The sequence below is a fragment of the Pontibacter flavimaris genome (assembly GCF_001907195.1).
Lineage (GTDB): Bacteria > Bacteroidota > Bacteroidia > Cytophagales > Hymenobacteraceae > Pontibacter > Pontibacter flavimaris.
This window is the reverse complement of sequence record NZ_LVWA01000010.1, coordinates 228,521-343,863: the sequence shown is the minus strand read 5'-3', so window position 1 is coordinate 343,863 and position 115,343 is coordinate 228,521. Positions and strand designations below refer to the sequence as shown.

Below are 115,343 nucleotides of genomic sequence, written 5' to 3'. Positions count from 1 at the left end.
CAAAAACTATCACCCATGAAATCCAATTTCTTCAAAGCATCTCTTGCCCTGGTGATGTGCTCTACAATGATGGCATCCTGTGTGTCTTCTAAAAAGTACGAAGACCTGCAGGCAAGCAAGGACGCCCAGGAGCGCGAGCTGCAGGCATCAAAAGCTAAAGTTGACGAGCTTTCTAACTCTCTGAAAGAGCGTGAGCAGAAACTAGCTGACATGGAGCGTGCCATGAATGAGCAGAACAAGATCCTCGACAACCTGAAAAACGAGGTAAACACTGCCCTGCAAGGCTTTAACGAAGGCGACCTGAGCGTGGCTGTTAGAGATGGCAAAGTATACGTTTCGATGTCCGACAAGCTGTTGTTCCCTACCGGAAGCACCAAAGTGAACACTGGCGGCAAAAAAGCGATCGACCAGCTGGTATCTGTGCTGAAGAAAAACCAGGAAGTTGGCGTGATGGTAGAAGGCCACACTGATGACGTTTCGGTAATGAGCGGCATGAAGTATATGACCGACAACTGGGACCTGAGCGTACTGCGTGCCACGGAAATCACCCGTCTGATGACCGAGAAAGGCCTGTCTCCGGACAGAGTTACGCCTGCCGGACGCTCGTTCTACATGCCGGTTGACGCCGGACGTACTGCTGAGGCGAAAGCCAAAAACCGTCGTACAGAGATCATCCTGACGCCAGACTTTACAGAGGTTTACAAAATCCTGGGCATCAAAGCCTAGTTTTTAGCCTTAAGCTAATATAAAAAGCGCCGGTAGCCAATCAGGTTACCGGCGCTTTTTTGTTTATGCTGCAGTATAACCTCACAGCCAAAGTATAGCTGCGAAGTATAAATCCGGGCTTCACGAACAATTATACTTTCATTTGCCTGGCTTCGCTGATGGCCTGGAACAATTCTCCCGCACGCTGGGAGCCGATAAGCAGCGGGTCGCGGTTGTAGAAGTATAGCTTCACGCCCTCGTTGCCCGACATGTTGTAGGCCTTGCCCTTAGAGCCCCACCGGATGCCCCAGCCGCCGTAGTCGCCGATGGGGCTGTAGGTTACCCGCTCGAAGTCGCGCACCAGGTGCAGCGGAATCTGCCTCGGCTTTACATGGAACGGCCAGAAGCGCACCTGCACCAGCCCCGGCCGTACCTCCGTGGTAAGCGACATGCGGTAGAAAAAGTAGGGCAGCCCCAGCCCCACCAGCACAAAAAGTATACTTAGCTGCACATCCGGCACCGGCCTGTTGCCATACTGCCCGCCCAGCAGCACCTGGTACACAAAGCCCACCCAGAAGATAGCCGCCACGCCCAGCACCACCACCCACAGCCAAAACTGCCTGAACCGCTGCCGCTCCCGGAAAAGTATGATTTCTTTAGACACAAGTATCAGGTATCAAGACACACGACTCTTTAATACAAATTAGTTACGGTTCGGATATGAACAAAGATAAGTTAGGGGAGAAATAAAAGAACTGCCTACTTTAAAAGCAGACGGCCTTTTGTTTATTCACATCGTGTTACGTGCTACGTTATTTACCCAATCGCCTGCTCCAGGTCGGCGAGCAGGTCTTCGGCGTCCTCCACGCCCACGCTCAGGCGGATCAGCGTGTCGCGCAGGCCGGCCTTCATGCGGTCTTCGCGCGGAATGCTGGCGTGCGTCATAGAAGCCGGGTGGCCGCACAGCGATTCCACACCACCCAAAGACTCTGCCAGGGCAAACAGCTTCAGGTTCTCCAGCACACGGGTAGCGTCGTCCAGGTTATCGCCCTTCAACTCAAACGACACCATGCCACCGAAGTCGCGCATCTGTTTTTGGGCCACCTCGTGGTTTGGGTGCTCCTCGAAGCCTGGCCAGTATACTTTGCCAACCTTCGCATTTCCTTTCAGGTATTCTGCTACTTTACGCCCGTTCTGGCAGTGGCGCTCCATGCGCAGGTGCAGCGTTTTAAGGCCGCGCAGCACCAGGAAGCAGTCCTGGGGCCCGGGCGTGGCGCCGCTGGCGTTCTGGATAAATGCCAGGCGCTCGTGCAGGTCATCATCTTTCACCACTATGGCGCCCATCACCACATCCGAGTGGCCACCCATGTACTTGGTCAGCGAGTGCATCACGATGTCGGCGCCCATATCCAGCGGGGTTTGCAGGTAGGGCGTAGCAAAGGTATTATCGGCCACGAGCAGCAGGTTGTGCTTCCTGCAAAGCTCGCCGTAGGCTTTTATGTCGATGATGTTGAGCAGCGGGTTGGTAGGCGTCTCCACCCAAATCATTTTGGTGTTCTCATTTACCAGCTTCTCCACGTTGGCCACGTTCCCCATATTGGTAAAGTGGAATTTGATGCCGTAGTTCTGGAAGATTTTGGTGAAGAGGCGATAGCTGCCGCCATATAAGTCGTTGGTGGAGATCACCTCATCGCCGGGCTTGAGCAGCTTCATGATAGCGTCCTCTGCCGCCATACCCGAGGAGAAGCACAGGCCATGCTTGCCGTTCTCCAGCGCCGCCAGCGCGTTCTGCAGCTGCGTGCGGGTGGGGTTGTGCGTGCGGGAGTACTCATAGCCTTTATGGTCGCCGGGCGAGCGCTGCACGTATGTGGAAGTCTGGTAGATGGGCGTCATGATGGCACCTGTTGTTGGGTCTGGCTCCACGCCAGCATGTATCGCTTTCGTTCCGAATTTCATCGTTTATACTTTATAGGTATGAATAGTTATTTTCGCCTCCCACAGCTACCCAAAGTGTGCGGGAGCGGCTCCTGCAAGTTAGAAAATCACCTGCGAAGTATAAAGGCACGGCAAACACACCCGGTTTATACTTTTAAAGCCGCCAAAATCTTTTGTCCTTTGTCCTTCGTCTACAAGCAGACAAAACAAAGTATACTTACCGCATGAAATCACTCCCCCTGCTGCGCACCTTTATACGCGAAAACGCCTCAACGTTTATCTCTATGCTATTGCTGGTGGTGGTGCCGGTGGTGGTAAGCTCTACCGCAGCAGTGGTGCTGTACCATTACGAGGGCCTGCTGCAGGATTTATCGGCGTGGGAGATGTTGCTATACTTTGCCGTGATCTCCGTGACGATGGCGCTGGCCCTTACGCCTACCACGTTCATAGCCCTGATCAGCGGTTTTTACATCGGCTGGAGCGGCTTTGCGGGCATTGTGGTGTCGTATGGCATTGCGGCACTCCTTGGCTATAGCATTGCCCGGTTCATAGACCACGGCAAGATGATGAGTTTCCTGAACCGCTTTGAGAACGCCCGCAACCTGATGCAGGAGCTGCGCGGCGAGAGCTGGAGCCTGATCTTCCTCACGCGCATCTCGCCGGTGCTGCCCTTCGCGCTGATGAACTTCGTGCTCTCGCTGCTGCAGATAGAGAGGCGCAAGTTTTTCCTGGCGAGCATCGTGGGCATGCTGCCGCGCACACTCTTCTTCTTCTGGGTAGGCACACAAGCCCGCGATGTGGTGCAGGCCCTCCAGAACCCCGACAGCGGCCGCGGCGGACAGATCCTGATGGTGGCCCTGATCGTAATATCTATCGGCGGGCTTTACTTCCTGTTCGACAGGGCTTTAAAGCGTGCCCTACGCAAAGCCGCCGCTAAAAGCGAATAATTTTTTGATTTGCCTCTTGCGTTTAAGGAAAAAACGGCGTTACTTTGCATCACCATAACGGAAAAACGGTCACGTAGCTCAACTGGATAGAGCATCTGACTACGAATCAGAAGGTTAGGGGTTCGACTCCCTTCGCGACCACCGAAAAGCCTCTTAGCACACGCTGAGGGCTTTTTCTTTTTACATAGTTATACCTATGCGGAAGCTATGTGTGTATGCTGAAAAAGTATAACGCTATAGGATGTACTTCTCAAGGCGGCATCGCAGCTGTTTCCTGCGGCAGGAAAAGCAGTCTGGTTTGTTCCAGGAAATGCATAGTATCCCCAGCCCTGCTGCCATTGAAATCCATGCTGGATAAGGCGCTACAGAAACGAACGAATCGGAATATTTCACGTTAAATGCCTTAGAATTCTGCATAAACCCTACCTTTGCCTAATTACTATAGTTTAAGAGGATGTTATCAATAGCGCGCAATCAATTCTACGAAATAGCCTATTCAGCTGAAAAAAACCGCCTTTACTTCCGAATAGATGGTTACTGGAAATCTCCTGAGGTGGTCCCCTCCTATATATCGGATTGGAAGAAAGCATTGGAACTAACGAAACCGTCTTTTACGCTTCTAGCCGATTTCCGGAACATGGTGACACACCCGAGCTCCGTGAAGTTCTTACACCAGGAGGTGGCCGAGGGCCTGGCAAAGTCAGGCATATCCAATTTAGCAGAGGTTTCCCCTTCAGATAAAATCGCTGTGCTCCAAACTGGCAGCGTGACAAAAGACGCTAAGATCTCCCATATTAAGGTGACTGATATCGTACTGGGAGAGCACATCCTGGACAGGCTGTCTTAGCTTTTTGCTCCGGTTTACCAAGTATAAAAGTATGCTGGTATAAATAACTCCGCTCCCTCCAACACAAAAGCCTGAGAAATAGCTACATGCATTCTCAGGCTTTTGTGTTGGAGACGTTATACTTTTGGCCCTCTATGCCGCCATTTCCTCGTGCAGGTCGAAACGGCCCCGGAAGCGCAGCAACTGCTCCATCAGGTCGTCCGGCAGCCCGAACTTGAAGTGGTCCTGCTTCAGCTCCTCCCAGGAGTTAAACAGTTTCCAGGTCTCGGCTTTTTTATAGGACTCAGCCTCCCTGCCCGACAGGGGCCGGACAAAGAATGCCTGCAGTTCCACATCCTCCTCCCGCATGGGCACTTCAACTGTTTCAGAGTCACTGTTCAATACCTCGATAATCTCTGCGCAGCGGTCTTTACTTGCGGGCAGGTAAAAGTAGCGCACATAGGCGTTACGTGTATCAGGATGAGGCGAAGACATCATAGCTGTAATCTTTGGTAGTATTTTCCTGTTCTTGGCACCTTGTCATCTTTGCGTTACCATGCATCTAAACTCGTTCTAAGGCTCAGAAACATCAAACCGAGTCTTGTAAAGGGCATTCCCTCCAATGCCATGGCCACTCGTATGGGGTTAAACTTCTTATACTTTACTAAGGATACAGATGTTGTGGTGAGGAGGCAAATCCCTTAAACAATACCACTTTATGTGGCTATTATATTATACCCTATGTTATAAGCGTTTTCCCTTACCTGTTTGTTGTATCTTTTGTGGCATAGATTTGTTAACTTTGCATCGTATAAACATTTAACCCGAATAATTATGTCAATGTACCCTGAATATATGGTTGCCCCTATCCGTGAGGACCTTACCTCTGCCGGTTTTGAGCAACTGATGACCGCGGAGGAAGTGGAGCAGGCGATTAAAGCCGGTGGCACTGTATTGCTGGCGGTAAACTCCGTGTGCGGCTGTGCGGCCTCCAAGGCGCGCCCTGCCGTTAAGATGGCGGTGGCTGCCTCTGACAAAAAACCGACCAAGTTGGTGACGGTGTTTGCAGGCATGGAGCAGGACGCCGTGGCCAAGGCCCGCGAGTTCATGCTGCCTTACCCTCCTTCCTCTCCATCTATCGCCCTGTTCAAGGATGGTGAACTGGTGCACATGGTCGAGCGCTACCACATCGAGGGCAACGACCTGAACCGCGTGGTGGACAACCTGCAGGGAGCCTTCGAGGCGTATTGCTAGGCTTCAGCAAAGTATAAAAAGAGAGCGGGCCGGCAGAATCATCTGCCGGCCCGCTCTCTTTTTATACTTACGTTATACTTTTATACTTGGCTTACACGCTCAGCTTCCCCAAATCGAAGCCTATGTCGCGGCGGTAGTAGCGGTCTTGCCAGGTGATGGCCTCCGCGGCTGCGTTGGCCTTGGCCAGCGCCTCCTCCATGGTATCGCCCAGGGCGGTAACGGCAAACACGCGGCCGCCACTGTTGAGCAGCTTACCGTTCTGCAGGGAGGTGCCCGCGTGGAACACCAGCACATCCTTCGGCACGTTCTCCAGCCCGGAAATCTCCTTGCCCTTCTCGTAGCCCTCCGGGTACCCGCCTGAGGCAAGTATAACCGTGGTGGCGGTGCGCGGATCTATCTCCAGTTTGTACTCGCCCAGGGTATGGTCGTGCAGGGCCTTGAACATCATGAACAGGTCGGACTTGATGCGCGGAAGTATGGCTTCGGTCTCCGGGTCGCCGAGGCGCACGTTGTACTCGATCACGTACGGGTCGCCGTTTACGCTCATCAACCCTATAAACAGGAAGCCCGAGTAATCCATCTGCTCCTCCTGCATGCCGCGCAGCGTCGGCTCAATCACGCGCTCCTTCACCTTCTGCATAAACGCCTCATCCACGAACGGAACCGGCGAGATGGCGCCCATGCCACCCGTGTTCAGGCCGGTGTCGCCCTCGCCGATGCGCTTGTAGTCCTTGGCCTCCGGCAGCAGCACGTAGCTCTTGCCATCGGTCAGTATAAACACGGATACTTCTATCCCCTGCAGGTACTCCTCTATCACCACCCTGCTGCTGGCGTTGCCGAAGCGCTTGTTGCGCAGCATGGCCTCCAGCGCGTCGAAGCCCTCCTCATAGTCCTGCGCAATGATCACGCCCTTGCCGGCTGCCAGGCCATCGGCCTTTATCACCGTCGGGAAGCTCTGCTGCTTCAGGTACTCCACGGCCTCCTTAAAGGTGGCCTCGGTGAAGGACTGGTAGCGGGCGGTAGGCACGTCATACTTCTGCAGGAACGACTTGCAGTAGTCTTTGCTGCCCTCCAGCATGGCGCCAGCCTTTTTGGGGCCGATTACCAGGATGTGCTTCAGGTACTCCGACTCCGCAAAATAATCGTGGATGCCCTCCACCAGGGAGTTCTCCGGGCCCACCACCACCATCATGATGTTGAAGTCGGCGGCGAACTTGCCCAGCTCTTCGAAGTCGTGGATGTCCACGGCGGCGGTGGTATGGAACTCGGCGGTGCCGGCGTTGCCTGGCGCCACAAATACTTGGTCGCAGAACTCGCTCTGGCTCAGTTTCCACGCAATGGCATGTTCACGGGCGCCAGATCCTATCACAAGTACATTCATAAATTAATTGCTAATGGTTGATTGCTGTACGCTAAGCTGCGAAGTTAGGAATTTATACTTGCCCTTGCAGCACAAAGTATAGTTTTATACTTCCTCCCGGTGGCACAGGTCCTCAGGCTATTGCAGCGCCATACTTTATACTTGCGCCATACTTGCGATTAACCCACCCCTGCCCCTCCCAAGAAGGGAATTTCGCAAAATAGTAGATGATTCCCCTCCTCGGAGGGGTTAGGGGTGGGTTTACACCTGCACTGCATTAGTAAATCGAAACTTGGTTTTATACTTGCGCCATACTTTCCTCTCGCCCGCTTCCTGTACCCGGGTTTATACTTTGCCCCAAACAAAAAGACCGCTGTACGCATACAACGGTCTCCTTTATACTTTATGCCGAACAACAAGTAGCTATCCGCAATTAGTTGGCGTATTCGCTCAGGAACTTGATGCGCATCAGCCGCAGGTCTTCCTCGGTGTAGTCATCGGTTCCGAGCTCCCTCACGGCCACGGCGATGTTGTCGGTGCTCGCGTTCATGAAGTAGTCGTACACCTCCTCCTGGCGCTCATCGTCCAGAATATTGTTGATGTAGTAGTTCAGGTTGAGCTTGGTGCCGGAGTAGCAGATGTGCTCTATCTCCTCGATCAGTTCCGGCATCGTCAGGTCCTTGGCAACGGCAATCTCCTCCAGGTCCACCTTCTTGTCTATCTGCTGGATGATGTAGATCTTGATCTTAGACTTGTTCACCGTGGTCTTCACCACCACGTCGGAGGCTGTCACGATGTCATTCTCATCCACATACTTGGTGATCATGTCCAGGAACGGCTTGCCGAACTTCTGCACCTTGCCCATGCCCACGCCGGCAATGTGGGCCAGTTCGTCGCGGGTGGTGGGGTAAACGGTGGCCATTTCCTTCAGCGACGGGTCCTGGAACAGCACGTAGGGCGGCAGGCCTTTTTCCTTGGCCAGTTTCTTGCGCAGGTTCTTGAGCATGTCGAAGAGCACCTCGTCGTGGCCGGCCGAGGCCTGCGCCTCCTCCTTCTCCTCGTCCTCCTTCACCTCCTGGTCGTAGTTGTGGTCCTTGGTGAGCTGTATGGGCTGCGGGTTCTCAATGTACTCCTCGCCTTTCTGCGTCAGCTTGATCACGCCAAAGCTGTCAATGTCCTTCTCCAGGTACTCCGACAGCAGCACTTGCCGCAACACGGAGCTCCAGAACTGTGCGTCCTGCTCCTTGCCGGCGGCAAACACCCCGAGTTTATCGTGGTCGTAGCTGGTTACATACTGATTGCGCAGGCCCGTGAGCACATGCGTGATATGTTCGATGCTGAAGCGCTGCCCGGTCTGCTGCACGGCTTTCAGGGCCAGCTGCACCTCCCCCTGCGCCTCAAAACGCTCTTTCGGGTGCAGGCAGTTGTCGCAGAAGCCGCAATCCTTCTCAAAGGTCTCCCCGAAGTAGTGCAGCAGCTGCTTGCGGCGGCACACGGCCGAGTCGGCGTAGGCGGCCATCTCCTGCAGCAGCAGCTTGGAGTTATCGCGCTCGGTTACGGGCTTGTCTTTGTTGAACTTCTCCAGCTTCACGATGTCGTCGTAGCTGTAGAACATGATGCAGTTGCCCTCCAGCCCATCGCGGCCGGCGCGGCCCGTCTCCTGGTAGTAGCCCTCAATGGACTTGGGCGTGTCGTAGTGGATCACAAAGCGCACGTCCGGCTTATCGATGCCCATGCCGAAGGCGATGGTGGCCACGATCACGTCGGCCTCCTCGCTCAGGAAGGCGTCCTGGTTGGCCATGCGGATGCTGGCGTCGAGGCCGGCGTGGTATGGCAGCGCTTTCACGTCGTTTACCTTCAGCAACTCCGCTATCTCCTCCACCTTCTTTCGGCTCAGGCAGTACACAATGCCGCTCTTGCCCTTATGCTTCTTCACGTACTGGATCAGCTGCTTCTTGGTGTTATGCTTCGGGCGCACTTCGTAGTAGAGGTTAGTGCGGTTAAAGGAAGACTTAAACACCGAGGCCTCGTCCATCTGCAGGTTGCGCTGGATGTCGAGCTGTACTTTAGGCGTGGCCGTGGCCGTGAGCGCGATGATGGGCAGGTCACCGATCTGGTCGATGATGCCCCGGATGCGGCGGTACTCCGGGCGGAAGTCATGGCCCCACTCCGAGATGCAGTGTGCTTCGTCTATGGCAACAAAAGAAATATTGGAGGCGCGCAGAAACTCCACTGTCTCCTCCTTCGTCAGCGACTCCGGCGCCACATACAGCAGTTTCACCTCCCCGGCCAGCGTCTCCCTCTTCACCTTGTTCATCTCGGCTTTAGAAAGCGTGGAGTTCAGGAACTGCGCATTCACCCCGAAGGCATTGAGCTGGTCCACCTGGTTCTTCATCAGCGCGATCAGCGGCGAGATAACGATGGCGGTGCCCGGCAAAGAAAGGGCAGGCAGTTGGTAGCACAACGACTTGCCCGCGCCCGTAGGCATAATCACAAAGGTGTTCTTCCCGTTGATAATGTTGTTTATTATCAGCTCCTGATTCCCCCTGAATTGATTATACCCAAAAACTTCTTTTAATTTGTTCTTGAGATTTACCTCTTGTTGAATAGACATGTAATCTTGCAAAAATTTAATCTTGTCGCAACGCACTCCAAAAAAGTGCCCTAACACAAATTTAACTTGAATCTCCCTAATAATATAGCGCTTACCGCAAAAAAAGTATTAATCGCCGAGGCCGAGGCAATCGCCAGACTGGCAGAATTTATCGACGAAAACTTTGAAGAGTGCGTCCAAGCCATTCTGCAGATCAAGGGGCGCGTGGTGGTAACCGGTATCGGTAAAAGTGCTAATATAGCCCAAAAAATCGTAGCAACCTTAAACTCCACCGGCACCCCGGCCTTGTTTATGCACGCCGCCGACGCCATCCATGGCGATTTGGGCATGATTCAGCCGGAGGATTTCGTGATCTGCATCTCCAAAAGCGGCAATACCCCTGAAATTAAGGTACTTGTACCGCTGCTAAAGCGGAAAGGTTCTAAGCTGGCAGCCCTTGTTAGCAGCACGGATTCTTACCTGGCCCAGAGCGCCGATTTTATACTTAACGCCAACGTGGAGCGCGAGGCCTGCCCGCATAACCTGGCCCCTACCACCAGCACCACGGCGGCCCTGGCCCTGGGCGACGCGCTGGCCGTTAGCTTGCTGGAGGCGCGCGGCTTCAGCAGCTCCGACTTTGCCGTTCTGCACCCGGGCGGCGCGCTGGGCAAGCGACTTTACCTGAAGGTAGAAGATATTTATACCCAAAATGAGGCGCCCCGCGTAAAGGAGAACGCTACGCTCCGGGAGATTATTATCGAGATATCGTCTAAGCGCCTGGGAGCCACCGCAGTAGTTAAAAATGGCTCTGCTGAGCTGGTGGGCATTATTACCGACGGTGACCTGCGCCGCATGCTGAACAAGTATGAAAAGGTGGAGAACATCACCGCCACGGACATCATGACGCCGTCGCCGCTCACCATTGAACCGGAAAGCTATGCCGCTGAGGCTATGGCCATTATGCAGGCGAAAAGTATAACGCAACTCATTGTCACAAAATCAGGTAAATTCGAGGGCTTTATTCACCTCCACGACCTACTTAAAGAAGGACTTGTATAGACATGGATAACAACACCTATGTGGTGATCATGGCCGGCGGCATCGGAAGCCGTTTCTGGCCTTTCAGCCGCACCAATTACCCTAAGCAGTTTCACGATGTGCTGGGAACCGGCCAAAGTATGCTGCAGACCACGGCACAGCGCTTCGCTGACGTATGCCCTCCGGAAAACCTCTTCGTGGTCACCAACAAGGACTACGAGGCCCTGGTGAAGGAGCAGCTGCCGCAGCTGTCCGATAACCAGATCCTGCTGGAGCCGGTCGGCCGCAACACCGCCCCCTGCATTGCTTACGCCTCTTACAAGATCGCGCAGCTGAACCCGGAGGCGAACCTGGTGGTTACCCCCTCTGACCACGTGGTGCTGAAGCAGGACGTGTTTACCGACGTGGTGAAAGACGCCCTGGAGGCCGCCGCCAAGGATGATGTGCTGATCACGCTGGGCATCACCCCAAGCCGCCCCGATACCGGTTTTGGCTATATCCAGTACATCGACGAGGAGAACTCGAAGATCAAAAAGGTGAAGACCTTTACCGAGAAGCCCAACCTGGAGCTGGCGCAGATGTTCCTCGACAGCGGCGACTTTGTGTGGAACTCGGGCATCTTTATCTGGAACGTGCAGAGCATCCTGAGGGCCTTCCACCAGTACCTGCCCGAGGTTTCGGAGGTGTTTGAGGAAGGCGTTAACACCTACAATACGGCGCAGGAGCAGAACTTTATCACAAGGGCCTACTCGCAGTGCCGCAACGTGTCGATAGACTATGGCATTATGGAGAAGGTGGACAACGTGTACGTGCTGCTGGCCGACATGGGGTGGTCTGACCTGGGCACCTGGAACTCACTTTATACCATAAACAGGAAGGACGAGAACGGCAACGTGATCGATGGCGATGTGATGCTCTACGACACCAAGGACTGCATCGTAAAAACGCCAAAAGACCGCCTGGTAGTACTGCAGGGGCTTGAAGACTTCATCGTGGCGGAGTACGACAACGTGCTGATGATCTGCCGCAAGGATGAGGAGCAGAAGGTGAAGGAGTTTGTTGCCGACGCCAAATCCAAGAAAGGCGCTGACTATATCTAAGCCCGGCAAGAGAACTCCTGAAAAAATAAAAGGAAGCGGGGTATATACCCCGCTTCCTTTTATTTTTATACTTGCTTTATACTTTCCGACTCCGGTTTATACTTTGTTGCGGGTAGTTTATACTTCCGCCCGGTGTCCCGGTGCCTCCTATACTTAAAACCGACCGGGTACAAAAGTATACTTTATACTTTCAGTTTTCATCCCTGGATAAAATCCCCGTTTATGCCGCACGTTTGCAACCTGTGGCTTTCGATGAGGCCAGCTCTCAGCCGGCGAAAGTATGGATTGAGATAACGCCGGTTACAAACTAGCTCCATATCCAACCACCAATTCCCGCTACGCTCAAACTGGGGTTCGTTTGTGAAATGGAAAAAGTATGAAACAGGGCAAAGTATAAAACTCATGCCTGCATCTTCTCTGCCCTCCGGCAAAAACTCCTCTGTCTGAAATTACATGGGTTCCAGCTTGTTCAGGCTGGAGTAGCCGCTGTCTTTCAGGCGCTGGCGCATGGCTTCGTAAAGTATGATGCCCGTCGCCACCGACACGTTCAGCGAACCGATCTGGCCCATCAGCGGGATGCGCAGCCTTACGTCGGCGCGCTTGAGGTACTCCGGGGAGATGCCGTCTTCCTCGCTGCCCATCAGTATAGCCGTTGGGCCCACCATGTCCACAGCAAAGTCGGTTAGCTGGTGCTCCGTTTTCTCGGTACAGGCCACAATCTGGAAGCCGTAATCCTTCAGGTAATCCATCGTGTCCTTCAGGTTTGGCTCGCGGCACACCGGCACCAGGTTCAGGGCTCCGGCGGAGGTTTTCATGGCGTCCGCGTTTATCTGGGCGCCGCCACGGCTCGGTATCACGATCGCGTCCACGCCCATGCACTCGGCATTTCTGGCGATCGATCCAAAATTACGCACATCGGTTATGCGGTCCAGTATGAGCAGCAGCGGGTTCCTGCCCTGCTCAAAGAGAGAGGTCACGATCTCGGAGAGCGGCTGATAGGAGATCGGGGAGATCAGGGCCACGGCGCCCTGGTGGTTTTTGCGCGTCAGGTTGTTGAGCTTCTCAATGGGCACTGTCACCACCGGCACCTCGCGGTCTTTTGCCAGCTTCACGATCTCATCGGTGGTGGGGTTGCGGGCTCCGCGCTGCAGGAATATCTTCTCCAGTACCTTTCCGGCCGCCAGCGCCTCCAGGATGGGGCGTGAGCCGAAAATCATCTCGCTCTTGTCTTCTTTCGGGGTTCGGGGCCCACCGTAGCGGTTGCCTACAAATTTGTCTTTCCTGCTCTCCATTTTGCAACTGAGCTGTACCAGCTGTCTTCGTACTCACGGCGCCGTATCAGCTCATAATAGTTTTCGGTAAAGTTATTCTCTTTTTTGGTAAAAACGAACTTGATGTACGGCGAGGTGTCGGACTCGCGGTAGATCCAGGTGATGTTGGGGCCCACCTGGCTCACGCTGCTGGGACGCCCGTAGACGATGTAGATCATGCCCCTGTCGGTGGCCCAGCCGGCCTTGTGTGCCGTGTAGAGCTTGTTGGCCATCTCCACGCGCTTGTAGTAGGTCCGGATCAGCTCCCGTGCCGTGCTTTCGTTGCCGCCCACCTCCAGCCAGAACGCATCCACGGCGGCCTTGGGGTCAGGGGCCTTAAACAGCGCCTCCCGCTCCTGCGAGGTAGTCAGGTAGATGAGTGGCGGAATGAGTTCATCAGCTCTGGTGACGAGCGGGTACTTGCCCGGCAGCACCACTAAGCCCCGTGCAAACGCAGACCCGGGGTTAAACAGGTACAGGCCCTCCCGCTCAAAGCTGAGCGTATCCGAAGCGACAAGGGTGTCGGACTCGGCTACAGCGATGGTGCGCGGCACGTCGGGTTTGCTCATGCTCATGGGAGGAGCGGCGGGCATAAAGTCCAGCTCAAAGCGATCTACAAGTATAACGCTGTCGGTGGGGCTGTAAGAGCGCACCAGCAGCTTATCGGAGGTGGTGATGAAGTTCTGGTAGACTGGCTTGCCTGTGCCTGCGTTAGTGAGCAAATAGCCTTTCTGCAGCATCGTGCTGTTCAGCGGCACCCTGAACTCGGCCCCCATCCGCTCCTGCCCCGACAGCACCTGCCATACCTGCAGGTGCAGCACGTTCGGCTCCTGCACCACCCGCCCGGGCAGCGAGAGTTTCACGTGCAACTGCCCCTCCACGTCGGTTATCCTCCTGTCCGGCAGGTTTACGGAGTCCTCCAGCAGCACCCGGTCCCGTTCCGAAAGCCCGGTCCTTACCGCATACTCATACGAGGTGGCCGCCTGCAAAATGTCCAGCACCTGGCGCACATCCTCGAATTTCAGCAGCAGGTGCAGGCTGTCGTTGCTGGCGTAGTAGGCGTGCTGCATGCTGATCTCGGGCATCACCTGCTGCCTTACCCGGGCAGGCCCCGGACTGCTGTAACTGCTGTAGCTGCTCCGGCCTCCGCAGCCACACAGCACGCACAGCATAAACAAACACAAGTACCTCATCTTTACGCAAGTATAAGTATGATCTATCCTTAAGTATAAAACCCGGACTGCACTGGGGCAACCCGGGTTTTTGTACTGCTAAAAACGGTATTTTGTTTAGCGGCGCATGCGCTGCAGGTACTGCCTGAACTGCTGCTCCAGTTGCGTGGCCTTGTCGTCGAGGCCAAGCTGCTGGGCCGACCCTATCAGTTGCTGCAGGATCACCATGTTCACCTGTATCTCCTGGTCGAACAGGGAGCCCTTGGCAAAGTAGTAGTCGAGTGCCTTCTGGGAGCCTTGCGCCATGTAATCCAGCAGTTCGGTGGCTTTCTCCGTTTCACCGAGCGCCGCATAGATCGGGATGAACTGCGGTGTGTAGTAATCGTATGGCACCGTCTCCAGCGGCAGCACCTTAAAGCTGTGGTCCACTATTTCCTTGGCGCGGGCGTCGTCGCCCTCCTCCAGGTAGGCGGCCGCCAGTGTGGCAAACTTGTCGCGCGCGTTGGCCGAGAAGCGGTAGTAGTTATCGTCGTAGAAGATGTCGTCTCGGTCGAAGTTGCGGAAGGAGAACTTCTTCATCATGTTCTCATACATCACCTCTTTGTTCACGTTTCCGGCCCCGTCCTCGCCTGCCTTCACAGGCACGATGCGGTACGCCAGGCCCTCCAGCTGGAAGAAGTCAGACAATCCGATAAAATCGGCACTGTTTACCGTGGTAGAGAAGTAGATGGGGCGCTCCCAGTTGTTGGTGGCCAGCAGGTCAAGTATAACCAAATGCTTCTTCTCCAGCAGCGACTTGGTGATGGTCCACTGCATGCGGTCCACGATCTCGTCCTCGTGGTCTGCGGACACGATGTCCATCCCGTCCACTTTCTGCTTATCGATGTTGAGGAAGTAGTTGTGCGTCGGCATGGTGAGCAGCGTGGTGCCGGAACCAAACTGCGCCTGCAACGCCGGGTGGTTTTGCTTCACCAAATCGATGTACTGCTTCAGGTCGATGCCGGCGGCCACCTGCGGTCGCTCCACGTAAGGCAGGTAATCGTTGGTGCCTTGGCGGTAGTTCGCCATCCCCAGCGTCAGCGGCCATGGGTCAGACAGGTACGCCTGGTCCATCATCTGGTCGATGTACCAATCGGTGTTGAGGTAGCTGAGCACGGCCACGCGCACGTCGGTACGGTAGCCCTCCACCTCCTGCGCATACCACAGCGGGAAGGTGTCGTTATCGCCGTTCGTGAAAAGTATGGCGTTCGGGGCGCAGGAATCCAGTAGGTTCTTGGCCGAGTCTACGGAGTGGTAGCGGTCGGAGCGGTCATGGTCATCCCATCCTTCGGCGGCCATAATGCCCGGCACCAACAGGCCGATGGCAGTGGCCACGCCGGCACGGGCGGTCGTGCTCTTCAGCGCCCTGCCCAGCAGGTCCGCCAGCCCCAGCACGCCCAGGCCTATCCAGATGCTGAAGGCGTAGTAAGAACCGGCAAAAGTATAATCCCGCTCGCGTGGCTCCGTTGGCGGCTGGTTCAGGTACAGGGCAATGGCCATACCCGTAAAGAAGAAGAGCAGGCCAATGATAAAGGCGTCCTTCTCATCCTTGCGCACATGGTAGATCAGGCCCAGTATACCGATCAGCAACGGCAGCAGGAAAAAGGTATTGCGGGCCTTGCTCTCCAGCACGCGGGCCGGCGCATTCGGATCGTCATCCCCGAACCACAGCACACCGGCGTTCTGCACGTCGCTCTCGCGGCCCACGAAGTTCCACAGGAAGTAGCGCCAGTACATAAAGCCCAACTGGTAATTTACCAAAAAGCTCATGTTCTGCCCGAAGGTAGGCGTCTGGCCCTCACGCAGGTCCACCCATTTCTTGTAGGCATCGATATGCTGCGGCTGGTCGCTGTAAATGCGCGGCAGCAGCACCTTGTCCTTGGAGTCGTACACCGGCTCCACCTTATTCCCGGTGTTGATGTACTTATCCTTGCCCTTCACGTAGCGGGGCGCGCCTTCCTCCTGTGCAATCGGCTGGGCATTGTACTGCGGGCCATACAACAACGGACGGTCGCCGTACTGCTCACGCTTCAGGTAAGAGACAAAGGTCATGATATCATCCGGGTCGTTCTCGTCAATGGTAGGCTCGTAAGAAGACCGGATCGGGATCATCATGTAGGAGGAGTAACCGATGAGCACGAAAGTCAGGCTGAGCAGGGCCGTGTTCAGGATGCGGTTGTTGTGCTGGATGGAATAGCGGATGCCGAACACCAGCGCGCCCACAAAGAGCGCCAGGAAGAAGATGATGCCAGAGCTGAAAGGCAGACCGAAATCGTTCACAAACAGCACCTCGAACCAACCCGCCACTGACGGAAGGCCCGGGATAACGCCCCAAAGTATAGTTCCCACGATAACGGCACTGATGGCAAAGGCGGCAACGCCACCCCAGAAGGAGGGCTTGTAGAGTCGGAAGTAATAGATAAAGGCCAGCGCCGGGATGGCAACCAGGTTCAGGAGGTGAGCGCCGATGGAAAGGCCCACCAGGTACGCAATAAGTATAAGCCACTTGTCCGAGTGCGCCTCGCCTACCTTCTCTTCCCAGCGCAGCATGGCCCAGAATACAATGGCCGTAAAGAACGACGACATGGCGTACACTTCTGCCTCTACCGCCGAGAACCAGGCCGAGTCGGAGAAAGTATAGGCCAGGGCTCCCACGGCACCGCTGCCCATGATCAGCCACGTATTGCCCCTAGTTGGGGCAGCGCCCTCTTTCAGGAGTACCTTGCGGGCAAGTATGGTAATGGTCCAGAACAGGAAGAGGGCGGTAAACGAGCTGGCCAGCGCCGAGAGCAGGTTCACCCACCAGGCCACCTGCGTCACGTCGGAGGCGAACATGGAGAACAGCCTGCCCATTAAAAGGTAAAAAGGAGCCCCCGGAGGGTGCGGCACCAACAGTTTGTACGAGCAGGCGATAAACTCGCCGGCGTCCCAGAAGCTGGCGGTTGGCTCAAGTGTTAGCACATAAACGGCTGTCGCGATCAAAAACACGACCCAGCCAACGAGGTTATTTATCTTCCGATAATCCGTCATAGCTTTTGTAGATTCAGCCCCGAAAATAATAAATTAAAGTAAAGCGGCCGGTTATTTTTAGAAGTTTATAATGAAAAAGCCGGCTCAGGGGCCGGCTTTCTATAAGGGTGGCTCTACTGGGGAGCCTGCTATTTCTGAAGTACAAGGCGCTTGGTCTCCACCGTCTTGCCGTTTACCAGCAGGCTGTAGAAGTACACGCCCGATGGCAGGCTCGTCAGGTCCAGGTCTACCCTGGCCCGCTCGGCCGGGGCCACCTCCTGTACTGCCAGCACTTTGCCAATGGTGTTGGAGATCCTGATCTTATAGTTATCGTTGCCCGGCAGGTTCAGGGCCAGCCTCGTAAAGCCGCGTGATGGGTTGGGGTAGGCGTTGATGGAGGGCAGCGAGGTCTTCACATCGTTTCCCGGGGCAAAAGCAGCCAGCGTAATGTTGGCGTACATGCTCTTGCTCTGCTTCTTCTCCACCACGTGGAACACCTGGCTTACCGCCGAGGCATAGATCTTGGAACAGGTATGGTCCTCCTTGGGCACAAAGGCCGGCCGGGCATTGTTAGCCGACACGGAGAGCTGCGACGCCTTTTCCGGCATCAGCTTCCAGAGCTTGTTTCCTCCGTTATAGGTTGGGGTCACGCCGGCAAAGCTCACCAGGTGGGCACTTATAAGCGAGGTTACTAATATCAGTTTTGTAAAAATTCTCATATGTTGGCGTCTTGATGTTATAGTATGGGCACTATACTTTTCGACTTTCAAACCAAAGATAGTCTAAAAAGCCAAATCTGTAAATTAAATTTTTAAAATATTTGTGGATGAGGGCGATACGTTCCGCCGCCCCTGCTTCTTCAGCCCGTATCAAATACTATTCCTTTTTTATTATTCTCAAGACCGCTAGTTGCACTGTTCTTTCCCCGCCCAGGCACTCCCGCACTCCTGCCCTGCTTACCTAAAACAGGATTATTCAAAAGCATACCACTTATTCACAGCTAAACCATCTCTATATTTTAATTACTATATAGTGCAAATTAAAAACTCATCCCCTGACAACCTCTGCATGAAAAAATGGGCTACACCAGCACCTAAAAGATCAGACTCCTAAAAAGCCCCGCATCCACCAAAAAAACAATATTGGAATTACACAATAAAACCATGCAACCACATTTATAGCACCCCGTTAGTATAGTATATAGTTAATTGCATTTTTCATTACCCTAACCAAGCACAACATGAAAAAATATATACTTTTATTTTCGCTCTTTTTTATCGCTTCTGCCACCTGGGCACAAGCCCAGCGGCCTGCCCCAACCGGCGGCTGCGTGCAGGATCAGAACGCTTGCTATACTTTTGAATACTTTGGCGCGCTGCCTTTGGAGGCGGACCTGGTACAGGTACAGTTTGGCCTGCAGGTAAACTGCGATGAGCTGGCCTACCTTGCCTTCGAACTGCCAGCGGGGTCTGAGGCCGCCGGCCCCGCCAGTATTTACCATGAGGAAGCCTCCAACTACCGCGTGCGGAATGGCAAGACGAGCGAACAGGGCCCGAATGAGGTAGAGACGCCCTTCAATGCCATACAGTTTAACGCCAAGCAGAATTACTCGCTTTCCGGCGGCGCCATCGACACCTTTACTTTTTACCTGACCACTGCTGACTTTGAGGCGCTTTCCACGATGCGGGTACGCGCCACCCTCCGGGGGAACACGAACGGCAACAGGAATGAGATCACCCAAAGCCAGCAGGTAGTATTCGACCTGAACGCCTGCAGCCCCTTGTCTGGCCCGGGCGCCTGCGTGGCAGCGCGCGAGCGGGCCAACTTTGCCTTTGCCGGCGCCGTGGATAACGGCGATGGCACCACCACGGTAAACCTGTTGATCCAGAACCTGGCGGAAGAGGATGCAAGCAGCATTACCATTGAAACAACTGCCACACCAGACTCTATTGGCGTGGCCGGCCTGACGAATGGCGATGTGTACAAAAGTATGGTTTACCAGTACAAGGTGACAGTGGACCAGGAAGCCAACCTGATCTCTTTTGAGGCGCAGAACACAAACGGCTATGCCAGCGGCGCCTCCGACGTTTTCTCCATCATCGTCCCGAACGATCTCTATGAACTGGAGCCATACTTCCAGATGACGCTGACAGCCGGGGATGTGACCGAGAATGCCGGGCTTAACACGATCTCCTGTGAGGATGAGCCGATTACCCCACTGCCGGTAGAACTTCTCTCTTTTGAAGGCAAAGCCACCCAGAGCGGTGTTGCGCTGGAATGGGCTACGGCGTCGGAAGACAATAACGAGAAGTTTGAGGTGGAGCGCAGCCAGGATGGCCGAAGCTTCGAGAAGATTGCAGAGGTAGCAGGCGCAGGCAACTCCGCCATCACCCTGAAGTACAGCTACAACGATATGGCAGCCAACCCGGGCACAAATTACTACCGCCTGAAGCAGCTGGACGTTGATGGCCAGTACGAGTTCAGCAAGGTCATCGCCGTGAACCATAAGGCCGCCTCCGCCGATGCACTTATGAAAGTATACCCGAACCCTGCCGTCAGCAACTATGTGCACGTAGCCTTGAACAGCAGCAGCGACGCCCAGCTAAAGATCATGGACAGGAACGGCCGCACCGTGTACACGCAGGAAGTAGCACCAGGCCAACAGGAGATACAGCTAAGCATAGCCGAGCTTAACATCCCGAAAGGCTTATACTATGTACACATGCAGGATGACACGGAACGGCAGGTGCAGAAGCTGATTGTGCAGTAACCACAGGTACAAAGTATAAAAAAGGCCGTGAGGGAAAGCATCCTCACGGCCTTTTTTATACTTTGTACTTCATACTTTATACTTTCACAGCAGGGAAGCCAGGCTTACACCACATGCGCAATCTCCTTAAAGGCAAAGTACCTTAGCTCCCGCTCAATCTCCACCGCCAGGCGCCCGTCCTCGCCCACGCCCTGTATCCGCCCCTGCACCAGCTGGTTGCCTACTTTGAAGGGATGTACCTCCTGGTAGCGGTACAGGCCCTGCAGGTACTCATACTTCAGGCGGGCGGAGTGGCCGCTGCGCAGCTGCAGGTAGCGCTTCTCCAGCAGTTCCAGCAGGCGCATCGTCACTTTCTCCAGGTTAAAGGCATGGCCGCATACGTTTGCCATAGAGGTAGCCGTTGGAGAAGCAAAGCTTGCCTGGTTCACATTTAAACCAATACCGACGATACTGTGTTGTAAAGTCTGGCTATTTATCGTGTTTTCTATCAGAATCCCGCCAAGTTTCTTATCTTCAAAGAATAAATCGTTGGGCCACTTTACCTGTGCCTGCTGCAGGCCATGCTCGCGCAGCAGATCGAGTACAGCCAGCGACACGGCCATGTTGAGGTAGAACTGCTGCCGCACCGCCACGAACGCAGGCGAAAGGATAACGGAGAGGGTGATGTTCTGACCAGGCGCCGCCTCCCAGGAATTTCCCCGCTGCCCGCGCCCCTGCGTTTGCTCGTGCGTAATGACGGTACAGCCCTCTGTGGCTTCATTTTTGATAAGAAGCTGCTGGGCCTCTGAGTTGGTGGAAGGACAGCTTGCGATAAAAAGCAGCTGCTGGCCCATAAACAGCGTATCAGGCAACATATTATTAGCGGAGAATTTAATACTTTTGTACATCAAATTTAAAGAGCGCAAATGAAAGAAACCAAGGTTGAGGCTACTTCCGACATATTGGCAGAGCTGGTAGTGAAGGGCATGCAGGAGAGAAAAGCTTCCGATATAGTGGTGATGAACCTTAAATCACTTAAAAACGCTGTATCAGATTACTTCGTAATAGCATCCGCAAGCTCCGACACGCAACTCGATGCCATCGCCTCCTCCATTGAGGAGGAAGTGTACAAGGCAACTGGCCAGAACCCGTGGCAAACCGAAGGCCGCATCAACAAAGAGTGGGTGCTGCTGGATTATGTGGACGTAGTAGCACACGTTTTCCTGAAAGACAAGCGTGAGTTCTATGCGCTGGAGGAGCTTTGGGGCGACGCCAGGATAGAGCACGTGGCGTCTGTCTAACCCCCTTGGGCATGGCCCTGAAACTTTTAGTGCCGGCCCTTGTTTCCCATACAATCGATATTCAAACTATCAATGGCAGAAAAAAATAATAAAGGCAACAACAAGAAGAAAAAGCCGATCATACCGAACACCCCACCGCGCCCTACCATGCAGCTGTGGATGCTGGCCGTGCTGATCCTGCTGATCTTCGGACTGACCTACCTGAACAAGAGCAACTCCTCTGTAGAGACAACCCAGCAGGACTTTGAGGAGATGCTGCTGAGCGGCGATGTCGACAGATTGACTCTGGTGAACGGCAAAACCGTGGAAGTATACCTTGAGAAAGAGGCGCTTCAGAACGATAAGTATAAAACCGAGCTCAACGACCGTGGTATGCTTACCATGGACCAGGGCCCGCACTACCACTTCCAGGTGATCTCGGCGGAATCTTTTAAAGAGGACCTGGATAAACTGCAGGCGGACGTACCACGCGAGCAAAAGGTACCGCTCACGCCGGAAACGCGCACGGGCTTTGCTGACTTCTTCTTCCAGTGGGGCTTCCTGATCCTGCTGCTGTTTGGTTTCTGGTTCCTGATGCGCCGTGTAACATCGGGCGGCACGGGTGGCCAGATCTTCAACATCGGCAAGTCTAAAGCAGCCCTTTTCGATGCAGAGAACAAGGTAAAGATCACATTTAAGGATGTGGCCGGCCTGGAGGAAGCGAAAGAAGAAGTGCAGGAGATCGTGGAGTTCCTGAAGAACCCGAGCAAGTTCACCGTACTGGGTGGCAAGATACCGAAAGGCGCATTGCTGGTAGGCCCTCCGGGAACCGGTAAAACCTTATTGGCAAAGGCTGTGGCCGGTGAGGCCGACGTGCCGTTCTTCTCCCTTTCAGGCTCCGATTTCGTGGAGATGTTCGTGGGTGTGGGCGCAGCGCGTGTGCGCGATTTGTTTAAGCAGGCCAAAGCCAAAGCGCCGTGTATCATCTTTATTGATGAGATCGACGCCATCGGCCGCCACCGTAGCCGTGGCGCCACCCCAGGCGGTAACGACGAGCGCGAGAACACGCTCAACTCCCTGCTGGTGGAGATGGATGGTTTCGCCACCGATTCCGGCGTGATCATACTTGCCGCCACCAACCGCCCTGACACCCTGGACTCCGCTTTGCTGCGCCCTGGCCGTTTCGACCGCCAGATCAGCATCGACAAGCCGGACATCAACGGGCGAACCGAGATCTTTAACGTGCACCTCAAGCCGCTGACGCTGTCTCCGGATGTAGATGCTAGAAAACTGGCTGCCCAGACACCAGGCTTTGCCGGTGCCGAGATTGCCAACGTGTGTAACGAGGCTGCTCTGATAGCCGCCCGCCGCAACAAAAAGGCAGTGGACCAGCAAGACTTTAACGACGCCGTGGACCGCGTGATTGGTGGTCTGGAGAAGAAGAACAAGATCATCTCACCGGAGGAGAAAAAGATTGTGGCCTACCACGAGGCTGGCCACGCCATAGCCGGCTGGTTCCTGGAGCACGCCGACCCGCTGGTGAAGGTAAGCATTGTGCCGCGTGGTGTAGCCGCTTTAGGTTACGCGCAGTACCTGCCAAAAGAGCAGTTCCTGTATACCACCGAGCAACTGATCGACGAGATGTGCATGGCCCTGGGTGGCCGTGCCGCCGAGGAGATCGTGTTCGGCAAGATCTCTACCGGCGCCCTGAGCGACCTGGAGCGTATCACCAAAATGGCTTACAGCATCGTGACGATGTATGGCATGAACGATAAGATCGGCAACGTTTCGTTCTACGATTCGAAGCAGTCCGAAATGTCGTTCAACAAGCCTTACTCAGAGGCGACCGCCGAGACGATAGACCAGGAGGTGCGCAAGATCATCGACGCCGCCTACCAGCGCACGAAGCAACTGCTAACATCGAAGGCGCCCGAGCTGGAGGTGGTGGCGCAGGAGCTTCTGGAGAAAGAGATCCTGTTCCAGAGCGACCTGGAGCGCCTGGTTGGCCCGCGCCCGTTCGAGGCCCTGACCACCTACCAGGCCCACACCGCCGGTACCGACCGCAGCCAGACCAAGAGTGAGGTGGAGCAGCAGCACCCGGTGGAAGTTGGCCAGACAGAGCACCCCGAGCAAGAGGAAGGCACCGTGCCCGGCACGCCGCTGGATAACGGCAGCACCCCTGCGGAGCAGGACAATATAAATTCGAGAACAGCTTGATCTAACCAGGCATGTACGAAGCAAAATCAAAGGAAATAGTATTAAGAAGGGTAAGAGAGGCGCTGGCTAAGTCGGCGCCTTTTCTGCCTCCTACCCCCGACTTCACCTCGCCGCTGCACCCGCCGGTGCCCGTGGAGGATATGTCGGTGGTGTTTGCCGAGAACTTCATTAAAAATGCAGGCGTGTTTGTGTACTGCGAGCATGAGGAGGACTTCTTCGACCAACTGTACGTGTACAAGAAAGAGCAGAACCTGCAACACCTGTGCATTTGGGAGCCTAACCTACAAAACATAGTCCACCAGGCGGGCATCGACTTTACAGCCGATGAGGAGGGGTTTGTGCAAAGTATAGATGCCGGCCTGACCACCTGCGAGGCGCTGATTACCCGCACCGGAAGCATCCTGGTGAGTTCTGCCAACGCGGGTGGCCGCCGCCTGAGCGTTTACCCGCCCACACACCTGGTAGTAGCCAAAGCCAGCCAGCTGGTGCCCGATATTAAGGATGGCCTGCAGCGCGTGCGCGATAAGTATAAAGAGAATTTCCCCTCGATGGTGTCGCTGGTCAGCGGCCCGAGCCGCACCGCCGACATTGAGAAAACCCTTGTGATGGGCGCCCATGGCCCCAAGCAGCTAGTCTTATTCCTGATTGATGACCTTCCGCATTAACGAGCTGGCGCCAGGCAAGAAAGTATACTTCGCTTCCGACTTCCATTTGGGTGTGCCCGATGCCAAGACCAGCCTGGCCCGTGAGAAGAAGATTGTGCGGTGGCTGGAGATGGTCCGGCACGATGCGGCCGCCATACTTTTGCTGGGCGATATCTTCGATTTCTGGTTCGAGTACAAGCACGCCATCCCCAAAGGCTACGTGCGCCTGCAAGGCAAACTGGCCGAACTGACAGATGCCGGCCTGCCGGTGCTTTTTTTCACGGGGAACCACGACATGTGGATGTTCGATTACTTTCCCAAGGAGCTCAACATTCCCATCATCCGCGAGCCGATCTCGACCAACCTTGGCGGCAAATCCTTCTACATCGGCCACGGCGACGGCCTGGGCCCCGGCGACCATACTTATAAAGTGCTGAAGAAGGTATTTGACAACCGGATGTGCCAGTGGCTCTTTGCCCGCATCCACCCCAACACCGGCATCGGAATCGCCAACGCATGGTCCAGGCGGAGCCGCATCAGCAATGTGGAGAAGGACGAAAAGTTTTTCGGGGAGCGGGAGTGGCTGGTGCAGTACAGCCAGGAGGTGGAGCAGCGGCAGCACCACGATTACTACGTGTTCGGCCACCGGCACCTGCCCCTGGAAATGCCCATTGGGGAGAATGCGCAATACGTGAACCTGGGAGAATGGGTCAATTTTTGCACATACGGCGTATACGACGGCGACAAACTGGAACTCAAGACCTTTGAAGGCTAACCGATCCATACTTATACTTTGGCTGGTGCTACTGGCACCGCTGCTGGCGCAGGCGCAGGATACCCTGCAGGCGCCCATACTTACCTATAGCCATAGTTTAGGCATCAGCTCCGCCACCACCATCTCCCAGGACCGCAACGGGAACGTATACCTGCTGGACGAGCGCCAGAACCTGCTGCGCCTGAACCCAGCCGGCCAGGCGCAAGACACCTACTCCCCCCCTGCCCGCGGCCGGATCAGCAGCATCCACGCCTGGAACCCCATGAAGATCGTGTTGTTTTATGAGGGCAGCCAGGAAATCACACTTTTAGACCGGTTTCTGCGCCCCATCAGCACCTCCGGCCTGCTGGACCTGCAATATGAAGGCACCGCCAAAGTAGCGGCCCCGGCCGGCGACCTGGGTTACTGGCTTTTCGATGAGACCAGCCTGACGCTAGCTAAACTGAACCCTTCCATGCGGCAGATAACTGTGGAAACACCGCTGAATTTGTTACTCAACCGCGAGGAGTTTGACGTGCGCCAGCTGCGTGAGTACCAGAACCAGGTATATCTGCTTGATTTTAACAGCGGTATTTTAGTGTTCGACAACCTAGGCAACTACAAGAAGAAACTGCCCTACATTGGTCTGCGCCACATCGGCTTCAGGGATAACGAGCTATACTTTGTAAAGGAAGGCAGGCTATACTTCTACGACCTCTACACCCAGCAGGAACGCGTGCTGGAGCTGCCGCAGCAAAAGGCGTATGTTTCTGCGCTCGTAGGTGATCAGCACCTCTTCCTCTTCACAAAAGACACCCTGGAAGTATACCTGATGGAGTAGGAGCCTACTTTGCTCCGGAAAACACCTTCAGCCCCACCACACCTGCCACGATAAGCAGGATGCAGAAGATGCGGATAAGATCGCGGGGCTCGTTCAGGAAAACGATGCCCAGTATGGCGGTGCCGGCAGCGCCGATTCCCGTCCAGATGGCGTAGGCAGTGCCCAGTGGCAGCGTCTTCATGGCCTGCGCCAGCAGCACGAAGCTCAGGATCATCACTAAAACGGTTACCACACTTACGCCAAGCTTGGTGAACCCCTCGCTATACTTCAGGCCAAAGGCCCAGCCAATCTCACAGATCCCGGCCAGGATCAGGTAAAACCATGCCATGTTCATACGTCATTCATTTTTTTGGTTCAGGCTGCAAAGGTATGGATTTAAACAGCCGCGGCACAGCGTTATACTTGACTAGTTTTATACTTACACGATCGGCATCAGCATCTCGTACTGCCTGAGCAGAAGCCCCAGGTGGCGCCCTTTCAAGTAGGAGAGCATGCTTTGGCCTGTGTCCTCTATGTTGATAAACATGATTGAGGGCGCCTCTACCTGCTTTACCGCCTCACGCAGCAGCGCCGTGCCTATACCTTTGCCGCGCCAGCCCTTGCCTACAGCCAGTTGGGCCACTGCCCCGTTCTTCCGGAAAAAAGAGATGTAGCCCACTACCTCCTGCTGCACACTACGGGCCTCCAGGGTCTGCGCTTGCCCCTTGCTCCGCTTAATTGCGTTTATGTCGTTCTGCCAGGATGGCCCCACCTCCCAGAAACTACTGTACGTTTCCCAGTCGGGCTGCGTAGTGGCCGAAATAGTGACCTGCTCTGACGGCTCTGCCCCCAGCAGCAGGTCCTGTTTAGCAGCCCGGAAGCAGCTGAGGGAGCGGGTAATCTTAAAGCCAACCTTCTTATAAGCCCTGATGGCAGGCATGTTCCCCTGGATGACCTCCAGTATGCATTGCTCCACGCCACTCTCGCGTAGTTTTGGCAACAGGAAATCATACATTTGCTGCGTCAGGCTGTGCCCCCTGTGCAGGGGCACCACGCCGGTACCCGCATTGTAAGCGGTTGGCCTGCCCTGCCACTCTCCTAATCCGGTAAGTATAAACCCCACCATTTGCCCACCCACGAAGGCACCCACGCTGAAGCCGGGCAGGATGCCCTCCCGCTCCACCTTATCCTTCAGCTGCTCCTCCGAGAGTTGCACCGGCACCACATAGTCGGCAAAGGCCTCCAGGAAAGTGTTGCGAAGTTGCGGCAAGTCTTTGGCGGTTAGGAAGGAGAAGCGGAAGTCGGGCATAAGGTATTAACTTTGTAAAGTTGACTTTGAAAGGTCTACGTTAAAGCGAGGGGTTTTGCAAAGAGTGGCGCCTCATTATGATCTCATTTTTAAAATAAAAAGCATAATTAGCCTCAGCTAAAACAACTAGCTTAGTGTGCCTAAATTATATTTTATGCACACATTTTCTATCTTCAAGACCTAATGCATGAATATATTCGTTATTCCTTCCTGGTTCCCATCTAAAGACCGCCCCGTAAGTGGTACGATGATTAAAGAGCAAACAGAGGCTTTTTGCCGGTTTTACCCGGATGTAAACATAGGCATAAGCAACTGGGGACAAATGGAGGAAAGATTTCTTCTATGGTCAAAAGATCATGTAAAGAACATTAGTAAGTTACTACGAGCTAAACCAAAACCTTTCAAAACTGTCTTAGCGCCAAATTTAAAAGTATACCATCATTACACTTTTACATGGACAAGTAAGCTATTGGGAGGCAATATGTTGGGTATCATAAAGGCGAATTTAAGCAACATTAAGGCTTTCGAGGTTGAGCATGGTCCTATAGATATTATTCACGCCCATGTTGGCTACCCGGCAGGAATTATTGCCATGAGAGTAGCTGAAAGACTAAGAAAGCCATATTGCTTAACTGAACGGATGGGCCCATTCCCGTGGGCTCAAACTGCTGACAAGAATGGTAGGTTAGCAGATTATTACAAGCAGCCGTACCTAAGAACTTCAGCAAATATTGCAGTAAGTCCTTTTCAGGTTGAGGCTTTACGTAAACAAGGAATTGACAATATCATGATGATTCCGAACTTTATTGATGAAAACTTCTTCAAACCTTCTCCTGATTACCACCCTCAGTCAGAGAAATTCACCTTCTTTACCCTTTCTTACCCTTCCCCTCAAAAAGGAACAGACATCCTGTTACAAGCCATAAAAGGATTATCGGAGAAGAACAAGAATATTCTGTTCCGGATAGGAGGCAGCAGTCCTTATATCGATGGATATAAAAGGATGGCATCTGAGTTGGGTATTCAACAATATGTAGCATGGCTGGGGGAAATTAACCGCAAGGAAGCGCTACATGAATACCAATTCTGTGATGCGTTTGCATTACCTAGTTTCTATGAATCCATGGGCATAGTCTATATAGAGGCGCTTGCTTGCGGGAAGCCTGTTATTGCTACCAGATGCGGAGGGCCCGAGTCTACTGTAACTCCACTTAACGGGTTGTTAATTGAAAAGAACAATGTTGCGGAGCTTATTGAAGCAATGGAAACTTTAATCAAGAGGAGGGAGTCTTATGACAGCAACAGTATTAGAGCTGACTTCTTAGCCAGGTTCTCAACTCAAGCAATTGCCCCTAAGACTTTTAATATGTATCAAAGAATAATCAGCAACTCTTTGGATAAAGCAGAACTTTAACCAGAGATGGCTCTAGTTAGCTTATTAGCTGTACTAATTCTTTGAAGAACTTTGGCATCATTCGAAGCCTTCTTGTATATGCAGGATCTTGATCTGCTATAAATTTCGCAAAGCTTTTGGTTGTTCTTCCACACAAAGCCGCATACAAACCGGCAGAGCTAAGAAAAATGTAAAAAGTTAACTTAGGCATACTACTATCTGAAGCCATTCGCTCCAGAGCAATATTCTTAGGCAACTCTTGTACCTGTGCCCTTCCTTTATGACGATTTATCATCTCTCTTGCCTTCTGCAAATTTTGAATTGTGGCATACTGCTCGGGGTGGTACTTAACAGCAACTTCTTTTATACCCTTTTGCTCAAAATAAGAAAAGGCTTTGCCTAAGGCATGATCAAAGACTTCGAAACTTACAGTTCCATACTCCAGGAAAGAATCGAACACAAGCACAGCCATCTCATCTGTTTCTTCTTCTTCTTTTACCTGCTTAAACGGGAATGGTAAAACAACTTTCCTTTCGAAGTTGGGGAACGCCGCTTCTGTAACTCCGAAAACATTGTTGTAACTTGGGTCCAAGTATAATTTCTGCAATTTTAAACGTCCCAAGAAATTGGCGTAATGAAGAAGTATGAAAGGCAAGGAAGGCTTGCCAACAGGGGGACATAGTTCTAAGTTAATTTCATGGAGGGTATGGTATGAGTAGAGCCCTTCTTCCAGTATAGAAAAGCCCGCGCATTTTCTATGCTTTAAGAATAGCCTTACGAAATCTATACCGGTTTGATTGGTATAAAAATGAAACCTAGACCCTTGGGTAATCTGCTCTACAAATGCATCAAACCGCCGTATTTTGGCCCAACTCCTCCAGAATCTCCTCTCTACTGCAAAGCTGTTGATCGGGTGATGTGTAAAAGGTGCGTCATATTCAGGTACCGCTAACTCATTAAGTTCTGGCTTAAACTCTCTCCCGTACAGGAACACACAGTGCTGCACCTCCAGATTGAGATACTTTATTACCTGCAGGCTGACAAAATATGTTATGTAGCTATGAATGTAAAAGATATGCTTCATAGCTGCTGTACCATTTCGTGCCTTTTATTAATATAGAACAGAGAAACCAGAGCCGCTACTATTAAAAGTAAGCTGATAGTTGCCTTTGCTAAAAACACCATATCCATACTCCAGTACACCAGCCCAAGTAAGGCAATATTTATGGTTAACCATTGTAAAGGGTAATAATTCAGGCTTGCTGAATTCCTATAATCAGCGAAAAAATAGCCACTGTATCCCATATACATCAAGGCTACGAAAGTAGTATAGGCAGCAGCTTCAATCCCAAACAGTGGCACAAGTATAAAATTCAGCCCCACGTTTCCTAAACTTGCCACAATCGAAATCTTCCATAGCCCGGCGGTCTTCTCTCCATAGGTCAGCTTATTGATCAAAGCCAAGTACATAGGCCGGTAATTATAGCCCATCAGAATGACGATAGCTAAGGGATAGGCTTGTCGCAAATCGTTATTCTTAATAAGGATGAAGAAGATCTCCTTCATCCAGATGCAGGCCAAAGAGGTTATGGCAAAGAAAACGGCCTGTAAGGAGAAGGTTGCATGCCGAATGCTGTACAAGGCTGCTTTTTTTCCCGAGCTCGCTGCATATAATTGCACATACAGGGGATTAGCAGCCTGAACAATAGCGTTAGAGGCAGATGCGAAATAAAGCCCAAAGCTGGAGGCAATATTATAAAAGCCAATACGAGGCATAGGTACTTGCAGGATATCCATCACAAGTTTATCCGAAGTATCTAATAGGAAGAAGGAGAACTTGTGAGGAATAACGGGTATCGAGACTCGCAACGCCTCTCTTATCCTATACCATTTGAAGCGCATAATAGGCAGCAAACCCTCTTGTACATACAGTGGATAGACAATAAGTATAAAACCTACCACTGCTCCTGTAAAGGTAGAATAAAACCAACCCATGTATCCCACTTGTAGGTAAGCAATGAAATAAATGTTAAGTGAGATGGTGATTAAACCTACAGCAAGCCCTTGGGTGGCCACAATACTTGGCTTTTGCTGCATCTGGTAGTATAGAGACCCAATATGGGAAGACTGATAAAGAAACATGGCGGGTATTGAATGTAATACAATTATACTCCACCTGTCTTCTACTGCCTCTGCAGGTATAAACAAGTAAAGTACCGCAGCCAGCACTATACCATAAACTACCGACCACATCGAGATAAACCCATGCAACTGTCGCCACACCCACTTATACCGGGTCGGGTGCTTCACGTAGGCATTCACCATCACCACGCTCAGCCCCAGCGACTGCACCATCCCCAGCGCCGTGACGTAGGCGGTTACCACACCGGCCACGCCGTAGTCGGTGGTGGTGAGGAAGGGGGTGATGATGGGCAGGGCCAGCACACCGGCTACGCGCGGTAGTTGCGCCGCCAGGCCGTAGATCGCCGCATGAGACAGTAACTTCCGAAGCATCCTCTAAAATTATACTTTATTTCCCAGCGCATAGCTATGTGGGCCTTTTTTCGTAAATAGACTATTCCGCCCCGCTACGGGCGGCGCCAATGGCCGCGATGCACTGTTGCCATACTTGCACTTTTAGGAGGCACAAAAGCAAAAGCCTAAAAATTTAGTATATTTGTTGATAATTGATTTTGAAAACAAGAATTAGCCTAGCTATATAAAGGAGATACAATTGTGGGATGTAGTTCATGTTCTAGTGGCGGATGCGGCACGGACACCAAACCTGGTGGCTGCAAAAGCAACGGCGGGTGCAGCACAGGAGGCTGTAACCGTTTAAATGTGTTCGACTGGCTCAGCGATATGGAGATACCGACATCGTTTGAGGAGTTTGACATAGTAGAGATTCGATTTAAGGGAGGCCGAAAAGACTTCTTCCGAAACATAAACCGTCTGGACCTGACGACCGGCGACGCCGTGGTCGTGGACGTTCCGAATGGCCACCACATCGGCTTCGTGTCGCTGAAGGGGGAGCTCGTGCGCCTGCAGATGCTTAAAAAGAAGGTGGATAACAACGAGGAGATCCGCACGATCTACCGCATCGCCACCGAGCGCGATATGGAGAAGTTTAACGAGGCCCGCGACCAGGAAGGCACCACCATGTACCGCAGCCGCGAGATCATTCAGCAGCTTGGCCTGAAGATGAAGCTATCGGACGTAGAGTACCAGGCCGACAGAAGCAAGGCCACCTTCTACTACTCCGCCGATGACCGCGTGGACTTCCGCGACCTGATCAAGAAGCTGGCGGAGGAATTCAGGATCCGGATAGAAATGCGCCAGATAAGCCTGCGCCACGAGGCCGGCCGCCTGGGAGGCATCGGGTCGTGTGGCCGCGAACTCTGCTGCTCTACCTGGCTCACCGACTTCAAGAGCGTCTCCACCACGGCGGCGCGTTACCAGAACCTGTCGCTGAACCCAAGCAAGCTGAGCGGCCAGTGCGGGCGCCTCAAGTGCTGCCTCAACTATGAGTTGGAGACGTATATGGATGCGCTGAAGGATATTCCGAGCGTAAACCGGCCGCTGCAGACCCAGCAGGGCGATGCCATACTTCAGAAAACCGACATCTTTAAGCGCATGATGTGGTTCGGCTACAAAGGCGACAACAACTGGTACCCGGTACCGGTGGAACGCGTGCAGGAGATCCTGGAGCTGAACTCGAAGGGGATCGCCGTGGACACACTGCTGACGGAGCCTGAGGAAGAGCCAGTGCAGAACGAGTTTGTGGCACAGGTAGAGGGAAGCCTGGAGCGCCTTGACGACAAGTTCAAGAACAAAAAGAAGAAGAAAAAGAAGAAAAAGCCAGGCGATGCCCCAGGGCAACCGCAGCGGCCCGAAGGGTTAGCGGAGGCTCCGACACAACCGAGAAGGGAGAGGCCGGAGCGCCAGCAGGCACAGCCGCAGGATGGCGCAGAGCAGCAGGAGCAGCGGCCACGCCGCCAGCGCCCGCCTCGTAACAAGAACAGGAACAGAGAAGGGCAGGAAGGAGCCGCCCCACGCGAAAACCGGGAGCCAAGGGAACAGCGTGAGCCGAGGGAGCCCCGGGAAAGACGCGAGAGGCCCGAGACTTCAGGCAGCGCTCCGGAGGCAGGCGCGCAGCCACAGGCCGGCGGCGACCAGCCCTCTAAGAAGCGCTCGCGCAAGCCGTTCAGAGGCAAGAAACCAGATCAGGGTAACAAACCACCACGCACTGATGCATAACTTAGTTAAGGTGTGGGCAGCGGCACTCGTGCTGCTGCTCTCCGCCTGCGACCCGGCACGGGTGTATGAACAGAATATAGACCTGCCCCAAGGCAACTGGCAGATCGACAACGCACCCGTTTTTGAGTTCGAAATAAAGGACACCACCCAAGTGTACGATATATACTTTAACGTGCGCTATAACCTGAAGTATGATTACTACAACCTGTACCTGCGCCACCAACTCATGGGCCCCGACAGTGCAGAGGTCTCATCCAAACTGCACGAGGTACTGTTGATGGACTCGAAGACTGGCAAGCCGCTAGGCAACGGCTCCAGCGACATCTATGACCTGCAGGCCCTCGCCCTCGACAACATGAAGTTCGGTAAACAGGGCACGTACAGGCTAAAGCTAACCCAGTACATGCGCCGCGACCCCTTGCCCAACATCCTGGCAGTGGGCGTGCGCGTGGCCACTAACGCAGACGATAAATAAATACACAGTTTTTCAAAAGTATAAAAATGCCCCGGCAGCCAGTGTGTGGCAATGCCGGGGCATTTTTGTTTCCTGCATGGCAAGTATAACCTCACCTGGTTTGGCAAAAACACGTAAAAGTAGCGCAGGCAACTAATCGCAGCTGATAGTAGTATGCACTTACACCCAAAATAGAAACACCCTTGTCAAATGCAAACCACACTCATTATACTTGGTTTTACCTTCACCCTGTTCTCCTTTCTGCCCCTTATCACCTCGCCGCTCTGGTGGATCCGGGTAATGGACTTCCCGCGCCTGCACGTAGCCATCCTGCTAAGTGCGGTGCTGATAGCTTACGTTGTCCTGTATGGCATCCGGGGCTATGCCGATACGCTTATGGTGGTGGTGTGGGCACTGGCCATACTTAACGAGCTGCGTTACATCATCAACTTCACGCCACTCGTGAAAGTGGAGGCGCTGCGCACGGAGCAGAAAGCCCCGGCCAATTCCTTTACCATGATGATAGCGAACGTGCGGATGGTGAACCGGGAGTATGACAAATTTCTGGAGCGGGTAAAGGAAGCCCACCCTGACATGCTGATCATGAACGAGCCCGACCAGGAGTGGCACGACCACGTGGCTAAGGTGCTGGACAAAGTATACCCTTACTCCATAAAGAAGCCGCTCGACAACACCTACGGCATGCTGTTCTGGAGCAAGAACAGGCTGCACGAAAGCGACATCAGGTACCTGGTGGAGGACGGCATCCCATCTTTCTACACGGTGGTGGAGCTACCGGGTGGCGACAGGTTCTCCCTGTTCACGGTGCACCCGCAGCCGCCGCGCCTCATGCTCAACACCGAGACTCGCGAGGCTGAACTGCTCATAGTTGCCAAGCAGGCCAAGAAAGCACCCTATCCTGCCGTGGTGGCCGGCGACCTGAACGATGTGGCCTGGTCCAAAACCACAAAGCTGTTCAAGGAGATCAGCGGGCTGCTGGACCCGCGCGTGGGCCGGGGCTTCTACAATACCTATAATGCCTACATCCCTGTATTCCGCTACCCCCTCGACCACGTGTTCTATGACCCGCAGTTCCGGTTGGTGGGGCTACGCCGCCTCGAAAAATTTGGCTCCGACCACTTCCCCATTCTCATCACCCTGAACTATGAGCCACAACGCGAATATGAGCAGGAACACCCGCACGCAGACCAGGAGGACAAGCAGGAGGCAAACGAACTGATACAGGAAGGCCTGGAGAAAGGCGAGGAGCGCAACCAGGAAAAGAAGGCAGGAGACGGCCTGTAAATAAAAAACCCGCTCAGGTGCCTGAGCGGGTAAAAGACTTTTACAATGCCTAACGGCTATTGACAGCTTATAACTTAGATTCTCTCTACGTTGATAGCGTTCAAACCTTTTTTGCCATCCTTAACCTCGAAAGAAACACGATCGTTCTCGCGGATTTCGTGGATCAGGCCTGTCTGATGCACGAAGATGTCTTGATTAGTGTCATCCTCTACGATGAAACCGAATCCTTTAGATGCGTTAAAGAATTTTACTTTACCTGTCTTCATTATAACAATAATTAATAATTATGAACAAAGGTAAGTATATCTTCCGAATTGTTAGCAAACATCCCTGCAAATAAATAACAAAAACATCATCAGGCACTTACCCGCCGCCTTTCCTGCCGCTCCACCCCTACCATTTGCAGCCCGGCTTATACTTTATACAGGTATGGAAAACTGCCTTCGGCATGTATAAAAAGCACCCGCGTCGCTACCTCCTGCCAGGGCAGAAGGCGCACGCTTTCCGGCAGATTTGCGCAGGTTCCACGCCAAGATAGCAATAACCATGTGCGGTGTGGTTCGTATAGCTAAAACGTTCTGTTACACTCTAAAACAGCTAGTATCACGTAATCTTTGAGGGTAATGGAAACTTAAAACCGGCGCCGGATTATACTCCCAACGGCACCGGGGAAAAGCAGACCGGGAACAACAAACTTAATAAACGTCAACTATAAACTAAGGAGATCAGAACTATGAAAGAGACTGAGAAAAATCAAAGTACGGAGCAAAACTCCAACATGTCGGGTAGCTCATCCAACAGCCTTAACCCATCTTCCTCATCGTCATCAGGCAGTACCTCAAATAAATCAAGCAGCGGCAGCAGCGGCAGTTCCGACTCTTCCCAAATGGGCAGTTCCGGCTCGTTGCAGAAGAGCGGCTCCTCTAGCAGCAAGACCACAACCGGCTCTGCCAGCAAGTCATCCACTACCAAAGCCAAGTCCGGCACATCCTCTAAAAAGGAGGGCAAATCCGGCAGCACGATGTCATCCAAGACTGGCAGCGATTCTTCCAGCTCCGGCAGCGGCTCCGACTCTGACCGCAACAGAAACCTTTCGGAGTATGGCAACTACGGCTCCATGACAAGCGGCTCCTCGCAGGGCTTCCAGGGTTCCGGCCAGGGGCAGCAGGATTGGGAGAGCCAGAACAGAGGAGGCCAGGACCAGAACCGGGGCGGCTATGGCAGCCAGGGCGGTTACGGCTACGGGTCGCAGCACGGAAACTATGGCGGCCAGAGCGGCTATGGGTATCAGAGCGACTATGGCTCACAGAGCAACTACGGCAGCCAGGGCTCTCAGGGGGGCTACGGCTCATCCCAGGGCAGCTACGGTGGTTCCTCGCAGCAGGGCGGCTGGGGCTCGCAGGGAGGTTCTAACTATGGCAACCAGGGCGGCATGGAAGGCAACCGTATGCGTTCGCAGGATCAGTCTAACGACATGTATGGCAGCCGTGGCGGCATGCAGGGCGGCTACCAGGACCGTGAAGGCGACTTCCAGGGCGGCTACGGCGTGATGAACGACCAGGGCGGCATGGGCCGGTACAACCAGCAGAGTGGCCAGGGTGGCTACGGCAGCCAGGGCCGTCACAGCTCGCAGGGCAACTATGGCTCTTCCTCGCAGGAGCATGGCATGCAGGGCGGCCGCTACAGCAGTGGTCATAGCTCTTCTCAGGGTGGCTACGGCTCTTCGCAGGGCCAGGGCAGCAGAGGCCAGCAGGGCTATCAGCAAAACTACGGCCAAGGTGATCACGGCCAGCGCATGGGCTACGGCCAGCAAAGTGAGTATGGCAGCCAGGGCGGCTATAGCAGCGGCCATCAAGGCTACGGATCAAGCTCGGGCAGAAGCGGCAGCCAGGGCGGCTACGGCGACAGAGACCGCTATGGCTCTATGGGCTACGGCTCCAGCAGAGGCATGAGCGAGTACGACAGCGATGACCGCGGCTCTCAGCGAGGCTGGGACTCCCAGAGCTCCATGCAGGGCGGCTACGGCAGCCAGGGTGGCTATGGCTCCAGAGGAGGCTCTTATAACGATGAGTACAGATCAGGCCGCTCAGCCAGGCATGGCTCGCAGGGAAGCGACTATGGCCAGGATTATGGCAGAAGCTCAGGCGGCTACGGCTCTTCCGGCAGGTCGTCTTCTGACAGAGGCGGCTACGGCGACAGCAACTACAGCAGCGGCATGAGCGGCGGCTACGGGTATGGCTCCGGCAGCGGCAGCCAAAGTGGTTACGGATCGGGCAGCTCCAACCAGGGCAACTACTCGGGCCGCTACGGCCAGGGCGGCGACCAAAGCCGCTACGGCTCCATGGATAGCGGCACGTCGTACTACAGCGACAACCGTGGCTCCAGCTCGCGCGAGAACTACCGTGGCTACGGACAGGGCAGCGGCTCCGACAGAGACCAGGACAACTATCAGACCCGCCGCAGCGACCGCTACCGCAACCTAGACGAGTAAGCAAAGTTGTTTAGCTGACATCATAAAAATCCCCTCCTGAGCTTTCGGGAGGGGATTTTACTTTTTATACTTTATACTTTAAACCCCAAGTTGCGATTTATCAATGCAGTGCAGGTGTAAACCCACCCTAACCCCTCCGAGGAGGGGAATTATTTCATTCTGACAGAACAGGCTCAAAAATTACTGTCATTCTGTTAAGAAACTTGGTGGAAGAGAGATTAAGCTTACGCTACTGGCCCACAAGATCCCCCGAAACAAGTTCGGGATCCGAGGCTTGCAGGATGACAAAAAAGAGAGTAAGGAATAACCCTAACCCGAGGAGGGGAATCAGCTACTCTTTTGTGAAATTCCCCTCTTGTGAGGGGTTGGGGGTGGGTTAATCGCAACTTGAGTTTTATACTTTATACTTTAGCCGACGCGCTACCGGATTAAACAAAGCAATCGCTGTGGTCCTGCAAAAACTGGCGCATGGAGTGGGGCTTCCGGTTGGTAACTTTCTCCACAGCATCCGTTACACCGCTGGATTTGTCCGCCTTCTGCACCTGATACAGTTCCACCAACGCATCCGTGATCCGGGCAGGGGAGCCGTGCTCTTTCAGGCTTCTCCTGTAGTCCTCCTCCGGCACATCCACAAACGCCACCTGTCTGCCTGTCACCTCACTCAGCAGCTGCGCCACCTCCGTATTCGACAGCGCCTCCGGGCCGGTGATATCGTACACCTTGCCTGCGTGGCCATCGCCCAACAGGGCTTCTATACCTACAGCGGCAATATCGCGGGCATCCACGTAGCTTATCCTGCCATCGCCGGAGGGCATGTAGAATCTGCCTTCCTGCTTTATACTTTCAGCATGGTACTCAATGAGGTTCTGCATGAAGGAAGCCGGCCTCAGGAAAGTATAGCTGATGCCGCTCTCCTCGATATACTGCTCTATTTCGTGGTGCCAGCGCCCCAGCTGTATGCCGTGCGCGGCGCCGGCACCCAGCGCAGAGAGCTTTACGATGTGCTTCGCGCCGGCTCGTTTTGCCTCGTCTACCAGCGTTCTGGCCATCTGTACCTGGTCCTCTGCAAGCGGCGTTATCAGAAACAATTTATCTACGTGCGTAAAAGCGGCGCGCAGCGATTCCGGGTCCTCGAAGTCCATCTCCACGATCTCCACCCCCGGCAGGCGCTTCAGGTTTTCGCCCTTAATAATGGAGTGCACCCCGGCCCTCACCCTGATATCGCCGTCCAGCATGGCCAGCTGCTTTACCACCTCGCGGCCTACCGTGCCGGTGGCGCCCGTTACCAATATCGTTGTATGCATAGTCTTATTCTGTTGGGTTTATACTTCTACTACGGCGTATGCCAATTGTTGATTACTGGTTACTGGTTGTTGCGCGTTGGTCGCAGCTTCTACTTCCCTTGCCTGCCGTGTTCCCTCGTTAAGGTGAGCCGGAACACCTTGCCGCTTTCGTTGGTGAGGAGCAGTTGGTTTTGGGAAGTATAAAGTATGGCCTCGGCCTGCCCGGTCTTGCCCACTTTCAGGCAGTAGTGTTTGCCGCTGAGATTGATGTTGCCATCCTGCACCTCGAACAAGTATACTTTGCCGTAGCCAAGTATGGCAAACTGCCGCTGGTCCGGGGAGAGGGCGGCAGCCGTGGTCATGGCGGTAACAGGTAGTTGCTCCTGCAGCCTGGCTACATGTGTTCCGGATTGCGCGGGCAACGTATAAAGCTTGAGTTGCTTGTCTTTGCCCCGGCTTTTGGTAAAAAGGTACAGCGAATCCTGATGATAGAAAAAGGCCTCCAGGTCGAAATGCCGGTCGTTTTCGGCTGGCGGAAACTGCTCCTGGTCCTCGAAAGAAAAGTATAAAGTGCCTTCCAATGTATGATCTTCCTTGCTGAGGATGTGGATCTGCAGATCTTTCCGGCTGTTCAGGTTATTGCCGAAATCACCTATGAACAGCTGCTCCCCGCTCTCGGCCAGCTCTTCCCAATCGCGGTTTTCCAGCTCCAGCGGTAGGGTCTGCAACAGTTCTCCACTTAGATTAAACCGGTAGAGCTCTGCCGGCGTGCCGCTGTCGCCGTGCGTCCAGAAGGTGCTGTCAGGAGCGTGAGCCAGGCCGGAGCTTTCCTGTATCTGCCTGTCCAGCCGCGCCACCCGCTCCAGCTTATACTTAAAATCCGGCCTGCTGAAACCACCGTTGCGCCTGTCGGGACCGCATCCGCAGAAGAGGGTCTGAAGGTAAATGTAGGCGGTAAAGATCTTGTAGAGCAAGACTTGTTGAGTTAGAAAGTTAGAAGGTTAAAAAGTTAGAAGGTTTGTACGGAGTTGAATAATGAAAGTATAAAGCAGCTTCTGGGGCAGACGACTACCTATACTTACTAAAGCTTCCAAACATGATTGGTTGCTTTTGCAAAGCAAGGCACAAGCGGACGCTTGCGCCAGGAATACGCTACCATTTTTAACTTTCTAACTTTCTAACCTTTTAACCTTCTAACTCTCTAACTCCCAAACTCTTTAACTCTCTGGCTTTTTCCGGTTTTTCCCAGAACTGGCGGCTGTAGATGCGCTTGTAAGGCCAGTGGCGCTGGCGCAGCAGCAGTGGGATATCGGCGTGCGTGTGGCGGACGGAGCGCGCGCTGAAGTATAAATCGTCGTCGGTGAGCACCACGCCCTGGTAGGCGGCCTCTTTTACCAACGTCAGGTCGGCGAAGGGCACTTCGGGTTTCAGGTGCGGCACCTGTCGGGCGAGTATTTCTTTTAGCAGCGGCACCTGCGGGGGTATACTTTCCTGTTTGGGCTCGTACTCAAAGTAACGGCGGCTCACCTGCTGGGCGTAGTGCAGGTAGTCCTTCAGTACCTTCGGACCGGCATGCGTGGTATGCTCCACCTGCAGCTGCTCGGCCCGGATGCTGCTGACCACTACTATTTCCTGTTTGGAGCGCGTTACGGCCACATTCAGGCGGTTCTCGCCACCTGCCTGGTTCAGGCTGCCGAACTGCATGGCCATTCGCCCCTTCTCATCCGGCGCATAGCCCACCGAAAGGATGATCACCTCCTTCTCATCGCCCTGAATGTTCTCGATGTTCTTGACCAGCACCGAGGCGGGTATAGGTATACTTTGCTCCCGGGCCGCTTCCTCCAGCAGGTCCTGCACCAGCATCTGCTGGTTGTAGTTGAACGTGATCACGCCCAGTTCCTCCTGCCCTGCCTGCAGGTACTGCAGCACCAGTTCCACCACGCGCTGCGCTTCGGCCAGGTTCTGGTTATCCTGCCACAGCCCGTGCACTTTCACAAAGCTGATGGCGGGTTGGCGCGCGTTGGCGTCCCGCAGCTCCGGGATCAGCTCCAGCTTGTTTTGATAGAAATAGCGGTTCGAGAACTCGATGAGTTCGGGGTAGCGGCTGCGGTAGTGCTGGGTGAGCATGGTTTGCGGCAAGTATAAACCGCACAACTCCAGCAAGGATTCAGCCGATAGTTCCTCCACTTCGTCCTCGCCTTCGGCCCCGTTCCAGCGGGCGCGGTAAATATCGGAGGGCTTGAGCTGCTGGGCATCGCCGGCCACTACTACCTGCTTGCCGCGCAACATGGCCGGAATGCCGGTTTCGGCGTAGCACTGCGAGGCCTCGTCAAAGATCACCAGGTCGAAGCAGCGCTCCAGCGGCAGCACCGCCGATACGGTTTCAGGCGAGGCCAGCCAGCAGGGCACCAGGTCCAGCATTTCCTCGGAGAACAGGGAAAACAGCTTGCGCAGCGGGTAGAGGCTGCGCTTCTTGCTCACCTGCGCGTGCAGGCGGCGGTAGGTAACCGGGTTGCCCAAGCGGTTCAACTCGATATCCTTGTACGCCTGCTCCCGCAGCCGCGAGAGCACAATTTCCTGGCTCAGCTCCTGCTTTTGCTGCAAGAGTAACTGCAGTTCTTCCTCCAGTCGTTCCAGTTCGCCGTTGCTGGGCATGCGCAGCTCCGGGTGCTGCCCCTCCAGTTCGTGCAGCCAGGCCAGGTAGAGGCTGTTGCGCAGGAGCGCTTCGCCCTCCTCGGCCGATTTTATAGGTTGCTCCAGCAGCAGCTCTGCCACCTTGCGCTCCGGTCCGGTAAAAGAAGTCAGTAGCGCATCGAAAGCTACCAGGGGCTCAAATACTTCCGGCAGTTCCTGCAGTAGATCCTGTCTATACTTTTCGTCCTTTACAAGCCGTGAGATTTGCCCTTCCGTGAGCCACTGCAACCAGTGGTTATACGTTGCCTCAGCCTCGTTTATACTTTGCGTGAGGGCCTGCAAGTGCTCGGGCAGCTGCACCAGGCTTAACAATTTTTCGTGCAGCACCTGCTTTTGATGCAACCGGCGCAGCAGCCTGTGGGCTTGAGTAGCCTCCTCTACTGCCTTCAGCTTTTGCAGTACTTCGCTGGGGTGCTGGGTAATCTTTAGGCTTGACTTTATACTTTGGTTGATGCTCTGCATCAGCTCCACGGATTGCTGGCGCAACTCCAGGCGCCGCTGCAGCTCGCCTACGCCGGCCTCATCCAGCTCCAGTTTATACTTGGTCAGCGCCTTTTTCAGCAGCTGCTTTTCGGGGGCAAATGCCCAGGTAATCCGGCCCAGCAGCTGCTTTTGCTGCTCCTCATACTTGGCTAGGGCGGATTTTACAGAGACCAAATCCTCCGTGGCAATGGCCGCATCCGGTGCCGGGCAAACCAAGTATAACTCCTTTAGTTGCAGCACCTGCTGCTGCAGTTCCTTGGGCGCTGCTTGCCGCTGCAGCAAAGGCCAAAGCGCCTGCTCTACCTCTTCCTGTGCCAGCAGCTCCTGCAACCGGGTGATTTCCGCTAAGGCGGAAGTATAGGTGGGTAGCTCCTCCAGCGAGAAAGTGTAGCCACTCAACTCGTTTATACTTCGCTGCAGCCTGGCGTACTCCTCCGGCAATGCCCCGATGACCCGCTCCAGTTCCTGCCGCTCCTGGAAAGTATAGCCTTCCATACTACGGCGCTCCTTCCACACAAAATCATCTTTTTGCCAGGGGATGGCTTTTTCTAAATACTGGCGCAGGCGGGGCAGAAACTCCGTTACGGTCTCGGCGGTCAGGTTTTTAAAGTATGGGATGAGCGGGATGTGCGGCTGCTGCAGGCTGCTGCGCAAGTATAGCTCCTTGGGCGACCAGCCGCAGCGGCTCATGTCGAAGAGCGCGGTTTTAAAAGCTTGCAGCTTCTCCAGGTTTTTGTTGATGCCCCGGCTTACTTCCAGAAAGGTACGGTCGGTGTAGATGCTGTTGAGCGCCAGGTTCTGCTTTTTGTACTCGTCGAGCCGGTCTACCTGCTCGCGCAGCTGACTAAAAATAGCTTTGCGGTCGGCGTTGATGTCGTGCACAAGCGCGGCAAAAGCGCCCAGTCCCTGCCGCGAGAGCCGCTGGTGCACCACATCCAGCGCGGCGCGTTTCTGGCTTACCACCAGCACCTTTTTGCCCCTGGCCGTAAAGTCCGACACCAGGTTACAGATAAGCTGCGATTTGCCTGTGCCCGGCGGCCCCTGCACCACCACCGACTGCCCCTGCTTTACCGCCTGCAGCGCCGCCTCCTGCGCCGCATCCAGGGCAAAGGCCGTGAAGGTATGCTGCGCCTGCGTGCTCCCGTTTATACTTTCCTCCGGCGTGCCGAACAGCTGCTCCATTTCCTGCAGCTCGCCTTGCTCCAGCAGTTCATCGTAATCCGTGAGTAAGTAAGAAGCTGCCTGCGGGAAGATACCCAGCACCGCCTCCTGCTCCAGCTCCAACTGACCCGGTTTATATTCTGCCTCGTAATCGGCCTTCTTGTAGTCTGTAAAGCGCTTGAGTTTATCGCCGAAGAACTCGCGGCCGGCATTTATACTGAGCTGCTGCTCTTTTAATAGTTCGTATACTTTGGTGCGGAATTCCAGCGGGTGCTGGGGCAGCGTGCTCAGGTCTAGCTCCAGCAGTTCCTCAGCCAGGGGTGTGCCCATGTAGTGCGCGTAGGCCAGCAGAAAGCTCTGGTTAAACTGCGGCGGCTGCGCCTCGTCGGGTTGCAGCTCCCATTCCTGGGCCGCGTTTACCTGCAGCTTCACCGGGAAGAACAGCAAGGGGCTCCGCACGGCCGTACCGTCCGAGAACTTGCCATGCACAAAGGGCCAGCCCAGGTATAACTCGCGGCTGCCGCGCTCTTCAAAGATCATCTCGGCCTTGCGCTTGATAAATCGCAGGCGGCGGCTTACTGCGGCTACGGGCGCGTGGCGGCTGTCGGCATACGGGCTCAGCGCGATCTTCTTTTTGCTGCTCAGCAGCTTTTCCAGCACCTCAAAGGCGGGCTTGCCGTTCACGAAATCCAGCGCCTCCACATCCAGGTGCAGCTCCCGGTACAGGCGCAGCAGGACCAGGGCCCTGTTGCCGGAGCCGAGGTTGAGGAGTCTGCGTCTGTAATTTTTGAGGATGTCTTTCATGAGGTACTGCCACGTAAACGAAAGAAGTCGGCGGAAAGTCTAAGCCAGCAAAGCAAGTTAGCAGGAAATAATGGGAGTTGGAATATAAAAGCCGTGGCAAAAAGGTATCTTGCCGCCCCTTAATCAGTCACTTACATGCTTGCCTCTGTTTTATCCGCGCTTATTTTCCTGCTGCTGCCCCTCCTGTTTCCCAGCAAACCAAAGCCAGTAAAGGACTATGATAAGCTGCTGCTGGTAAACGAGTACAAGTATAAAATCTACGAGGTCTTCTCCCTCATCCCGCTTTTCTTCTTTACAGGCGTAATCTGCTATGCCTTTTACCTGTTGGGCAACGATGTGCAGGAAGTATACTTCCGGGGCCGGGAGGCGAACTTTGCCATTTATCCGCCGGCCTCTTTCTGGCTGGTGCCGGGTATGTGCTTCGGCATTGGCTTACTGATGCCGCCGATGGAATTACTCTACCACCTGATGCTGAAGGAGGAGTACCCGGTATACCTGGAGTACACCAACCGCAAGTATGGCTTTGACGGCTATAGGGTGGTCCGGTTTCTGGGCAGGGGCTGCCTGCTTGCCGGCGTACTAGTATCCGTGCTGGGCCTGGGCTGGTACAAAGAGGTAAAAGGCGACAAGATCGTCATCAACGATTTCGGCTCGCTCACACCGCAGGCGTACACGATGCAGGACGTCACATCGGTAACGCACTACAAGTATAAACAAAACTCCAAAGGCGAAGTAGAAGCGGAACCGCACTACAGAATCCGTTTCTCAGACGGCAGGGTGTGGGATACGTCCGACAACTTTCATGAGGTAAGCGAGGAGAAGTATAGGGCTATCGTAAGTTATATCACATCCAACGCAAATCTTGAGCTGCGGCACGAAAGTACAGACCCTGCAGACTAGCAGCTTCTTATGCTTTCGGGCAGGCACTTTTCCTCCGGTTGCCGCCGCCGCTTTTATGCATAATGCAACATTTTTACCAGGATGCAGTTTTTCTAAAGGTATAGCCAACTCATTTGTTATAGCCAAACCATACCTTTGCCGAATAAAACATCCAGAATGAAGATAAACTCACACCCGGTTATACTTCTGCTCCCGGTGCTGTTGTGCCTCGCGCTGGCGTCGTGCAACAGAGACAAACCCATCCCCCCCATCGCGCCCTTAGAAGGCTACACCACCACCAAGCAATACCCCGGCAGCGTGGGCGACGAAAGCCTGGACGACTGGAAAAAGAAACTCAAGGACATTGAGGTAGTGCAGATAAAATCCACGATGGATAGCAAAGTGGAACCGGCCTTGTTCTACGAGTCGAAGTCGAGCCGCAAAAAGCCGCTGCTGGTGCTGCTGCACAGTTGGAGCAGCGGCTACCTGCAGGTGCCCTCCATCCCCTTCGCGCTGTGGGCCGAGAAGTATGACTGGGCCTTTATCCAACCCAACTACCGCGGCGTGTTCGAGCAGCCCGAGGCGATGGCCTCCGACGTGGCCATTCAGGACATTGTGGACGCTGTGGATTATGCCATGCAGCACGCCGACATCGACTCCTCGCGCGTGTACCTGGTGGGCTCCTCGGGCGGTGCCATGACGGCGCTTGTGGCCGCCAGCCGCCACCCTGATATTTGGGCAGGCGTGGCTGCGTGGGTGCCGGTGTTCGACATTCCGGAGTGGTACGATTTTAACCTCTACTACCCGCATCGCAAGTATAACAAGCAGATTGTGGCCGCCCTGGGGGGCGAGCCTCTTCCGGAGACCCCGGCAGCCGAAGAGGGCAAGCGGCGCAGCCCCAGCACCCAGCTCCACCAGGCCAAGGACGTATCGATCTTCCTGGCGCACGGCATAAACGACCTCCTGGTACCCCCAAGCCACTCTATCCGCGCCTACAACATCCTGGCCGCCCCCGCCGACACGATATCCAAGGAAGACATGGAGTACATTGTGAAAGAGCAGGCCATACCGGAGAGCCTGCAGGGCGAGGCCTCCGACCCATACTTCGGCGCGTCGGACCCCGAGGTTGTGTTTAGCCGCAAATCAAGGAATGTGAAGCTGGTACTGTATGTGGGCGTGCACGACATGGCCTACAACGCCACCCTGCTCTGGCTGAACGACCAGAGGAAACAGCAGCCACCACAGCCAGCCGTGGCACGAGGCAGGTAAACCTTTGCCCCGTTGCATCAAGTATAAACCTTATACTTTTATACTTTAAAGATGCCCACACAACCAGACGCCAACACCCCAAAGCCCACGCTAACCACCGTAGACCAGGTTTCCTCTGGCGGCGTGGCTTATCGTGAAGCAGAGGCTGGCCTGGAGGTGGCCCTTATCTCGGTGGGGCCGCAGCAGCGCTGGCAGCTACCTAAGGGCTTGGTGGATGCCGGCGAGACGCCCGAGGCCACGGCCGTGCGCGAGGTGCGCGAAGAGGCAGGCATCCACACCGAGCTCCTCCGGAAAATAGAAACGATCGAGTACTGGTATGTAGGGGATAAAGGCAGGCAGCGGGTGCGCTTCCATAAATTCGTGCACTTCTTCCTGCTGCGCTATACTTCCGGCAACATCAAAGATCATGACCGGGAGGTAAACGAGGCGCGGTGGGTACCACTGGAAAGGGCCACAGAAATGTTGGCGTTTAAAACAGAGAAACAGGTGGTGGAGAAGGCGAAAGCCCTCCTGGGCAAGGCATAATCCCAGGCTTGCCACACTTTTAGATAAATTTAGTTTAGGTTGAGAAATATGGAAGCAGCATCAAAAGAATCATCAGAAGAGAAGTACCTGCACGGTTACACGCCCGAGGAACAGCAACGCCTCTACAAGCAGGCCCGGTTCATGGAGCACAAGATCTACTCCGACATCGATCTCTCCACTGTTACCAGGCTGCTGGAAGTGGGCTGCGGCGTGGGAGCTCAGTCTGAGATTCTGCTGCGCCGCTTTCCGCACCTGTTCCTGACAGGCATCGACTACGCCGAGAAGCAGATCGCGCAGGCCGGCAAGTATTTGTCTACCATCCCCTACGCCGCCGACCGCTACGAGTTGCTGCAGGAAAACGCCATGGACATGAGCTTTACCTCGCAGGCGGATTTCGACGGGGCCTTTCTGTGCTGGGTGCTGGAGCACATCCCCGAGCCGGCCAGGGTGCTGTCGGAGGTGCGGCGCGTGCTGAAGCCGGGCAGCCCGGTGGTGATTACCGAAGTGCTGAACTCCAGCTTTTTTGTGGAGCCCTACTCCCCCAACGTGCTGCAGTACTGGCTGCGGTTCAACGACCTGCAGTACGACATGGGCGGCGATCCGTTTGTGGGGGCGAAGCTCGGCAACCTGCTGCAGTCGGTTGGCTACCAGCGCATCACCACCGAAACCAAGACCTACCACCTCGATAACCGCAATCCGGCCAAGCGCGCCGAGATGATTGCTTATTGGACGGAGTTGCTCCTAAGCGGCCTGCCCCAGTTGCTCGAAGCCGGTTACGTGGACGCCGACCTGGCGGAAAAGCTAAAGCAGGAGATGCAGGTAGTGGCCAAGAGCCCCAACGCGGTTTTCTTCTATACGTTTATGCAGGCGAAGGCTTTCACGTCGTAGGAAGTGGCGGGGACAAGTATGGGTCTGCTGGCGCAAGTGTTTTCTTGTGTTCTACTGTAGGCCTGATTGGCTCGGGGCGCCATACTTTATACTTTGGATAGACTCTTGTACTTCAGTTTATACTTGCTGCTATACTTTATACTTCTATGGCGCAAGCGTCCGCTTGTGCCTTTTTATACTTTGACTATACTTTATACTTTTTATACTTGCTGTTCCAGACATCCTTGTCTGGAACCCCGCTGCCGCGGATTTCCTAATCCGCGTAAGTCATACTTTTATACTTGCTGATTTATACTTTTTACTTGTGCCATACTTCCATAGCCGCTGCTCGCTTTCACTTGACACAAGCTATACTTACTAGCTGTCGCTGATCCTCTAGTTCCCACAAGCCTACAGTTCCATTTCTGACTTTGGTGCTCTCAAGCCCGAGAGGGCTCGCCCTCGGGCATCGCGCTGTGTACATTTCCTTTGCTTGACCTGCGGTCTCCGCAATTTCGCTAAAGCGAAACCGTAAATCTACAAGGCGCTCAACCCAAGGACTGGGATCAGATTCGATAGCCACGGCCTTACTGTCATCTCGAATGAAATGAGAGATCTCTATAGAATTGTATCTAAATCTCGCGCGCTGCTCGAGGTGACATAAATAAGCAGCAAGTACATAATTCCCCTCCTCGGAGGGGTTAGGGTGGGTTTATACTTTGTAGGGACAGGTCGCGACCTGTCCGTGCGAGAACAGCAGCTATGAAGCTTATACTTCAGTAGCAGTAATTACAGAACTCCCCTCCTTGGATAAGTCTCGGATCCCGGACTTGTTCCGGGGGAGGGATTAGGGGTGGTTGGAACCGGTGAAGCAAAAGCAGGCTTGGAATAATTTGCGCTTGGCAAGCACGGGGAAGAGCCGGCCCTCCGGCTCACCTCCCTACAGCGTTAAATACGGCTGCAGCTTTTCGAACAGCTCCTGCGTTACCAGCTTCACCTGGCGCACATCCTCTACCTGCGCAAAGCTGCCATGTTGCTCGCGGTACGCTACAATGGCCCGCGCCACGTTGGAGGAAACGTACGGATGCGCCCGCAGCTCATCGGCAGAGGCGGTGTTTATACGTAGCTGCTGCACCGTGCCGGCCTTGGGCACAAACGTATACTTGTGCAGGCTGTCCACCACCTCGGGGGGGAGCCCATACACCTCGCGCAGCTGCTCCACGTTATGGAAGCCTCCCAGGCCATTTCTATACTTTACAATGCGGGCTGACAGCTTGCTGCCAATGCCCCGGATCTGTTTTAGCTGGGTCGTGTCGGCGGTGTTGATGTTGAAGGGGGCAAGTATGAATTTCTCCCGCTTAGCTGAGCTCCAGACTGGTTTCGGGGTGGGGCGCGAAGCCATACTTTCCGCGCGTTTCCCATACTTCGAAGGCCGCTCCTCCGGCAAATCTATGTACGGGTAAAGCCGCTGGAAAACGGAATCCGGCATGCCATAGATCCTGCCAAGTTCGGCCTTGTAGGTCAGGTCGCTTACCTTGCTGCGGTAGTTGAGGATGCGCTGGGCCAGGTACCTGGGCAAACCGAATGCCTGCCACTCCTCCACCGTCAGCTGGTTAGGGTTAAAGGGCCGAAGCGCCACGGTAGGCACCTTATACTTTGTGGTCCGCTCCGGCTGCACCGAGTCCAGCTGCGCCGCCAGGCTGTCGAGCAGCTGGCGGTCCTTTGCCGCGCTAAACTCAGGCTCCGAAGTATAAATCCCGCTAAAAAGAAAAGGTGCCGCCAGGAGCAGCACCAGTAAGGTGAGTAGCACCAGAAACGCATTTACCTCGCGCTGCGAAAAGCCAAAGTTCCTGCGTATCCAGTGCCTCAATTTGTTCATGTGTCGGTTCTACGTTTTACCTGCCGGTCCGGGTCATCGTCGTTGTCGAGGTATGAATCCGGCTCAGGTTTTGGCGGCGCGCTGAGCACCCGCACAAAAAAGTATATAGTTATCCCGGTTACCAAAAGCATGGTACCGAGCATGACAACAAGTGCAGATGTATTCATAGTTTCCTAAATTCTTCCTTCTCTAACTCTTTTTTTATAGGCTATGTAAACCAGCCCCGCAATGCCCAGGAACACCGCCACCAACAGTATACGTGAGGCGTTCACGAAGAACAGGGTCTCCTGCAGGTGCTCTATCATGGCAGGGTCTGTGGCCTCTGCCAACTGGCGCTTCAGGCTGGTGTTTTTGATCTTGTTGATGATGGAGCTGTCGTCCAGCACCCAGTCGCCGGCAAAGGCCTTGGCCCAGTCGCCTCCCTTCGGCGTTACCAGCGATCCGATAAACACCCACAACAGCAGGAGCGGGGTCACGAACTTAATGATGAACTTGTAGATGCCCGGCACCTTGATGTCGGCTCCGGCCGTGATTTCGCGCCAGCCTCTGCCCATACCGAACACCCAGGCAAACAGGATGGTCTCGGCCAGGGCAAACACCACCAGCGATACCGTACCGGCCCAGTAGTCATACTCATCAAACACGCCGTAGTGGAAGAAAAGCACCGTCGGCATGCCCAGCACCAGCACGATCAGGCCAAAAGACCAGGCGGCGGATTTACGCTTCCACTGGAACTCGTCCTGCAAAAAGCCCATCCACGGCGTACCCATGGCCAGCGAGGAGGTGATGCCCGCAAAGAACAGCAGGCCGAACCACATCACGCCGGCAATGGCGCCCAGCACCTCGCCCCACTGTGCAAACAGGTAAGGCAGTGTTTTAAAGGCCAAGCCCAGGCCACCCTGCTGCACCAGCTCCGTTACGCGGTCGATGCCCAGGTAGCCGATCGAGATCGGGATCAGGATAGAGGCGCCCAGCACCACTTCCACGAATTCGTTCATCCAGCCGGCCGACATGGCGTTGAGGGCAATATCATCTTTGGAGCGCACATAAGAGGCATAGCAATGGATCGTGCCCATCCCCACCGAAAGGGTAAAGAAGATCTGGCCGGCAGCCGCCAGCCACACCGTAGGAGACCATAGCTGGCTGTAGTCGGGCGTCCATAAGAAGTTGAGGCCCACGGCACTGTCGAACGCGGCACCCGCCTCTCCGGCCTTGATGGTAAAGCCTTTATAGGCCAGGAACATGCCGAACAGGATCAGCAAGGGCATGCCAACCTTGGCCACACGCTCCACCCCCCCTGACAGGCCTTTAGACAGGATCCAGGTGTTGAGCAGCAGGCAGAGGATGTAGAAGAATACCGCCTCGTAAGGAATGCCCATGGTAGACTCCCCGATGCTGACATAGGTATCGAAGAAGGTGGCCACGCCGTTCTGGTCCAGCCCGTTGAACGTGCCCATAATAGAGTGGAACACATAGGAGAGCGTCCAGGACTCGATGTAGCAGTAGTAGGAGGCAACCGCAATGTTGGTCCAGATGCCGAACACACCGATGTATTTCCAGAGGCGGTGCTTGCCCATGGTATCCACAATGTATGGCGTGGAGTGGTTTCCGTACCTGCCCCCGAAGCGGCCCATCGACCACTCGATCCAGAGCAGGGGAATGCCCATCACCAGAAAACAGACAAGGTAGGGAATGATAAAGGCGCCGCCGCCGTTCTGCACCGCCTGCACCGGGAAGCGCAGGAAGTTTCCAAGACCTACGGCGTTTCCGGCCATCGCCAGGATCAGGCCGACGCGTGAGCCCCAGGATTCTTTGTTAGCACTCATAAAGTAAGGTAGAAGTGTTTAGTTAGTTTAGTTGTTATAAGGTGTTGTACTTAAAAGCAAGGTGTGTAAGGTAATCGTAACGGCTAAGTTTAATTGAATTTAAAGGCACAATATAGATAAAGCTTCCGATAGTGCATAGAGAATTAGATATATTTAAAGCGATGGTTGCCAGCCGGTACACCCTCCCAGGGCAGACTCGCAGGGCTATATAGCCGCCTGCTCGGCCACCATGCGGATGCCCTCCGCAAACGTATGGGGGCGGTAGCCCAACTCCGTCTCGGCCTTGCGGATGATGAAGCCGGTGCGCGCGGGGCGTTTGGCAGGTTGCGAGAAGGTGCTGCTATCGGCTTTATCTATCAGCGACTTGTCCAGGTTAAAGTAATCGGCCACCTGCAGGGCCATGTCGTAAGGGGTGAGCATCTCGGAGCCGGAGATGTGGTAGATGCCCTCGGCGTCTTTCTCGGCGGCCAGCCAGCAGCCCAGGGCCAGGTCCTCGGCCAGCGTTGGCGTGCGGAACTGGTCGGTTACCACTTTGATCACCTTGCCCGCCTGCAGGCTGTCGCGCACCCACAGCACGATGTTGGTGCGGCCCTGGTCGTTCACCACGCCGTACACCAGCACGGTGCGAAGTATGGCCCACTTGCACTTGGCCTGCTGCACGATCTCTTCGGCCATCAGTTTGGTCTCACCGTAAAAATTCACCGGTTTTGCTTCGGCCGCCTCGTCGTACGGGCCGTTCTCCCCGTCAAATATAAAGTCGGTGCTCACATGGATGAGGTGCACGTTATACTTCTCGCAGGCATTTACCAGGTACTGCACGGCATCGCGGTTCAAAAGAATGGCGCCGTCGTGGTCATTTTCGCACTGGTCCACGTTGGTCATGGCGGCGGTGTGGATGATGTGCGTGGGGCGGAACTCGCTCACCACCTGCTCCACCTGCTCTGATTTGGTCACGTCCATACTCCGGAATGGCAGCGTCGGGTACAGTTCGGCCAGTTTATTCTCGCCGCGGCTGGTGGCCAGGATTTCGATGTCCTGGTTTGGCAGCAGCAATTCGGCCAGTTTCTGGCCCAGCAGCCCGTTAGAGCCGGTTATAAGGATGCGCTTCATAGGTTGTTATTTCTCTAAAGATTGGGTGTTGTAGTTGTAGTTATACTTCTTGGCGATCTTTTTCTTCTTCATGTCCTCCACTGTCACCTTCATCTTGATGTCCGATAAAGGGCGGTCGCGGCCATCTTTTGGCTGCTCGGCAATTTTATCCACCACCTCCAGGCCATCCACCACCTGCCCGAACACAGTGTATACTTCATCTAGCATCGGGGTGCCGTCGTGGTTCTCCACAATGTAGAACTGCGAGCCGCTGCTGGCGCGCGACGGATTCACGCGGTCATCCTGGCGGGCGGCTGCCACAGCGCCCCGCACGTGCTTGTGGGCCGGGGTGATCTCGGCCGGAACCGTATAGCCGGGGTTGCCGGAGCCGTCGTTGCGCGGGTCATCGTCTTTGGTGTTCGGGTCGCCACCCTGTATCATAAAGCCGTCTATCACGCGGTGGAAGGAGGTACCGTCATAGAAGCCTTCTTTGGCGAGTTTGAGGAAGTTGGCCTTGTGCTGCGGCGTGTCGTCGAACAGCACCAGTTTGATATCGCCCTGCGGCGTGGAGATGGTGACGAGTTGGTCCTTGCCCTTCGGCTTCTGGGCCAGCACCGCCAGCGGCAGCACACAGGCTACCAGCGCGGTTGCGGCTATGCGTTTCAGCAGTCTCATACGTGGTTTTAAGTCAGTTTTGGTTGATAAAATGCCCCGGCTATAGCTAGCAGGATTTCAAATTTAAGCCTTTTTAGCACTTGTTTATACTTTAAAGTCTTTTTCTACAACCTTCCTGCAAAGCGCATAAGCATACCAAAGTATGGATCGTGGACCCGGTACCCTTTTCATATTGAATAATATTTATTTTTTAATGAACTGACAGAGGCAATCCGGCCCAAAACTTTACATTGGCGGCAGAAAAACTTAAGTTCAGGGAAAGCGACTAATCAATTAACCTCACTTAATGAAAAGAACCTTACTTTCTGCAGCGCTCAGCCTGGGGGCCTGCAGCACTCTCCTAGCCCAGGCCAACACCATGACCATCGACCAAAAAATTGACGCAGCCGTCGCCCCTACGGCCCAGTTCATCTCCGATATTATCTTTTATGAGCTCCCGGTGGGCGGAATCGGTATCCCGCTGATACTCGTGTGGTTACTGGCCGGCGCCGCTTTCTTTACCGTCTACCTTGGCTTCATCAACATCAGGGGTTTCAGGCATTCGCTCGACATTGTCCGCGGCAAATATAACCAGGCGGACGCCCCGGGCGAGGTAACACACTTTCAGGCGCTCACGGCGGCTGTTTCGGGCACGGTGGGCCTGGGCAATATTGCTGGCGTGGCCATCGCCATTTCGCTGGGTGGACCGGGCGCCACGTTCTGGATGATCGTGGCTGGCCTGCTGGGAATGTCGTCTAAGTTCGTGTCGTGCACGCTGGGCGTAAAGTACAGGGATGTGCATGCTGACGGTACCGTATCCGGAGGGCCGATGCACTACCTCAACAAAGGCTTGAAGGAACGCGGCATGGCTGGCGCGGGCAAGTTTCTGGCGGCTTTCTTCGCCATCATGTGTATCGGCGGGGCCATTGGCGCCGGCAACATGTTCCAGATAAACCAGGCGACGCAACAGATAATAGCCGTAACCGGCGGCGAGGCAGGCTCCTGGTTCGGGGACGGAAACGCCTGGGTCTTCGGCTTGCTCATCGCGGTGCTGGTGGGCCTGGTTATACTTGGTGGCATGAAAAGCATTGCCCGCGTCACCGAGAAAGTAGTGCCGCTGATGTGCGCTATCTACATTATCGCGGCCATCATCGTGCTGGTCTCCAACTTCACGCTTATACCCGGTGCCATGGCCGCTATTTTTGAAGGGGCTTTCTCGGCCACGGCTGTAGGTGGTGGTGTGGTAGGTGTGATGCTCCAGGGCCTGCGCCGTGGCATGTTCTCCAACGAGGCAGGCATCGGCTCGGCCTCTATCGCGCACTCGGCCGTGAAGACCAATGTGCCGGTAACAGAAGGGTTTGTGGGGCTGCTGGAGCCGTTTATCGACACGGTGGTAGTTTGTACCATCACAGCGCTGGTGATCGTGGTGACGGGCGCCTACCAGATGGACGCCGCCGGCGACGGCATTGCCCTTACCTCCACGGCCTTTGCCACGGTTATCGACTGGTTTCCGGTGGTGCTGGCCGCGGCGGTCATACTTTTTGCTTTCTCCACCATGATCACCTGGTCCTACTACGGGCTGAAGTCGTGGACCTACCTGTTTGGCCACAATAAGGCAGCTTCCGTTAGCTTTAAGCTGCTTTTCTGCGCCTTTGTGGTACTGGGAGCCCCGATGCAGCTAGCCAGCGTGGTAGCCTTCTCAGATGCCATGCTCTTTGCCATGAGCATCCCGAACATGGTGGGCCTGTACATGATGGCACCTACCGTGAAGCGCGAGATGCAGGACTTCCTGGCCTATGCCCGCTCCTCAAACAACAACCCGCTTACGAAGGAGGCGGTAAAAGCGGAGGCCGCGAAGGCGTAAGTATGCTTTAAAACTCAGGTTGCTAGTAGCCCAACCCTACCCCGAAGGGGGCTATCAGGGAGTATGAACGAAAGACTAACTGCCAAAGGACAATGTATAAACCCACCCCCAGCCCAACCCTCCCCTAAGAACAGGGGAGGGAGCTTTACTTTTTTGCCATCTCGAATGTAATGAGAGATCTATCCGGAATTCCAAAGAGATCTCTCCCATAGGTTGAGATGAAAGCAAGGCAGCGGCTATCGAATCTGATCCCAGTCCTTGGGTTGAGCGCCTTGTGAGATCCGGTGCTCAGCTTGCTGAGCAGCCGTAGCGCAGCGGAGGCAGGAGGGAACACAGCGCGATGCCAAAGGACGAGGCCACCCGGCCTAGAGGGAGCCAAAGCAGGAGATGGAACGAGCAGTTAGTAAAGCCAAGGATATACAGCAGATAGAAAGTATAGCTTGTGTCAAATAGCAGGAAGCGGCGGCTAAGAGAGGCACAAGCGGACGCTTGCGCCAGCTAAAGAATAAAAGTATAGCCAAAGTATAAGTATGGCTATCCAAGCCAGTCAGGTTGCAAACCCGACATCATAACAAGACACAAGTCTGAAGACCTGCGCCAGACGAAAAGGCTTGGGGATAGGTATTAGTTTATACTTCTGCAAACATCGCAACGTGAGGTATAAAGTATAAAGAAGGCCCTCCTGCATGGTGCAGGAGGGCCTTCTTTATGTTTACGATTGGATAGGACGCGACCTGTCCCTACAGGTCTGCTACTCTTCCCGCTCAGCTCTTATATTTCTAAGTATCTCATCGCCTCCCTGGCCCAGAATGATGTTGGCCAGCTTCTCGCCCAGGTCAGCGGCCTCGGAGGCGGGGCCTTCCAGTGTTTCCTGCAGCAGCTTCTTTCCGTCCAGGCTCACGATGCCGCCGCTTATACGTACGCCCTCCTTGGTTAGCCTAGCCAGCGCGAAGGAAGGAATGCTACAACCGCCCTCCATGGTGCGCAGAAACGCGCGCTCTGCCAGCAGGCAAACATGCGTTTCGGCATGGTTCAGCGCCTGTTTCAGGGCTGCTTTCAGCTCGGGCTCCAGGCTCTTGGCGCACTCGATGGCCACACTCCCCTGCCCCACGGCTGGCACAAACGTATCCTCCGGAAAAGTGTATACGATCAGGTTGTCATACTCCATACGGTGCACCCCGGCAAAGGCCAGCATCAGGCCATCCATCCCCTGCTCCTCCAGCTTGCGCAGGCGCGTCTGCAAATTCCCCCTCGACTCTACTGTCGTCACGTCGGGGTAGTACTGCTTCAGCAGCGCCTTGCGGCGGGTGGAGGAGGTGCCGATCACGGCTTTGCTGCCCGGCTCCAGCTTGAAATCGGGGTTCAGGGAGAGGAGCACGTCATTTACTTTCTCGCGCTCCATAAAGGCAATTAGCTCCAGGTCCTCCGGAATGGTGGACTGCACGTCCTTGGCACTGTGCACGGCTATCTCCACCTCGCCATTACGAAGCGCAATCTCCAGTTCCTCGGTAAACACGCCCTTAGAGCCCAGCTTGTCCAGCGACTTGTCCAGGATCTGATCTCCTTTGGTGCTGAAGATCACAATCTCCGTCTTAAGGCCCACAGCCTGCAGCTTCTCCGCTGCCGCGTTGGCCTGCCACAGGGCAAGCTTGCTTCCCCGTGTTCCAATGCGAATCGTTTTATCTGCTATATCTGTCATGTCATACTTTACTGTGAGGCGGCTTTATACTTTATGATTCTGCTGTGCCTCTGTTTATACTTCTTAATGAGAGGGGGAGCTGTTTATACTTTCCCACCCCTACCCACTCCATGGAGGGGAATCATTAGTACCCCAATAACCAAACTTAACCCTTGCGAAGGAAACCGGCGATCTGCAGCGAGCTATCCACGAAAACCATCTTCGGGTTGGCGTTGCGCTCGATGTGGTAGTGCGCCTGGTTCAGCTCCTCGGCCAGCTCGCCGGCGTTGTTGCCTGTTATCACCTTCGAGAATTTCTGTACAAAGTCCAGCTCGGCGGGCGGCAGGAAAGCGATCAGCGAGGCATCCACCCCATACAGCATCACCTTCCGGAACAGGTTGAGCGCGTAGAGCAGGAAGTTCTTCTGGTTCTCGCGCCCCAGCTTCTGGAACTCCTCGCTCATCTCCACCAGGTTGCTCACCTTCCGGCCATAGCAGTGGCGCATCCAGTCGGTGAAGAAGGTGAAGTAGTCACTGCTGATCTCGGTGGTGAGCTTGGCGGCCGCGTTCAGATTGCCCTCGGCCAGTTGTGCCACCTGCGCGGCGCGGTCAGCGGCCACGTTATACTTTTCTTGCACGTACTGCACCACCTCCTGCTCGGTAAAGTTACGCACCTGCACTATCTGCGTGCGCGAGGTGATGGTGGCCAGCAGCTTCTCGGCCGCCTGCGCCACCAGCAGGAACAGCGTCTGGGCGGGCGGCTCCTCCAGCAGCTTCAGCAGGGCGTTGGCCGCAGCGGGGTGCATCAACTCGGGCAGCCAGACCACCACGATCTTGTAGTTGCCCTCAAACGCCTTCAGCGACACCAGCTTCACCAGTTGGCGGCTTTCGTCCTTGGAGATGGCGCCTTGCTTGTTCTCCGCCCCGATGTGCTGCATCCACTCGTTCAGTCCCTGGTAGGGGCTGGCAAGTATAAACGCGCGCCACTCGTTCATGAACTTGCTGCTCAACGCATCCTTGCTTACGGTCTTGGTGGCCGTCACCGGCATCACGAAGTTAAAGTCGGGGTGCACCAGCCGGTTCATTTTCACGCAGCTGCCGCACGTTCCGCAGGAATCTTCGGGCTGTTTGTCCTCGCAGTTGATGTAGGTGGCATAGGCCAGCGCCAGCGCCAGGTTCGCACTTCCCTCATACCCCAGAAACAGCTGCGCATGCGCCACATGGTTCTGTTGCACCGATTTCAGCAACAAGGCTTTTGCTTCCTGATGACCTATGATCTGAGAGAACTGCACGTGCGGAGTTAAGAGTTATGGGTTAAGAGTTAGTACAAAGATAAAAGACAAAGGACAAAAGACAGCACTTGCGCGCAACTCCTTTGTCTTTTGTCCTTTACTCCTACGTTTGCCGGGTAATCTTATACTTTCTTGTCCCAGATGCGGTACTGCTCGCCCTGCTCGAAGATGTATTGGAAGATGCTTTGCTCTGTTTCGCCAAAGTGCAGGTTGCGGCGCGACATGACCTTCTCGGCCAGCTCCATCGCCTTGGGCAACTGGAAGGTTACAAAACCGGCCGCGCCGCCCCAGCTAAACGAAGGAATAAACTGACGCGGAAAACCCGGCCCGTAGATATTGGCACTCACGCCCACCACCGTGCCGGTGTTAAACATGGTGTTGATGCCGCACTTGCTGTGGTCGCCCATAATGAGGCCGCAGAACTGCTGCCCGGAGTTCTTAAAGCTGCCTTTGGCGTAATTCCATACTTTCACCTCGGCGTAGTTGTTCTTCAGGTTCGAGGTGTTGGTGTCGGCACCGATGTTGATCCACTCGCCCAGTACGGAGTTGCCCAGGTAGCCCTCGTGGCCCTTGTTGGTGTAGCCGAAGATCACGGAGGCCGCCACCTCGCCGCCTATTTTGCAGAACGGGCCGATGCTCACGTCGCCGCGCATTTTGCCGCCTACGTTCACGTTGCTTTCCTCGCCCAGCGAGAAGGGCCCTTTTATCACCGCCCCCTCATGCACCTGCGAGTTTTTGCCCAGGTAGATCGGACCATTCTCCGCGTTCAGGATAGCGGCGCGTATCTTCACACCCTCCTCCACAAAGATGTTCTCCTCGTTGTACACCATGGTGTACCTGTCGTTGATGGGCTGGCTCTGGCGCCCTGCCGTCACCAGGGTATAATCGCTGCGGATCTGGCTGCCGTTCTGCAGGAAGATATCCCACACATCCCGGATCACGGTGCAATCGCCGTACGCTTTCTCGTTGGCAGAAGTATGGCTGGCCAGTTCCTCCGGGGTCTCAAACACATGGCCATTACTATGGAGGGCGATCAGCAGGCCGTTGTGGCGGAGTGCCTCACTAGGCTTCAGCTCGCGCACGGCTGCTGCCAGTTCCGCATCCGGGATAACGGCGCCATTGATGTAGAGGCCCTGGCCGCCCGCGCCGGAGTTATACTTTGGCTGCAAGTATGGCTGCGTGAGGTAAGCGGCCGCGCCCCCTAAGTGCCTGGCCCATTTTTCCGCTATGGTAAGTATGCCTACGCGCACCCCGGCCACCGGCCTGGTGAAAGTCAGCGGCAGCAGGTCCTGCCGGATTATAGTGTCATCAAAGAGGATGAAATTCATTCTGCAAAAGTATAAAACTTCTCCTTAAAAGTGCATAAAACGCGGTATAACGCGGTAATATTTCAGGATGGAGGTGATCTAAGTATGCCTGGCGCCCCGCGTGTGCGTACATCACAAACCCCTGCCGCCCGTCCGGACTTTTAAGTGAGGGAAAGGCGGAAACCAAAAAAGTCTCCCCAACCTGAGCTGGGAAGACTTTTCCTGAAACGTTTTAACCGGAATAAACCGCTTATTTTTTCTTGTAACGGGTGTTGAATTTCTCCACGCGTCCTGCGGTATCCACGAAGATGTTTTTACCAGTGTAGAACGGGTGGGAAGCAGAAGAAACCTCCACTTTGATTACCGGATACTCTTTACCGTCTTCCATCGTGATAGTCTCGTCAGAAGTCATAGTAGAACGAGTGATAAATTTGAAATCACTTGTCATATCCTGGAAAACCACCTGTCTGTACTCTGGGTGAATGCCTTTTTTCATTATCGTAAACGTTAAATAACCTTAATTTCTGAATCGGACTGCAAATTTAACAAGTTTTTCTGAAAGTAAAACGCTATACGCCAAATTATTTTACGCATCCGGCAAAAGCCGCGGCCAATCTAATTATCTTGTTAAATTTGCCTTAGCGGCCCCGTTTGCCGCGCCACCAAAGCCAGATCCGTACCTATGACACCAGAACACAAGCAGCAGAACCTGATACTGGACCGCAGCCAGATAGAGCAAAAGGTTAAGCGCATCGCCTACGAGATTTACGAACGCAACGTAGAGGAGCAGGAGCTGGTGCTGGCCGGCATCCACCCCAACGGCTATACGTTGGCCGAGCGCCTGGCCGAGCAGCTGCAGCAAATATCGCCCATAAAAGTGCAGCTGCTGCAGGTAACGCTGAATAAAGACGCGCCGCTGCAGGAGCCGGTGCAGTTGCAGCCTCAAAGTATAAACCTGGAGGGCAAGGTAGTGGTGCTGGTGGACGACGTGCTGAACACCGGCAAAACGCTGGCCTATACCCTGGATGCTTTTCTGCCGCAGAACCCGAAGAAGATAGAGGTGGCCACCCTCGTAGACCGCCACCACCCGCTCTACCCCATTGCGGCCACCTACACCGGCTACTCGCTGGCCACCACCCTGCGCGAGCGCGTACAGGTCGTGCTGCAGCCGGATGAGGTAGCGGCGTATTTGCTGTAGACTTATAGTTGTTGGTTGCTGGTTGCTATTTAATAGACCCGGCCTGATCAAAGTATAACGCCCCTCAATATCATATGACCAACAACGAGCAACCATTAACGAAGAACTAAAATGAAAAAACTCTGCTTTGCCACCAACAACCGCCACAAGCTGGCCGAGGTGAGCCAGATGCTGGAGGGCAAGTATGAACTGCTGACCCTGCAGGACATTGGCTGCCACGAGGATCTGGCCGAGGAGCAGGACACGCTGGAAGGCAATTCGCGGCAGAAGGCGGAGTATGTGTGGGACAACTACAACGTGAGCTGTTTTGCCGACGACACCGGCCTGGAGGTAGAGGCGCTGAACGGCGCACCCGGTGTGTACTCGGCGCGCTATGCCGGCCCCCAGCGCTCCGACGCCGACAACATAAACAAGCTTCTGGACAGCCTACAGGGGCAAGAGAACCGCCGCGCCCGCTTCCGTACCAGCATCACCCTGATCCTGGACGGGCAGCAGCACCAGTTCGAGGGCATCGTGACAGGAAGTATAGCCACCGGGTGGAAAGGCGACAAAGGCTTCGGCTACGATCCGGTGTTCATCCCCGACGGCCACGAGCGCACCTTCGCCCAGATGAGCGCCGAAGAGAAGAACGCCATCAGCCACCGCGGCCGCGCCACCCAGGAGCTGGTGCGTTTCCTGAAGGGCCTCGAAGTATAAAAATAACGTACTGCACTAGCCAAGTAGCTGCTAAAGTCTTAATTTTGTAGTCTGAAACTAAAGCTTCCAATGCAAAAGCCATTCATCGTCGGGATTACGGGAGGTAGTGCTTCAGGGAAAACTACTTTTTTGAACAAGCTGCTGACCTCCTTCGCCCCAGAGGACGTGTGCCTGATCTCGCAGGACAACTACTACAAGCCGCGCGAGCACCAGACCGCCGACCCGAACGGGGTGATCAACTTCGACCTGCCTTCGTGCATCGACGATGAGGCCTACGCCCGCGATATTCTAAAGGTAGGCCAGGGCGAAACCGTTTACCGCCAGGAGTATACTTTTAACAACCCCGATGTGGTGCCGCGCCAGCTGGAGTTCAGACCGGCGCCGATTGTGGTGGTGGAGGGCATCTTCGTGTTTTACTTCGAGGAGATCGCCAACTTGCTGGACCTGAAAGTATACATTGATGCCAAGGAGTACATCAAGCTGCAGCGCCGCATTGTGCGCGACAAAATAGAGCGCGGCTACGACCTGGACGATGTGCTGTACCGCTACACCAACCACGTGGCGCCCACCTACGAGAAATACATCAAGCCATACAAAAACGACGCGGACATCATCATCCCGAACAACGCCAACTTTGAGCGCGGGCTGGAAGTGCTTACCACCTACCTAAACGCTAAAATAAAAGCATGAGGAGCAAATTTGCGGTTATTGGACTGGGCGTATTCGGCCACTCCATTGCCACCACGCTGGCCGAGCGCGGCGCCGAGGTCATTGCCATTGATTTTAACGAGGACCATGTAGAGTCCATCAAAGACCAGGTGGCTTACGCAGTGGCCCTGGATGCCACCGACATTCGGGCGCTGGAGGCGCAAAACATCCAGGACATGGATGCCGTGATTGTGGCCATCGGCGAGGACTTTGAAGCGATCCTCATTACTACAGCCAACCTGCAGGAACTCAACGTGAAGCGCGTGATCACGCGTGCCTCCAACAAGCAGCAGCGCCGCATTCTGGAGAAGATGGGCGTGCAGGAAATCCTTTCGCCGGAGGGCGAAGTGGGTAAAACCGTGGCCGAGCGCCTGCTGCAGCCCAGCATCCGCACTTTCCTGCCGCTGCCCGATAACTATGAGATCGTGGAGATCAACGCACCGCGCAACATTGCCAACCGCAGCGTGGCCAAAATATCGCTCCGCGAGAAGTATAACCTGAACCTGATCACGATCAAGCGCTTTTTTGAGGAGATACAGGACGGCAAGCCCACCCAGGTAGAGCACATCATCGGGGTGCCCAAGGCAGACACCATTATCTACCCCTCAGACATCCTGCTGCTTATAGGCAAGAAGCAGGATGTGAAGCGATTTATTGAGGTAAACCGTTAAAATTTTCTTTTTTAACAGAAAAGATTTCATATTTGCGGTTATACATGCCAAAAGCCACTAAGATATTCTGCCACCTAAGGCATCTGCTGATGTCGGTAACCCTGCTGTGGGCGCTCATGCTCAACGGGCAGGAGGTGATGGCATATACTTCGGCCAGCGGAGCAGCCCCCCTCGAAAGCAAAGAGGTAAGCGCTGCCAGCGGCAAGAAAACCGTTGTAAAGCAGAAGATATCGCTGGAGGGCACCACTTCCTTTGTGGCCCTTAAGAACCTGGAGCAAGACCTGGAGCCGCTTCCGCAGCAACCGTGCTTTGCGCGTACCGCCATCGCGCTGCTGCCTGCCGCTTACACGGCCGTACCTCCGGGGGCCGGTTTTGCCGCCCGTATTTTGCCAACCACCGTACAGCCCAACGCCCCGTAGGCTGCCCCTCCCCTATTTTCTTTCCCCGCCAAACCCGGCCGCCGCACCGCCCTATCCGGGAGTGAACGGAACGCACCCGATGTCATTATAGTTATTTAAGAGTCCCTGCGGGGGAAGCGTTTTTTGTACCCAATATTCAATCAATTCATACTTTTACTTAAACAATGCGGAACAAATCGTTAATTATCGTTCTGACGTTGATCGTATCGGCACTCTGCCTTTACTTTCTGTCGTTCTCATTCGTTGCCAACAGCGTGCAGAAGAAAGCGGAGGCTTATGCCACCGACGCACAGGGCAACGTTGATCTAGCTAAAAAACAATCCTACCTCGACTCCATGTGGAACGAGCCCGTGTACCTGGGCATGACGTACAAGGAGGTTACGGAGAAGGAGCTCGGCCTTGGCCTGGACCTGAAAGGCGGTATGCACGTGGTACTGGAGGTATCGCCTGTGGAGATCGTTAAGTCTATGGCCGGCAACAGCAAGGATCCTAGCTTCCTGAAGGCGCTGGACCGCGCCCAGGAGATGCAGCGCAACAGCCAGGATCGCTTCACCTCACTTTTTGCCCAGGCCTACCGTGAGATAGAGCCAGACGGCCGCCTGAGCAGCATCTTCTCCAACTCGGCCAACCGTGGCAAGATCAGCTACGAGTCTACTAACGAGGAGGTGATCAACGTAATCCAGGCAGAAGTAGACGCCGCCATCGACCGCTCCTTCAACATCCTGCAAACCCGTATCGACCGCTTTGGCGTTACGCAGCCAAACATCCAGCGCCTGAAGGGCACCGGCCGCATCCAGATCGAGCTTCCGGGCATCGATAATCCGGAGCGTGTGCGTAACCTGCTGCAGGGCATGGCCAACCTGGAGTTCTGGGAAGTATGGACGCCACAGGAGTTTAACCCTTACCTGATGCAGGTGAGCCAGCAACTGGACCAGTTGCAGCGTGCCGGCAAACTGAACCTGCCTAACACTGCAGCCGTAGCCGCCAAGGCTCCTGTTGCCGCCGATACCACTGAAGACGTGCTGGCGCAGGCTGCAGGCACTGACTCGGCGGCCATCGCTGCCAACACGCAAACAGACACTGCCGCCGCTCTGGCCGCAGACTCAGCTACTCTTAACCAGCAGGGAGGCGTACTGGCGTCCCTGTTTACTATGATGCCCAACGGCTTAGGTGCCAACGTGCGCGACACAGCCACCATCAACGAGTTGTTCAGCAGACCGGATGTGCGCACCTTGCTGCCATCCAACATGAAATTCCTGTGGGGCGTGAAGCCGATAACCGAAGGCAAGCAGGCGTTTGTGGAACTTTATGCCATCAAGAAAGGTCGTGACGGGAAGGCGCCGCTAGGAGGTGACGCGATCAACGACGCCCGCCAGGACTTTGACCAGCATGGCCGTCCTGAGATCTCGATGACGATGAACCCGACCGGCGCCAGAAAGTGGGCCCGCCTCACCGGCGACAACGTTGGCCGTCAGGTTGCCATCGTGCTGGATAACTACGTATACTCTGCCCCGGTAGTACAGGGCGAGATCACGGGTGGCAGTTCTTCTATCTCCGGTAACTTTACCATTGATGAGGCGCAGGACCTTGCCAACATCCTGAAGGCAGGTAAGATGCCAGCCCCGACCCGTATCGTGGAAGAGGCCATCGTAGGTCCTTCGCTGGGCCAGGAGGCGATCAACCAGGGCTTACTTTCTACTGTGGCCGGTCTGGTAGTGGTGGTTATCTTCATGATTGCCTACTACTCTCGTGGTGGCATGATCGCTGACCTTGCCCTGCTTTTCAACGTGTTCTTTATACTTGGGGTGCTGGCCCAGTTCGGCGCCTCCCTTACCCTGCCCGGTATTGCCGGTATCGTGCTGACGCTGGGTATGGCCGTGGATGCCAACGTGCTTATTTTTGAGCGTATGCGCGAGGAAGCCGCAAAAGGCAGGTCTATGCGCGAGGTTATTAATGCCGGTTACGAAAAAGCCTTCAGCTCCATCTTTGACGCTAACGTGACCACCTTCCTGGTAGGCTTTATCCTATACTTCTTTGGCTCCGGTCCGGTGAAGGGATTCGCCATCACGATGATGATCGGTATCGTGACATCTTTCTTTACATCGGTATATATTTCCAGGCTGTTGGTAGAGAGTACCTTCAAGAGGGCAGGCAAGCTCTCTTTCTCCTCTTCGCTGGCCGATAAGATGTTCCGCAACGTGAAGTTCGATGTGATGAAGATCAGAAAGCCAGCCTATGGCTTCTCCATTGCGCTCATCGCCTTCGGCTTTATTGCCATGGCGATAACAGGGCCAAACCTGGGTATTGACTTTACAGGTGGCCGCTCGTATGTGGTGGAGTTTGAGCAGGCGGTTCCGGCTTCCGAAATCCGCGAAGGCCTGCTGGATGACTTCCAGCAGGAAGGTACTGAGGTAAAGACATTCGGCGCCTCTAACCGTGTCAAGATCATCACCAGCTGGCTGGCAGAAGATGAGAGCACGCAGGCCGATGAGCAGGTAAGAACGGCACTGGAGCAGGGACTGCAGGAGTATGCTGAATTCAACCCGCAGGTACTGAGTTCTTCCAAAGTTGGAGCCTCCATGGCCGACGACATTCAGAACACAGCCCTTATCGCCATACTTTTATCCCTGGCAGGTATCTTCCTCTACGTGATGCTGCGCTTCCGCAAGTGGCAGTTCTCGCTGGGTGGCGTGGTAGCCCTCCTGCACGACGCGTTGATAATTCTGGCTGTATTCTCGATTCTGCACCTGTTTGGCATCTCTTACGAGATGGACCAGGTATTTATCGCGGCGGTATTGACCATTATCGGTTTCTCCATTAACGATACCGTAGTAATCTTTGACCGAGTGCGGGAGTACATGCATGACAATCCGCGCGCAACCATCAGGCAGATTGTTAACCCAGCCCTGATCAGCACGTTCAGCCGTACCATTATCACCTCCCTGACCCTGTTCCTGGTGGTGGTGATCCTGTTCCTTTTCGGTGGAGAGGTGCTTCGCAGCTTCTCGCTGGCAATGATCATCGGTGTACTGGCTGGTACTTACTCATCCCTGTTCATCGCTACGCCAATCGTAGTGGATACGATCAGGGAAGAGGACGGCACCAAACAACCCGTAGCTACCCCACAGGTAGCGCAGAAAGTCCGCTAAGCAACCGCGACAGCATACATCAGAAAAGCCCGAGGCAAATGCTTCGGGCTTTTCCGGCTTTAGGAGCCAGCTGGAGACAAGGTGTTTTTGCCAATATGGGGTAAGCTGCTCGCAACGGAGAGATCTTGCTCTTCAACCTCCTCCTGCGCCCCTGCAAGCAGTGCGGATAGGCAGAAACGATCTCCAGTGGTATTAAAAACAAAAGAGCCAGCCCCTTACGGAGCTGGCTCTTTTTATACTTTATACTTTATACTTTATACTTTCAGGACTTATATGGTCATGCCATCGGCAACAACCTCTCTCACTTCCGGCACCATGCGCTTGAGCAGGTTCTCGATTCCGGCCTTCAGCGTTACCGTGGCAGAAGGGCAGCCGCTGCAGGAGCCCTGCAGGTGCACGGTTACCACACCATCATTGTAAGACTTAAAAGTGATGTTACCACCATCCTGCTCCACAGCGGGGCGCACGTAGTTCTCCAGCAGGTCAATCACCTTTTTAGAGATCTCAGCGTCCTCGGCAGATGCCTCGCCGTGGCTGGCATCGGCTGTCTGCGGCTTGGCTGCAGAGAATCCTTCGTTAAAGATCGGGCCGCCGGCCTCTACGTAAGATTTCAGGAATGCACGCAGTTCCGGGATGATCTTTACCCACTCCAGGTCCGCGCTCTTGGTCACGGTAACGAAGTTGCTGGCAATAAACACACGTGAAACGTAGTCGAAGTTGAACAGCTCCTGCGCCAGTGGCGACTCCAGCGCACTCTCCAGATCAGGATAGTCCACGCTCTGGCCGTCGGGCAGCATCTGCACGTTCATCACAAACTTCATCGACTCGGGGTTCGGGTTAGCCTCTGCGTATACAGAAACCATCTTCTCTTTATTTTCTAACATGATATAACGCTGTTTAATGTTAAAACCTGTAGGTATTGCATTAAGTTTCCAAAATTAGGCATTATTTACGACAAGTGCATAGGCTTGCCACCCGCCCTGCCTTTAAGTATAAAACACTGCGTCTACGCGGGTATTTTGATGATAACCGCGTAGCCCGCCAACTGTTTTTTTGTGGCTTCTCAGAAAGGTGCCCACCGGCTATAGCGTTGCGGCTGGTTTATACTTTAAACAAGTCGGAAGCTGTAACACAGGATGTCCGGGCAAATACCTGTAAAGTATAGGATGGGCCAGAAGAAGCCGGGCTGCCCCATAGAAACAGAAGGCCGGCAAAGTGCAACGAAAAAAGTGACGGACCTGCAAGACCAGCCAGGGCCTTTGAGGGCAAACGAGGGAACGTAGCACAAACCCGTAGCTTCGGGGTACAGGAGCAGCCACGGCTCAGCACTCCGCTCCCTGCCGTCTCCGGGCAATATTGGAAAGTATAATTTAACGGGGACAAGCCCTGGTTCCTGCTGCTGCTGCTGCTCCACGTATGTACATTAATCAGGTAACCAAGGCGCCGCAAAGCCTAGCATTTTAGCTCAGAAAATGTATCTTTGTGCAGCAAGCAAAAAACCTAAACCGAATTAACCTACACCATGCTAAACAACTTTATACTTCTGGCGCAGGCCCAAGAAGCTCTACCTGTTTTTCTGATCATACCCTTCCTGATCCTGATCGGCATGATCGCTGCCGGCCCGATTTTCTTCGGCCACTTCTGGGAGCATAACTATAAAACCGTCGCCGTGGTGCTTGGCCTGACCGTGCTGGCCTATTACCTGTTTGTGCTGGGCGATGTGCACATGCCGGCGCACACAGCGGCAGAATACTTTACGTTCGCGGTATTGCTTAGCTCCCTTTACATTGCCGCGGGCGGTATCTACCTGAACGTGAATGCCAATGCCACACCGCTTATAAATGTGGCCTTGGTGGCTGTTGGAGCGGTTCTGGCCAGCATCATTGGTACAACAGGCGCCTCGCTCCTGCTTATCCGCCCCTTCATCAGGCTCAACAACCACCGCATCAAGCCGTACCAGATCGTCTTCTTCATCTTTATCGTAAGCAACGCCGGCGGCCTGCTCACCCCACTCGGGGACCCTCCCCTGTTCATCGGCTTCATTAAGGGCGTGCCGTTCTTCTGGACGCTGGAGCACCTCATCAGCCCGTGGTTTATCAGTATCACGCTGCTTTGCCTGATGTTCTTCCTGGTCGATCGCCGCAACAAGGAGACGAACTTTACACCTGACCCGGAGGTAGTTGCCAGGAATAACGAGAAGACAGAGTTCCATTTCTCCGGCAAGCGCAACATCTTCTGGCTGGCCATTATCATCGGTGCCGTGTTCCTGGACCCGAATGTGATTGACGGACTGCCGCACATCTACTACGACGGCACCAAGATTTCTTTCCTGCGTGAGGTTATCCAGCTTTCGGCGGCCTTTATGTGCTACCGTTTCTCCAGCAAGACGGCCCTGGCCGGAAACCACTTCAACTTCCACCCTATCCTGGAGGTGGTGTTCCTGTTCTTCGGTATCTTCTTTACCATGATGCCGGCCCTGCAGTTGTCCGCTCAGATTGCCTCGTCTCCTGAGTACTCCAAGTTCATAACGCCAAACTTCCTGTACTGGGCCACCGGCTCGCTTTCCGGCTTCCTCGATAACGCCCCGACCTACGCCAACTTCCTGTCGCTGGCCATGGCTAAGTACGACCTGTCGCAGGGCAGCGTGGTGGATGTGCGCATGTTTGCCGAGGGCACTACCGCCGCCGGCATGGAAACACTTATCCAGTTGGAGGCCATCTCCCTGGCATCCGTGCTTTTCGGCGCCTTTACCTACATCGGTAACGGACCGAACTTCATGGTGAAGGCCATCGCGGAAAGCGCCGGCGTCAAGATGCCTTCATTCTTTGGATACATTCTGCGTTACTCCATCCCGTTCCTGCTGCCAATCCTGGCGCTGGTATGGTACCTGGTAGTGCACCTGAGGCTTTTCTAAGCCCACATAAAATATAAAAACGGCCGCCTTTGCCATGCAGGGGCGGCCGTTTTGTTTCAGGGTGGATTCTGTAAAGTATGAAATTCAGGTGGTGATTCAGGCATATGGTGAAAGTGTAATGCTATTCCTGGCTTCTCTTCATCCACTTCATCTGGCGCAGGTTCTTTTCTGGCGCAGGTCTTCAGATCTATATCCTGCGATGGCGTTTTGTCTGTAACCCGACTGGTTTGGAAAGCCATACTTTTTTATACTTGAGCTATACTTTATACTTTGTCTCTACTTGCTGATTCATACTTTCCTAGCCGCTGCTTCCTTATACTTGAACCAAGCTATACTTTCTAGCTACTGCTGATCCTCAGTCTTACTCACTTATAGTTGCACTTCATACTTTGGTGCTCTCAAGCCCGAGAGGGCTCGTTTTCCTGCTCAGCGCTGGGAGCTTTTCCTGCCCTCGTGCCTCGGGCTGCCTCACTCCGTTCGTCACCAGAAAAACTCGCATAGGCGCCTCACAGAAAAACTGGGTGTCAGTTCGATAGCCGCGGCTATCCTGTCATTTAGAGCTAAGGGAGAGATCCCTATAGGATTCCCGATAGATCTCTCGCCTTGCTCGAGATGACAAGGAAAGAGCAAGTATAAATTGTCCCCTTGAGGGGACTATAGGGGTGTAATCGTTCGCTGATAATTCCCCTCCTCGGAGGGGCTAGGGGTGGGTTTATACTTGTAGGGACAGGTCGTGACCTGTCCGCGCGAGAACTGCAGCTATGAAACTCATACTTTGGCAAAAGTAGTTACAGGCTCCCTCCCCTGTTTTTAGGGAAGGGGTTGGGGTGGGGTTATACTTTGGCAGGGGCGCTTGGACCCGTTACTACAAAAGCTACTTCCAAGTCTCTGGCAGATAGCTGCTGGGCCCATACACCACCCGGAAGAGTTGGCGCGCTGGGGTTACGTGCCGGCCAGCCGTTCAGCTAAGCCCATACTTTTTCAGCCAGCCGAAGCCTCACAGGCAATACCTCAAAGTATGAACGCGTTATATAGAAGTATACTTATTCCCTTATATTTATACTTCGCCTCATCCTGAAACACCCGCTACCATTGCTATGAAAAACAACTCCTGCCGCCTTAGGGGCTGCCTGGCTTTTATACTTCTGTGGATTATACTTTGTCCGGAACAGGCGGAGGCGCAGCAGCGGCAGGTGGTACAGCTTTCGGGGCTGGTGGTGGCGGGAGACAGCGCAGCGGGCATGGCCAATGTAGCCGTGTTTGTACCCAACTCCAACCGGGGCACCCATACCGGTCCGGGTGGTTTTTTCTCGCTGCCGGTGCTGCCCGGCGATAGCGTGGTAGTGGCCGCGCTGGGTTACCAGAAGCAGTACTTCTCCCTGCCCCATACCTTTACGGGCAACAGCTACTCCACCATGTTACACCTCCTCGAAAGCCCCCCCGAGCTACCCACCATAAACGTGATGCCCTGGGCCACGGAGCGTGACCTGCGGGAAGCCGTCTCGAAACTGAACCTGCCCAGGGAGCCAAAACCGGAGGTGGACCTGGGGCCGCTGGAGGAAAAAGACCTGACCCGGATGCGGGCCATGGATGGCGAGGCGAACGCCAGGTATGGGCTGATGCAGGTAACCCGGCAGCAGCAGCAGCGCTACATGGTGCCCAGCGATGTCAAGCTGACGGGTTTCTCCATCAACGGGAACAAGAAAAAGGCCTCCCGCGCCAGTAAAAAACGTGCGAAAGGCCTTCTGAAAGAACAGGAAAATAAGTCCAAAGACTGAGTTTATACTTTGTTCGCCTTCTGGCGCAGCAGAAAATCAGCGATCACAAGCGCGGCCATGGCATCCACGATTGGCACCGCGCGGGGCAGCACGCAGGGGTCGTGGCGGCCTTTGCCCTGCAGGGTGATCTCCTCGCCGGCGTCGTTGATGGTGGTCTGGGGCTGCAGGATGGTAGCCACAGGCTTAAAGGCCACGTTGAAGTAGATGTCCTGCCCGTTGCTGATGCCGCCCTGTATGCCGCCGGAGTGGTTGGTGCGGGTACGGATGTTGCCCTGCTCGTCGGTATAGAACTGGTCGTTGTGCTCGGAGCCGCGCATTTTCACCCCCTCGAAACCACTGCCGTACTCAAAACCCTTCACGGCGTTTATACTTAGCATGGCCTTGCCCAACTCAGCGTGCAGCTTGTCAAAAACAGGCTCTCCGAGGCCGGCCGGCACGCCTTTCACCACGCAGCTCACCACGCCGCCAATGGTATCCAGGCTGTCGCGGGCCTCCTCCACCACGCCGATCATGCGGGCAGCGGTGGCACCGTCGGGGCAGCGCACCTTGTTGGAGTCTATCTGGCTCAGGTCGAGCTCCTGGTAGGGCTTTTGCAGTTTTATACTTCCCACCTGCGAGACGTAGCCCTGCACCGTAATGCCATGGTGCTGCAGCAGCTTTGCGGCCAGCGCACCGGCTGCCACGCGGGCCACCGTTTCGCGGGCCGAGCTGCGGCCGCCGCCCCGGTGATCGCGGGTGCCATACTTGGCGGTGTAAGTATAGTCGGCATGCGACGGGCGGAACGCCTGGGCGATGTGGCTGTAGTCGTGGCTGTGCTGGTCCTTGTTGTTTACCACCATGGCGATGGGCGTGCCTGTGGTTTTGCCCTCAAACACTCCGGAGAGGATCGTTACCTTGTCCTCCTCCTTGCGGGGCGTAGTAATGTCGGACTGGCCGGGGCGGCGGCGGTCCAGGGCGTGCTGTATCTCCTCCAGGCTGATGTCCAGCCCGGCAGGGCAGCCATCCACTATCACGCCCACGGCCGCGCCATGCGACTCGCCAAAGGTTGTTATCCGAAAAAGATTTCCGTAAGAATTACTCATAGTTATCGCTTTATAAACACAAAGACCGACACGCCCAGCAGCACCAGCAAGATAATGTTGGTGTAGCGCTTTATCTCATTGAAAAGATGCACGCTTACAAGTGTGTTGTCTTCGTTTTTGATGATTTTATAGAAAGAACCCAGGTCCCGCGACATCACCAGGGCGTCGCTGTCGGGGGCGCCGGTTACGTGCACCTGCAGGGTTGGCCGCAGCGTATCGTAGGCGGCCGTGGAAGGGTTAAAGTAGACCCACTCCATTTTCCGGCCCATGTCATACACCCCGGCCTCGCGGGCTATGATGGTGTAGGCAAAGCGCTTGGAGCCCATGACCGTGCCTGCGCGCCGGGTAACCTCCTGCTGCACATCGGGCGGGTAAAACTCCAGCCCTGCCGGCGCTGTGGGGTTGGGCGGCATGATGGCGTCCAGGTTGCCGGTGCCCTCCACCTGAAACACGTAGTTAAAGGTCTTGTTCACCGGAACCACCTCCTGCGAGAGGCGCTCCTGCAGGCGGTAATCGCCCACGGCCACTACATCGCGCAGCGGGTGCGGCGGCAGCTCCTTTACCTGCACCTCGCGCGGCCTGGAGAAAAACGTCTTGTAGCCCTCCTGCCGGTCCTGGGTGAGCAGCGTCGGGTTTTTGGCCACTTTATACTTTATCATCCGGAGCCGGAGCTGCGGAAACGTTAGCGGCTTGGCCATGATGGGGTACAGCACCGCCTCGTAGAGCTTAAAGCGCAGGTAGGGCTCGCCCTGCACCGTTACGTTCTCCGGGGTTATCTCCGTAAAGTCGAAGGTCTCCTCCCACACATGCGACTGCTTCAGCTGGCGCAGAATGGCGTTCATCTGGTTCACGAAATCGTAGAAATCGAGCAGGCGCTGGTCCTGCTCGGCCAGGTAAAAGTATAGCGCCACGTTCACGCCCTCTCCCACAAAAACCTCGTCTTTGTCGGTATAAACCGTCAGGAAGGCATTGTCTTCCCTGTCCACGAACTCGGCCTGCTGCTCGGGCTGCACCTGCTGCTCCTCCGGCAAAATCATATTGGGGGGCAGGTTGGCGTCCTGCGGCACATCGGCCTGCATCTCCGTCACGTTTATCACCATCCCCTCCGACTGCAGGGTCTGCCCGTTCACCTTCATCATGAAAGGTTTCAAAGTATACGTGCCCTCGTCCAGGGCGGCGTAGTTCTGGGTGATGGTGAGGATAGTGGTGGTGGTGCCGCCGGTGATGATGGTTTTGGTGGAGGAATATTTGTTGCTCTTTTTGAAGCCTTCGATCTCGGGGAAAGAAGTATACTCCTGCAGCTGCTGGTTCTGTAGCCTTACCGAGACTGTGTAGTACTGGTTTAGCGGCAGCGAACTCTTACCCAGCTCAATAGCTATCTGCTGCGCCAGGGCCGGCACAAACAGTAGGAGGCAAAGTATAAGGGTCAGCGTTAAGGCTCGCATGGTTCGGGGGCCGCTGCGCTGCGGCAAGTCGCTATGGGGTACAAAGGCAAATTTAATACTTTTTCGGTAGGAACCGCGTTCTTAGGGCAAAGGCGCACAAGGCCGCAAAATTGGCTTTAGCTGCCGGCAGTGCCGTTTCCGGCGCATTAGCTGCTGCGCCATCCTGTAGAACGCCGCAGCCGGCGGCAAAAGTATAACCGCGGTATCTGAAGGCTTCTGACAGAGTCTGGATGGCTTGAAGTGGCGTTATACTTTATGAACAAATTTCAAGCTTTTGCTTATGTTAAATATGATTATACCAATACGATACCACCATTTAAAACTTTGCCCGTAAGTATAACCATACTATGAAAATAGCTTACTATTCACAAAAATGCTGGAATACGTTAAGACAATCTTAGTGAAGGTCAGCTTCGATAAGATGTTGTTTGAAAAGGAGCTGCGCAAAGCTTTTAGAGTACTCGTGAAGGAGGAAATTGAGCAATTAAAACAATGGTGCTACGACCAGTTCTCGGGTGTATACCTGATCATCCTTAACCGTGTTTTCCTGAAGCACCAGACCTGAGTTTATTCCTCTTTTTCCGGGGTGCCCTGCACAAAGCGGATGTTGCGCATCAGGCCGTTGTAGCCGGTGCGCTTCACAGCTGACTTCTTAAACAGCTGCGAGAACACCTCGTGCGTCAGTTCCTGCCAATCGCTGGTCTTCAGCTCCTTCAGGTGCGGGTGCGGCGCAAAGGCGGGCTCGCTGTGCGGTTTGCTGAAGCGGTTCCAGGGGCACACATCCTGGCAAATATCACAGCCGAAGACCCAGTTCCCGAACTTCCCGTTCATTTCCTGCGGCAGCTGGTCCTTCAGCTCTATGGTAAAGTATGAGATGCACTTGCTGCCGTCCACTACATGAGGCTCCACGATGGCATCCGTCGGGCAGGCATCGATGCACTTGGTACAACTTCCGCAGTAATCCTTGATAGGCCCGTCGTACTCCAGTTCCAGGTCAATGATCAGTTCGGCAATGAAGTAAAAGCTGCCCGCTTGCGGCGTGATCAGGAGCGTGTGCTTGCCAACCCAGCCCAGCCCGCTTTTTGCGGCCCAGGCCTTGTCGAGCACCGGGGCAGAGTCTACGAAGCAGCGGCCGCCTACCTCTCCTATACTTTCGTTGATGTACTGGAGCAGCGTCTTTAGCTTGTCTTTGATGATGAAGTGGTAATCGGTGCCATAGGCGTACTTCGATATTTTAAGGGTATCGTCCTCCTGCTGCTGCATCTCCTTCTCCGGGTAATAATTGAGCAGCAGCGACACCACCGACTTGGCCCCATCCACTAGCAGGCGCGGGTCCAGGCGCTTGTCGAAGTGGTTCTCCATGTAGTGCATCTGCCCGTGCATGCGCTGGTTCAGCCAATTTTCCAGCCGGGGCGCCTCCTCCTCCAGAAAATCAGCCTTAGAGATGCCGCAGTACATAAAGCCCAGTTCACTGGCCTTCTGCTTGATCAGGTATGTGTAGTCGGATTTGTTCAAGTTATACTTTGCAGCCGCTGTTATACTTGGTGGCTATACTTTCAGAAGAACAAAGTTAGGGAGAAAAAGGTCCGGATTATACTTTGTAGTTACTGGCGCAGTGTGAAGAGCAAAATATATTTCGCTCTACAAATCTTCTCTTCTTTGCTTTTAGTTAAATATTCAATAGACAGAATACAATCTGAACTACCACTAATTGTTTTTATTATATATATTGCTTTACACATCTAATACCTAATAATCTTACCTGAAGATATTAGAGATCAACCATGAGTACAAGCAAAGTATAAATCTTCAAACCACGAGCATGGAAATCAAACCCTTTAATGAAATCAACCTGAATGACCCCTTTTTCGATTCTCTAAAAGCTGATTATTCAGAATTTGAGCAATGGTACGTAAAAAAGGCTAAAACTGGAGCTACAGCATATGTAATGCATGACGAAAACGATCAAGTACAGGCATTCCTATACTTGAAGGTAGAAGAGGGTGCTATTACAGATGTTGAGCCTGCGTTACCTAATCAAAAGTGGTTGAAGGTAGGTACCTTCAAAGTAAACCCACATGGGACAAGATTAGGTGAAAAATTCATAAAAAAGATTCTCGATAATGCAGTGGTATCACAAACACCGGCTATTTATGTAACTGTATTTCCCAAACATGAAAACCTAATCAATCTTCTTTCAAGATATGGATTTGAGAAGGAGGGGGTAAAGAGTACTACAAATGGAAATGAAGATGTGATGGTCAAGTATATGACCGTTTTACAAGATAATTTACTTAAAGATTATCCACTTATTACTTCGAAAAACAGCAGTAAGTACGTCCTTGGTATTAAACCAGAATTTCATACAAAACTATTCCCTGATTCAAAACTACTTAACGAACAGTATGATTTAATTCAAGATGTATCACACACAAACAGTATACATAAAGTATATATTTGTTTTATGGAAGTTGGTGCGCTGAAACCTGGAGACCTTATTGCCATTTATAGAACATCAGATGGATTGGGGCCTGCCAGATTTAGAAGCGTTATAACTTCTATTTGTGTGGTTGAGGAGATCAAGACACGTAACGATTTTGCTTCAATTGATGAATATTTAAATTACTGTAGAAGCTATAGTGTCTTCAACGATGCTGAGTTAACACAATGGTATACTAAATCGGGGAAATTATATGTTATAAAAATGACATATAATGTTGCGTTAAAGAAGCGCATCACAAATGGGGTCTTAAAGGATGAATTAGGTATAGATCCAGGTTATTGGGGATTCTTTAAATTAACCGACCAACAACTATTAGGATTGTTACAAAAGGGAGAAGTTAATGAAAGTATTATTATCAATTAAGCCCGTATATGTCGAGCAGATATTTAATGGAACAAAGAAATTCGAGTACAGAAAATCCATATTTAAGGATAAATCAGTAACGCAGGTTATTGTTTATAGTACCATGCCTGTGGGCAAAATTGTTGGTGAATTTTCTATTGAGGAAATTTTGAATGATGAGCCAAAAGCAATTTGGTTTGAGACAAAAGAGCACTCAGGGGTTCAAGAAAGATTCTTCAAGGAGTATTTTAAAGGACGGAAAAACGCTTATGCAATTAAAATAGCGAATCCCTCTTTGTATGATATACCAATTGATCCTAAAGAGTTAAGTATAGCTTTTACTCCTCCACAGTCATTTATGTACATAGACAAGATCAGTGAATTATATATACAAAAGGCGGAGGAATGTTTAGAAGCTCCTGCGTTTTAAAATTAAAATTCATCCTCCCCAAACAAAAAAGCAGGCCCATCAGAGCCTGCTTTTTCACTTTATCACAAACAGTATATTTACTCAGATTGATCAAACAACCCGCCTGACACCTCCTGCTGCGGCGGAATCTTGCCCAGGTGCCTATACGCTGCCTCGGTTGCTTCACGGCCGCGGGCGGTACGCTTGATGTAGCCTTCCTGGATCAGGAACGGCTCGTATACTTCCTCGATCGTTTCGGCTTCTTCGCCGCAAGCCGTGGCGATAGTGGAGATACCCACCGGACCACCTTTATACTTGTCGATGATGCAGGAAAGGATGCGCTTGTCCATATCGTCAAGGCCGTTATGGTCCACGTCGAGGGCGTGCAGGGCAAACTTGGCTATCTCCACATCGATGCTGCCGTTGCCTTTTACCTGGGCAAAGTCGCGGGTGCGGCGCAGCAGGTTGTTGGCAATTCGCGGCGTGCCCCGGCTGCGGCGGGCAATCTCGAACGCGGCATCCTCATGTATCGGTGCGCCCAGCAGGGCAGACGAACGCTTCACGATGGTGGTCAGCAGTTCGGCATCGTAGTATTCCAGGCGCGAGTTAATGCTGAAGCGAGCACGCAGCGGCGCCGTGAGCAAACCAGAGCGCGTGGTGGCCCCAATCAGCGTAAACGGGTTCAGGCTGATCTGCACGGAACGGGCGTTCGGGCCCGAATCGAGCATGATATCAATTTTGTAATCCTCCATGGCCGAGTAGAGGTACTCCTCCACGATCGGGTTGAGGCGGTGGATCTCGTCGATGAACAGCACGTCGTTGGCCTCCAGGTTGGTGAGCAGGCCCGCCAGATCGCTGGGCTTATCAAGCACCGGGCCCGAGGTCATTTTGATGCCTGCGTCCAGCTCTGAGGCAATAATATGCGAGAGCGTGGTTTTACCCAGTCCCGGAGGGCCGTGCAGCAGCACGTGGTCCAGGGCCTCGCCGCGGCGTTTGGCCGCCTGCACAAATATTTTCAGGTTCTCCACCACCTTGGCCTGACCGGTAAAGTCGTGGAAACTGAGCGGGCGGAGGGCCTTGTCTATGTCGCGTTCAGCCGGCGTCATGTAATCGTTCTCGCCGGTGAGATAATCTTCTCTCATAAGTATGATCTTCTACAAAAAATGAGCTTTCGCTGCTTCTAAAGGTAACAGTTTCGGCGGTGCTTTCGCTCCATTTCAGCCTACGAATTTACGCATTCTTGCTAACTAAATTATAGTTGTTCGCCATAAATCCAACATCGTTAGCAAGCTTAAAACAAAGGTTGTTAAAATTGAGGCGGCTGTAGTACCTTAGGCCGTATGCAAGCGCACCAGCAAAAAATAACCAGCCACGCCTTCTTCAGCCCGGGCGACGACTGCCTCAACGCCATTGTCGAAAGTATGAGCGGGGCCGGGAAGAATATAAAGATCTGCGTGTTCACGATCAGCGACAACCGCATCGCGGAGGCCATTCTGGAAGCGCACCGGCGTGGGGTAAGCATCAAGATCATCACCGATAACAACAAACTCCACGACACCGGCTCGGACATCCGGGAGCTGGCCGTGCGGGGCCTGGAGGTGCGGATAGACAAGACGCGCAGCCACATGCACCACAAGTTCGCCATTTTTGATGAGACGCGCGTGCTGACCGGCAGCTACAACTGGACCCGCAGCGCCGCCCTCTACAACCACGAAAACATCCTGGTGACCGATAACCTGAGCATCGTGCAGGACTACAGCCGCGAGTTTGACCGGCTCTGGCAGGAGATGATGAAGTATAACCCGGGCGGCAAAAGCCGAGAGGATTTCCGGGAGGAGGAGGAAGAGGAGTAGTGGCTAAAGAGAGTATGCTAATTAGCAGGATTTATACTTTGCCGTTTTGGACATCCTGGTCTAAAGCTCCTCCGCTGCGGACTTCTCAGTCCTCTTACATGCCGCAAGTTTAGCTTTAGCGTAACTTGTGGCTGTGCATGGCAGCAAGTTTGCAACTTGCTTTGCTTTGAAAAAGCAAACACAACTATAGCCGCAACTATTTGAAGTATAGTTTTTCCTGCTCGTTTCTGCTAACGCAGAAAGCCAGTTACAAACTGGCACCATTAATAACCACAAGTTACGCTAACGCTAAACTTGCGGTATGTACGGTTAGACAAGGTGCTTTGAAGCATGGATAAATAGCCAACCAGAAAAGTATAAACCTAACCCACGAGCAGGGTCGTTTCATCCATCCTAATTTATTTATACTCCTGTATGCCCTCGCTCGCCTCCAAGGCTTAGAAATAAAAAGGCAGCCGCTTCCGCAACTGCCTTTACTATACTTTATCGCCCTCCCCTGTTTTTAGGGGAGGGTTGGGAGGGGTCTACTTAAACGCCTGAATCCCGGTGATATCTGCGCCGGTTATCAGCAGGTGAATATCGTGGGTTCCTTCGTAAGTGATTACCGATTCGAGGTTCATCATGTGGCGCATGATCGGGTACTCGCCCGTGATGCCCATGCCGCCATGGATCTGTCGTGCTTCGCGGGCAATGTGCAGGGCCATGTCTACGCTGTTGCGTTTCGCCATGGAGATCTGCTGCGTCGTGGCTTTGCCTTCGTTCATCAACGTGCCTAAGCGCCATACCATCAGTTGTGCCTTCGTGATCTCGGTCAGCATTTCGGCCAGTTTCTTCTGCGTGAGCTGGAAGCCGCCGATTGGCTTATCGAACTGCACACGCTCTTTGCTATACTTCAGCGCCGACTCGTAGCAATCGATAGCCGCTCCAATGGCTCCCCACGAAATACCGTAACGGGCAGAATCGAGGCAACCCAGCGGACCGCGCAGGCCGTCGATGTTGGGCAGCAGGTTCTCTTTCGGCACTTTCACGTTATCGAACACCAATTCACCGGTGCAGCTGGCGCGCAAACTCCACTTATTATGGATCTCCGGTGTGGTAAAGCCTTCCATTCCGCGCTCCACGATCAGGCCTTTGATGCGGCCTTCTTCGTTCTTAGCCCAAACTACAGCTACCTGGCACTCCGGGGAATTTGATATCCACATTTTAGAACCGTTGAGCAGATAATGATCGCCCATGTCTTTGATGTTGGTGACCATGCCGCCCGGGTTCGAACCGAAGTCGGGTTCTGTCAGGCCAAAGCAGCCCAGCCATTCGCCGCTTGCCAGCTTAGGCAGGTATTTATTGCGCTGCTCCTCGGAGCCATACTTGTAGATGGGGTACATCACCAGCGAGCCCTGCACCGAAGCCGTGGAACGCATGCCCGAATCGCCGCGCTCGATCTCCTGCATGATAATGCCGTAGCTGATGTAATCGAGGCCACCGCCGCCGTACTCGGTCGGGATGGTCGGGCCGAAAGCACCCACATCGCCAAACTTCTTCACGATTTCGGAAGGAAAGTGTGCGTCCTGTGCCCACTGCTCAATTTTAGGAGAGATTTCGCGCTTCACAAAGTCGCGCATGGTCTGGCGGATGAGCAGGTGCTCCTCGGTGAGCAGGTCATCGATGTTATAGTAGTCAGGCGCACCTGTTGGTTCGTAAGCCATAGTTTTGTTTTAAGGTGAAAGAGAGAAAGGGTAATACGCAAAGATAAAATATTAAGTATAACCTGTGTGTTCTGATAGTTAAATTGTTGAATGGCGGATTTGTTGCCTTCTCTGGCATTCTCCAAGTAAACATTTCATGTCGCAAGTTTGAGCGCAGCGGTAACTTGTGATTTAAATTGATGCCAGTTTGTAACTGGCTTTCTGCACAAGCAGAAAAGTATAGATTATAGTTCTATTGCTGCGGATAATGTGACCCTTGCTTTTTCAAAGCAAAGCAAGTTGCAAACTTGCTGCCATGCATAACCACAAGTTACCGCTGCGCTCAAACTTGCGGCATGTCTCCGTAATCACAGCCTAATACGGAGAATCCATAAACCTCAAGAATCTTTGTCAAAGAAAAAGCCCCACCAAACGGGCGGGGCTCCTTCTCTAAAAGTATGGATTTATACTTTAAAACTTCACGCCCAGGGATAGCAGGAAGTTGCGGGTAGCTTGCGGGTAGTAATAGTTGTAGTCGTAGCGATTGCTATCGCCGGTGTACTGCTCGCTCCAGGTATAGCCGTTGGCCACGTACTTCTTGTTGAAAAGGTTGTTTACCAGCACGGCCAGCTCCACTTCCCGCATAAAGGATGGCTTTAAGGTATAGCGCAGGCGCAGGTCAGCCACCTGGTAGGCATCGATTTTACGATCCTCCGAAGCTGTGTTATCCAGGTACTGCTTGCCCACGGTTTTGTAAAGTATAGCCGCCCGGAAGCCCTTTACTGGCTGCACCTCCAGCTTGTGCGCCGACACCACGGCCGGTGAGAAAGAAATGTCTGTCTCCTTGTAGTTGGTTTCCACCACATCCTCCACGTTGTAGTCGGCATCATACACATACAGGTACTCGGTGTAGTTGCGGATCTTGTTTCGGCTGAAGGTCACGTTGCTGCTCAGTTCCACCACATCGTTAAAATTAACCAGGCCCGCCAACTCTACGCCTGCGCGGTAGCTGTCTTTGATGTTGGTGCGTAGGGGCGAGCCTACGTCGTTCAGCTGTCCGGTCAGTACCAGTTGGTTGTTGTAGTCCATGTAGTAGATGTTGGCATCCACGTTATAGCGGGTAGTTTGCCTGTTGCCACGCAGGCGGTATCCGGCCTCCAGGTTGTAGAGCGTTTCGGCCTTCGGGTCGGCGGCGCCTGCCTGGGTGTTCTGCGGCTTATCGGTAAAGTCGGAGCGGGATGGCTCGCGGTTGCCCACAGCATACGAGGCATAGGCAGTCTGGCCTTCGGTTAGCTGGTAAGTGACGCCCGCCTTGGGGTTCACAAAGCTGAAATCCGCTTCCTGCGTTACGTTGCGGTTGTCGTCATCCACCCCTTCAATACTATAATCGATGGTGCGGTACTGCAGGTCGCCGAATACGCCCAGGCGCTCGGTGAGCTGGTAGTTGACCTTACCAAAAATATTGAAGTCCGTTTTCAGGGCGTTGTTGAAATAATAGCGCTGGCCCAACTCACTGTCGGAGGCGTAACGGGCCCAGATCACCTCACCAAAGTGGTCACCGTCATACTTGTTCCAGGCACCGCCCAGCGTAGCGTTCAGCTTACCGGCCACATCAGTATAATTCAGGGCATAAGTCGCGCCGTAGAAATAGTTATCTAGCCACTTCTGGCGGATCAGGTCAGAGCGGCTGATGGTGGTATCACCCAGCACCACCGGCGCGATGCCGTAGTTGGCCAGCTTCTGGTTATACTTATACTGCTCATAGTAGCCGCGGCCGCGGGTAAAGTGGAAGGCACCGCCCAGGTTCAGGCGCGGCAGCAGATCTTTGGAGTAGTGCAGCTGGTAGTGGTCCTGCTGGTAATTGTCGGTCTCGTTCTCGTAAGTAAAGCCGTTGTAGGTGCGGTCGGTTTCCAGCTTGTCTTCCGGCACCCCATCCCAGGCCTGGTAGGTTTTCTCCCGGCCCGAGAAGGTCACAAACTTAAGCATACCGGTTTTACCATGGTAGCCCGCCGCCAGGTAGTAGGATTTTAAATCGGAAGAGGCGCGGTCGATGTAGCCGTCGGAGGAGATTTTGGATAGCCGCCCGTCGATGGTAAATTTATCGTTGAGCAAGCCAGAGCCGAAGGAAACCGAGTGGCGCCAGGTGTTGTAGGAGCCAAAGGCGTTCACAGCCTCGGCATAGGCCTCCCGGTTCACGCCGATGGTACGGATGTTCATACTTGCCCCGAAGGCGCCGGCGCCGTTGGTAGAGGTACCCACGCCCCGCTGCACCTGCAGGTCCTCAATAGAAGAGGCCAGGTCGGGCATGTTCACGAAAAAGGTGCCATGGCTTTCGGAATCGTTGATCGGGATGCCGTTTACCGTCACGTTGATGCGTGTGATATCGGAGCCCCGGATGCGGATGCCGGTGTAGCCTACGCCCGCGCCGGCATCAGAAGTGACTACCACCGAGGGCATCTGCTCCAGCAGGTAAGGCAAATCCTGGCCAAAGTTGCGCTCAGTTATCTCCTGCTTGGTTACGTTGGTAAAGGTCGTGCCTGTTTTCTCGCTGGCCCGCGTGGCCGACACCACTACCTCGCCGGTTTGCATGGCCTGCGGCCGCAGCTGTATCTGCACCTGCTCGCCCTGGGGCAGGTTTATACGTACCTGCTGCTGCTCAAAGCCCAGGTAGGTCACTTTTAAAGTATAGGTCCCGTCCGGAAGGTTGGGAAAGGAGAAGGTGCCGCCGCTGCCGGTGGCTGTGGCGGTGTTGGCCCCCTGCAGCACGACGGTAGCGCCGGCCAGGGGTTCGTTTGTGTCGGCATTGCGCACACGCCCGCTCAGGGTATGTTGCGCCAACAGCTGCATTGGCAGTACAATCGCTGCCAGCGCAATCAAAAAGATTTTCATTGGGTATAGAAAAAGAAAATGGTGAAACATACAGACACGCCAGGGGTAGGCATCCTGCTACTTTGTTTCCCGAACCTCTCCCTTCGCCGGCATTACCCGGATCAGGTTCTATGGGTATGATCTCAGCCCGTAATCTTTGGGCACCCCTGAGTACCGGCAAAGGTATGCCACTTTATCTTCTAAACCAAAATCAGGGTTAATTTATACTTCAGCAATTCATAACACAAGCTTTACGGCTCCTGCTAAATTTTACCCCTGACGGATAACCACTTAGCCTGAAAGTACGTTCTAAAGCTTATTAAGGCACTATAGTTTTTACCATTTGTAAACAAGCTTTTTGCCATGCAGAGAGATCAGCAGAAGTTGAAAAACAAAAGAGAACCGTGATGATGATCAGCATATTGTATACAGTAGCCTTGCTAACCATACTGGCATATTATGCCTTTTCCCCACGCACTAAATTCAACCGCCCCCCTTCCACCGACAACGACGATGACGGAGGCGAGCCTTTAGGAGATGACTTGCCAGATCTGGACCTTCCGCCAGGCATATCGCTTCCTGTAAGCGACTTCGAGCCGAAGTATGATATCAGGAAGATTACGGTTCCGAAGTTTCCGGAGCCATCACTGCACTAGGTCCTAAACCCGCAGGAACCGAAAAGCCCCGGCATGTTTTAGCTACATGCCGGGGCTTTTCGGTTCCTGAAAGTTAGAGAGTTAGAGAGTTTGGGAGTTGAAAAGTTAGAAGGTTAGAAAGTTAAAAAGTTTGGAAGATAAGCACTCAAATCTAATAACGAACAACGAATAACGACCCTACAGCACCGTGATAGTATAGGTGCGGGCGAAGCTCTGCTCCGGGCCCAGCTGGTTGATGCCTTCCTTCTCGGTGATGTCGCCGCTCTCGCCTACCCTGCCAGCAATGCCGCACCAAGGCTCGATGCACACGTAGCGCGGGTGCTCCGGCTTGCCCCAGATGCCCAGGTACGGGAAGCCCTCAAACGCCACCTCCACGCGGCGCGGGTTCTTCGGGCTGCCCAGCACCACCTGCTCCGACTGCATCTCCTTAAACACGAGCGCGTCCTTGTAGAAGTAACTGCTCTTGAGCGGCAGCACCCGCTCCTGCTCCATCACCGCCTCGGTATTGCCGTTCTGCAGGCCGTCCTCGCTCAGCAGGTGGCGATGCAGTGTCTCTTCCTGCTCAAACTCTATAGAGTAATCCTCAAACGCCTCGTTCGGGTAAAAAGGGACGTTAAAACCCGGGTGGCCGCCAATGGAAAAGTATAAAGCCTGCTTGCCGGCGTTGGCCACGTGGTAGGTAACCGAGAGCTTGTTCCATTCCAACGTATAAGCCACCAGCAACCTGAACTCGAATGGGTACTGCTGCAGCGTCTCCTCGTCCTCGGTCAGCTGGAATACGAGCTTGTCGTGGTGCTCCTCCACCAGCTCGAACTCCTTGCGGCGGGCAAAGCCGTGGCGCTTCATGCCATACTGCCTGCCCTCAAAAGTATACTGCTGCCCCGGCAGCTCCCCCACAATCGGGAAGAGGTTGGGGGCGTGGCCCGCCCATACTTGCGGATCGGCCTGCCAGATAAACTCCAGGTTCTCGTCTTTCTTGATGAAGTGGTGCAGCTCGGCACCCAGCGTATCGACGCCCACTTTATAGTTCTCGTTCTCCAGGAAGTATAGCATGTCCGGTTGTTTAAGGTTGATGTTTCTGCAGGAGCGCCTCCACGTGCTGTGTTGCCAGTTGCACCCGCTCCTGCTGCTGCCCGCTTATCTCCACAAACGGCGCCTGCATGGCCTCCAGCTCCCGCTTGTACCACTCGTAGAAGTACTGGCGCAGGTGCGGGTGCTCGCGTTGCGGGTCGGGCTCCCACGGCAAATCAACGCCCATCAGCAGGCAAAGGTTGTAGTCCTGCCGCTGTAATTGCTCCTCTATCCAGGCGGGGCAGCGGCCAAAGGCGTGCTCGCTCCAGATCTTGAGCACCAGCATGTCGGTATCGGCGAAAAGTATGGCGTTGGCCTGCTGCTGCAACTCCCGCTCCAGGGCCAGCTGCCCGCGGGCAATGTTCTCAATATCCTCCAAAGTATAGGGCCGGCCCAGGTTGCCTACGTAGCGGCGGGCGTACTCGGGTACCCACACGGTGTCGTACCGCGCGGCCAGTTGCTCGGCCAGGGTGGATTTCCCCGTAGACTCGGGCCCGGTGATGGCGATCTTGATCATAAATGCTTTGTTGCGGTTGCGACACCCAAAGTTAAGGATACTTATGCTAGTATTTGGCCCGCAGTTTGCTTCTTGTTTTTAAAGTGTAACTTAGCATCATGCAAAAATTCTTCGTATTCACCCTTGGAGTTATAGAGTCCCTCCTGGCCGCTATTTTCGGCAGGCGCGGGGTTCCGGCTCCGCTTCTTATCCCCGTACATGAAAAAGGAATTGCGCAACAGCAACGATGAAGTATACTTCACGATTGAGGTAGACAAGGAAAACGGCTGGCTAAAAGGCTGCTGGTACGGTGCCGTATCGATAGAGCAGGTAAAATCGGCCGGGCTGCTTTATGTGGACGCCCTGCAGCGGAACCCTTATTCCAAGATACTGAACGACGCTCGCCATTACGTTGGCTCTTTCCTGGATGCGAACGAGTGGTTCGAGCGCGTGTGCTTTCCGCCCGCAGTGCAGGCCGGGCTGACATGTATGGTCAGCCTGATTCCGGAAGGGCATGAGGGCAGGCTCGCGGTAGAGGACTTCGGCAGGCGGGCCCGTTCAAACTTCAGGGCCTACATCTATGACAACGAGGAAGAAGCCACGCAATGGCTGAAAGACTGCCGGTAGCGCCGTGTGTCTCTGTTTTGTTGACGGAAACAATTATGCGGGAAGTATAAAAGAGAGGGGAGGCAGCCACTGCGGCCGCCTCCCCTCTCTTTTATACTTCCTGTTACTGGGCGCTTTAATTCTCAGAGAAACTGTAGTCGTAGAAGTTGTACACCTCCACCACCTTAGGTTTTACATCTCCGCTTTGTCTCAAAAAAACAAACTTAGGACGCTCGTCCGGAGACTCATAGCCCCACTTCATCCGATTCTCGAACTTAAGTTCGTCGGGCAATTCCATTTTACGTTGTTTCATGATGCTGCAGCGTTAGTGGTTTAACAAACTACGCCCGTGCGGGGTCGCAGCAATGGGTAGTCAATCCTTTTACGGCTTTACACTGGCCATGTAATTAGACAGTTAAAAGATAAAGTATAACTATGCACTAACCTTTTGCCGCTGCCGCCCAGGCCCTTCAGTTAATTGCAAGATTCGTGCCCCAAGGCCCCGGAAACCGCCTGCCGGCACCACCTCAGGCCGGTTCCGACAGCCGCACCTTCTGCTTGCTGGCTCTGCGCTTCCACTCTGCCAGGCCGGCAAAGGCCATCACCAGCAGGATGAAGTAGAACACGGACGAGAACACCAGGCCCTTTACAAAGTATAGCGGCATGGAGGCGATGTTAGTGGCTATCCACCAGTACCAGCTCTCTACTTTCTTGCGGGCCATCAGCCACATGCCCGTGTAGGCCGTGGCGCTGGCAAAGGCGTCGGCCCACGGAATAACGCCCTCGTAGAAGGCCCCCTTCAGGTACACCAGGCAGAAGTAGATGACCACATACAGTACCCCGAAAAAGGCCAGCTGCTGTGCCCACTGCCTCCGGTCTGAAAACGTAATGTGCAGCACATGCTCCTCCTGCCTGTTCTTTCTGGCCCACAGCACCCAGCCGTACACGCTCAGGATAGTATAGTACACGTTCACGCTCGCCTCCCCGATCAGGTGATACTTAAAGCTGAGGTACACATAGATGGTCGTGCTGATCAGGCCGATGGGGTATACCAGGATATCCTCCTTGCGGGAGTACCACACACTCACGATACCCGCCATCACGGCGATGTACTCCAGCAGGGAGGTTTGCTGCATGCCCGCTACAAACTGCTGCCATACTTCGGAGGAGCTGCCGCCTATCGCCGCCAGCAGCAGGGCGCCGGGACCCGCGTTTATACTTTGCCAGATTTCCATTGCCGCAATTTACACCCCAAAGGGGCACTTGTAAACAAAAGCTTGCTTAATTTTGGATTCCGGTGCAACCTCCCGCTGGCTGTGCCGCTACTAACTATACTTGCTTTACCGGGAAGGAACGATGAACGAGATTACCGCACAGGAGTTGAAAGGTAGGCTGGCCCACAGCAGCAACGTGCAGCTGCTGGATGTGCGCGAGCCCGAGGAGTTCGAGATCTGCAACCTGGGCGGCGAGCTGATCCCGCTGGGCGAGCTCCCCAGGCAGTCGGCCCGCATCCGCCGCGACATCCCGGTGGTGGTGATCTGCCACCACGGCTTCCGCAGCGCCCAGGCCATCAACTACCTCTCCCAGCGCCTGGGCTTCGACAACCTGCTCAACCTGAAGGGCGGCATCCACGCCTGGGCCACGCAGGTAGACCCCACGATGCCGACGTACTGATCTACACGGGCAGCTATACTTTATACTTGTTATACTTTATACTTTACAGCCTAAGTATCGATTAGCAACTGGAGTTTTATACTTTATAACCCAGGTTGCGATTTACCCACCCCTGCCCCTCCAAGGAGGGGCATTTTGCAAAAGCGGAGGTAATTCCCCTGCTTGGAGTAGGGCCGTTAAGTTCTAGCTACACCGCTGTTAAAAACATCTGTCATTCTGTTAAGAATCTTGGTGGCAGGTAGGTTAAGCCGTTGCTCCTGGCCAACAAGATCCTTTCAGGATGACAAAAAACGAGAACTTAACAGCCCTGCCTCCTTGGAGGAGTTAGGGGTGGGTTTACACCTGCACTGCATGAGTAAATCGCAACTCGAGTTTTATACTTGCTTATACTTGGGACGATGCCCGTTATCCCTGTTTCCAAGCGCATGGCAGACATACCCCAGCCTGTTTCAGAGCGGAACCAGCACCATTTATACTTACCTATACTTTCTTTTTCTATACTTACTAACAGGCACTTTCAAAAAAATACCGGGGCACTTGCACAAATATCTCCTTAATTTTCTGTAACTTTACGCGGCAAATAATAACCCCTAATTTATTTGCCATGCGCTCTGATCAGTCTAAGATTTTATTCGAGGCACTCACCTACGACGATGTGCTTCTCCTCCCGGCTTACTCCGAGGTACTCCCACACCAAACTGATACTTCCACACAGCTAACGCGCAACATCCGCATCAACATTCCTCTTGTTTCGGCCGCCATGGATACGGTTACCGAGTCCGAGCTGGCGATTGCGATGGCGCAGGAAGGCGGTATAGGCATTATCCATAAAAACATGTCGATCAGGAAGCAGGCCGAGCAGGTGCGCCGGGTAAAGCGCTCCGAGAGCGGCATGATCCTGGACCCGATCACCCTAAACGAGAAGGCCACTTTGGGCGACGCCGTGCAGATCATGACCGAGAATAAGATCGGCGGTATCCCGATCGTGAACGATGAGGGCAAGCTGACGGGCATCATCACCAACCGCGACCTGCGCTTCCAGAAAGACCTGACCCGGCCGGTATCTGGCGTCATGACGAGCGACAACCTGATCACAGCTAAGATAGGCACCGACCTGGCCAAGGCCGAGGATATCCTGCAGGAGTTTAAGATCGAGAAACTGCCCGTGGTGGACGATAACGGTAAACTGGCCGGCCTGATCACCTACAAAGACATCCTGAAGAAAAAAGACCGCCCCTTTGCCTGCAAAGACGAGTATGGCCGCCTGCGCGTGGGCGCCGCCGTGGGGGTAACCCCCGATGTGCTGGACCGCGTGAAGGCGCTGGTAGACGCTGGCGTGGACGTGATCAGCGTGGACACCGCACACGGCCACTCCAGAGGCGTGCTGGAGGCGGTACGACGCATTAAAACCGAATTCCCGAACGTGGACCTGATTGCCGGCAACATTGCCACCGCTGATGGCGCCAAAGCCCTGGCCGACGCAGGCGCCGACGCCGTGAAGGTGGGCGTGGGGCCGGGCAGTATCTGTACCACCCGCGTTATCGCCGGCATTGGCATGCCGCAGTTGTCTGCCGTGATGGAAGCCGTAAGAGGCCTGGAGGGCACGGGCGTGCCGGTGATCGCCGACGGTGGCATTAAGTTTTCCGGTGATATTGTGAAAGCGCTGGCCGGCGGAGCCCACACGGCCATGATCGGCTCGTTGCTGGCAGGCACCGAGGAAGCACCTGGCGAGATGATCATCTACGAAGGACGCAAGTATAAAACTTACCGTGGCATGGGCTCGGTGGAGGCGATGGAGGAAGGCTCCAAGGACCGTTACTTCCAGGGCAACGAGAAGGATTCCAAGAAGCTGGTGCCGGAGGGTATCGTGGGCCGTGTAGCCTATAAAGGGCTGGTGAACGAGGTGATCTACCAGTTGGTGGGCGGCATCAGGGCTGGCATGGGCTACTGCGGCACGCCAACCATCGAGGACCTGCAGGACGCCAAAATGGTAAAGATTACCGGTGCCGGTCTGCGCGAGAGCCATCCGCACGATGTGCAAATCATGCGTGAGGCCCCGAACTATAGCCGCTAAAGTATAAACTTTGCAAGAGCCACCCGTAAATTGGTGGCTGTAAACCACTTAGCAGCCAGCGCCGGAGCGCTGGCTGCTATTCTTTTTTATACATATGCATAAAAATCTATATTTATGGCCCCAGCCCGGGCGGTAAAGCTAACCTAGGCAACGCGAATTACGTTATGCAAGTTGATTTTCTTTAACAGGACACGACACCTTGGCCGAGAAGCGGAATTTTTTCTTACCTTACACTACAAAAACAGGCCGGGGAGCATCATTTTCAGTCGCTTCCAACTCAAAAACGGATTTCCGTTTTATGCAATTATATAAAAACAACGCAAAAACCTTACTGGCATCTTCCGCGGTCATAAGCTGGCTCCTGCTGCTGGTTTATGTGCTGCTGACAGCCGAAAGCAAACTGGCAGGAGCCAGTGCGCCAGGTATTGTGTTCCCTTTCCTGAGCAACCTGCTCATTGTCGTATTCATCGTCTCGGTATTCCTGTTTCAGCGGCTGCACACCGACATGCTCAAGGGCATCGACTTTATAGGCTACCTCTGGAACCTGTTCTCCAAGGCGGGGGTGGCGGCTTACCTGAGCGTGGCCCTGTACCTGGTCTACAGGGTATACATCAATTACGCCGAGGTGGAGTACACGCTGCTGCTGCACGTGGTCTACCAGATCAACTTCGGCTTGCTGGTTCTGTTCCTTTCCAAGGCCTTTTACATCTGGCGACAGCTGCTGCTCTACCACAAAAACAAGTTCCTGCAGATCGCCTGGGACTGGTTTGAGCTTTTGCTGGGCGCCACGCTGCTGCTCACCCTCTTCAACTTCGACTATACCAGCTACGTGTTCCTGCCGCTGCTGGCCCTGATGAGCTTCTACATCCTTTTCCTGTGCACCAACCTGAAGTGGGTGGCGTACCTCACCTTCAACAATAAGAGCCGCTCCCTGGTGCTGCTGGGTGCCATTCTGCTCAGCTGCTACATATTTTTGCGGTTCTTCTTTAACATGTCCGCCAACGAGAGTCTGGTGATCGACTTCACCGAGGTGGGTTTTCTGCTGCTGGCCATGCTGTTTGTGGGCGCGTATTCCCTGGCTGCTTTCCTCGTGTCCCTGTTCAGTCTGCCCACCTCCAGCGTGTTCGAGCAGAAGAGCGAGGACCTGCTCAACTTCCAGCGCCTGAGCCTGTCCATACAGCAAGGGCAAAGCGAGGCGCAGGTATACGACATGCTGGTGGAGAGCACCATCAAGGCCTCCGACGCCAGCGCCGCCTGGTTCGACATTATCCGCAACAGCGAGCCGCAGGTAACCCACGTGCTCAACATCAACGAGGGCCAGATCAAAAGTATAAGGCACATGCTGCAGGCCTACAACATCCATAACATGGATTACATCAACAACAACCTGGGGCGCAACCCGGGCTTCCGGGAGCTGGCCATGCCCTGGAAGTCGATGGCCATACTTCCCATCAAGTCCTCCAAGCATTTATCCGGGATACTATACTTGCTCAAGGATGTGGAAGGCGGGTTTGACCACGAGACCGTGAACGTGCTCCGCACCTTCACCAGCCAGACCACCCTCACCATCGAGAACCTGCGCCTGGTAAACGAGTCGCTGCAGAACGAACGCTACAAGGAGGAACTGAAGATCGCCACGCAGGTGCAGGAAAGCCTGAACCCCAAAACATTCCCTGCCGACAGTTGGTTTGAGATAAGCACGCACTCCGTGGCGGCCAAGGAGGTGGGCGGTGACTTCTACGACTTTCTGCAGTTGAGCGAGTCGCGCATCGCCATCATCATTGGAGACGTGTCGGGCAAGGGCATCTCGGCCGCGTTCCACATGGCCCAGATGAAGGGCATCTTCCATGGGCTGATGCAGCAGGACATGGCCCCGAGCGAGTTCATGAAGCAGGCCAACAGCGCGCTTAGCCGCTGCCTGGAGCGAACCTCTTTCATCACTTCTTCGCTATATATCATAGATTACCGTATGCAGGGCTTTATGTTCGCCCGCGCGGGCCACTGCCATACGCTCTACTACAACTCCATGATGGATGACGTGTTCTACTTCAAGACGGATGGACTGGGCTTGGGCATCATCCGCGACGACAAGCGCTACGCCGCCCACATCCGGGAGATGTACTACGACTATAACCCGGGCGACGTGATGGTGATCTACACCGATGGCATTGTGGAGGCCCGCAGCCCCGAGAACGAGGAGTACGGCGAGGACAGGCTGCAGTACATGCTCAAGCAGACCTACCACCTGGAAGCCGACGACATAAAGTACGCTATCATAAACGACGTAAACGATTTTACAGGCCCTGACAACGTGTATGACGACCAGACGCTACTGGTCATTAAGTTCAGGCCAATCCAACAAAACAAATGAATAACCGTAAAGTAGGCCGATGAAAATTACACAAGAAATTAAGGACAACACCGTCATCATGACCCTGGACGGTGAATTGGACGCAAGCTCCTCTGTTATACTGGATGAAGAGTTATCGGACCCGGAGATTATGAAATATGCCAAGGTGCTGGTGAATTGCCAGGATCTTAACTATATTTCGTCAGCGGGCCTCGGAGTATTTATTTCGCACCTGCAGCGGTTCGAGGACGCCCAGATCAAGCTCATCTTCTATAACATGCAGGATAAAGTACGCAACGTGTTCGAGATACTTGGCCTGGACCTGCTCATGACCATCGTATCCGATTACGAGGAAGCCAGAACCATTGCAAATGAATAACTCCATTCGGGTAAGTTGTACTAAAAAAAACCTGAAGCTGATACGGGACTTCGTGACGGAGTATCTGAAGGCACTCGCGCTTACGGATATCCTCATGAACCAGATCGTGCTGGCCGTGGATGAGATATGCGCCAACCTCATCATACACGCCAACCACGAGGACCCCAACAAGTACCTTACCCTGAAAGTGCAGACTGTTAAAGACCAGGTGAAGTTCGAGATAGCCGACCAGGGCCGGGCCTTTGAGCGGAACAACTACAAGGAGCCCAACATCCAGGAACACATCAAGATGGGCAAGAAAGGCGGCGTGGGCATCGCGCTGGTGAACCGTATCATGGACAAGGTGGAGTTCATCACAGATGGCACGCAGAACACCTGCCTGCTTTATAAGAAAATCAAATAAAGCCACTTACATACTTTGGCTGCGCCCCCTTCCGTTATCCGGGAACAAATACCGGTGCAATTGTATTATGGTTATAGTTTTTGATTTACCTGTCAGAAATTTTAGCTAAAATTGCATCTTCCGGCCCCCGGGCCAACGACAAAGAACATCCTGATTTTAGAGCAACTTATGCGCAGCAACCACCTACTGGCTGCGGTAGCCGCCCTGGCCCTTGCCGGCTGCACCGCCTCCAATAAAAGCAACAGCAAAGAACCCGCCATCGCTACGCTTGGCTCCCAGCCTATCTCCACCTCCGAGTTCCGCTATGTGTACGAGAAGAACAACGGCGGCAACGACGATGCCTACACCCGCGAGAGCGTGGCAGACTACCTCAACCTCTACACCAACTTCAAGCTGAAGGTAATGGAGGCCGAAAAACGCGGCCTGGACACTACAATGGCGTTTAAGCGCGAGCTGGAAGGTTATAAAGAGCAGCTGGCACAACCCTACCTGACCGAGAAAAGCGTGACCGACCAGTTGGTAAAAGAGGCTTACGAGCGGATGAAGCAGGAGGTGAGCGCCTCGCACATACTTCTCTCGCTGGCCCCCGATGCTGCGCCGGAAGACACGCTGGCGGCCTACAACCGCGCGATGGAGCTGCGCCAGCGCGCCCAGAATGGGGAGGATTTCGGCCAGCTGGCAAAAGAGCATTCACAAGACCCATCCGCCGCCGATAACGAAGGCGAACTAGGCTATTTTACCGCCCTGCAGATGGTATACCCGTTTGAGGACGCCGCCTACAAAACCGCAGAGGGAGAGATATCCATGCCGGTGCGCACCCGCTTCGGCTATCACCTGATAAAGGTAAACGACAAGCGCGAGGCCCGTGGCGAGGCGAAGGTAGCCCACATCATGGTACGCTCCGCGCCGGGCGCCCCTGCCGCCGACTCGCTGGCAGCCAAGCAGCGCGTGGACGCCATCTATCGCCGTGTGCAGCGCGGCGAGAACTGGGAAAAACTGGCTACCGAGTTCTCAGAGGATGCCAACACGGCCGGAAACGGCGGGGAACTGCCCTGGTTCGGCACCGGCCGTATGATTCCGGCGTTTGAGGAGGCTGCCTTTGGCCTGCAGAAGCCCGGCGATGTCTCCAAACCTGTGTACACGCCCTATGGCTGGCACATCATTAAAATGGTGGAAAAGCGTGGCCTGCCGCCTTACGAGGAAATGGAGCAGCACCTGCGCAACAAGATAGCCAAAGACTCCCGATCCGAACTGAACAAAACCGCTTTCCTGAAGCGCATCAGGCAGGAGAACAACTTTACGGAGAACACCGAGGCCAAAGCCGCCGCGCTGGCCAAAGCCACCGACGAGCTGCTGCAGGGCAACTGGGCCTATGACGAAAGCGACAAGCTGCTGAAGCAGACGCTCTTCTCCATCCAGGGCAAAAACTACACGGTGGCTGACTTTTATACTTATGTATTGGCCGAGCAGCGCCCGCGCACCAACGGCAGCGCCGCCCACGTCATGAGCCTGCTCTATGATAACTTTGCCGAGCAGAGCCTGCTGGCGTATGAGCGCAATAACCTGGAGAACAAGCATACAGATTACCGCATGCTGGTACAGGAGTACCACGATGGCATCCTGCTGTTCCAGCTGATGGACGAGAAAGTATGGAGCAGAGCCATTGAGGATACCGTTGGACTGCGCAACTTCTTTAACCAGAACCGCGAAAAGTATAAATGGGGCGAGCGCGCCGACGCCATCGTGATCAGCGCGGCCAATAAGGAATTGCTGCAGCAGGCACAGCAGCAACTGGACAAGCGCCGTTACCCGGTATCGTTTGCCAGGCTGAGCGATGTGCCGTTTGAGCAGAACAAGGCCGAGCTTACCACAGCGGGCAAAGCAGAGCTGGATAAGCTGGCGGAGCTGCTGCAGCAGAACGAAACCCTGACGCTGGAGATTAACGGCCACACCGACGCCCGCGAGAGTGCCAAAGTGGCGGAGGCCCGTGCCGACGCCGCCAAAGCATACCTGCAGCAGCAGGGCGTACCAGCCACGCAGCTCACCAGCAACAGCCTGGGCAAAAGCAAGCAGGCAGCCCCTGACAATACCGAGAGCGGCCGCCGCCGCAACCGCCGTGTCTCCTTCGCGCTTTATACTTCGGAGTTGGCCGCACTCGCCGAAAGCCTGAACAAGGACAACCCGCTGGCCGTGCAGATTGCCGAGAAGAAGTTTCAGCGCGGCGACAACAAGGCCCTGGACGCGGTGGAGTGGAAACCTGGCACCTACACGGCCCAGCAGAACGGCCGCGAGTACCTCATCATCATAAAGGATGTGCTGGAGCCGGCTTACAAGGAGCTAAGCGAGGTACGCGGACCGGTTATCTCTGATTACCAGAACTACCTGGAGGAGCAGTGGGTGCAGGAACTGCGCAGCAAGTACCCGGTGGAGGTGAAGAAAGACGAGGTAGAGAAACTGGTGCGCAAGTAGCCCCGCCCGCGTTCCCTAATTTGCCCCGCTTTTCGCGTATTTCAGAATAAAGAAGTAACTTGTGCGTTATTTCCGAGCATAAGTATAAAATAAGATAGATCCCTTGAAAAAGATTCATCAGTACGCCCTGTCGGCCTTTGCGGCACTCTGCCTCATCGTATCCTCTGCCCCGGCCCAGGCCCAGGTACCTGCGCAGCAGGTGCAGGTGGATGGCATTATCGCCAAGGTAGATAACCACGTCATCCTCCGCTCAGACCTCGAGTTTGGCTACCTGCAGTACCTGACCCAATCCAAGCAACAGCCCAGCGAGGAGCTGAAGTGCCAGGTATTTTCCTCGCTGCTGCAGGACAAGCTGCTGCTGGCACGCGCCGAAATCGACTCCATCACGGTAGAGGATGGCATGGTTGCCAGCGAACTGGACGACAGGATCAACTACCTGGCCAGCCAGGTGGGCGGCACCGAGCGCCTGGAGCAGTACTACAACAAAAGCCTGCGCCAACTCAAGGACGAGCTGCGCAAAACCGTGCGCGAGCAGTTGCTGATGGAGCGCATGCAGCGGGAGATTACCAGCAAAGTGGCTGTAACCCCCAAGGAGATCAAAAAGTATTTTAACAACATCCCGAAGGACAGCCTGCCCTACTTCTCTACAGAGGTTGAGATTGGCCAGATCGTGAACATTGCCGAGATCGGCCGCGAGCAGAAGCAGGAGGCGCGCCAGAAACTGGAAGAGCTGCGCAAGCGTATAGTGGCGGGTGAGGATTTCGCCACGCTGGCCAAGCAGTACTCGCAGGACCCGGGCTCTGCCCAGGACGGCGGCGTGCTTGGTTTCTTCAAGAAGAAGGAGCTGGTACCCGAGTACGAGGCGGCTGCCCTGCGCCTGGAGCCGGGTGGCATCTCCAACGTGATCGAGTCGCAGTTCGGCTTCCACCTGATTCAGCTGATTGAGCGCCGCGGGCAGGAGTTTAACACGCGTCACATCCTGATAAAGCCGGCCACCGCCACGGTAGACATTGCCGCCGCCTCCGCCGAGCTGGACAGCGTGCGCAACCTGATCATGAGCGACAGCCTCACGTTTGCCCAGGCAGCCAAGGAGCACTCCGATGACACCAACACGAAGGACAACGGCGGCATGCTCACGAGCCGTGCCACCGGCACTACCTACATCCCGATGGACCAGGTAGACCCGGCCATTTTCTTTGTGATCGATACGCTGGAGGTAGGCGAGATTTCCAGGCCGGTGGCCTATACCACCCCGGATGGCAAGGATGCCGTGCGCATTCTGTACCTGAAATCAAAAACGCAACCGCACCTGGCCAACCTGACAGACGATTACCAGAAAATTGCCAACGCGGCCCTGGCCGAGCGGCGCAGCAAAGCCGTAAACGAGTGGTTTAAGAAGAACATCAGCACCGTTTACATAGAAGTAGACCCGGAGTACCAGGATTGCAGCGGGCTCCAGCAACTAACGCAATAACAGACTATGACGCAGTTCACCTCTGACAAAGAAGCAGCCGACGCCCTGCACCGCTCCTACCGGGAGCTCACTTCTGAGATATCGAAAGTGATCGTAGGCCAGGACGAGGTCGTAAGACTGGTGCTTACAGCTGTTTTTTGTCAGGGGCACTGCCTGCTGGTGGGGGTGCCGGGGCTGGCCAAGACGCTCCTCATCCAAACCATCGCCTCCACGCTCGACATGAGCTTTAACCGGGTGCAGTTCACGCCTGACCTGATGCCCTCCGACATCGTGGGGGCCGAAACGCTGGACAACGAGCGCAACTTCCGGTTCGTGACGGGGCCTATCTTCGCCAACATCGTGCTGGCCGACGAGATTAACCGCACACCGCCTAAAACCCAGGCTGCCCTGCTGGAGGCCATGCAGGAGCACGCCGTAACGGTGGCGGGCCACAGGTACCGCCTTCCGGAGCCGTTCTTCGTGCTGGCCACCCAAAACCCCATTGAGCAGGAAGGCACCTATCCCCTGCCCGAGGCGCAGCTCGACCGCTTTATGTTCAACATCACGCTGGGCTACCCGAGCTATGAGTCGGAGCTGCAGATCGTGAAGAATACCACAGGTGCCGCCACCCACCAGCTCCGCAAGATCCTGCACGCCGACGACATACTTGCCTTTCAGCAGTTGGTGCGCCGCGTGCCGGTAACTGATAATGTGGTAGAGTACGCCGTGAAGCTGGTGCACCAGACCCGCCCGAACATGCCGATGGCCTCGAAGCAGGCGAACCAGTTTCTGGAGTGGGGCGCGGGCCCGAGGGCATCGCAGCACCTGATTGTGGGCGCCAAGTGCAACGCCATCCTCAACGGCAAGTATAGCCCCGACATTGAGGACGTGCAGGAAGTGGCGCTGCCCATACTTCGCCACCGCATCGTGCGCAACTTCAAGGCTGAGGCCGAGGGCGTTACCGAGGAACAGCTGATCCGGGAGCTGCTGTAGACTAATTTTGAATGAGCGGATGCGCGAATGAGTGAATCTTTCCGGTGTCATCCTGGAAGGATCCTGTTGGCGAGTAGCGACAGCTTCGATACACCGCAGCCAGGATCTTTACAAGATGACAGCATCGGTCTTATACTCCCCCACCCCTTCCAAAATCCCGTTAATTGCAATTCAAACTTATTGGTGTAATTTTGCGCCCATACTTGTAGTTACTTATACCCGATAAAAATATGGAAGCGGCTGCTTTATTCCTTCGCTTTAAAGATAACCTGGCACGCATCGCGAGCGTGCTGAACAGCAAACTGGAAATGCGCACAATGCCTTACAACATCTCCATCCCACTGGAGGTGGATCTGCTGGCGGATGTGCTGCGCCTGCACGGTTTGGATTTTACCTCAGCCACGCCGGGGGCGGCCCGCCTGTTCGACTTCCAGCAGTGGTATGCCCAGCACGAAGAGCAGGTGAACGAAATAATGCACCATGTGCTGGAGGACAAGAAGGCTTACATGAAGACGGCCACCGGCACCGTGCTGCAGAAAGAAATGCTCTACCGCCGCCTGGAGTTCTTCAAAGAGACGGCCCATACCCTGGAGGTCATGATGATCCAGCAGAACCTGCACAGCCCGAAGCACTTCAACTACCCGTACCTGAACGCGTAGCAAGTATAAAGTAAAAGCAGAAAGCCACTCCCATACTTTTAGGAGTGGCTTTTTGCTTTTATCGTGGCTCTACCTCCTGATCGAAGTATGGCTCTCTGCAGTGTTTCGTACCAGTGTTAAGCCACATTTCATTCTCGCGCAGCCATGTACTTTGGCTTTGCTTTAAATGAAGTCGCTGAACAGCTAAGGTGTACTTTTAGTGGCAGAAGTATGTTACAGTGGTAGGACGAGAAACCTGTCGGCCTAGCAGCACGTTTTGCAGTGGTTAGCGTATGACGGAACAACGGCATCATACTTTTACATCAAACTACATGAGCTTTTTATACAATACTACTGCTGCTGAAGACTTTAATGAGCAGTTAGAGACAGATCACCTGCTGCTGCGGCCTTACCAGGAAGGGGACGAGAACGATTTTATGCATCTGCTGCAGGAGAACATGGCTTACCTGAACCCTGCCTTCTCCGGCCGCCTGGCGCGGGTGCGCATGCTGGACGATGCCCGCTCGCAGGTGCAGCAACTACGCACCGACTGGGAGAACCGCCGCATCTTCGACTTTGGTGTGTGGCAGAAGGAGGACAACCACTACATCGGCGACATTGCCCTCAAGAACCTGGACCGCTCCATACCGAAGGCTGAGCTGGGGTTATACTTTGCCGCCTGGCCTGCCACCCGGCAACTGGCGCAGGAGGCGCTGCAGGAGGTGATCAGGTTTGCCTTCGGGCCGCTGGGGCTGAACAAAGTATACCTGCGCTGCACCAGCGCCAACGAAAGCTACGGCTCGCTGGCCGAGAGCTGCGGATTTGTGAAGGAGGGTGTGCTGCGTTGCGACTACCGCGGCGCCGACTCCGACGAGCTGCTGGACCTGAGCTACTACGGCATCACCCGCCAGGACTTCGAAAAACTACAGCAGCAAGAGGCGGCCAGTTCTACGGCTGTTGTTTAGATTTTAGTAGTCCAGGCTTGTGTCACCCCTCCCCAACCCTCCCCTAAGAACAGGGGAGGGAGCTGTACTTATTCCTTTCCTGTCATCTCGAGCAGGGCGAGAAATCTATCTGGAATTCTGAAGAGATCTCTCCCAAAGGTCGAGATGACAGAAAGCAGGAGCTATCGAGTATGGTCCCAGTCCTTGGGTTGAGCGCCTTGTGAGATCCGGTGCTCAACCTGTTGAGCAGCCGTAGCGCAGCGGAGGCAGGAGGGAACACAGCGCGATGCCCGAGAGAGTTTACCCCGAAGCATTTCGGGGAGCCCTCTCGGGCTTGAGAGCACCAAAGTATGAAATGAAACTATAGGTTTGTGGGAACTAGAGGATCAGCGACAGCTAGTAAGTATAGCTTGTGTCCAGTTGCAGGAGGCAGGGGCTAAAGAGAGGCACAAGCGGACGCTTGCGCCAGAGAAGTATAAAGTATGGCCCAAGATAAACTGAAGTATAAGAATAGCCAGCAAGTATAAGTATGGCTATGCAAGTATAGCACAAGTATAAAGTATAAGGCACAAGCGGACGCGTACGCCAGGGAAATTTAAGCTACTCAATTTTGCTCTTCTTATACTTACCGCCTTGCCTTGGCCAGGAAAAAATCGGTGTTAAAGTGGAGGTAGAGGCCGCTGGAGAACTCCAGTTTGGGGTTGTTGAAGTCCCAGAGCGGCTCCAGGCGCAGGGTCAGGCTCAGTCCCTCTTCCAGTTCCACATCCTTCATCAGCCGAAGTATGAGCAGCTCCCGCTCTTCCTCCAGGTAATCGGGATTTTTAAACGTGGTGGAGGCCGATTGGTACAACTTGCCGCCCAACTCGGAGATGTAGCCATTGCCGCGCCAGTAGCTCAGCATCACATCCTGGTACTTGGTGTCGGCACCTATATTAAAGTATAGACCATGTCCCTGCTCATACGGCAGCTGCCGCTCGTTCGAGAAATCCTTGAACCCCACCACGTAGTTTTTGGTGTAGAGACGGTGCAGCACCCGGCGCTTATACTTCTTCTCCAGCTCCAGCCCGATGGCAGCGTTGGCTACGGTAGTGAGCGGCAGGTCGGAGGCATCTATCTGCCCCCCCTTGTGCTGGGCCGTGAACTGCAGCGGCAGCGTTAAGTATAAACTGTCGGACAGGTTGCCCCGCCCTTCCTGCGCGAGCACAGGTATGGCCATCGCCGCGCCGCCGTTCACCTGCTCCTGGTCGTCCTCTCCGCGGTAGAGCATGTTCACCCAGTCGGCCCAGGCATCGAGGCGCAGGCGCGGCGTGTGCAGCTTGTACTGCACGCCGTTCTCCAGCCGGTTAAGTATAAGCCGCTCAAAATCGTAGAGGGGTTCTATGTAGCCGTGGTTCAGGTTTCCCTCCAGCGTACCGAAGAGCAAAGCCCAGCGCTCCCGCTGCACTTTAATGGTGAAGGTAGGCGCGATGTCCTCATAGCCTGAGGCGCCGAAGTCTTTCCAAAGCAAGGCACCCGCTTCCACCACAACGTTTTCGGTGGGTTGGTAAGTGACTTTTGGGTTAAGCTGATAGCCAAACAGCGTGTAGCCGTCGGCGATTTTGTTAAAGTACTCGTTATTCTTCAGGAAGCCCAGCGCCTGCAGCTCTATCCTAATATCATTAGCATTTTGCTGCTGCACCCGCACTGGTTGCAGCAGGGCACGGTTATGCAGCTGCGCCTTGGCAAATGGGCTTACAATCAGTAAAATCAACAGGAAAAAAACTTTCGGGAAGCGCATAAAAAAGGGCTACGTATGGCACAAAAACAGGTGCAGCTATGTTATCATCAGACGGCACCAAGCAACTAAAAAGATTAGCAAAATACTTGAAAACTATTTTGTAGATTGGTGCCGAATTCGTAATTTCACCATCAATATAAAGTTAATTAACAAAACACACATGAGCGTAAGCAACGAAAAACTGAAGGCCCTGCAGCTGACCATGGACAAGCTCGACAAAACATACGGTAAAGGCACCGTTATGAAGCTGAGCGACAACAAGGTTGAGGACATTCCGGCCATCTCCACTGGTTCACTGGGCCTGGATATAGCGTTGGGTGTCGGCGGTTTGCCACGCGGCCGTGTCGTAGAGATCTACGGTCCTGAGTCATCTGGTAAAACCACGCTTACTTTGCACTGCATCGCAGAGGCACAGAAGAAAGGCGGCCTGGCAGCATTCATTGACGCCGAGCACGCCTTCGACAGACTATACGCCCAGAAATTAGGCATCGACACTGAAAACCTTCTGATATCGCAGCCGGACAACGGGGAGCAGGCGCTTGAAATCGCCGACCACCTGATCCGCTCCGGCGCTATCGATATTATTGTAATTGACTCTGTGGCCGCCCTCGTGCCGAAAGGCGAGCTGGAAGGCGACATGGGTGACAGCAAGATGGGCCTGCAGGCGCGTCTGATGTCGCAGGCACTGCGTAAGCTGACCGGTACGATCAACAAAACAGGCTGTACCTGTATCTTCATCAACCAGCTGCGCGAGAAGATCGGGGTGATGTTCGGTAACCCGGAGACAACCACGGGCGGTAACGCCCTGAAGTTCTACGCCTCCGTGCGCCTGGATATCCGCCGTGTGGGCCAGATCAAGGAGAGCGCCGACAACATTACCGGTAACCGTACCCGCGTGAAGGTGGTGAAGAACAAAGTAGCCCCTCCGTTTAAAGTGGTGGAGTTCGACATCATGTATGGCGAAGGCATCTCTAAGGTGGGCGAAGTGCTGGACCTGGGCGTGGAACTGGGCATCGTGCAGAAGTCAGGTTCCTGGTTCTCCTACAACGGCGACAAGCTGGGCCAGGGCCGCGACGGCGTGAAGCAGATCCTGCTGGACAACCCGGAGCTGATGGACGAGATCGAGAACAAGATCAGAGCGATCGTGAAAGGGGAGCCGGAAAAAGCAGCCGCCGCCCTGGACGATGCCGCTGCCTCATCAGCCGAGTGAACGCTATTTCCCGACCTGAAATAAAAAAAGGTGCTGCTTCGGTAGCACCTTTTTTGTTTAAAATCAGTTGAATAGCAAAAGGAGATTCTATAACTTAAGCCTTGAGAAACAGTTGGTACAAAACTTGATTGATAGCAGGTATTGACTCTAACACCTAAAGGAAGGCACTCATGATGAAAAAGTTTTTCCCTGTACTCATACTTTTTTCGCTCGTGATCTTTGGCTTTGCCACCAAAGACAGGATGCGCCAGCTGCCTAACGACAGCTTCAGCACCGGTGAGGTGCTAAAGTATAAAGTACACTATGGCCCCATCACGGCCGCCGAGGCGGTGATCAATATATCCCCGGACATACACACCATAAACGACCGCGCCTGCTACAAGGCCACCGTTTACGGCAGAACCAACAGCTCCTTCGACCTCTTCATCAGGATCAGGGACACCTGGCAGTCCTACATCGACACGGCCGCCATTGTGCCGCACCGCTCCTTCCGTAACATAGAGGAGGGCAACTACCGCAAGCGCGAAACCGTGGATTTTGACCACTACGCCAACAAGGCGCATGTGGAGAAAAAGAAGAAATCGAAGAAGGCGGAGAAGAAGACTTATAAGGTTAGCGACAACGTGCAGGACATTGTGAGCGGCTTTTACTACCTGCGCACGCTGAACTTCGACAACATGCGCGTAGGCGATAAAACCACCGTGCAGGGCTTCTTTGACGAGGAGAACTTTGACATGGAGGTGGAGTACCGTGGCCGGGAGGTGGTGAGCACCAAGGCCGGCGACATCAGAGCCATTAAGCTGGTGCCGCGCATGCCGAAAAACGAGATGTTCAAGGGCGAGAACTCCATTACCGTCTACCTCTCCGACGATAAGAACAAGATACCGGTGCTGATACAGGCGGAAATGTTCGTGGGTTCCGTTAAAGTGAACCTATACGATTACAAGAACCTCAAGAACAAGCTCCTGTTTGCCAGAAACTAAAAACGAAGCCAGCTACAGCAGCTGGCTTTTTTTCTTGCCGCCCGCCGCCAGGGCACGTTAAGGATTTGTTAACAAAACGTTATGATTTGATGATGCTGTCCGGAATGCTGGAATGTGTGGTATCTTTACATAGGAAACGAGGCGCAGCAGCCACAGCCGCTAAGCCTGAGACAGTGCGTTGAGTAGTATAAACGACAAACCATAAGTCCCTATACCGTGCAAACAGCATCGCAATACAAAATACTCGTGGTAGATGACGATCCGGACATCGTAGAGCTGCTACAGTACAACCTGACCCGCGAGGGATATGAGGTAGAAACCGCCGACAACGGCAGGAAGGCCATTGAGGTGGCCACGCAAATAAAACCGGATGTGATCCTGATGGACGTGATGATGCCGGTGATGGATGGCATTGCCGCCTGCCGGCAGCTGCGCGAGATGGAGGAATTCCGCCAAACGCACATCATTTTCCTGACTGCCCGCTCCGAGGAGTTCTCTGAGGTGGCCGCCTTTGAGGCCGGTGGCGACGACTACATCACCAAGCCCATAAAGCCACGCGCGCTGCTGAGCCGCCTCACGGCTTTTGCCCGCCGCGAAGCAAACCAGGAGGAGCAGGATAAGGTGATTGAGGCTGGCGACCTGAAGATAGACCGCACCAGCTTTGCCGTGTACAAGGGCGACAAGAAGATAACGCTGCCGAAGAAAGAGTTTGAACTGCTGGCTTTTCTGGCCGCCACGCCCAATAAAGTATACACCCGCGAAGAACTGCTAAGCAATATCTGGGGCAGCGATGTGTATGTGATAGCCCGGACCGTGGACGTGCACGTGCGCAAGGTGCGCGAGAAAGTAGGCGAAGAGAACATCAAAACCATCAAAGGCGTCGGCTACAAGTTTAATACCGACTGATACATGAATTTAAACTCCCGTACGCTTGCCCTTTTAACCTCATTGGCGGTAGCAATTGTGCTCACCGCCTTTCTTGCTTTAGCCAGCTCTTTCTCCTCCCGTGGGTTTGTGGTGGCGCTGGTGATCGTGTTTGTGTGCTGCTTTTTGCTGTTGCATCTCTCGTACGAGGCGCTCGTGTTCCGGGAGGTGAAGCACGTGTACTCCAGCCTGGAGAAGCTCAAGCGGCAGGATTTTAAGAAAGTAGAGAGCCGCTCCACCTTCGCGGCCGACCCGCTCAAAAAGATAAAGGACGAGATCTACATGATTGCGGAGGGGAAGCAGCAGGAGATAGACGAGCTGAAGCGCCTGCAGGTGATGCGCCGCGAGTTTCTGGCCGACGTGTCGCATGAGCTGAAGACGCCCATATTTGCGGCGCAGGGCTTTATTCATACTTTGCTGGACGGCGCCATGGACGACCCCATGGTGCGCGACAAGTTCCTGCAGAAGGCAGCCCGAAGCCTCGACGGCCTGGACGCGCTGGTGCAGGACCTGATCAGCATCTCGCAGTTTGAGAAAGGCGTGGTAGAGATGGCCAAGCGTAACTTTGACGTGGCGCAACTGGCGCACGAGGTGGCCGAGCAACTGGAGCAAAAGGCTGCCGAGCTGCAGATTACCCTGCACGTAGAGGCCACGGAGCCGGTCATGCTTTACGCAGACGCCAACCGCATCCGCCAGGTCCTCATCAACCTGATCGATAACGCCATCAAGTATGGGCGCAGGGGCGGCAACGTCTGGATCACGTTCGAGGAGGGCAAGCGCAAGTATACCATCACCGTAAAAGACGACGGCACCGGCATCGCCGAGGAGCACATCAACCGCATTTTCGAGCGCTTTTACCGCGTCGACAAGAGCCGCGCCCGCGATAACACCAGCACTGGCCTGGGCCTCTCCATCTGCAAGCACATCATCGAGGCGCACCGCTCCTTCATCGCCATAAAGAGTGAGATGGGCAAGGGCACCACGCTCCGCTTTAAGCTGCTGAAGGCAAAGTAGCTTTTCGTTATTAGTTATTCGTTGTTGGTCAAAGTATGATACAGCCCGGATTTATACTTGCTATATCCCTGGCTATACTTTCGGAGGCCTTATTTCATACTTGTCCTGCTCACGCCTTCCCTACTAATAACCAATAACGATCAACCAATAACTATAATCCGTATCTTTGCAGGACGCCCGGCTACAAGTATGGCCGCGCCTGAACAAAGTATAAATCGCATGAAGTACCCGGTTTTTAAGGACCTGATCATATTTGAGAGTGAGGATTACGTGGTGGTGAACAAGCCGCCGTTTCTGGCCACGCTGGAAGACCGTACGCCCAACACCACCAACCTGCTGAAGATAGCGCGCCAGTACAACCCGGACCTGCAGGCCTGCCACCGCCTGGACAAGGACACCTCGGGCTGCCTCGTTTTCGCGAAGAATGCCGAGGCCTACCGCCACCTGTCGATGCAATTTGAGCACCGCCAGGTGTATAAAGTATACCATGCCGTGGCCTGGGGCGTGCATAAGTTTGAGGATGAGCTGGTGAACAGGGCCATTTTGCCCAACGCGAAGGGTGTGGCGCACCTGAACCCGAAGGGAAAACCGGCCGAGACTTATTTTACCACGCTGGAGAGCTTTGCCCGCCATACCCTGGTGGAGTGCGTACCGGTAACGGGCCGCCTGCACCAGATCCGGGTGCACCTGGCGTTCCTGAACGCCCCGATTGTGGGCGATTCGCTATACGGCGGCGAGAACGTGTACCTGAGCAACCTGAAGCGCGGCTTCAACCTGAAAAAGGACACCGAGGAACTGCCCCTGATCAAACGGTTTGCGCTGCACTCCTTCAACATCGGCTTTACGCTACTGGACGGGGAGCCCGTTAAGATCGAGGCGCCCTATCCGAAGGACTTCGCAGTGCTGGTAAAGCAGCTGCGGGCACACTAAAATTTTGACAAAAGATTTTTTGACGAGGACAAAAGAAGCAGGGATTGGCTGCTTCTTTTGTCCTTTTGTACTTTCCACTTCAAGTATAATGCACGTGTACCAACAAAGGCAAGTATAACTCCAAACCCGCCGGCATACTTTTATACTTTGCCAAAGTATAAAGCTAACTCTTCAGAAGTATGATGCCTTGTCCTTTGTCTTTTGTCAGTAATTCCTTTGTCTATACTTAGCCCACCCGCAGCACGATCTTGCCAATGTTCCTGTTCTGCTCCATGTAGCGGTGCGCCTCAGCCACGTCTTTCCAATCGTAAACAGAATCCACCACAGGCTTTAGTTTTCCTTCTCTGAAAAGCGGCAGGGCAAAGCGGCTCATGTCCTCCGTCAGCCTTATCTGGTAGTCTTTGGAGCGAGAGCGGAGCGTGGAGCCGATCACCTGCAGGCGCTTGGAAAGTATCTTGCGCAGGTCCACCTCACCTACCTTGCCACCACCGAGGCTGGCCAGTATAACCAACCGCCCGTCGAGGCGCAGGCAGTCGAGGTTCTGGTTAAAGTATGGCCCGGCTATAAAATCCACGATTACGTCCACGCCCTCGCTGTTGGTATGCGCCAGCACCTCATCCTCGAAAGGCACCTCCTTGTAGTTAATAGCCTTGTGGGCACCAAGCTCAAGACAAGCCTGTATTTTCTGCTCCGAGGCCGTTACCAGCACCTCGGCCTGCAGGGCCCGCGCCAGTTGTATGGCTGCCGTGCCCACCCCGCTTGCCCCCGCATGTATCAGGGCACGCTCGCCAGTCTGCAGCTTTCCCAGCCACGCCAGCGCCTGCCACGCCGTCAGGAACACCTCGGGTATGGCGGCGGCCTGTTCCATACTTAAATTCTCCGGCACCGGCATGGCCATCGCTTCGTCTATTACGGCATACTCCGCGTAGCCGCCGCCGGGCAGCAGGCCAAATACTTTATCGCCTTTTTTATACTTGGTGCAATTTATTCCTGCCTCCACCACTTCGCCGGCCACCTCCAGGCCAAGTATGGGGCTGGCCCCTTTAGGCGGTGGGTACTTGCCCTGGCGCTGCAGCGTATCGGCGCGATTCAGGGCGGTGGCGTGCACTTTTACAAGAAGCTCGTTTGGGTCGGGCAGCGGCTGCTCATGTTCCCCAAGTATAAGCTGCTCGGGCCCGCCCGGCTGTTTCACAAGTATGGCTTTCATGTTAGATCTCAGGTTTTGGTGTAGGTTATACTTTAGACGCTGCCCTGCGCAGGAAGTTACTACTTAAAGCAAAGTCGCCTACAGCTCAGTTTTTAAAGGATCAGAAAAATAAATTAAAAATAATACAGAAAAGCATTTACTTTATTACGAACATTTCGTAACTATACGAAAACATCGTAACCTATGGAAAAGCTAACACAACAGGAGGAAGAGGCCATGCAGGTAGTATGGGCAACGGAAGGTGGGTTTATCAAGGATTTCCTGGAAAAGCTGCCGGAGCCGAAACCGCCCTACACCACCCTCGCCTCCACGGTAAAGAACCTGGAGAAGAAAGGCTACGTGCAGGGCGAGAAGCTGGGCAACTCGTACCGCTACCTGCCCCTGATAAAGGAGGAGGATTACAAGAAGCGCTTCATGAAAAGCTTTGTGGGCGACTACTTTAAAAGCTCTTATAAAGAACTGGTGGCCTTTTTCGCCCAGGACCAGAAGATCAGCGCCGAGGAGCTGAAAGAGATTATTGACATGATCGAAAACAAAAAACCGGAATAGACATGCCTGAGCTGCTCTTATACTTACTGAAGGTGAATGTGGCGCTGGTGCTGTTTTACGGGGCCTACCTTGCCGCGCTCCGCCGGCTCACGTTTTACCACCTCAACCGCCTGTTCCTGGTGTTCGGCATCGTGTTCTCTACGGTTTATCCTTTCATCGACCTGTCGGGACTTTTCCAGAGCCATGAGCAGATGGAAGCTGCTTACTTGGTAAATATACCAGCCTGGGCCTACGCAGCACCACCGGCAAGCACTACTCCGGAAGCTTTCGATTTCTGGCAGTTGCCGGTATACCTGTTCTGGATTGGTGTAGCTGTAATGCTTGCCCGGTTTATACTTCAGTTGGTGTCGCTTTACCGGATACATGCCGTCTCTGAGCCCGCCACTTACAAAGCCGTGCCTTTCCGCAAAGTACAAAGTATAACCCAGGCCTTCTCGTTCTGGCAGACCATCTACCTGAACCCGGCGCAGCACAAACCGCAGGAGCTGGAGTCCATCCTTCGGCACGAGCTGATACATATTACCGGCTGGCATACCCTGGACGTGCTGCTAACGGAGCTAAGCGTGGTGTTTTACTGGTTTAATCCAGGCGCGTGGCTCATGAAAAAAGCCGTGAAAGAAAACCTGGAGTTCATTGCCGACCAGCAGGTGGTACGTGCCGGCATAGACCGCAAAGAATACCAATACCTTTTACTGAAAGTTGTAGGCGCCACGCAACCTCAGATTGCCAATCAATTCAATTTTCCATCACTAAAAAGAAGAATTGCCATGATGAACAAAATGCCTACCCGTAAAGCCAGCCAGCTCAGGTTGCTGATCGTGCTGCCGCTTGTTACCGTTTTGCTCTTCGCGTTCCGGGGTGCAGCGCAGCCGAATGCGCCTGCCCCGCTAGCCAGTGAGCAGCAGAAAGACACAGTAGTTTATTATATAGATGGCGTGAAGGCCACCAAGGAGGAAGCCGAGCTGCTTAAGCCCGAGGACCTACATAGTGTGGATGTCGTGAAGGGAGAACAGGCAAAGCAAGTGCCCGGTAACACTGCCGGCAGAAACGTGATCTCCCTCACCACCAAGGCAAACAAGGACTCCGAGCAGGTACGCAAGTTCCGGGAGAAGCTCCCGCAAGGCAGTAACCCGGAGCAGCCTGACACGCCTCCGGCGCAGCAGGGGGATGTAGACGAAGCTTATCTTTTCAAACTTGACGAGGTGCCCTACTACAAGGATAAGTCGAACTGGCCGGCCGACTACAAGGATTTTTTAAAGAGAAACCCGAGCGTAAAGCAGGTGGCCTGGAAGTTTAACAACAGGAGAGAGCACAACCTGGAGTCGATCGTTTTCCTGCTGGAGAGCGGCAAGGTTGAAACCTATGATTACAACGGGAGCCTGCGCATACCTGCCGCAGAAGCCAAGTATGGCGCGCTGCCCCAACTGCCTCCTCCGCCACCGCCTGTAGAAAGGAAGCAACAACCGGAAGCCAGGCTGATGATAGACCAGAAAGGTGGCATCGTAGCGCCTCTTGACACACCAATTGGCACAGCTACCCGGATTAAGCAGGTGCAGGCAAAAAGACTGAATGCAGGAGATGCACAAGCGGATAACTTCATTCTATTCCTGGAAAACAGCCAGGGCCAGGGAATGGATGTATACGTCAAACTCAAGGGAGATGAGATTGAAAGCGTGCGCGTATTGGCTATTGCAAAGTGAATTGCCTGATTCTATAAACAAAGGACCGATATGTCTTTCCTGCTTTATCCCACTGCAATCCTTGCCCTCCATTGTTTATTTTGCCCGGAGTCAGGAACTGGCAGAGCCTCCAACCCGGACATTGCGTCTGCTGAAGAGGTTATAACCAAAGTGAGCCACACGCTGGGAAGCCTGGAGGAAGTCAGCTATACATACAACCGGGAACTGAATTATCCTTCGGAAGGGTATTACCACAAATTAGAGTCCGCCATGTATCTTGACTTTGCCTCTGCCGGTAAGGCAATTGGCTTCAGGTACCAGGCCGACGATCAAAACCTGTTTCAGGTAAACAATGGAGCGGAAATATTTGTCCTGGACAAAAGATCAAAGACTATAACGATCAACAGAAAGCCAGGCCGTAGCAGCGTGGAGAACCTTTCCTTTCTGTACAATTCACCTGTAACGCTGCGTAACATGTTGCCTTCTATTCTTGCGGAGACAGCAATCCCCAAAACCCTTGCCGACACGCTCATCAATAACATGGGGTACTATGCCGTCCGTTTTGAACTTAAAGGAAGGGCCATCGACAACCTGGGGGGATACAGGAAACTGGCAGAAGAGACTACGACAAAATACCAGCTTATTGTAGACCAGACCACCTATTTCCCGGTAGAAGTGCTGCAGACAAATGGCCTCAACGGCGATTTTATCAAAACCAGCTTTACTGATGTTGACCTCTCCCCCACCTCGCCTACCGAAGCGTCCTGGTACTACTCAAGTTATCTGGGGAAGTATGCACCTAAACAGGCAGAGAGCCCACGCTCCCTGATCGAAACAGGAAAACAAAGTCCCGCCTGGAGTTTACCCGCGTTCGGCACCGGCGACACGGTAGAGCTCAGCAAGTATAAAGACCAGGTTGTCCTGCTTGAGTTCTGGAACCGCAACTGTGGGTATTGTATAGCCGCTGTTCCAAAGTTAAACGAGCTTCATGCTAAATACGGGGGCAGGCACTTTCAATTATTGGCCATCAACGTATTTGACCCACCAGAGCTGATAGAACAGTTCCGGCAAAAGACGAAGCCAGCCTACCCTACCTTGTACCATGGTGAAACAGTAGCTAACACTTATGGCATTAGCTACTATCCTGCGGTGGTTCTTATCAGTAAAGAAGGCAGCGTACTTTATGCAGGCCACTTTGACCAGGAGCGGCTTGAAGAGCTGATCAGACGGAACCTGTAAACCGCCACCGCGGGTGCCGGAAAGTTCGGCGAGCACATACTATTGCCTGTATCGCAGCATAATTCCCACTATCTATTGCATATCAAATAAATAGCTTCTATCTTTGTGTCCATTTTCGAGAGACCGAAAGTTCAATATTCAAATAAATAAACCGCTTACAACCACTAAAAATGGATCATTTAAGTTATAAGACCCTTACTGTCAGCAAGAAGACGGCCAACAAAGGCTGGGTGATTGTTGATGCAGGGCAAGGAAGCTTGGGTCGTGTGGCATCTGAAGTTGCCAAGATCCTAAAAGGCAAGAACAAGCCTTCGTACACGCCAAACGCTGACTGCGGTGACAACGTGATCGTTATCAATGCTGATGACACGCGTTTCACAGGCCGTAAGTGGGACCAGAAATACTACCTGACGCACACGGGCTACCCGGGCGGCCAGAAGAGAATTTCTCCTCGCCAGCTAAAGGCTAAATCATCAACGCTGCTCGTAGAGCGCGCAGTTCGTGGCATGTTGCCTAAAGGTCCACTCGGCCGCGAGCTATTCCGTAATCTTCATGTTTTTGCTGGAAACGAGCATCCGTTCGCCGCTCAGCAGCCAAAAGAATTAACCCTCAATATCTAATTTAATGGAAGTTATCAATACATCTGGTAGAAGAAAAACCTCGGTGGCTCGTATCTACATGACGGCCGGGCAAGGGAATATCACTATTAACGGTAGAGATATCAAGGAATACTTCCCTAGCGAAGTACTTCAAACTATTGTGAATCAGCCGTTCAGAACCTTAGAAGCAATTGGCAAGTACGATGTGAAAGCCAATCTTAGAGGGGGTGGTGTAAGCGGCCAGGCTGAAGCACTTAGACTTGCTATCTCTAAAGCACTGGTAGTAGAAAACGCCGAGACGAAATCAGCTCTTAAGAAAGAGGGCTTCATCACGCGTGACCCACGCATGGTAGAGCGTAAGAAGTTCGGTAAGCGCAAAGCGCGTCGTTCATTCCAGTTCAGCAAACGTTAATATTAAAGGTGTATCAACAACATGGCAAGTACTAATTATAAAGAATTACTTGAGGCAGGTGTTCACTTTGGCCACCTTACCCGCAAGTGGGACCCGAAAATGGCTCCATATATCTTCATGGAGAAGAACGGTATCCACATTATTGACCTGAACAAAACTTTGGTTGCGCTGGATGAGGCTACGGCCGCTATCAAGAACATCGCAAAGTCTGGTCGTAAGATACTTTTTGTAGCTACCAAGAAGCAAGCGCAGGAGATCGTGGCTGAGGAGGCACGTCGCCTGAAGATGCCTTACGTAACCGAGCGTTGGCTGGGTGGTATGCTTACAAACTTCGCCACCGTGCGTAAGTCTCTGAAGAAAATGTCTACCATCGACAAAATGATGAAAGACCCGGAGCAGTCTAAGGCACTGGCGAAGCGTGAGAAGCTGATGCTGTCTCGTGAGCGTGAGAAGCTGGACCGTGTACTAGGTGGTATCAACGACCTGTCTCGCCTGCCAGCGGCGCTGTTCGTGGTAGACGTGAAGCGTGAGCACATCGCGGTGAAAGAGGCTCATAAACTGAACCTGCCGGTATTCGCTATCTGCGATACGAACTCTAACCCGGAGCAGGTAGACTTCCCAATCCCAGCAAACGACGACGCTTCCAAGTCTGTAGCCCTGATCATCTCGATCGTAGGCAAGGCTATCGAAGAAGGCCTGTCTGAGCGCAAGGTGGACAAGGAGGAGACCGAGCGCAAGCGTTCTGAAGAAGAAGGCATCAAGGAGAAGCAGGAAGCTGACGAGCAATAAGAAGTAATTTATATTGCACTATATCAAACTGAACATTGGGCAAACAGCGCTTCAATGTTCAGTTTGTTTTAGGGGTTGTAGGTAGAGGTAAACGGAAATCCAGGTAAGTATAAAATCAGTTTAGCTCCGGAACTACTACCCCAGCACAGAAAAGGTAATTTATAATTCGTAAATCTTAATTATAAAAGGATGGCTATTACAGCACAAGACGTTAATAAACTCCGCCAGGAAACCGGAGCCGGTATGATGGACTGCAAGAAAGCGCTTACTGAAGCTAACGGCGACTTTGAGGCAGCTAAAGATATTCTGCGTAAGCAAGGCCAGAAAATTGCCAGCAAGCGTGCCGACAACGCTACCTCTGAGGGTATCGTGCTGACGCATGTAAGCGAAGACGGCAAAAACGGTAAAGTAATTGCCCTGGCCTGCGAAACCGAGCCGGTATCGAAGGTAGCCGACTTCCAGACCTTGGCGAAAGCTGCTATGGAAACTGCCGTTTCTACAAACGCTGCCACTAAGGAAGAACTGCTTGCTGCTCCTCAGGCTGATGGCCGCCCCCTGCAGGACCACATCACGGATCTGATGGGAAAAATTGGTGAGAAAATCGAGGTGGTTTCTTACCAGACTGTAGCTGCCGAGAAAGTTGTGAACTACAACCACTCTAACGGCAAACTGGGTGTATTAGTAGGTCTTACGAACACTGGCGGCACTGACGTAGAGGAAGTAGGCAAAGACGTGGCGATGCAGATTGCTGCCATGAACCCAATCGCAGTTGACAAGGACGGCGTTGACTCTGCCACAGTAGAGCGCGAGATCGAGGTTGGCAAAGAGCAGGCGCGTGCCGAAGGCAAGCCAGAGCAAATGCTGGAGAAAATCGCGATGGGCAAGCTGAACAAGTTCTACAAAGACAACACCCTGTTGAATCAGGACTTCGTGAAAGACCCTTCTGTTTCTGTAGCCAAGCTGCTTGACAACACCAGCAAAGGCATGACAGTTAGCGAATTCAAGCGTGTAGCTATCGGTTAATTACAGCTGAAAGTATAAAAAGAAAAGCCCGCCGTAAGGTGGGCTTTTTTTGTTCTGCGGTAAGATGGTTTGGCTGCCACGATGGGCCTATAAGTATTATCATCCAGTTAAAGCCAGAGGTTCGGAATTTCGAAAAGCTGTCAAATGAGAAACGTCAGCCACGCCAGCAACAAGCCATCATGGTTTATAAACCAAACTGCCTCAGATGATGGTCAGAGTGTTTGAATACTAAAATGCCAATCTGTTCCCTGGTCATTTTTCCAAAGAAATCGTGTATAAAGTTCGGATTATCGTAGCTTTCGTAAGCCCTTGTTAACAAAATCCACTTCAATTTCTCTGCTTCCAGGTCTCCATTTGTCTCTTCCACTTTGAATTGGGAGGAGGTAGGGATATTTCTGTCAAACGGTTTTTCATCCTTTATCATTTTCCTCAACGCCATCTGCCCGAACACTTTGCCTAGGAAAGATTGGTTGTAGGTATGATTGTCCTTCCCCAAAATCCAGCCGTTCCAATAGGAATTATGCTTGACCATTTGATAAACACTCATTTTGCCCCACCGGACACTGCTGCTATCGTTTAATAACGTAATTCTCTCAATTAGATCTTCTCTGGTTGGTTTATCAAATATCGTCCTCATGATTCTCACTAGCGCTTTTAAAAACTGGAGCAGATTCTTGGTGCTGGAACCTTATAGTTAACTACAAATTACGGACAAGATAAAGGAATAAGCCGACAATGGTAGGGAGCATATGCGACAGTGTTCCCCCTTGCTTAACTCAGAGGAATATTGCCTGACAAAGATCGCTACAACCGTCCAAACGTCCCTCACCCATTCCGCCTTACCGTACTCACAAAAATGTCGCGCATGTCCTGAAAGCGGTTGAGGACACCCTCAATAAACTCCTCATCAATCAGGGCTTTGGCTCCTTCGTCTCCCATCACCTCGGTTTCCTCAATTTTATAGAGCTGCTCCAGGTTGGCTTTCTCCAGCTTCAGGATATACTTGCCGTTGTAGGAGTGCAGCGTGATTTTCACGTGCGGGTTTGGTATGTCGGCTACTACTCTCATAGTTATAGTGCTAAGTGGTTTATCTGGTGAAGTATAAAAAAAATATGGGCAAGTATGAACCCACCCCTGCCCCTCCCAGGAGGGGAATTCGAATTATTGTAGTTTGTCCTTTGTCAAATAATCAAGCTTCCTCCTCAATCTCAATACCCATCAGCTGCATGAGCTTGCTGGCGTTGAAGCTGCGGCAGAGGCCAGGGGTTAGCTTATAATCGAAGTTGATCTCGTTGCCGATGATGTCGCTGTTGAAGCTATAGTTTTCTACGCTGCCCCGCAGTTCCTGTTCCATCGCGCCCAGTTCCAGGTCGTGGGTAGAGATGAGGCCGGAGGCATTGCGCTTGTGCAGTTGCCGTATCAGCGACATAGCCCCGATGTGACGGTCGCGGGAGTTGGTGCCTTTCAGGATCTCGTCGAGGAGGTAGAAGACCGGCTGCCCCAGCTCCGTTAGCTCCAGCAACACGCGCAGGCGCTTGAGTTCGGCGTAGAAGGAGGAGGTGTTCTCGGACAGGTTATCGGCCGTACGCATGGCCGTGTATACTTGCGCCGGGGCCACGGTCATACTTCGGGCGCACACCGGGGCTCCCAGCAGCGCCAGCACCATGTTAATGCCTACGGTTCGCAAAAAGGTAGTTTTGCCCGACATGTTGGAGCCCGTGATGACGATGGTATGGCCGATGCCCTGCATCTCGAAATCGTTGGCAACAGGCTTAACCGAGAAAATGAGCGGGTGCGCGAGAGCAGAGGCCTGGTACAGAAATGGAGTTTGACTAAGCCGCGGCACGGCAAAGTGCGGGTGCGCGTGCTGAAAGGCGGCCATACTTGCCAGCGCCTCAAACTCGGCCAGCACCTCCAGGCTCTGCTCCAGTTGCTGCAGGTGCAGCTCCTTCCAGCTCTCCAGGCGGTACATCCACACAAAGTCCCACATCAGCGTGGCGTTCAGGAAGAAGGCCATCAGCGTGCTAAGGCGGTAGGAGAAAAAATCGATGATGTTAGCGAGCTTGTTTATACTTGCCGAGGAACTGGTGCCGGACTTTAGCAGCCTCTGGTGCAGCTCCTGAAGCATGGGCGTATCGAATTGGTGCCACTCTATGTGCTGCAGCTGTTTGGTGTAGCTGCGCATGGCCTCATAAATGCTAATACTCTTTTCATAATACTCATCACGCTCCACAGTATACTTATGGGCCAGCAAGTACTGCACCACCAGCAGGCCAACGGCAACCCAGCCGCTAAGGCCATAGAACCAGCCCGCAATGGCCGCCAGCGTGAGCACCGGAAGTATAAACAGGAGCGGTTTGAGCCAGCCATGCTGCCGGAAAAAAGCCTTATCCTTGAACCAATGTATAAAACCGGCCGCCGACTCCGCGTCGTGCTTGTAGTGCATGGGCAGCGCCAGGAATCCCTGCAGCCACTCCAGTCTCAATGGCGAGGCCAGCTCGGCCACGGCCTCCTGCCGCTGCAGCACCTGCTCTGGTGCAGCGGCCTTGCGTAGCCACAGAGCCAGTTTAT

The 115,343-nt window shown here is 54.0% G+C and carries 102 protein-coding genes, 1 tRNA gene and 1 riboswitch (1 of these 104 cut by a window edge); of the genes, 59 read left to right on the top strand and 44 right to left on the bottom strand.

The features are described 5' to 3' along the window. Nucleotides 1-15 precede the first annotated feature (15 nt). Entirely contained in the window at nt 16-726 is a 711-nt protein-coding gene (locus A3841_RS16945) for an OmpA/MotB family protein (RefSeq protein ID WP_073854069.1), read from the top strand. 130 nt (nt 727-856) lie between these two features. On the opposite strand, the gene A3841_RS16940 is transcribed toward A3841_RS16945, so the two are convergent. Together A3841_RS16940 and A3841_RS16935 are read right to left on the bottom strand one after the other, a co-directional pair. Continuing rightward, nucleotides 857-1,369 (bottom strand): DUF6141 family protein, encoded by a 513-nt coding sequence (locus tag A3841_RS16940; protein ID WP_073854067.1) that lies wholly within the window; start codon nt 1,367-1,369, stop codon nt 857-859. 152 nt (nt 1,370-1,521) lie between these two features. Further along, nucleotides 1,522-2,661 carry a cystathionine gamma-synthase gene (locus A3841_RS16935; RefSeq protein WP_073854065.1) on the bottom strand — a complete coding sequence of 380 codons (1,140 nt, stop codon included), beginning with the start codon at nt 2,659-2,661 and terminating at the stop codon, nt 1,522-1,524. 203 nt (nt 2,662-2,864) lie between these two features. Between A3841_RS16935 and A3841_RS16930 the strand changes: the two genes are divergently transcribed. From A3841_RS16930 to A3841_RS16920, 3 genes are all read left to right on the top strand, one after another. After that, complete coding sequence (locus A3841_RS16930; RefSeq protein WP_073854063.1) at nt 2,865-3,587, top strand: TVP38/TMEM64 family protein; 723 nt, start codon at nt 2,865-2,867, stop codon at nt 3,585-3,587. 67 nt (nt 3,588-3,654) lie between these two features. Next, nucleotides 3,655-3,728: transfer RNA gene (locus tag A3841_RS16925), tRNA-Arg, on the top strand. Nucleotides 3,729-4,176: 448 nt separating this feature from the next. After that, complete coding sequence (locus A3841_RS16920; protein ID WP_139307995.1) at nt 4,177-4,434, top strand: hypothetical protein; 258 nt, start codon at nt 4,177-4,179, stop codon at nt 4,432-4,434. A gap of 132 nt (nt 4,435-4,566) precedes the next feature. Here A3841_RS16920 and A3841_RS16915 read toward each other — a convergent pair whose 3' ends face one another. Continuing rightward, nucleotides 4,567-4,911 (bottom strand): hypothetical protein, encoded by a 345-nt coding sequence (locus A3841_RS16915; protein ID WP_073854060.1) that lies wholly within the window; start codon nt 4,909-4,911, stop codon nt 4,567-4,569. 342 nt (nt 4,912-5,253) lie between these two features. On the opposite strand from A3841_RS16915, the gene A3841_RS16910 reads away from it, so the two are divergent. Beyond that, nucleotides 5,254-5,667, top strand: a complete 414-nt coding sequence (locus tag A3841_RS16910) for a BrxA/BrxB family bacilliredoxin (RefSeq protein WP_073854058.1) — start codon at nt 5,254-5,256, stop codon at nt 5,665-5,667. Between the two features lie 91 nt (nt 5,668-5,758). Here A3841_RS16910 and purD read toward each other — a convergent pair whose 3' ends face one another. Together purD and recQ are read right to left on the bottom strand one after the other, a co-directional pair. Beyond that, complete coding sequence (purD, locus tag A3841_RS16905) at nt 5,759-7,048, bottom strand: phosphoribosylamine--glycine ligase (RefSeq protein WP_073854056.1); 1,290 nt, start codon at nt 7,046-7,048, stop codon at nt 5,759-5,761. Between the two features lie 412 nt (nt 7,049-7,460). Then, entirely contained in the window at nt 7,461-9,641 is a 2,181-nt protein-coding gene (recQ, locus tag A3841_RS16900; RefSeq protein WP_073854054.1) for a DNA helicase RecQ, read from the bottom strand. Nucleotides 9,642-9,707: 66 nt separating this feature from the next. Between recQ and A3841_RS16895 the strand changes: the two genes are divergently transcribed. Together A3841_RS16895 and A3841_RS16890 are read left to right on the top strand one after the other, a co-directional pair. Further along, complete coding sequence (locus A3841_RS16895; protein WP_073854052.1) at nt 9,708-10,679, top strand: KpsF/GutQ family sugar-phosphate isomerase; 972 nt, start codon at nt 9,708-9,710, stop codon at nt 10,677-10,679. Nucleotides 10,680-10,681: 2 nt separating this feature from the next. After that, nucleotides 10,682-11,758: a mannose-1-phosphate guanylyltransferase gene (locus A3841_RS16890; RefSeq protein ID WP_073854050.1), complete on the top strand. Its 1,077-nt coding sequence runs from the start codon at nt 10,682-10,684 to the stop codon at nt 11,756-11,758. A gap of 449 nt (nt 11,759-12,207) precedes the next feature. Here A3841_RS16890 and rlmB read toward each other — a convergent pair whose 3' ends face one another. The 4 genes from rlmB to A3841_RS16870 all read right to left on the bottom strand — a co-directional run bounded on the left by rlmB (nt 12,208) and on the right by A3841_RS16870 (nt 18,007). Beyond that, the gene (rlmB, locus tag A3841_RS16885; RefSeq protein WP_073854048.1) at nt 12,208-13,050 is read right to left on the bottom strand and encodes a 23S rRNA (guanosine(2251)-2'-O)-methyltransferase RlmB; all 843 of its coding nucleotides are present in this window, start codon (nt 13,048-13,050) and stop codon (nt 12,208-12,210) included. Further along, on the bottom strand, nt 13,023-14,261 hold the full coding sequence (locus A3841_RS16880) for a GWxTD domain-containing protein (protein WP_235861449.1): 1,239 nt from the start codon (nt 14,259-14,261) through the stop codon (nt 13,023-13,025). Before A3841_RS16880 ends, rlmB begins: the two co-directional genes overlap by 28 nt. Before the next feature lie 96 nt (nt 14,262-14,357). Beyond that, on the bottom strand, nt 14,358-17,309 hold the full coding sequence (locus tag A3841_RS16875) for a glycosyltransferase family 117 protein (protein ID WP_073854046.1): 2,952 nt from the start codon (nt 17,307-17,309) through the stop codon (nt 14,358-14,360). A gap of 128 nt (nt 17,310-17,437) precedes the next feature. Beyond that, a complete protein-coding gene (locus A3841_RS16870; protein ID WP_073854044.1) occupies nt 17,438-18,007 on the bottom strand; it encodes a T9SS type A sorting domain-containing protein in 570 nt (189 codons plus the stop codon). A gap of 521 nt (nt 18,008-18,528) precedes the next feature. Here A3841_RS16870 and A3841_RS16865 point away from each other — a divergent pair. Continuing rightward, on the top strand, nt 18,529-20,058 hold the full coding sequence (locus A3841_RS16865) for a T9SS type A sorting domain-containing protein (protein ID WP_073854042.1): 1,530 nt from the start codon (nt 18,529-18,531) through the stop codon (nt 20,056-20,058). 104 nt (nt 20,059-20,162) lie between these two features. On the opposite strand, the gene A3841_RS16860 is transcribed toward A3841_RS16865, so the two are convergent. Next, a complete protein-coding gene (locus A3841_RS16860) occupies nt 20,163-20,912 on the bottom strand; it encodes a biotin--[acetyl-CoA-carboxylase] ligase (RefSeq protein WP_083610412.1) in 750 nt (249 codons plus the stop codon). Between the two features lie 51 nt (nt 20,913-20,963). Here A3841_RS16860 and rsfS point away from each other — a divergent pair, with 51 nt between their 5' ends. The 5 genes from rsfS (at nt 20,964) to A3841_RS16835 (ending at nt 25,773) form a co-directional block, all read left to right on the top strand. Next, on the top strand, nt 20,964-21,338 hold the full coding sequence (gene rsfS, locus A3841_RS16855) for a ribosome silencing factor (RefSeq protein WP_073854038.1): 375 nt from the start codon (nt 20,964-20,966) through the stop codon (nt 21,336-21,338). A gap of 72 nt (nt 21,339-21,410) precedes the next feature. Continuing rightward, on the top strand, nt 21,411-23,534 hold the full coding sequence (gene ftsH / locus A3841_RS16850; RefSeq protein WP_073854036.1) for an ATP-dependent zinc metalloprotease FtsH: 2,124 nt from the start codon (nt 21,411-21,413) through the stop codon (nt 23,532-23,534). A gap of 11 nt (nt 23,535-23,545) precedes the next feature. Beyond that, nucleotides 23,546-24,199 carry a LutC/YkgG family protein gene (locus tag A3841_RS16845; protein ID WP_073854034.1) on the top strand — a complete coding sequence of 218 codons (654 nt, stop codon included), beginning with the start codon at nt 23,546-23,548 and terminating at the stop codon, nt 24,197-24,199. Then, a complete protein-coding gene (locus A3841_RS16840; RefSeq protein ID WP_073854032.1) occupies nt 24,183-24,953 on the top strand; it encodes a UDP-2,3-diacylglucosamine diphosphatase in 771 nt (256 codons plus the stop codon). Before A3841_RS16845 ends, A3841_RS16840 begins: the two co-directional genes overlap by 17 nt. Further along, nucleotides 24,943-25,773: a PQQ-binding-like beta-propeller repeat protein gene (locus A3841_RS16835; protein ID WP_235861448.1), complete on the top strand. Its 831-nt coding sequence runs from the start codon at nt 24,943-24,945 to the stop codon at nt 25,771-25,773. The genes A3841_RS16840 and A3841_RS16835 overlap by 11 nt, the downstream gene beginning before the upstream one ends. A 4-nt stretch (nt 25,774-25,777) precedes the next feature. On the opposite strand, the gene A3841_RS16830 is transcribed toward A3841_RS16835, so the two are convergent. Then, nucleotides 25,778-26,107, bottom strand: a complete 330-nt coding sequence (locus tag A3841_RS16830; protein ID WP_317042500.1) for a multidrug efflux SMR transporter — start codon at nt 26,105-26,107, stop codon at nt 25,778-25,780. An 84-nt stretch (nt 26,108-26,191) separates the two neighbouring features. Next, nucleotides 26,192-27,061 carry a GNAT family N-acetyltransferase gene (locus tag A3841_RS16825; protein WP_083610402.1) on the bottom strand — a complete coding sequence of 290 codons (870 nt, stop codon included), beginning with the start codon at nt 27,059-27,061 and terminating at the stop codon, nt 26,192-26,194. A gap of 187 nt (nt 27,062-27,248) precedes the next feature. On the opposite strand from A3841_RS16825, the gene A3841_RS16820 reads away from it, so the two are divergent. After that, nucleotides 27,249-28,475 carry a glycosyltransferase gene (locus A3841_RS16820; protein ID WP_073854030.1) on the top strand — a complete coding sequence of 409 codons (1,227 nt, stop codon included), beginning with the start codon at nt 27,249-27,251 and terminating at the stop codon, nt 28,473-28,475. A gap of 16 nt (nt 28,476-28,491) precedes the next feature. Here the strand turns inward: A3841_RS16820 and A3841_RS16815 are convergent, their stop codons facing one another. Both A3841_RS16815 and A3841_RS16810 read right to left on the bottom strand, forming a co-directional pair. After that, nucleotides 28,492-29,538, bottom strand: coding sequence for a polysialyltransferase family glycosyltransferase (locus A3841_RS16815; RefSeq protein WP_073854028.1), 1,047 nt, complete (start codon nt 29,536-29,538; stop codon nt 28,492-28,494). Continuing rightward, nucleotides 29,535-30,968, bottom strand: a complete 1,434-nt coding sequence (locus A3841_RS16810) for a lipopolysaccharide biosynthesis protein (protein ID WP_073854026.1) — start codon at nt 30,966-30,968, stop codon at nt 29,535-29,537. The genes A3841_RS16815 and A3841_RS16810 overlap by 4 nt, the downstream gene beginning before the upstream one ends. 348 nt (nt 30,969-31,316) lie before the next feature. On the opposite strand from A3841_RS16810, the gene A3841_RS16805 reads away from it, so the two are divergent. The 3 genes from A3841_RS16805 (at nt 31,317) to A3841_RS16795 (ending at nt 34,470) form a co-directional block, all read left to right on the top strand. Then, nucleotides 31,317-32,711, top strand: coding sequence for a PSP1 domain-containing protein (locus tag A3841_RS16805; RefSeq protein WP_170866223.1), 1,395 nt, complete (start codon nt 31,317-31,319; stop codon nt 32,709-32,711). After that, nucleotides 32,704-33,186 carry a gliding motility lipoprotein GldH gene (locus tag A3841_RS16800; RefSeq protein ID WP_073854022.1) on the top strand — a complete coding sequence of 161 codons (483 nt, stop codon included), beginning with the start codon at nt 32,704-32,706 and terminating at the stop codon, nt 33,184-33,186. The genes A3841_RS16805 and A3841_RS16800 overlap by 8 nt, the downstream gene beginning before the upstream one ends. Before the next feature lie 189 nt (nt 33,187-33,375). Continuing rightward, nucleotides 33,376-34,470 carry an endonuclease/exonuclease/phosphatase family protein gene (locus tag A3841_RS16795; protein WP_073854020.1) on the top strand — a complete coding sequence of 365 codons (1,095 nt, stop codon included), beginning with the start codon at nt 33,376-33,378 and terminating at the stop codon, nt 34,468-34,470. 74 nt (nt 34,471-34,544) lie between these two features. On the opposite strand, the gene A3841_RS16790 is transcribed toward A3841_RS16795, so the two are convergent. Continuing rightward, a complete protein-coding gene (locus A3841_RS16790) occupies nt 34,545-34,736 on the bottom strand; it encodes a cold-shock protein (RefSeq protein WP_073854018.1) in 192 nt (63 codons plus the stop codon). A 487-nt stretch (nt 34,737-35,223) separates the two neighbouring features. Further along, a complete protein-coding gene (locus A3841_RS16785) occupies nt 35,224-35,502 on the bottom strand; it encodes a hypothetical protein (protein WP_139307994.1) in 279 nt (92 codons plus the stop codon). Between A3841_RS16785 and A3841_RS16780 the strand changes: the two genes are divergently transcribed. Then, on the top strand, nt 35,492-36,961 hold the full coding sequence (locus A3841_RS16780; RefSeq protein WP_235861447.1) for a hypothetical protein: 1,470 nt from the start codon (nt 35,492-35,494) through the stop codon (nt 36,959-36,961). The two genes, A3841_RS16785 and A3841_RS16780, sit on opposite strands and share 11 nt — an antisense overlap. Before the next feature lie 428 nt (nt 36,962-37,389). Here A3841_RS16780 and A3841_RS16775 read toward each other — a convergent pair whose 3' ends face one another. The 3 genes from A3841_RS16775 to A3841_RS16765 all read right to left on the bottom strand — a co-directional run bounded on the left by A3841_RS16775 (nt 37,390) and on the right by A3841_RS16765 (nt 43,386). Next, nucleotides 37,390-38,265, bottom strand: coding sequence for an SDR family oxidoreductase (locus A3841_RS16775; RefSeq protein ID WP_073854014.1), 876 nt, complete (start codon nt 38,263-38,265; stop codon nt 37,390-37,392). Between the two features lie 89 nt (nt 38,266-38,354). Then, a complete protein-coding gene (locus A3841_RS16770) occupies nt 38,355-39,218 on the bottom strand; it encodes a hypothetical protein (protein WP_073854013.1) in 864 nt (287 codons plus the stop codon). Between the two features lie 211 nt (nt 39,219-39,429). Further along, nucleotides 39,430-43,386, bottom strand: coding sequence for an AAA domain-containing protein (locus tag A3841_RS16765; protein WP_073854011.1), 3,957 nt, complete (start codon nt 43,384-43,386; stop codon nt 39,430-39,432). 135 nt (nt 43,387-43,521) lie between these two features. On the opposite strand from A3841_RS16765, the gene A3841_RS16760 reads away from it, so the two are divergent. The 4 genes from A3841_RS16760 (at nt 43,522) to A3841_RS16745 (ending at nt 46,947) form a co-directional block, all read left to right on the top strand. Continuing rightward, on the top strand, nt 43,522-44,286 hold the full coding sequence (locus A3841_RS16760; RefSeq protein ID WP_073854009.1) for a hypothetical protein: 765 nt from the start codon (nt 43,522-43,524) through the stop codon (nt 44,284-44,286). Nucleotides 44,287-44,442: 156 nt separating this feature from the next. Further along, entirely contained in the window at nt 44,443-45,534 is a 1,092-nt protein-coding gene (locus A3841_RS16755) for an alpha/beta hydrolase family protein (RefSeq protein WP_139307993.1), read from the top strand. 51 nt (nt 45,535-45,585) lie between these two features. Beyond that, nucleotides 45,586-46,059 carry an NUDIX hydrolase gene (locus A3841_RS16750; protein WP_073854007.1) on the top strand — a complete coding sequence of 158 codons (474 nt, stop codon included), beginning with the start codon at nt 45,586-45,588 and terminating at the stop codon, nt 46,057-46,059. 48 nt (nt 46,060-46,107) lie between these two features. Beyond that, nucleotides 46,108-46,947 (top strand): class I SAM-dependent methyltransferase, encoded by an 840-nt coding sequence (locus tag A3841_RS16745; protein WP_073854005.1) that lies wholly within the window; start codon nt 46,108-46,110, stop codon nt 46,945-46,947. 919 nt (nt 46,948-47,866) lie between these two features. On the opposite strand, the gene A3841_RS16740 is transcribed toward A3841_RS16745, so the two are convergent. From A3841_RS16740 to A3841_RS16725, 5 genes are all read right to left on the bottom strand, one after another. After that, nucleotides 47,867-48,805, bottom strand: a complete 939-nt coding sequence (locus tag A3841_RS16740) for a ComEA family DNA-binding protein (RefSeq protein ID WP_073854003.1) — start codon at nt 48,803-48,805, stop codon at nt 47,867-47,869. Beyond that, nucleotides 48,802-48,972, bottom strand: coding sequence for a hypothetical protein (locus A3841_RS20415; RefSeq protein ID WP_170866222.1), 171 nt, complete (start codon nt 48,970-48,972; stop codon nt 48,802-48,804). The genes A3841_RS16740 and A3841_RS20415 overlap by 4 nt, the downstream gene beginning before the upstream one ends. 6 nt (nt 48,973-48,978) lie before the next feature. Next, nucleotides 48,979-50,631 (bottom strand): sodium-dependent transporter, encoded by a 1,653-nt coding sequence (locus tag A3841_RS16735; protein ID WP_073854001.1) that lies wholly within the window; start codon nt 50,629-50,631, stop codon nt 48,979-48,981. Nucleotides 50,632-50,835: 204 nt separating this feature from the next. Further along, nucleotides 50,836-51,741: an SDR family oxidoreductase gene (locus A3841_RS16730; protein ID WP_073853999.1), complete on the bottom strand. Its 906-nt coding sequence runs from the start codon at nt 51,739-51,741 to the stop codon at nt 50,836-50,838. A gap of 6 nt (nt 51,742-51,747) precedes the next feature. Then, nucleotides 51,748-52,395: a peptidylprolyl isomerase gene (locus A3841_RS16725; protein WP_073853997.1), complete on the bottom strand. Its 648-nt coding sequence runs from the start codon at nt 52,393-52,395 to the stop codon at nt 51,748-51,750. 286 nt (nt 52,396-52,681) lie between these two features. On the opposite strand from A3841_RS16725, the gene A3841_RS16720 reads away from it, so the two are divergent. Further along, the gene (locus A3841_RS16720; RefSeq protein ID WP_073853995.1) at nt 52,682-54,238 is read left to right on the top strand and encodes an alanine/glycine:cation symporter family protein; all 1,557 of its coding nucleotides are present in this window, start codon (nt 52,682-52,684) and stop codon (nt 54,236-54,238) included. A 751-nt stretch (nt 54,239-54,989) separates the two neighbouring features. Here A3841_RS16720 and hemC read toward each other — a convergent pair. From hemC to A3841_RS16700, 4 genes are all read right to left on the bottom strand, one after another. Beyond that, complete coding sequence (gene hemC, locus A3841_RS16715; RefSeq protein WP_073853993.1) at nt 54,990-55,937, bottom strand: hydroxymethylbilane synthase; 948 nt, start codon at nt 55,935-55,937, stop codon at nt 54,990-54,992. A gap of 145 nt (nt 55,938-56,082) precedes the next feature. Next, nucleotides 56,083-57,207: a DNA polymerase III subunit gene (locus A3841_RS16710; RefSeq protein ID WP_073853991.1), complete on the bottom strand. Its 1,125-nt coding sequence runs from the start codon at nt 57,205-57,207 to the stop codon at nt 56,083-56,085. Nucleotides 57,208-57,329: 122 nt separating this feature from the next. Further along, nucleotides 57,330-58,535: a GlmU family protein gene (locus A3841_RS16705; protein WP_073853989.1), complete on the bottom strand. Its 1,206-nt coding sequence runs from the start codon at nt 58,533-58,535 to the stop codon at nt 57,330-57,332. A 229-nt stretch (nt 58,536-58,764) separates the two neighbouring features. Next, nucleotides 58,765-59,010: a type B 50S ribosomal protein L31 gene (locus A3841_RS16700; protein WP_073853987.1), complete on the bottom strand. Its 246-nt coding sequence runs from the start codon at nt 59,008-59,010 to the stop codon at nt 58,765-58,767. A 186-nt stretch (nt 59,011-59,196) separates the two neighbouring features. On the opposite strand from A3841_RS16700, the gene A3841_RS16695 reads away from it, so the two are divergent. The 6 genes from A3841_RS16695 to secDF all read left to right on the top strand — a co-directional run bounded on the left by A3841_RS16695 (nt 59,197) and on the right by secDF (nt 65,355). Beyond that, the gene (locus A3841_RS16695; RefSeq protein ID WP_073853985.1) at nt 59,197-59,712 is read left to right on the top strand and encodes a phosphoribosyltransferase family protein; all 516 of its coding nucleotides are present in this window, start codon (nt 59,197-59,199) and stop codon (nt 59,710-59,712) included. A 111-nt stretch (nt 59,713-59,823) separates the two neighbouring features. Then, the gene (locus A3841_RS16690; protein WP_073853983.1) at nt 59,824-60,408 is read left to right on the top strand and encodes a non-canonical purine NTP diphosphatase; all 585 of its coding nucleotides are present in this window, start codon (nt 59,824-59,826) and stop codon (nt 60,406-60,408) included. A 69-nt stretch (nt 60,409-60,477) separates the two neighbouring features. Then, the gene (locus tag A3841_RS16685; protein WP_073853981.1) at nt 60,478-61,098 is read left to right on the top strand and encodes a uridine kinase family protein; all 621 of its coding nucleotides are present in this window, start codon (nt 60,478-60,480) and stop codon (nt 61,096-61,098) included. After that, entirely contained in the window at nt 61,095-61,787 is a 693-nt protein-coding gene (locus A3841_RS16680) for a potassium channel family protein (RefSeq protein WP_073853979.1), read from the top strand. Before A3841_RS16685 ends, A3841_RS16680 begins: the two co-directional genes overlap by 4 nt. Nucleotides 61,788-61,876: 89 nt before the next feature. After that, nucleotides 61,877-62,206 (top strand): RNA methyltransferase, encoded by a 330-nt coding sequence (locus tag A3841_RS16675; RefSeq protein WP_073854246.1) that lies wholly within the window; start codon nt 61,877-61,879, stop codon nt 62,204-62,206. A 164-nt stretch (nt 62,207-62,370) separates the two neighbouring features. Then, on the top strand, nt 62,371-65,355 hold the full coding sequence (gene secDF / locus A3841_RS16670; RefSeq protein ID WP_073853976.1) for a protein translocase subunit SecDF: 2,985 nt from the start codon (nt 62,371-62,373) through the stop codon (nt 65,353-65,355). 269 nt (nt 65,356-65,624) lie between these two features. Here secDF and A3841_RS16665 read toward each other — a convergent pair whose 3' ends face one another. Then, nucleotides 65,625-66,239, bottom strand: a complete 615-nt coding sequence (locus A3841_RS16665) for a NifU family protein (RefSeq protein ID WP_073853974.1) — start codon at nt 66,237-66,239, stop codon at nt 65,625-65,627. A gap of 638 nt (nt 66,240-66,877) precedes the next feature. Here A3841_RS16665 and A3841_RS16660 point away from each other — a divergent pair. Further along, nucleotides 66,878-68,269: a sodium:proton antiporter gene (locus tag A3841_RS16660; protein WP_073853972.1), complete on the top strand. Its 1,392-nt coding sequence runs from the start codon at nt 66,878-66,880 to the stop codon at nt 68,267-68,269. Between the two features lie 1,097 nt (nt 68,270-69,366). Further along, a complete protein-coding gene (locus A3841_RS16655; RefSeq protein WP_073853970.1) occupies nt 69,367-70,047 on the top strand; it encodes a peptidase associated/transthyretin-like domain-containing protein in 681 nt (226 codons plus the stop codon). Nucleotides 70,048-70,049: 2 nt separating this feature from the next. Here A3841_RS16655 and aroC read toward each other — a convergent pair whose 3' ends face one another. Beyond that, nucleotides 70,050-71,129, bottom strand: coding sequence for a chorismate synthase (aroC, locus tag A3841_RS16650; protein ID WP_073853968.1), 1,080 nt, complete (start codon nt 71,127-71,129; stop codon nt 70,050-70,052). Nucleotides 71,130-71,131: 2 nt separating this feature from the next. After that, on the bottom strand, nt 71,132-72,574 hold the full coding sequence (locus tag A3841_RS16645) for a BatD family protein (RefSeq protein ID WP_139307992.1): 1,443 nt from the start codon (nt 72,572-72,574) through the stop codon (nt 71,132-71,134). A gap of 373 nt (nt 72,575-72,947) precedes the next feature. Here A3841_RS16645 and A3841_RS16640 point away from each other — a divergent pair, with 373 nt between their 5' ends. Continuing rightward, on the top strand, nt 72,948-73,139 hold the full coding sequence (locus A3841_RS16640) for a hypothetical protein (protein ID WP_073853964.1): 192 nt from the start codon (nt 72,948-72,950) through the stop codon (nt 73,137-73,139). Nucleotides 73,140-73,141: 2 nt separating this feature from the next. Here A3841_RS16640 and queG read toward each other — a convergent pair whose 3' ends face one another. Continuing rightward, nucleotides 73,142-74,089 (bottom strand): tRNA epoxyqueuosine(34) reductase QueG, encoded by a 948-nt coding sequence (gene queG, locus A3841_RS16635; protein ID WP_073853962.1) that lies wholly within the window; start codon nt 74,087-74,089, stop codon nt 73,142-73,144. A 307-nt stretch (nt 74,090-74,396) separates the two neighbouring features. On the opposite strand from queG, the gene A3841_RS16630 reads away from it, so the two are divergent. Both A3841_RS16630 and A3841_RS16625 read left to right on the top strand, forming a co-directional pair. After that, entirely contained in the window at nt 74,397-75,440 is a 1,044-nt protein-coding gene (locus A3841_RS16630; protein ID WP_073853960.1) for an N-acetyltransferase, read from the top strand. Further along, nucleotides 75,418-75,849 (top strand): ASCH domain-containing protein, encoded by a 432-nt coding sequence (locus A3841_RS16625; protein ID WP_073853958.1) that lies wholly within the window; start codon nt 75,418-75,420, stop codon nt 75,847-75,849. Before A3841_RS16630 ends, A3841_RS16625 begins: the two co-directional genes overlap by 23 nt. A gap of 77 nt (nt 75,850-75,926) precedes the next feature. Here A3841_RS16625 and ruvB read toward each other — a convergent pair whose 3' ends face one another. Next, entirely contained in the window at nt 75,927-76,970 is a 1,044-nt protein-coding gene (gene ruvB / locus A3841_RS16620; RefSeq protein WP_073853956.1) for a Holliday junction branch migration DNA helicase RuvB, read from the bottom strand. A 198-nt stretch (nt 76,971-77,168) separates the two neighbouring features. Here ruvB and A3841_RS16615 point away from each other — a divergent pair, with 198 nt between their 5' ends. Then, complete coding sequence (locus A3841_RS16615; RefSeq protein WP_073853954.1) at nt 77,169-77,681, top strand: phospholipase D-like domain-containing protein; 513 nt, start codon at nt 77,169-77,171, stop codon at nt 77,679-77,681. Nucleotides 77,682-78,205: 524 nt separating this feature from the next. On the opposite strand, the gene A3841_RS16610 is transcribed toward A3841_RS16615, so the two are convergent. Further along, nucleotides 78,206-79,384, bottom strand: a complete 1,179-nt coding sequence (locus A3841_RS16610) for an acyl-CoA dehydrogenase family protein (protein ID WP_073853952.1) — start codon at nt 79,382-79,384, stop codon at nt 78,206-78,208. 450 nt (nt 79,385-79,834) lie between these two features. Then, nucleotides 79,835-82,252, bottom strand: a complete 2,418-nt coding sequence (locus A3841_RS16605; RefSeq protein ID WP_073853950.1) for a TonB-dependent receptor — start codon at nt 82,250-82,252, stop codon at nt 79,835-79,837. A gap of 61 nt (nt 82,253-82,313) precedes the next feature. Beyond that, nucleotides 82,314-82,410: riboswitch (TPP riboswitch) on the bottom strand. Between the two features lie 228 nt (nt 82,411-82,638). On the opposite strand from A3841_RS16605, the gene A3841_RS16600 reads away from it, so the two are divergent. After that, a complete protein-coding gene (locus tag A3841_RS16600) occupies nt 82,639-82,887 on the top strand; it encodes a hypothetical protein (RefSeq protein WP_073853948.1) in 249 nt (82 codons plus the stop codon). Nucleotides 82,888-83,064: 177 nt separating this feature from the next. On the opposite strand, the gene A3841_RS16595 is transcribed toward A3841_RS16600, so the two are convergent. Both A3841_RS16595 and A3841_RS16590 read right to left on the bottom strand, forming a co-directional pair. After that, a complete protein-coding gene (locus tag A3841_RS16595) occupies nt 83,065-83,940 on the bottom strand; it encodes an aldose 1-epimerase family protein (protein ID WP_073853946.1) in 876 nt (291 codons plus the stop codon). A 10-nt stretch (nt 83,941-83,950) separates the two neighbouring features. Continuing rightward, nucleotides 83,951-84,475 (bottom strand): AAA family ATPase, encoded by a 525-nt coding sequence (locus tag A3841_RS16590; protein ID WP_073853944.1) that lies wholly within the window; start codon nt 84,473-84,475, stop codon nt 83,951-83,953. Between the two features lie 198 nt (nt 84,476-84,673). Between A3841_RS16590 and A3841_RS16585 the strand changes: the two genes are divergently transcribed. Next, the gene (locus tag A3841_RS16585) at nt 84,674-85,081 is read left to right on the top strand and encodes a hypothetical protein (protein WP_073853942.1); all 408 of its coding nucleotides are present in this window, start codon (nt 84,674-84,676) and stop codon (nt 85,079-85,081) included. 115 nt (nt 85,082-85,196) lie between these two features. On the opposite strand, the gene A3841_RS20410 is transcribed toward A3841_RS16585, so the two are convergent. Further along, nucleotides 85,197-85,373, bottom strand: a complete 177-nt coding sequence (locus A3841_RS20410) for a hypothetical protein (protein WP_170866221.1) — start codon at nt 85,371-85,373, stop codon at nt 85,197-85,199. Nucleotides 85,374-85,587: 214 nt separating this feature from the next. Continuing rightward, nucleotides 85,588-86,295, bottom strand: coding sequence for a nicotinamide riboside transporter PnuC (gene pnuC, locus A3841_RS16580; protein WP_083610400.1), 708 nt, complete (start codon nt 86,293-86,295; stop codon nt 85,588-85,590). 121 nt (nt 86,296-86,416) lie between these two features. Here pnuC and A3841_RS16575 point away from each other — a divergent pair, with 121 nt between their 5' ends. From A3841_RS16575 to A3841_RS16530, 10 genes are all read left to right on the top strand, one after another. Then, nucleotides 86,417-86,734, top strand: coding sequence for a rhodanese-like domain-containing protein (locus tag A3841_RS16575; protein ID WP_073853940.1), 318 nt, complete (start codon nt 86,417-86,419; stop codon nt 86,732-86,734). Between the two features lie 604 nt (nt 86,735-87,338). Further along, complete coding sequence (gene guaB, locus A3841_RS16570) at nt 87,339-88,808, top strand: IMP dehydrogenase (protein ID WP_073853938.1); 1,470 nt, start codon at nt 87,339-87,341, stop codon at nt 88,806-88,808. A 298-nt stretch (nt 88,809-89,106) separates the two neighbouring features. Continuing rightward, nucleotides 89,107-91,179, top strand: coding sequence for a GAF domain-containing SpoIIE family protein phosphatase (locus tag A3841_RS16565; RefSeq protein ID WP_139307991.1), 2,073 nt, complete (start codon nt 89,107-89,109; stop codon nt 91,177-91,179). A gap of 19 nt (nt 91,180-91,198) precedes the next feature. Next, nucleotides 91,199-91,537, top strand: coding sequence for an STAS domain-containing protein (locus A3841_RS16560; protein ID WP_073853934.1), 339 nt, complete (start codon nt 91,199-91,201; stop codon nt 91,535-91,537). Beyond that, nucleotides 91,530-91,940, top strand: coding sequence for an ATP-binding protein (locus A3841_RS16555; protein WP_073853932.1), 411 nt, complete (start codon nt 91,530-91,532; stop codon nt 91,938-91,940). Before A3841_RS16560 ends, A3841_RS16555 begins: the two co-directional genes overlap by 8 nt. A gap of 168 nt (nt 91,941-92,108) precedes the next feature. Continuing rightward, nucleotides 92,109-94,409, top strand: coding sequence for a peptidylprolyl isomerase (locus A3841_RS16550; RefSeq protein WP_073853930.1), 2,301 nt, complete (start codon nt 92,109-92,111; stop codon nt 94,407-94,409). A 103-nt stretch (nt 94,410-94,512) separates the two neighbouring features. Further along, the gene (locus tag A3841_RS16545; protein WP_073853928.1) at nt 94,513-95,883 is read left to right on the top strand and encodes a peptidylprolyl isomerase; all 1,371 of its coding nucleotides are present in this window, start codon (nt 94,513-94,515) and stop codon (nt 95,881-95,883) included. Between the two features lie 6 nt (nt 95,884-95,889). Then, nucleotides 95,890-96,855 (top strand): AAA family ATPase, encoded by a 966-nt coding sequence (locus A3841_RS16540; protein ID WP_073853926.1) that lies wholly within the window; start codon nt 95,890-95,892, stop codon nt 96,853-96,855. Nucleotides 96,856-97,085: 230 nt separating this feature from the next. Then, nucleotides 97,086-97,514 carry a hypothetical protein gene (locus tag A3841_RS16535; RefSeq protein WP_073853924.1) on the top strand — a complete coding sequence of 143 codons (429 nt, stop codon included), beginning with the start codon at nt 97,086-97,088 and terminating at the stop codon, nt 97,512-97,514. Between the two features lie 311 nt (nt 97,515-97,825). Beyond that, nucleotides 97,826-98,458 carry a GNAT family N-acetyltransferase gene (locus tag A3841_RS16530; RefSeq protein WP_073853922.1) on the top strand — a complete coding sequence of 211 codons (633 nt, stop codon included), beginning with the start codon at nt 97,826-97,828 and terminating at the stop codon, nt 98,456-98,458. A gap of 604 nt (nt 98,459-99,062) precedes the next feature. Here A3841_RS16530 and A3841_RS16525 read toward each other — a convergent pair. Beyond that, nucleotides 99,063-100,187, bottom strand: a complete 1,125-nt coding sequence (locus A3841_RS16525; RefSeq protein ID WP_235861446.1) for a hypothetical protein — start codon at nt 100,185-100,187, stop codon at nt 99,063-99,065. Nucleotides 100,188-100,374: 187 nt separating this feature from the next. On the opposite strand from A3841_RS16525, the gene recA reads away from it, so the two are divergent. The 5 genes from recA to A3841_RS16500 all read left to right on the top strand — a co-directional run bounded on the left by recA (nt 100,375) and on the right by A3841_RS16500 (nt 105,275). After that, nucleotides 100,375-101,424, top strand: a complete 1,050-nt coding sequence (gene recA, locus A3841_RS16520; RefSeq protein ID WP_073853920.1) for a recombinase RecA — start codon at nt 100,375-100,377, stop codon at nt 101,422-101,424. Between the two features lie 170 nt (nt 101,425-101,594). Then, a complete protein-coding gene (locus tag A3841_RS16515; RefSeq protein WP_235861444.1) occupies nt 101,595-102,407 on the top strand; it encodes a DUF3108 domain-containing protein in 813 nt (270 codons plus the stop codon). A gap of 216 nt (nt 102,408-102,623) precedes the next feature. Then, nucleotides 102,624-103,313: a response regulator transcription factor gene (locus tag A3841_RS16510; RefSeq protein ID WP_073853918.1), complete on the top strand. Its 690-nt coding sequence runs from the start codon at nt 102,624-102,626 to the stop codon at nt 103,311-103,313. Between the two features lie 3 nt (nt 103,314-103,316). Beyond that, entirely contained in the window at nt 103,317-104,345 is a 1,029-nt protein-coding gene (locus tag A3841_RS16505; RefSeq protein WP_073853916.1) for a sensor histidine kinase, read from the top strand. A gap of 219 nt (nt 104,346-104,564) precedes the next feature. Next, entirely contained in the window at nt 104,565-105,275 is a 711-nt protein-coding gene (locus A3841_RS16500) for an RluA family pseudouridine synthase (protein WP_073853913.1), read from the top strand. Nucleotides 105,276-105,501: 226 nt separating this feature from the next. Here the strand turns inward: A3841_RS16500 and A3841_RS16495 are convergent, their stop codons facing one another. Continuing rightward, nucleotides 105,502-106,482: an NAD(P)H-quinone oxidoreductase gene (locus A3841_RS16495; RefSeq protein ID WP_073853911.1), complete on the bottom strand. Its 981-nt coding sequence runs from the start codon at nt 106,480-106,482 to the stop codon at nt 105,502-105,504. Between the two features lie 183 nt (nt 106,483-106,665). On the opposite strand from A3841_RS16495, the gene A3841_RS16490 reads away from it, so the two are divergent. From A3841_RS16490 to tsf, 7 genes are all read left to right on the top strand, one after another. Further along, on the top strand, nt 106,666-107,031 hold the full coding sequence (locus tag A3841_RS16490) for a BlaI/MecI/CopY family transcriptional regulator (protein WP_073853909.1): 366 nt from the start codon (nt 106,666-106,668) through the stop codon (nt 107,029-107,031). A 2-nt stretch (nt 107,032-107,033) separates the two neighbouring features. Then, nucleotides 107,034-108,731: a M56 family metallopeptidase gene (locus tag A3841_RS16485; protein ID WP_073853907.1), complete on the top strand. Its 1,698-nt coding sequence runs from the start codon at nt 107,034-107,036 to the stop codon at nt 108,729-108,731. A gap of 30 nt (nt 108,732-108,761) precedes the next feature. Continuing rightward, nucleotides 108,762-109,949, top strand: coding sequence for a TlpA family protein disulfide reductase (locus tag A3841_RS16480; RefSeq protein WP_083610399.1), 1,188 nt, complete (start codon nt 108,762-108,764; stop codon nt 109,947-109,949). 170 nt (nt 109,950-110,119) lie between these two features. Then, nucleotides 110,120-110,569 (top strand): 50S ribosomal protein L13, encoded by a 450-nt coding sequence (gene rplM / locus A3841_RS16475; protein WP_073853903.1) that lies wholly within the window; start codon nt 110,120-110,122, stop codon nt 110,567-110,569. 4 nt (nt 110,570-110,573) lie between these two features. Further along, nucleotides 110,574-110,960, top strand: a complete 387-nt coding sequence (rpsI, locus tag A3841_RS16470; RefSeq protein ID WP_073853901.1) for a 30S ribosomal protein S9 — start codon at nt 110,574-110,576, stop codon at nt 110,958-110,960. A 21-nt stretch (nt 110,961-110,981) separates the two neighbouring features. After that, complete coding sequence (gene rpsB / locus A3841_RS16465; RefSeq protein ID WP_073853899.1) at nt 110,982-111,749, top strand: 30S ribosomal protein S2; 768 nt, start codon at nt 110,982-110,984, stop codon at nt 111,747-111,749. Between the two features lie 189 nt (nt 111,750-111,938). Further along, nucleotides 111,939-112,772 carry a translation elongation factor Ts gene (tsf, locus tag A3841_RS16460; RefSeq protein ID WP_073853897.1) on the top strand — a complete coding sequence of 278 codons (834 nt, stop codon included), beginning with the start codon at nt 111,939-111,941 and terminating at the stop codon, nt 112,770-112,772. A gap of 184 nt (nt 112,773-112,956) precedes the next feature. Here the strand turns inward: tsf and A3841_RS16455 are convergent, their stop codons facing one another. From A3841_RS16455 to A3841_RS16445, 3 genes are all read right to left on the bottom strand, one after another. Next, nucleotides 112,957-113,409, bottom strand: a complete 453-nt coding sequence (locus tag A3841_RS16455; protein ID WP_073853895.1) for a DUF1569 domain-containing protein — start codon at nt 113,407-113,409, stop codon at nt 112,957-112,959. A 188-nt stretch (nt 113,410-113,597) separates the two neighbouring features. Then, nucleotides 113,598-113,840 carry a hypothetical protein gene (locus tag A3841_RS16450; RefSeq protein ID WP_073853893.1) on the bottom strand — a complete coding sequence of 81 codons (243 nt, stop codon included), beginning with the start codon at nt 113,838-113,840 and terminating at the stop codon, nt 113,598-113,600. A gap of 121 nt (nt 113,841-113,961) precedes the next feature. Further along, a protein-coding gene (locus A3841_RS16445) for a MutS family DNA mismatch repair protein (RefSeq protein WP_073853891.1) crosses the window boundary here: on the bottom strand, nt 113,962-115,343 show its 3' portion. 433 nt of this gene lie beyond the right edge of the window; only the last 1,382 of its 1,815 coding nucleotides appear in the window; its start codon lies beyond the right edge, outside the window; the stop codon is at nt 113,962-113,964.

Bases quoted from the DNA above. Each gene is read 5' to 3' on its own strand.
- A3841_RS16745 (WP_073854005.1), top strand. From the start codon at position 46,108: ATGGAAGCAGCATCAAAAGAATCATCAGAAGAGAAGTACCTGCACGGT.
- pnuC (WP_083610400.1), bottom strand. From the start codon at position 86,295: ATGGAAATCTGGCAAAGTATAAACGCGGGTCCCGGCGCCCTGCTGCTG.
- purD (WP_073854056.1), bottom strand. From the start codon at position 7,048: ATGAATGTACTTGTGATAGGATCTGGCGCCCGTGAACATGCCATTGCG.
- A3841_RS16825 (WP_083610402.1), bottom strand. From the start codon at position 27,061: ATGCCCGACTTCCGCTTCTCCTTCCTAACCGCCAAAGACTTGCCGCAA.
- A3841_RS16730 (WP_073853999.1), bottom strand. From the start codon at position 51,741: ATGAAGCGCATCCTTATAACCGGCTCTAACGGGCTGCTGGGCCAGAAA.
- A3841_RS16725 (WP_073853997.1), bottom strand. From the start codon at position 52,395: ATGAGACTGCTGAAACGCATAGCCGCAACCGCGCTGGTAGCCTGTGTG.
- A3841_RS16595 (WP_073853946.1), bottom strand. From the start codon at position 83,940: ATGCTATACTTCCTGGAGAACGAGAACTATAAAGTGGGCGTCGATACG.
- A3841_RS16795 (WP_073854020.1), top strand. From the start codon at position 33,376: ATGCAAACCACACTCATTATACTTGGTTTTACCTTCACCCTGTTCTCC.
- ruvB (WP_073853956.1), bottom strand. From the start codon at position 76,970: ATGAGAGAAGATTATCTCACCGGCGAGAACGATTACATGACGCCGGCT.
- A3841_RS16695 (WP_073853985.1), top strand. From the start codon at position 59,197: ATGACACCAGAACACAAGCAGCAGAACCTGATACTGGACCGCAGCCAG.
- A3841_RS16640 (WP_073853964.1), top strand. From the start codon at position 72,948: ATGCTGGAATACGTTAAGACAATCTTAGTGAAGGTCAGCTTCGATAAG.
- A3841_RS16485 (WP_073853907.1), top strand. From the start codon at position 107,034: ATGCCTGAGCTGCTCTTATACTTACTGAAGGTGAATGTGGCGCTGGTG.
- A3841_RS16615 (WP_073853954.1), top strand. From the start codon at position 77,169: ATGCAAGCGCACCAGCAAAAAATAACCAGCCACGCCTTCTTCAGCCCG.
- rlmB (WP_073854048.1), bottom strand. From the start codon at position 13,050: ATGGAGAGCAGGAAAGACAAATTTGTAGGCAACCGCTACGGTGGGCCC.
- A3841_RS16740 (WP_073854003.1), bottom strand. From the start codon at position 48,805: ATGAACAAATTGAGGCACTGGATACGCAGGAACTTTGGCTTTTCGCAG.
- A3841_RS16840 (WP_073854032.1), top strand. From the start codon at position 24,183: ATGACCTTCCGCATTAACGAGCTGGCGCCAGGCAAGAAAGTATACTTC.
- rsfS (WP_073854038.1), top strand. From the start codon at position 20,964: ATGAAAGAAACCAAGGTTGAGGCTACTTCCGACATATTGGCAGAGCTG.
- A3841_RS16875 (WP_073854046.1), bottom strand. From the start codon at position 17,309: ATGACGGATTATCGGAAGATAAATAACCTCGTTGGCTGGGTCGTGTTT.
- A3841_RS16455 (WP_073853895.1), bottom strand. From the start codon at position 113,409: ATGAGGACGATATTTGATAAACCAACCAGAGAAGATCTAATTGAGAGA.
- rpsI (WP_073853901.1), top strand. From the start codon at position 110,574: ATGGAAGTTATCAATACATCTGGTAGAAGAAAAACCTCGGTGGCTCGT.
- A3841_RS16775 (WP_073854014.1), bottom strand. From the start codon at position 38,265: ATGCATACAACGATATTGGTAACGGGCGCCACCGGCACGGTAGGCCGC.
- A3841_RS16690 (WP_073853983.1), top strand. From the start codon at position 59,824: ATGAAAAAACTCTGCTTTGCCACCAACAACCGCCACAAGCTGGCCGAG.
- A3841_RS16535 (WP_073853924.1), top strand. From the start codon at position 97,086: ATGGAAGCGGCTGCTTTATTCCTTCGCTTTAAAGATAACCTGGCACGC.
- A3841_RS16530 (WP_073853922.1), top strand. From the start codon at position 97,826: ATGAGCTTTTTATACAATACTACTGCTGCTGAAGACTTTAATGAGCAG.
- A3841_RS16600 (WP_073853948.1), top strand. From the start codon at position 82,639: ATGATGATCAGCATATTGTATACAGTAGCCTTGCTAACCATACTGGCA.
- A3841_RS16750 (WP_073854007.1), top strand. From the start codon at position 45,586: ATGCCCACACAACCAGACGCCAACACCCCAAAGCCCACGCTAACCACC.
- A3841_RS16585 (WP_073853942.1), top strand. From the start codon at position 84,674: ATGAAAAAGGAATTGCGCAACAGCAACGATGAAGTATACTTCACGATT.
- rpsB (WP_073853899.1), top strand. From the start codon at position 110,982: ATGGCAAGTACTAATTATAAAGAATTACTTGAGGCAGGTGTTCACTTT.
- ftsH (WP_073854036.1), top strand. From the start codon at position 21,411: ATGGCAGAAAAAAATAATAAAGGCAACAACAAGAAGAAAAAGCCGATC.
- A3841_RS16915 (WP_073854060.1), bottom strand. From the start codon at position 4,911: ATGATGTCTTCGCCTCATCCTGATACACGTAACGCCTATGTGCGCTAC.
- A3841_RS16500 (WP_073853913.1), top strand. From the start codon at position 104,565: ATGAAGTACCCGGTTTTTAAGGACCTGATCATATTTGAGAGTGAGGAT.
- A3841_RS20415 (WP_170866222.1), bottom strand. From the start codon at position 48,972: ATGAATACATCTGCACTTGTTGTCATGCTCGGTACCATGCTTTTGGTA.
- A3841_RS16820 (WP_073854030.1), top strand. From the start codon at position 27,249: ATGAATATATTCGTTATTCCTTCCTGGTTCCCATCTAAAGACCGCCCC.
- A3841_RS16765 (WP_073854011.1), bottom strand. From the start codon at position 43,386: ATGAAAGACATCCTCAAAAATTACAGACGCAGACTCCTCAACCTCGGC.
- A3841_RS16495 (WP_073853911.1), bottom strand. From the start codon at position 106,482: ATGAAAGCCATACTTGTGAAACAGCCGGGCGGGCCCGAGCAGCTTATA.
- A3841_RS16630 (WP_073853960.1), top strand. From the start codon at position 74,397: ATGGAAATCAAACCCTTTAATGAAATCAACCTGAATGACCCCTTTTTC.
- A3841_RS16805 (WP_170866223.1), top strand. From the start codon at position 31,317: ATGGAGATACCGACATCGTTTGAGGAGTTTGACATAGTAGAGATTCGA.
- A3841_RS16450 (WP_073853893.1), bottom strand. From the start codon at position 113,840: ATGAGAGTAGTAGCCGACATACCAAACCCGCACGTGAAAATCACGCTG.
- A3841_RS16590 (WP_073853944.1), bottom strand. From the start codon at position 84,475: ATGATCAAGATCGCCATCACCGGGCCCGAGTCTACGGGGAAATCCACC.
- A3841_RS16845 (WP_073854034.1), top strand. From the start codon at position 23,546: ATGTACGAAGCAAAATCAAAGGAAATAGTATTAAGAAGGGTAAGAGAG.
- hemC (WP_073853993.1), bottom strand. From the start codon at position 55,937: ATGACAGATATAGCAGATAAAACGATTCGCATTGGAACACGGGGAAGC.
- A3841_RS16610 (WP_073853952.1), bottom strand. From the start codon at position 79,384: ATGGCTTACGAACCAACAGGTGCGCCTGACTACTATAACATCGATGAC.
- A3841_RS16625 (WP_073853958.1), top strand. From the start codon at position 75,418: ATGAAAGTATTATTATCAATTAAGCCCGTATATGTCGAGCAGATATTT.
- A3841_RS16700 (WP_073853987.1), bottom strand. From the start codon at position 59,010: ATGAAAAAAGGCATTCACCCAGAGTACAGACAGGTGGTTTTCCAGGAT.
- A3841_RS16575 (WP_073853940.1), top strand. From the start codon at position 86,417: ATGAACGAGATTACCGCACAGGAGTTGAAAGGTAGGCTGGCCCACAGC.
- guaB (WP_073853938.1), top strand. From the start codon at position 87,339: ATGCGCTCTGATCAGTCTAAGATTTTATTCGAGGCACTCACCTACGAC.
- A3841_RS16910 (WP_073854058.1), top strand. From the start codon at position 5,254: ATGTACCCTGAATATATGGTTGCCCCTATCCGTGAGGACCTTACCTCT.
- A3841_RS16685 (WP_073853981.1), top strand. From the start codon at position 60,478: ATGCAAAAGCCATTCATCGTCGGGATTACGGGAGGTAGTGCTTCAGGG.
- A3841_RS16705 (WP_073853989.1), bottom strand. From the start codon at position 58,535: ATGAATTTCATCCTCTTTGATGACACTATAATCCGGCAGGACCTGCTG.
- tsf (WP_073853897.1), top strand. From the start codon at position 111,939: ATGGCTATTACAGCACAAGACGTTAATAAACTCCGCCAGGAAACCGGA.
- A3841_RS16540 (WP_073853926.1), top strand. From the start codon at position 95,890: ATGACGCAGTTCACCTCTGACAAAGAAGCAGCCGACGCCCTGCACCGC.
- A3841_RS16560 (WP_073853934.1), top strand. From the start codon at position 91,199: ATGAAAATTACACAAGAAATTAAGGACAACACCGTCATCATGACCCTG.
- A3841_RS16480 (WP_083610399.1), top strand. From the start codon at position 108,762: ATGTCTTTCCTGCTTTATCCCACTGCAATCCTTGCCCTCCATTGTTTA.
- A3841_RS16760 (WP_073854009.1), top strand. From the start codon at position 43,522: ATGCTTGCCTCTGTTTTATCCGCGCTTATTTTCCTGCTGCTGCCCCTC.
- A3841_RS20410 (WP_170866221.1), bottom strand. From the start codon at position 85,373: ATGAAACAACGTAAAATGGAATTGCCCGACGAACTTAAGTTCGAGAAT.
- A3841_RS16645 (WP_139307992.1), bottom strand. From the start codon at position 72,574: ATGCGAGCCTTAACGCTGACCCTTATACTTTGCCTCCTACTGTTTGTG.
- A3841_RS16815 (WP_073854028.1), bottom strand. From the start codon at position 29,538: ATGAAGCATATCTTTTACATTCATAGCTACATAACATATTTTGTCAGC.
- A3841_RS16865 (WP_073854042.1), top strand. From the start codon at position 18,529: ATGAAAAAATATATACTTTTATTTTCGCTCTTTTTTATCGCTTCTGCC.
- A3841_RS16720 (WP_073853995.1), top strand. From the start codon at position 52,682: ATGAAAAGAACCTTACTTTCTGCAGCGCTCAGCCTGGGGGCCTGCAGC.
- A3841_RS16890 (WP_073854050.1), top strand. From the start codon at position 10,682: ATGGATAACAACACCTATGTGGTGATCATGGCCGGCGGCATCGGAAGC.
- A3841_RS16800 (WP_073854022.1), top strand. From the start codon at position 32,704: ATGCATAACTTAGTTAAGGTGTGGGCAGCGGCACTCGTGCTGCTGCTC.
- A3841_RS16735 (WP_073854001.1), bottom strand. From the start codon at position 50,631: ATGAGTGCTAACAAAGAATCCTGGGGCTCACGCGTCGGCCTGATCCTG.
- secDF (WP_073853976.1), top strand. From the start codon at position 62,371: ATGCGGAACAAATCGTTAATTATCGTTCTGACGTTGATCGTATCGGCA.
- A3841_RS16605 (WP_073853950.1), bottom strand. From the start codon at position 82,252: ATGAAAATCTTTTTGATTGCGCTGGCAGCGATTGTACTGCCAATGCAG.
- A3841_RS16945 (WP_073854069.1), top strand. From the start codon at position 16: ATGAAATCCAATTTCTTCAAAGCATCTCTTGCCCTGGTGATGTGCTCT.
- recQ (WP_073854054.1), bottom strand. From the start codon at position 9,641: ATGTCTATTCAACAAGAGGTAAATCTCAAGAACAAATTAAAAGAAGTT.
- A3841_RS16755 (WP_139307993.1), top strand. From the start codon at position 44,443: ATGAAGATAAACTCACACCCGGTTATACTTCTGCTCCCGGTGCTGTTG.
- A3841_RS16550 (WP_073853930.1), top strand. From the start codon at position 92,109: ATGCGCAGCAACCACCTACTGGCTGCGGTAGCCGCCCTGGCCCTTGCC.
- A3841_RS16860 (WP_083610412.1), bottom strand. From the start codon at position 20,912: ATGTTGCCTGATACGCTGTTTATGGGCCAGCAGCTGCTTTTTATCGCA.
- A3841_RS16655 (WP_073853970.1), top strand. From the start codon at position 69,367: ATGAAAAACAACTCCTGCCGCCTTAGGGGCTGCCTGGCTTTTATACTT.
- A3841_RS16780 (WP_235861447.1), top strand. From the start codon at position 35,492: ATGTCATCCAAGACTGGCAGCGATTCTTCCAGCTCCGGCAGCGGCTCC.
- A3841_RS16675 (WP_073854246.1), top strand. From the start codon at position 61,877: ATGTCGGTAACCCTGCTGTGGGCGCTCATGCTCAACGGGCAGGAGGTG.
- A3841_RS16930 (WP_073854063.1), top strand. From the start codon at position 2,865: ATGAAATCACTCCCCCTGCTGCGCACCTTTATACGCGAAAACGCCTCA.
- A3841_RS16490 (WP_073853909.1), top strand. From the start codon at position 106,666: ATGGAAAAGCTAACACAACAGGAGGAAGAGGCCATGCAGGTAGTATGG.
- A3841_RS16790 (WP_073854018.1), bottom strand. From the start codon at position 34,736: ATGAAGACAGGTAAAGTAAAATTCTTTAACGCATCTAAAGGATTCGGT.
- rplM (WP_073853903.1), top strand. From the start codon at position 110,120: ATGGATCATTTAAGTTATAAGACCCTTACTGTCAGCAAGAAGACGGCC.
- A3841_RS16515 (WP_235861444.1), top strand. From the start codon at position 101,595: ATGATGAAAAAGTTTTTCCCTGTACTCATACTTTTTTCGCTCGTGATC.
- A3841_RS16880 (WP_235861449.1), bottom strand. From the start codon at position 14,261: ATGAGGTACTTGTGTTTGTTTATGCTGTGCGTGCTGTGTGGCTGCGGA.
- A3841_RS16870 (WP_073854044.1), bottom strand. From the start codon at position 18,007: ATGAGAATTTTTACAAAACTGATATTAGTAACCTCGCTTATAAGTGCC.
- A3841_RS16830 (WP_317042500.1), bottom strand. From the start codon at position 26,107: ATGAACATGGCATGGTTTTACCTGATCCTGGCCGGGATCTGTGAGATT.
- A3841_RS16505 (WP_073853916.1), top strand. From the start codon at position 103,317: ATGAATTTAAACTCCCGTACGCTTGCCCTTTTAACCTCATTGGCGGTA.
- A3841_RS16565 (WP_139307991.1), top strand. From the start codon at position 89,107: ATGCAATTATATAAAAACAACGCAAAAACCTTACTGGCATCTTCCGCG.
- A3841_RS16555 (WP_073853932.1), top strand. From the start codon at position 91,530: ATGAATAACTCCATTCGGGTAAGTTGTACTAAAAAAAACCTGAAGCTG.
- recA (WP_073853920.1), top strand. From the start codon at position 100,375: ATGAGCGTAAGCAACGAAAAACTGAAGGCCCTGCAGCTGACCATGGAC.
- A3841_RS16665 (WP_073853974.1), bottom strand. From the start codon at position 66,239: ATGTTAGAAAATAAAGAGAAGATGGTTTCTGTATACGCAGAGGCTAAC.
- A3841_RS16810 (WP_073854026.1), bottom strand. From the start codon at position 30,968: ATGCTTCGGAAGTTACTGTCTCATGCGGCGATCTACGGCCTGGCGGCG.
- A3841_RS16935 (WP_073854065.1), bottom strand. From the start codon at position 2,661: ATGAAATTCGGAACGAAAGCGATACATGCTGGCGTGGAGCCAGACCCA.
- A3841_RS16680 (WP_073853979.1), top strand. From the start codon at position 61,095: ATGAGGAGCAAATTTGCGGTTATTGGACTGGGCGTATTCGGCCACTCC.
- A3841_RS16660 (WP_073853972.1), top strand. From the start codon at position 66,878: ATGCTAAACAACTTTATACTTCTGGCGCAGGCCCAAGAAGCTCTACCT.
- aroC (WP_073853968.1), bottom strand. From the start codon at position 71,129: ATGAGTAATTCTTACGGAAATCTTTTTCGGATAACAACCTTTGGCGAG.